Below are 112293 nucleotides of genomic sequence, written 5' to 3'. Positions count from 1 at the left end.
CCGCGTCCGGAGCCGCCTCCTACGCCGCGCCTCGCTGCAGGGCCTCGCAGACCGCCGTCGACTCGCGGACGCCGAGCTCGATCGCGCGGCCGCAGTGCGCGATCCAGGCCGCCATCCCCTCCGCCGTCCCGGAGACGTAGCCCTCGAAAGCGGCCAGGTACGCGTCCCGCCCCTGCTCCGCGTGGCCGACCTCCGCCGGGCAGATCGCCTTCGGGTCCAGACCGCTGTTGATCAACACGATCCGCTCCGCCGCCCGCGCGACCAGGCCGTTGTACGAGCCGAACGGACGCAGCGCCAGCAATTCGCCGTGCACCACCGCCGACGTGACCAGCGCCGGAGCCGAGCCGCCCGCGATGATCAGCCGGGACAGGCCGTCCAGGCGGCCCGCCACCTCCTCCGCGGTGGGCAGCGCAGCGGTGATCAGCGGCTCGTCCACCGACTCGCCCGCCAGTCGCGGGCGTCCCACCACGTCACCGTCGGCCGTAGACCCGCAGGCCACCAGGTGCAGGCGCGCCAGCACCCGCAGCGGCGACTGGCGCCAGATGCTCAGCAGCTGGCCGGCTTCCGCCGTCAGGCGCAGCGCGGCTCCCACCGTGCGCGCCTCCGACTCCGCCCCGAAGTCGGTCCGGCGGCGCACCTCCTCCAGCGCCCAGTCCGCCCCGGACAGCGCCGCGCTCGCACGGGCCCCGCGCAGCGCGGCCTCCGAGGTGATCTCTCCGCTGCGCCGGCGCATCACCCGGTGCCCGTAGACGCGGTCCACGGCCTTGCGTACGGAATCCACGGATTCGGCGACGCCCGGGAGCGAACCCAGGGCGGCCAGCGGGTCAGAAGTGCTACTCATAAGTAGGGAGCCTACGCACTGGACCGCCTCGTCACCGACCCCTCCTTGGAGTGGTCTTCTTCACGTACAAGCACCACACAAAGCGACCGACCGACTACGCTTCGTGAACATGAAGATCGCTTTCGTGGGAAAGGGCGGCAGCGGCAAGACGACCCTGTCCTCCCTCTTCATCCGCCACCTCGCCGCCAATGAGGCCCCCGTCGTCGCGGTGGACGCCGACATCAACCAGCACCTGGGCGCCGCCCTCGGACTCGGCGAGGACGAGGCCGCCGCGCTGCCCGCCCTGGGCGCGCACCTGCCCCTGATCAAGGAGTACCTGCGGGGCTCCAACCCGCGCATCGCCTCCGCCGACACGATGATCAAGACCACGCCGCCCGGCGCCGGGTCGCGCCTGCTGCGAGTCACCGAGGACAACCCGGTGTACGACGCCTGCGCGCGCACGCTGCTGCTCGACGGGGAGCCCGTCCGGCTGATGGCCACCGGGCCGTTCACCGAGGCGGACCTCGGCGTCGCCTGCTACCACTCCAAGGTCGGGGCGGTCGAACTCTGCCTCAACCATCTGGTCGACGGCCCGGACGAGTACGTCGTGGTCGACATGACCGCCGGCTCGGACTCCTTCGCCTCGGGCATGTTCACCCGCTTCGACGTGACCTTCCTGGTCGCCGAGCCCACCCGCAAGGGCATCTCGGTCTACCGCCAGTACAAGGAGTACGCCCGGGACTTCGGGGTCGCACTCAAGGTCATCGGCAACAAGGTGCAGGGCACGGACGACATCGAGTTCCTCCAGGACGAGGTCGGAGAGGACCTGCTCGTCACCGTCGGGCACTCCGACTGGGTGCGGGCGATGGAGAAGGGCCGCCCGGCGGCGTTCGAGCTGCTCGAGGCGAGCAACCGGCTGGCCCTGCAGGCCCTCCAGGACGCGGCCGACGACTCGTACGCCCACCGCGACTGGGAGCGGTACACCGAGCAGATGGTCCACTTCCACCTGCGGAACGCGGAGAGCTGGGGCAACACCAAGACCGGGGTCGACCTGGCCGCCCAGGTCGACCCCGGTTTCGTCCTGCGGGAGACCACCGGCTGCGAGCCCGCGGCCCCGGACCTCGTCAGTCCTCGTCCGCATCCTCTTCAGCCGGCTCCGCAGCCGGCTTGACCCCGGCGGGGGCGGCCGGCTTGGCCGGCGGCCCCGCCGTCAGGAACTTCGTCCAGCCCTCCTTGGGCGCCTCGCCGACGTCGAGGCCGCGCATCCACTCCAGGACCTTCGGGTCCTGCGCATCGAGCCAGTCGACCAGCTCGCGGAACGGCACGCAGCGGACCTCCTTCTGCGTGCACATCGACTGGATGGAGTCCTCGACGGCCTTCATGTAGGTGCCGCCGTTCCAGGACTCGAAGTGGTTGCCGATGATCAGCGGCGCGCGGTTGCCCTGGTAGACGCGGTCGAAGGCCTGCTGGAGGCCTTCGCGCATCTGCTCGCCCCAGTACGCGTGCTGCGAGGGGTCGCCCTGGGTGGTCGTCCCGGACTGGTTGACCAGGTAGTTGTAGTCCATGCTCAGGGTGTCGAAGGCCCGGCCCGGCATGGGCACCAGCTGGAGCGGGACGTCCCAGAGCCCGTCCGTCTTCTTCGGCCAGATCTGCTTGCTGATGCCGCTGGAGTCGTAGCGGAAACCCATGTCCTTGGCCGCCAGCATGAAGTTCTTCTGGCCTTCGAGGCACGGGGTCCGGGCGCCGATGAGCTCCTTGTCGTAGTCGAACGGGAGCGGCTCCAGGCCCTTCAGGTCCGGCGTGTTGGTCTTCCAGTTCTTGACGAAGGACTTGGCCTGGTTGATCTCGCTCTTCCATTCCGGCACGGACCAGGTGCCGACGCCGCCGTCGGGGCCGCAGAAGTGGCCGTTGAAGTGGGTGCCGATCTCGTTGCCCTCGAGCCAGGCCGCGCGGACCTGGGTGGCCGTGTCCTTGATGCCCTGGACATCGCCGAAGCCGATGTCGGAGCGGCCGGACTCGTGCTGCGGGGCCGTATAGAGGGAACGTTTCTCTTCCGGGAGCATGTACACGCCGCTGAGGAAGTACGTCATCCGGGCGTTGTACTTCTTGCCGACCTCGCGGAAGTGCGAGAAGAGCTTCTGGCTGTCCTCGCCGGCCCCGTCCCACGAGAACACCACGAACTGGGGCGGCTTCTCACCGGGCTTCAGCTTCTGCGGCTTGTGCACGTTCGGCTGCGCACCCGTGTACGCGGTCGAGCCGTCGCCGATGAGCCGGTTGACACTGCCGGGGGCGGCCTCCGGGGCGGCGGCGCCCTTCTTGCCGTTCGGACCCCCGGGGGAGGGGGGTTTGGCGGGTTCCGAGGTGCTGCACCCGGCGACGCCCAGCACCAGCGCCGTGGCGACCAGGCCGCCGGCGATCTTCTTCGTGGCGGCGATCATCCGTCCACCTCTCCTCGCGGTTCCATTGCGGGTCTTCCGCGCCGCAACGTCCCATGCGGTCCGCCGTGAAGATGATGTGACAAGCCGGACAAAATGCTTAATCACCCTTGAGTGCTATTTCATAAGCCGTTTGCCCCTATTGCCCCCCACGATCCTTTACTCTCCATTACCTTTCATTTACTGAGTGTTGAGACTCCCGCCGCTTCATCCCTCCGTAGAGGAGACGGGAACCTATGACAGCCACTTCCCCCCTGCCCGCCGCCGACGAGATCGGGCGCAAGCCCGGCAGCAATCCCTGCGACACGCCCGACGGCCCGACCGCCGGCAGCAACTTCGGCCGCAAGGCCGGCGCCACAACCGGCAGCACAACCGGCGGCAAGACCGGCAGCAAGCCCGGCGGCGCGCCCCGCAGGGGGCACCGCGCCGACTTCCACGCCGATCTCTCCGCCTCCCTGACCGTCTTCCTGATCGCCCTGCCGCTCTCCCTCGGCATCGCCCTGGCCACCGGCGCCCCGCTCCAGGCGGGCCTGGTCGCAGCGGCCGTCGGCGGGATCGTGGCCGGGCGACTCGGCGGCACGCCCCTCCTGGTGAGCGGGCCCGCGACCGGACTCACCGTCGTCACGGCCGAGTTGATCCAGCGCTACGGCTGGCGCACCACCTGCGCCATCACCGTGGTCGCGGGTTGCTGCCAGCTCGGGCTCGCCGCGCTGCGCACCGCCCGGTCCGCGCTCATGGTCAGCCCGGCCATCGTGCACGGCATGCTCGCGGGCGTCGGCGTCACGATCGCGCTGTCCCAGCTGCACATCGTCCTCGGCGGCACCCCGCAGAGCTCCGCCGTCGCCAACGTCAAGGGGCTGCCCGCCCAGTTGGCCCACCTGCACCCGGCGGCGCTCGGCGTCAGCGCCGTGACCCTGGTCGTGCTGCTCGGCTGGCCGCGGCTGCCCGGGCGGCTGGGGCTCGCCCTGCGCAAGGTGCCGGCCGCGCTCGCCGCCGTCGCCACGGCCACGGCGTTCGCCGCGCTGGCCGGGCTCAGCCTGCCCCGGGTCGACCTGCCGTCCTGGCGGAGCCATGCCCTGCCCGAGCTGCCCGCGGGGCCCGTCCTCGGCATCGTCGCGGCCGTCCTGACGGTCACCCTGGTCGGCAGCGTGGAATCCCTGCTGTCCGCGGTCGCCACCGACAAGCTGATCGCCTCCCAGCGGCGTACGGGCAACCGGCCGCCGCGCGCCGACCTCGACCGGGAGCTGCGCGGCCAGGGCGCCGCGAACATCCTCTCCGGAGCGCTGGGCGGGCTGCCCATCGCGGGCGGCGCCGTCCGCAGCGTGGCGAACGTCAAGTCCGGGGCCGCCACCCGGCGGTCGGTCATGCTGCACGGCCTCTGGGTCCTGCTCGCGGCGGCGCTGTTCGTCCCGGTCCTCGACCTGATCCCGCTCGCCGCGCTGGCCGCCCTGGTGATGGCGCTGGGCGTGCAGATGGTGAACGCCACCCACCTGCGTACGATCACCCGGCACCGCGAGATCCTCGTCTACGTGACGACGATCGCTGCGGTCGTACTCGGCGGGGTACTGGCGGGCGTCACCATCGGCATCGCCGTGGCCGTCGCGATGGCCCTGCACCGGCTGGCCAGGACCCGGATCACGGTCGAGGTGGAGGGCGGGGTCCACCGGGTGTCGGCGCGCGGGCAGTTGACCTTCCTCGCGGTGCCTCGGCTGAGCCGGGTGCTGAACCAGATCCCGCCCGGCGGGCGCGTGGTGGTCGAGCTGGACGGCTCGTTCATGGACCACGCGGCGTACGAGACGCTCCAGGACTGGCAGGACTCCCATCTGGCGCACGGGGGCTCGCTCGAGATCACCGGCCGCTCCACCACCCGGATGGCCGGCGCGTACCGGCCGGAACACGCCGACCGCCCGGACCACACCCCGGAAGACGCCGAGAGGTCCCCGCGCGGCGGGCACCACTGCTGCCGCCCCTGGACCCCCTGGAAGAACCACTGCGACCACCGGCCGGAGGACGGGCGTACGATCCCCGGCGCAGCCCCGGCCCCCGACGCGGCGGAGGCGGTGGAGGCGGCGGAGCCCCCGGCCCCGCGCCGCCGCGGAGCCGGCCAACTGGCCAGCGGGATCAGCGCCTTCCAGCGGGATACCGCGCCGCACGTCCGCGACGAGCTGGCCCGGCTCGCCCGGGAGGGGCAGCGGCCCTCGCAGCTGTTCCTGACCTGCGCGGACTCCCGCCTGGTGACCAGCATGATCACGGCCAGCGGTCCCGGCGACCTGTTCACGGTCCGCAACGTCGGCAACCTGGTGCCCCTGCCGGGCGCCGAGGCGACGGACGATTCGGTCGCGGCGGCCATCGAGTACGCCGTGGACGTCCTCCAGGTGGACAGCATCACGGTGTGCGGGCACTCCGGGTGCGGGGCCATGCAGGCGCTGCTGAACTCCACGCCCGGGGCCCCGGTGACCCCGCTGCGCCGGTGGCTGCGGCACGGGCTGCCCAGCCTGGAGCGCATGGCCAGCCGCCACCACGCCTGGGCCCGGATCGCGGGCCGGCTCCCGGCTGATGCCGTGGAGCAGCTGTGCCTGACCAACGTGGTGCAGCAGCTGGAGCACCTGCGGGCGCACGAATCGGTGGCCCGGCGGCTCGCGGAGGGCACGCTGGAGCTGCACGGGATGTACTTCCACGTGGGCGAGGCGCAGGCGTACCTGCTGTCCGAAGGCGAGGACTTCTTCGACTGCCGGGTGTTCGACAGCGTCGGACAACACGTCTGAACGTCTGGATCATGACCGGGTGGTGACCGAATCGCCGTCTCCCGCCGAGCTGGATCAAGGGCGCGGCTGAACCGATACTCTCCGGTATCCGTGCCACAGAGTGGCCCCTTTCCGCACCTTGCAGCGGGAAGGGGCCACTCTGCGCGTGGGCCGACACGGGCCGGCCGCGCTATAGGTCTAAACCAATTTCCGGCTACCCCTTGTCACCAGGGCCGCCGACTGATGAGCTATGCCCGGGGACACAACGGACACCCTGGGAAAGGGAGATGTCGTGAGCAATGAAAGCCTGGCCAATCTGCTCAAGGAGGAGCGGCGGTTCGCACCGCCTGCCGATCTGGCCGCCGCCGCCAATGTGACAGGGGCTGCGTACACCGAGGCCGAGGCGGACCGGCTGGGTTTCTGGGCCGCCCAGGCCCGCTGCCTGACCTGGGACGTCGAGCCGACCGAGACGCTCGACTGGACCAACCCGCCCTTCGCCAAGTGGTTCGCGGACGGCAAGCTGAACGTCGCGTACAACTGCGTGGACCGCCACGTCGAGGCCGGCAACGGCGACCGCGTCGCCATCCACTTCGAGGGCGAGCCCGGCGACAGCCGCGCGATCACCTACGCCGAGCTCAAGGACGAGGTCTCCAAGGCCGCCAACGCCCTGACCGAGCTGGGCGTCCGGGCCGGCGACCGGGTCGCGGTCTACCTGCCGATGATCCCCGAAGCCGTCGTCGCGATGCTCGCGTGCGCCCGCGTCGGCGCCGCGCACTCGGTGGTCTTCGGCGGCTTCTCCGCCGACGCCGTGGCCTCCCGCATCCAGGACGCCGACGCCAAGCTGGTCATCACCGCCGACGGCGGCTACCGCCGAGGCAAGCCCAGCGCCCTCAAGCCCGCCATCGACGAGGCCGTCGCCAAGTGCCCGCAGGTCGAGCACGTGCTCGTCGTGCAGCGCACCGGCCAGGACACCGCCTTCACCGAGGGCCGCGACGTCTGGTGGCACGAGATCGTCGGACGCCAGTCCGCCGAGCACACCCCGCAGGCCTTCGACGCCGAGCACCCGCTGTTCATCCTGTACACCTCGGGGACCACGGGCAAGCCCAAGGGCATCCTGCACACCTCCGGCGGCTACCTCACGCAGGCCGCGTACACCCACCACGCCGTCTTCGACCTCAAGCCGGAGACCGACGTCTACTGGTGCACCGCCGACATCGGCTGGGTGACCGGGCACTCGTACATCGTCTACGGGCCCCTCGCCAACGGCGCCACCCAGGTGATGTACGAGGGCACGCCGGACACCCCGCACCAGGGCCGGTTCTGGGAGGTCGTGCAGAAGTACGGCGTCACCATCCTGTACACCGCGCCCACGGCGATCCGTACGTTCATGAAGTGGGGCGACGACATCCCCGCGAAGTTCGACCTGTCGAGCCTGCGCGTGCTGGGCTCGGTCGGCGAGCCGATCAACCCCGAGGCCTGGATCTGGTACCGCAAGCACATCGGCGGCGACCGCTGCCCGATCGTGGACACCTGGTGGCAGACCGAGACCGGCGCGATGATGATCTCCCCGCTGCCCGGGGTCACCGAGACCAAGCCGGGCTCGGCGCAGCGCGCGCTGCCCGGGATCGGTGCCACGGTCGTGGACGACGAGGGCCACGAGGTCCCGAACGGCGGTGGCGGCTACCTGGTCCTCACCCAGCCGTGGCCGTCGATGCTGCGCACCATCTGGGGCGACGACCAGCGGTTCATCGACACCTACTGGTCCCGCTTCGAGGGCAAGTACTTCGCGGGCGACGGTGCCAAGAAGGACGAGGACGGCGACATCTGGCTGCTGGGCCGGGTGGACGACGTGATGCTGGTTTCCGGCCACAACATCTCGACCACCGAGGTCGAGTCGGCGCTCGTCTCCCACCCGTCGGTCGCCGAGGCGGCCGTCGTGGGCGCGAACGACGAGACGACCGGCCAGGCCATCGTGGCCTTCGTGATCCTGCGCGGCGGCGCCTCGGAGACCGACGGCCTGGTCTCGGACCTGCGCGACCACGTGGGCGCCACGCTCGGCCCGATCGCCAAGCCGAAGCGGATCCTGCCGGTGCAGGAGCTGCCGAAGACCCGCTCCGGCAAGATCATGCGGCGTCTGCTGCGCGATGTCGCGGAGAACCGGGCGGTCGGCGACGTCACGACGCTCGCGGACTCCTCGGTCATGGACCTGATCCAGAGCAAGCTGCCCAGCGCCTCCAGCGAGGACTGACAGGCCCGGTTGCGGGTGGCGGAGGGTGTCCGGTGCATCGCGCGCCGGACACCCTCCGCCCGTTTAAGGTGAAGATCACCGGATGCGACCGCGCGGCCCTGTAAAGTAGGGAAAACGTCAACATTTGACGTACTCAATCTCTCAGGGTGCGCCGGGAAGTCTGGTCGGCAACAGCGTTCGTCATGCCGTCGACCACCCGGAGGTCTCCCACCGTGGCCACGCCCAGCCCCACCGACCGTCACAGCCGCAAGTTCCCCGGCAGGCTCTCCCTGCCCGAGCGGCGCTTCGTGGCCGACGCCCTGCGCGCCGAGACCGTCGGCGGCGTGCTCCTCCTCGTGGCCGCGATCGCCGCCCTGCTGTGGGCGAACATCCCCGCCCTCTCGGAGAGCTACGCCAGCGTCCGCGACTTCCACATCGGCCCCGCCTCCCTCGGCCTCGACCTCTCGATCCAGCACTGGGCGGCCGACGGCCTGCTCGCCGTCTTCTTCTTCGTCGCCGGCATCGAGCTCAAACGCGAGCTCGTCGCGGGCGATCTGCGCGACCCCAAGGCCGCCGCCCTCCCGGTGATCGCCGCCGTCTGCGGCATGGCCGCGCCCGCGCTGGTCTACGTCCTGGTCAACACCCTGGGCGGCGGCTCGATGGACGGCTGGGCGGTCCCGACCGCCACCGACATCGCCTTCGCCCTCGCCGTGCTCGCAGTCATCGGCACCTCGCTGCCGTCCGCCCTGCGCGCCTTCCTGCTGACCCTCGCCGTCGTCGACGACCTCTTCGCCATCATGATCATCGCGGTGTTCTTCACCAGCGAGATCGACTTCCTGGCCCTCGGCGGCGCGGTCCTTGGCCTGGTCCTCTTCTGGTTCCTGCTCCGCAAGGGCGTCCACGGCTGGTACGTGTACGTCCCGCTCGCCCTGGTCATCTGGGGCCTGATGTACAACAGCGGCGTCCACGCCACCATCGCCGGCGTCGCCATGGGCCTGATGCTCCGCTGCTCGCGCAAGGAAGGCGAGCGCCAATCCCCCGGCGAGCACATCGAACACCTCGTGCGGCCCGTCTCGGCCGGGCTCGCCGTGCCGCTCTTCGCGCTGTTCTCCGCCGGGGTCTCCCTCTCCGACAAGGCGATCGCCCAGGTCTTCACCCGGCCCGAGACCCTCGGCGTCGTCCTCGGCCTGGTCGTCGGCAAGGCCGTGGGCATCTTCGGCGGCACCTGGCTGGCGGCCCGCTTCACCCGGGCGGAGCTCAACGAGGACCTGGCCTGGCCGGACGTACTCGCCGTGGCCTCCCTCGCCGGCATCGGCTTCACCGTCTCGCTCCTCATCGGCGAACTCGCCTTCACCGGCGACCAGACCCTCACCGACGAGGTCAAGGCCGCCGTCCTGTTCGGCTCCCTCATCGCCGCCGTCGTCGCGGGCGTCATGCTCAAGCTGCGCAACCGCACGTACCGGGCGCTCACCGAGGACGAGGAGCGCGACGAGGACCGCGACGGCATCCCGGACATCTACGAGCAGGACAAGCCCGAGTACCACCTGCGGATGGCGAAGATCTACGAGGAGAAGGCCGCGGAGCACCGCCGCAAGGCCGAGACCGCCGCGGCCGCCGCGCTCGAAGCGGCCACCGGGTCCAGCGCCGAGGGCGACCGTCCGGCATGATCTGAACTGACGCTGTGACGGGCGCAGGACAGCCGCCGCCCACGGTGTCGACCGCAGACGACGTCAGACGACGGCAGATGACAGAGGGAGAGAGCGATGAGCGCAGTGGACCAAGGGGCGCAAGGAGCCGAGCGCACACTCGGCCAGCTGGTCGCCTCGGCCACCGCCGAGATGTCCGCCCTGGTGCACGACGAGATCGCCCTCGCCAAGGCGGAGATCCGCCAGGACGTCAAGCGGGCGGGCATCGGCGGCACCGCCATCGGGATCGCAGGAGTGTTCGCCCTGTTCTCCCTTCCCGTGCTGAGCTTCGCCGCGGCGTACGGGATCCACAACCTCGGGCTCGGGCTCGCCTGGTCCTTCCTCATCGTCGGCGTGGCGTTCCTGCTGCTCGCGGGCCTGCTGTCGCTGATCGCCGTGTCGAAGTTCAAGAAGGTCAAGCCGCCGGAGAAGACCATCGCCTCCGTCAAGCAGACCGCGGCGCTCGTCGGAACCGTCAAGCCGCACCCGCGGTCGGTGAGTGACCAGGCCGTGGGTGTGGCACGCTCGTCCTCATGACAGCGCCCTCACCGGACTCCAGCACTCCGCCCACCGCCGCGACGGCGGTCCGGATCGATGTGCCCGGCGGGAGGGCGGTGACCCACCGGGACGTCGCGGCCAACGGGGCCCGGTTCCACGTCGCCGAGATGGGCGACGGGCCGCTGGTGCTGCTGCTGCACGGCTTTCCGCAGTTCTGGTGGACGTGGCGGCACCAGCTGACCGCGCTCGCCGACGCCGGGTACCGGGCGGTCGCGATGGACCTGCGCGGGGTGGGCGGCAGCGACCGCACCCCGCGCGGCTACGACCCCGCGAACCTGGCGCTCGACATCACCGGGGTCGTACGGTCGCTCGGCGAGCCGGACGCCGCCCTCGTGGGACACGACCTGGGCGGCTACCTCGCCTGGACCGCGGCCGTGATGCGGCCCAAGCTGGTGCGCCGGCTCGTGGTCTCCTCGATGCCGCACCCGCGGCGCTGGCGCTCGGCGATGCTGTCCGACTTCGGGCAGACGCGGGCCAGTTCGCACATCTGGGGCTTCCAGCGGCCGTTCATCCCCGAGCGGCAGCTCGTCGCCGACGACGGGGCACTCGTGGGGGAGCTGATCCGGGACTGGTCCGGGCCCCTGCCCCCCGAGGAGGCGGACCTCGGCGTCTACCGGCGGGCGATGTGCATCCCGTCCACCGCGCACTGCTCGATCGAGCCGTACCGCTGGATGATGCGGTCGATGGCCCGGCCGGACGGGCTCCAGTTCAACCGCCGGATGAAGCGGCCGGTGCGGGTGCCGACGCTGCACCTGCACGGCTCGCTCGACCCGGTGATGCGGACCCGGAGCGCGGCAGGATCCGGGGAGTACGTCGAAGCCCCGTACCGGTGGCGGCTGTTCGACGGCCTGGGGCACTTCCCCCACGAGGAGGACCCCGCCGCGTTCTCGACCGAGCTCGTGAACTGGCTCAAGGACCCCGAGCCGGACCGCTGACCATGCGCACCGTCTGACCGACTGTCAGCACGGCGGCCGGTACGACTGTCTTACGACCATTCAATTGCCTGGCGCATAGGCCAATTGGCCGCCCCGGACGGGGTTACCGACCTTGGGGCCCGGGCACAGCTCGTTGTATGGGCTGGACGCACGACTACGGTGACACCGCACGCGAACGCCGCCCGGCAGCGACGCCGGGCACACACGGGAGGTCGGGCCGGGACGGCCACGACCCCCGCCTCGGGATCCCACGCATCCTGCGCCGCCGGGCCCGCTGGGTCTCGGCCCGCCTGCGGCATCCAAGGACGTAGCCGGGCGCGGCGCCCCGGTCCGTACGGGCGAGGTGCCCGTACGGATCAGAGGGCGCAGCCCTGGCTGTCGACCCGCCGGTCGGAGACCTTCCCGATCCGGATGTCGTCGCGGACCTCGTCCGCCGTCAGCGCGTACCCGGTGTTCGGGTCGTCGAGCGACTTCGCGAAGACGACCCCGTACACCTTGCCGTCGGGCGTGAGCAGCGGCCCGCCGGAGTTGCCCTGGCGGACCGTCGCGTACAGCGAGTAGACATCCCGCCGGACGGTGCCGCGGTGGTAGATGTCCGGACCGTTGGCGTTGATCCGGCCGCGCACGCGCGCCGCGCGGACGTCGTACGAGCCGTTCTCCGGGAAGCCGGCGACGATCGCGTCGCTGCTGCTCGCCGCGTCCTTGTCGGTGAACTCCAGCGCGGGCGCCTTCAGCTTGGGCACGTCCAGGACGGCGATGTCGCGCTCCCAGTCGTAGAGCACGACCTTGCCGTCGTAGAGCTTGCCCTCGCCGCCGATCTGCACGGTCGGCTCGCCGACGCCGCCGACGACGTGCGCGTTGGTCATCACCTTGCCGGGCGCGAAGACGAAGCCCGTGCCCTCCAGGACCTTGCTGCAGCTCGGCGCGGTACCGACGACCTTCACGATCGAGCGCTTGGCCGCCTCGGCGACGGGACTGCGGGCGAGAGCCGGGTCGGGCGCCTTCACCTCGGTGATCGGCTCGTTCGAGAACGGGCTGAACACCTGCGGGAAGCCGCTGCGCGCGAGGGTGGAGCTGAAGTCCGAGAACCAGGTGTTGGCCTGCGCGGGCAGGACCCGCGAAACGCCCAGCAGCACCTTGGAATTGCGGACTTCCTTGCCCAGCGTGGGAAGTGACGTCCCCGCGAGCGCCGAGCCGATCAACCACGCGACCAGCAGCATCGCGACGACGTTGACCAGGGCCCCGCCGGTCGCGTCGACCACGCGGGCCGGCGACCACGTGATGTGGCGGCGCAGCCGGTTGCCCAGATGCGTGGTGAAGGCCTGTCCGATCGAGGCACAGACGATGATCACGACCACGGCGATCACGACGACCGTGGTGGACACCTGGGTGCCGTTGTCGGTCACCCGGTCCCAGATCAACGGGAGCAGGGACACGGCGATGAGACCACCGCCGAGGAAGCCGATCACCGACAGGATGCCGACGACGAACCCCTGGCGGTAGCCGACGATCGCAAACCAGACGGCGGCGACCAGCAACAGGATGTCCAGCACGTTCACGAGGGTCACCGTCTCATGCGTGCCAGTCGAGCGGGACCTGCCTCGATCGGTCCCAGGGGCGCTCCCACCCTGCGAAATGCAGGAGCCGGTCGATCACTCCGGCGGTAAAACCCCAGACCAGGGCCGATTCGACAGTGAAAGCGGGACCCAGATGGCCGCGCGGATGGACGGCCATGACCCGGTGATCGGGATTCGTGAGATCGGCCACGGGAACCGTGAAGACGCGGGCGGTCTCGGCCGGATCCACGACGCCGACCGGGCTGGGGTCGTGCCACCAGCCGAGCACCGGGGTCACGACGAACTCGCTGACCGGGATGTAGAGCCGCGGCAGGACGCCGAAGAGCTGGACACCGGCGGGGTCGAGCCCGGTCTCCTCCTCGGCCTCGCGCAGGGCGGCGCGCAGCGGGCCGGTGGTGTGCGGATCGCCGTCCTCCGGATCGAGGGCGCCGCCCGGGAAGGAGGGCTGACCGGGGTGCGAGCGCAGGCTCCCGGCGCGCTCCATGAGCAGCAGCTCGGGGCCGCGCGGGCCCTCGCCGAACAGGATCAGCACGGCGGACTGGCGGCCCCGGCCGTCCTCGGGCGGCAGGAAACGGCTGAGCTGGGTCGGCCGGACCGTCCGCACGGCCTCCACGACGGGATCGAGCCACCCGGGCAGGCCCTGGGTGGTGACGCGCGGGGCGCCGTGGTCCTCATACGGGGCCTCGGGCCCGGGGGCGCGAGCGCCGGGGGCCGGGGCTGCCGGACCCTGGGCCGTGGCCCGGCCGGACCGTGACGCGGCCTGCGGCTGGCCCTGCTGCGGCGGCGCGGCCGCCTGGGCCACGCTGCTCTCGTCCCGCGCTCCGCGCGTCATAGGCACCCCTGCTCCCTGCCGTTGCCGACACCGTCGCCGCCCCGAATACCGGGACAACGCAGCGCCGGGCCGGATTCGTTCCTCCGCGGGCCGCCGTGCGGCGGCCCGCGGCCGTGCTGCGTGCTCGTGCTCGTGCTGTGTGCTCGTGCTGTGTGCTCGTGCTGCGTCGTGCTTCTTGCTCAGGAGGCGGTGGAGGCCGCCTGGCCGCCGCCCAGCGGCGGGGCCGGGAGGCCCGGATAGTCCGGCGGCGGGCTCAGCCGCTGGCCGGGCTGACCGCCCTTCTCGTACTTGAGCAGCTTCTTCGCCTTCTCCGGGTCCGTCTCGCCCTCCCCGTAGGCCGGGCAGAGCGGGGCGATCGGGCAGGCGCCGCAGGCGGGCCTGCGGGCGTGGCAGATCCGGCGGCCGTGGAAGACGACGCGGTGCGAGAGCATCGTCCACTCGCTCTTCGGGAAGATCCCGCAGATCTCCGCCTCGACCTTCTCCGGATCCTCCTGCTCGGTCCACTTCCAGCGGCGGACCAGCCGGCCGAAGTGGGTGTCCACGGTGATGCCCGGGACACCGAACGCGTTGCCGAGCACCACGTTGGCCGTCTTGCGGCCCACTCCGGGCAGCGTCACGAGGTCCTCGATCCGGCCCGGTACGTTCCCGCCGAAGTTGTCCCGCAGGGCCTGCGAGAGGCCGAGGAGGGACCGCGCCTTGGCCCGGAAGAACCCGGTCGGCCGGATGAGCTCCTCCAGATCCTCGGGAACGGCCGCGGCCATGTCCTCGGGGGTCGGGTAGGCGGCGAACAGGGCCGGGGTCGTCTGGTTCACGCGCAGGTCGGTGGTCTGGGCGGACAGGACCGTGGCGACCAGCAGCTCGAAGGGATTCCGGAAGTCGAGCTCGGGATGGGCGTACGGATAGAGCTCGGCCAGCTCGCGATTGATGCGACGGGCCCGACGCACCATCGCCAGGCGCGATTCCGTTTTCTTGGCCGAAGCTTTGCCCTGGGCGCTCGGCAGGGCCTTCCGGGGCTTCCCGGACGCCTTCTGGGGGGCTTGTTCGCCCACAGCTGAATCGGGGGCGCCCGTCACTCCTGCGGACCCCTTGGCCTGTGCTCTCACCGGCTTATTGGACACCCGGCCAGCCTAAGGCCGGGCGCTGACACCCGCCTGGACCTCAGGTAACACCACTCTGATTGGCCTCTCGCCGCACAGCACGCCCGTACGTCCGGCATCCTTGTGATTGATCGCACTGTTTGAGCCGTCCGGCAAAATGGGGAGCACGGTCCCCTGAGCTGGTCGACATAGGAGAGAGACTCGTGGACGACGTTCTGCGGCGCGCCCCGCTCTTCGCGGCGCTCGATGACGAGCAGGCCGCGGAGCTCCGCGCCTCCATGGGCGAGGTGACCCTCGCACGCGGTGACGCCCTGTTCCACGAGGGCGACCCCGGCGACCGGCTGTATGTCGTGACCGAGGGCAAGGTGAAGCTGCACCGCACCTCCCCCGACGGCCGCGAGAACATGCTGGCCGTCCTCGGCCCCGGCGAGCTGATCGGCGAGCTGTCGCTCTTCGACCCCGGCCCGCGCACCGCCACCGCCACCGCCCTGACCGAGGTCAAGCTGCTCGGCCTCGGCCACGGCGACCTGCAGCCGTGGCTCAACGCCCGGCCCGAGGTCGCGACCGCGCTGCTGCGTGCGGTGGCACGGCGCCTGCGCAAGACGAACGACCAGATGTCCGACCTGGTCTTCTCCGACGTTCCCGGCCGGGTGGCGCGGGCGCTGCTCGACCTGTCGCGCCGGTTCGGCGTGCAGTCGGAGGAGGGCATCCACGTCGTGCACGACCTGACGCAGGAGGAGCTGGCCCAGCTGGTCGGCGCCTCCCGCGAGACGGTCAACAAGGCCCTCGCGGACTTCGCGGGTCGCGGGTGGCTCCGCCTGGAGGCCCGCGCAGTGATCCTGCTGGACGTGGAGCGGCTGGCGAAGCGGTCCCGCTGACGCTTTTGGTTCGCGCAGAAGGGTCCTGCCCGGTCGGGCGGGGCCCCTCTGCCGTTTACGGGTGCGGGACCGCTGCGCGAGCGGACCCCGGCTGCGCCGGGCCTCTCGGGGCTCCGCCCCGAACCCCGCGCCTCGAACTCCCGGGGGCCGGACGTGGCCGGGCGGCAGGAAGGTGGGGCCATGGAGCGCAGAGGGCTGGATGCGTACGGGTACTTCGAACGCGAGGGGTCACTCGGCCGGGTGCAGGGCGCCTTCGAGCCCGTCGTCGCCGCCGCACGCGAGCGGATCGACGAGGCGTACGGGCAGCGGCTGCACAGCGCCTACCTGTACGGGTCCGTGCCGCGCGGGACGGCGCGCCCGGGCCGCTCCGACCTCGACCTGCTCCTCGCCCTGAACCACGAGGCCGCCGACGAGGACCGGGACACCGCCGAGGTGCTGGCGCGCGGGCTCGACCAGGACTTCCCCGAGATCGACGGCGTCGGCATCCTGCTCCACGGCAAGGACACCCTGCTGAGCGAGCAGGAGCGGGACGACCTGGGCTGGTTCCTCGCCTGCCTGTGCACCCCGCTGCTCGGCGCCGACCTGGCCGAGCACCTCCCGCGCTACCGCCCGGACAGCCGGCTCGCCCGTGAGACCAACGGCGACCTGGCGGCCGTACTCCCGCGGTGGCGCGCCCGGCTGGAAGCCGCGTCGACGCCCGCCGAGTACCGCAGGCTCAGCCGGAACTTCTCCCGGCACCTGGTGCGCACCGGGTTCACCCTCGTGATGCCCCGGTGGGGCGGCTGGACGAGCGATCTCGCCGAGTCCGCGGAGATCTTCGGCCGGTACTACCCGGAGCGCGCCGCGCAGATGCGGGCCGCGGCCGCCGTGGCACTGGATCCGACCGAGGACCCGGCCGTGCTGCACGCGTACCTGGAAGACCTCGGCCCGTGGCTCGCGGACGAGTACACCGCCCGGCACGGCACGAAGACGCCCCGCTGAAGACGCGGTCAGACCCCCGTCAGGGCCTCGACCGCCTGCTTCGCCTCGAGCAGGCCCGCGCCGGTGATGCGCCGGTAGACGCGGATGGCCTCGACCGTCCGCCCGTCCCGCACGAGCGCCCGTACCTCGTCCAGCCCGGCCGGCTCCGGCTCCTCGAGGCCGAAGTGGTCCAGGAGCAGTCCCAGCTGCCGCTCCAGCCGCTCCGAGCGCCGCTCGAGGGCCTTCATGCGCAGGGTCACCGTAGAGGTGATCCACGAGGCCGTGGCGATGAGCGCGAGCAGCAGGAACAGCGTGGTCATTCAGGTCCCCCCGGGATCAGTCCGTGATCTTGAAGGTACTCGAGCTGCGCCCGTACGGACCATTCCGCGGCCGGCCACAGCGAGCGGTCCACGTCCGCGTACACGTGGGCGACGACCGCCGCGGGGGTCGTGTACCCGTTCTCCACCGCGGTCTCGACCTGGGCGAGCCGGTGCGCGCGGTGGGCCAGGTAGAACTCCACCGCGCCCTGCGCGTCGTCCAGGACCGGTCCGTGCCCCGGGAGCACCGTGTGCACGCCGTCGTCCACCGTCAGCGAGCGCAGCCGGCGCAGGGAGTCGAGGTAGTCCCCCAGGCGGCCGTCGGGGTGCGCGACGACGGTGGTGCCGCGGCCGAGGATCGTGTCGCCGGTCAGGACGGCCCGGTCGGCGGGCAGGTGGAAGCTGAGCGAGTCGGCGGTGTGGCCGGGGGTCGGGACGACGCGCAGCTCCAGCCCGCCGGTCCGGATCACGTCTCCGGCGGCCAGCCCCTCGTCGCCGAGGCGCAGGGCGGGGTCCAGGGCGCGGACCTTGGTGCCGGTGAGCTCGGCGAACCGGCCCGCGCCCTCGGCGTGGTCGGGATGGCCGTGGGTGAGGAGGGTCAGGGCGATCCGCTTGCCCGCCTGCTCGGCGGTCTCCACGACCGCGCGCAGGTGGACGTCGTCGAGGGGGCCGGGATCGATGACGACGGCCAGCTCGGAGCCGGGCTCCGAGACCAGCCAGGTGTTGGTGCCGTCCAGGGTCATCGCCGAGGCGTTGGGGGCCAGGATGTTGACCGCGCGGGCGGTGGCGGGCCCTGAGGTGACGATTCCGCGGGGCTGTCCGGGCAGAGCGGCGGCATTCGTCACGGGGTGCCTCCGGGGTGGACGCGCTTGGTGAACTCGTCGTGGCCCGGCCAGCTGAGCACCAGTTCGCCGTTCTCCAGCGAGGCCTGGGCCAGTACGGGCGTCAGGTCCTGGCCGGCGGCCGCGGTGAGGGCGTCGACGGCGCTCCCGTACGGCTCGAGGGAGCGCAGGGTGGAGATGGTGGGCGGCATCATCAGCAGCTCGCCCTCGTCGTAGCCGTCGGCGGCGTCCGCGGGGCGGATCCAGACCGTCCGGTCGGCTTCGGTGGAGGCGTTGCGGGTGCGCTGGCCCTCCGGGAGGGCGGCGACGAAGAACCAGGTGTCGTAGCGGCGGGGCTCGAACTCCGGGGTGATCCAGCGGGCCCAGGCGCCGAGCAGGTCGGAGCGCAGCCGCAGGCCGCGGCGGTCGAGGAACTCGGCGAACGACAGCTCGCGGGCGACGAGGGCCGTACGGTCGGCCTCCCAGTCGTCGCCGGTGGTGTCGCCGACGACGGTGTCGGCGGTCTCGCCGGCGAGCAGGACGCCCGCCTCCTCGAAGGTCTCGCGGACGGCGCCGCAGACGATGGCCTGGGCGGTCCGGGGGTCGGTGGCGAGGCGCGCGGCCCACTCGTCCCGGCTCGGGCCGGCCCAGCCGACGAGGTGGTCCTCGTCGCGGGGGTCGACCCCGCCGCCGGGGTAGGCGTACGCGCCGCCCGCGAAGGCCATGGAGGCCTTGCGGCGCAGCATGTGCACGACGGGGCCGTCGGGGGTGTCGCGGAGCAGCATGACGGTGGCGGCCCGTCTGGGCTCCACCGGGGTGAGGGAGCCGTCCATGAGCGCGCGGATCCGGGCGGGCCACTCGGGCGGGTACCACTGACCCCCGGCGGGGGGCTGCTGCTGACCGTGCTGACCATTCGGCATGTCGGGATGCTACGGGGATCCGGCCCGATGTTCGAGAGCCTCCGTTCGGAGGGCGGGCCGGGTCGGGGGTCCCCGCCCCGGCCTTCTCCCTGCCCCCGGGCTCGGCCCGGACCCGGAGCTCAAACGCCGGACGGGCCGGAAGCCGCAGAGGCGGCGGCGGAACGCGAACGGCCCCGGCGGGCCGCCGGACGGAGTCCGGCGCAGCGGCGCGAAGCCGGTGAGGCCCGCCAGGGCCGAAGCGCGCGAGCGGCGCGTGAGGAAAGGGAGCGGCGCGTCAGGAAGCGGAAACCTCGACCTGGATCTCGATCTCGACCGGGGCGTCCAGCGGGAGGACCGCCACACCGACGGCGCTGCGGGCGTGGACGCCCTTTTCGCCGAGTACGGCACCCAGCAGCTCGCTCGCACCGTTCAGCACGCCCGGCTGGCCGGTGAAGTCGGGGGCCGAGGCCACGAAGCCGACGACCTTCACGACACGTGCGATCTTGTCGAGGTCGCCGATCACGGACTTCACCGCGGCCAGGGCGTTCAGCGCGCAGGTCGCGGCCAGTTCCTTGGCCTGCTCCGGCGAGACCTCGGCGCCGACCTTGCCGGTGACCGGCATGCTGCCCTTGACCATCGGGAGCTGTCCCGCGGTGAACACGTACGCGCCCGACCGCACGGCCGGCTGGTACGTGGCCAGCGGCGGGACGACCTCGGGCAGGGTCAGGCCGAGCTCGGCCAGCTTCGCCTCGACAGCGCCGCTCATGCCTTCTCCCGCTTGAGGTAGGCCACGAGCTGCTCGGGGTTGTTCGGCCCGGGTACGACCTGGACGAGCTCCCAGCCGTCCTCGCCCCAGGTGTCCAGGATCTGCTTGGTGGCGTGGACCAGCAGCGGGACCGTCGCGTATTCGAACTTCTTGGTCATGGGGGCGAGCGTATCGCCTGACGGCGTGGGGGTGCCCCCGGCCGGAGGTTGGGGGAGGCTCATGCGCATGTCCGAGGGGCGAGTGGTTAGGCTCAGACGCTGTGAGCAGGCTCCAGGTGGTCAGCGGCAAGGGCGGAACCGGAAAGACCACGGTCGCCGCGGCACTCGCGCTCGCCCTCGCGCGCGAGGGCAGACGGACGCTTCTGGTGGAGGTCGAGGGCAGGCAGGGGATCGCGCAGCTCTTCGGCGCGGAGGCACTCCCGTACGAGGAGCGGAAGATCGCCGTCGCCTCGGGCGGCGGGGAGGTCTTCGCCCTGGCCATCGATGCCGAGCGGGCCCTGCTGGACTACCTCCAGATGTTCTACAAGCTCGGCTCCGCCGGCCGCGCCCTCAAGAAGCTCGGCGCCATCGACTTCGCGACGACCATCGCGCCCGGTCTGCGGGACGTACTGCTGACCGGCAAGGCGTGCGAGGCGGTCCGGCGCAAGGACAAGGCCGGCCGCTACGTCTACGACCACGTGATCATGGACGCACCGCCGACCGGACGGATCACCCGCTTCCTCAACGTCAACGACGAGGTGGCGGGGCTGGCCCGGTTCGGGCCGATCCACAACCAGGCGCAGGCCGTCATGAAGGTGCTCAAGTCTCCGGAGACGGCCGTCCACCTGGTCACTCTGCTCGAGGAGATGCCCGTCCAGGAGACCGCGGACGGGATCGCCGACCTCGAGGCGGCCGGACTGCCCGTGGGGCGGGTCGTCGTCAACATGGTGCGGCCGCACCACTTGGACGAGGACACCCTGCGCGCCGCCGCAGGCGAGCGCCGCGCGGACGTGGCCAAGGCCCTGTCCCGGGCCGGCCTGGGCGGCGCGCGCCGCGGCGGGGTCGCGGAGCGGCTGGTGGACCCGCTGCTCACGCAGGCCGCGGAGCACGCGAGCCGGGTGGAGCTGGAGCGCGCGCAGCGCACCGTACTCGCGCAGCTGGACGTGCCGACGTACGAACTCCCCCTGCTCGGCGCGGGGATGGATCTGGCCGGGCTGTACGAGCTGGCCTCGGAGCTGCGGAAGCAGGCGGGCGAGGAATGAGCGGGGCCACGACGGGCATGAAGGGGGGCGTCGGCATGGACACTCCGACGCGGCTGGCCGTGGACCGGCTGCTGGACGACCCCGGGACGCGGATCATCGTCTGCTGCGGCGCCGGCGGGGTCGGCAAGACGACCACCGCCGCGGCCCTGGGCGTGCGGGCGGCGGAGCGCGGGCGGAAGGTGGTCGTACTGACCATCGACCCGGCCCGGCGGCTCGCCCAGTCGATGGGGATCGACTCGCTGGACAACACCCCGCGCAGGGTGAAGGGGGTCGAGGGCGGCGAACTGCACGCCATGATGCTCGACATGAAGCGGACCTTCGACGAGATCGTCGAAGGTCACGCGGATGCCGAGCGGGCGGAGGCCATCCTCGCCAACCCCTTCTACCAGTCCCTGTCGGCCGGGTTCGCGGGCACGCAGGAGTACATGGCGATGGAGAAGCTGGGCCAGCTGCGGGCCCGCGACGACTGGGACCTGATCGTCGTGGACACCCCGCCGAGCCGGTCCGCGCTGGACTTCCTCGACGCGCCGAAGCGGCTGGGGTCGTTCCTGGACGGGAAGTTCATCCGGGTACTGATGGCTCCGGCGAAGGTGGGCGGCAGGGCGGGGATGAAGTTCCTCAACGTCGGCATGTCCCTGATGACCGGGACCCTCAGCAAGCTGATGGGCGCCTCGCTGCTGAAGGACGTGCAGACGTTCGTGGCGGCGATGGACACGATGTTCGGCGGTTTCCGCACCCGCGCGGACGCGACGTTCCGGCTGCTTCAGGCTCCCGGTACGGCCTTCCTGGTGGTCGCGGCGCCCGAACCGGACGCGCTGCGGGAGGCGGCGTACTTCGTGGAGCGGCTGGCCGCGGAGCAGATGCCGCTGGCCGGGCTCGTACTGAACCGGGTGCACGGCAGCGGCGCCGATCAGCTGTCCGCGGAGCGGGCGTTGGCCGCCGCAGAGAATCTTGAAGAAGGCGGCATTGTCGATCAGGAGTCCGGGAAAGCTGGACTTCGTGACCCGGACACGGAGGCCGACGCGGCGGCGGCCGACGTGGACGAGATCACCGCAAGACTGCTGCGCCTGCACGCCGAACGGATGCAGGTGATCGCGCGCGAACAGCGCACACGCGATCGCTTCACCTCGCTGCACCCCGAGGTGGCGGTGGCCGAGGTGGCCGCCCTGCCCGGCGATGTGCATGACCTCGCCGGGCTGCGGGCCATCGGAGAGCGACTCGCGGCCGGGGTTCCGGCCGGAGCATAGGCGTTCGTACGACGAATGCCTCCTGGTGAGGGGGCAGTCGTATGCGGGACCGCGCGGGTCGGTCTACCCGGCTGCCGCGTACGTCTCGTACGGAACGTCGATCTCCGCATCGACATCCACGGTGAGGATGCCCGTACTGCGCTCGTACTCCGTGCGGGCGGTTTCGAGCAGCCGTCGCCACGAGGTGACGGTGGGACGCCGGCGCAGCAATGCGCGACGTTCCCGCTCGGTCATTCCGCCCCATACTCCGAACTCGACACGATTGTCGAGCGCGTCGGCCAGGCACTCGGTCCGCACCGGACATCCGGTGCACACCGCCTTGGCCCTGTTCTGTGCCGCTCCTTGAACGAACAGTTCATCCGGATCGGTAGTGCGGCAGGCTGCCTGCGCACTCCAGTCGGTAACCCAGCCCATCCCGGCGCCGTCCTCTCCCGAATCGAGGCTCCCCCACGGCGGTAGCGGCATATTCACCGCTGCCAGTTGAGGACGTTACGGAAGGCGGGGACAGTGCAACACCCCCGACGGGCCCAATCTTGAATGGTCCGAACGGACTATGGGTAAGCGGCAGATCACCCGACGGAGTGATCCGGCGACATGCCCGACCATTCCGGCAATTCGGGTGGAATCGGCGGACCATGGACGAGCGACCGTCGGAGTGAGGGGCGAGATTCGGACATAAGTCCACCCCATTCGGGAAGGGTGAAAATCAAGCCGAGGGGTTGATGTCGCACCGCACTGCTGTGACAGTTGGGGACAGCTTAGGCCAAGGCATTCGCGCGTGTCCGGTGAATGAGAACGTAGGCTGCCCTCCATGGGAAAGAAGCGCTCGGGCGCCGGGCTCACGGGGCCGCAGCAGGCCGCCAAGTTCCTCGGGGTGTCCGTTCTCTCCGGAGTTGTGCTGGCCGGGATCGCGATCCCGGGCGCAGGCGCCCTGGGGCTCGCCGCCAAGGGCACGGTCGAGGGATTCGATGAGATCCCGGCCAATCTCAAGACACCGCCGCTGAGCCAGCGCACGACGATTCTGGACGCCGAGGGTGGCTTGATCGCCACGGTCTATTCACGGGACCGGCAGGTGGTGCCCCTCACGGCCATCTCCCCGTACATGCAGAAGGCGATCGTCGCGATCGAGGACTCGCGTTTCTACGAGCACGGCGCGGTCGACCTGAAGGGCATCCTGCGCGCGGTCAACCGCAACGCGCAGGAAGGCGGAGCCGCGCAGGGCGCGTCGACGCTGACGCAGCAGTACGTGAAGAACGTGTTCGTCGAAGAGGCCGGCGACGACGAGACCAAGGTGCGCGAGGCGCAGGAGAAGAGCCTGGGCCGCAAGATCCGCGAGCTGAAGTACTCGATCCAGGTCGAGGAGGAGCTCGGGAAGAAGAAGATCCTCGAGAACTACCTCAACATCACTTACTTCGGCCAGCAGGCATACGGGATCGAGTCCGCCGCTCAGCGCTACTTCAGCAAGCCGGCCAAGGACCTGACCCTCGACGAGTCGGCGCTGCTGGCGGGCGTCGTGCAGTCGCCGAGCCGGTTCGACCCGGTGAACGACGCGCAGGAGGGGATGAAGCGCCGCAACGTCGTCCTCCAGCGGATGGCCGACATGAAGGACATCTCGCAGGCCGAGGCGGACGAGGCGAAGAAGAAGCCGGTGACGCTGAAGGTGACGCGGCCGAAGAACGGCTGCATCACCGCGGTCAAGGGCGCGGGCTTCTTCTGCGACTACGTGCGCAACACGTTCCTGACCGACCCGGTGTTCGGCAAGACCCGCGAGGAGCGGGCCAAGCTCTGGAACCAGGGCGGCCTGACCGTGCGTACGACACTGGACCCGCAGTCTCAGGAGTCCGTCAACGAGTCGATCAAGGACCACGTCAACCAGGACGACAAGGTCGCCACGGCCGTGACCCTGGTGCAGCCGGGCACCGGCCGGGTGCTCGCCATGGGCCAGTCCAAGCCGTACGGCTTCGGCAAGAACGAGACGCAGATCAACTTCTCCGTGGACAAGCGGATGGGCGGATCGAACTTCGGCTTCCCGACCGGTTCGACCTTCAAGCCGTTCGTCGCGGCCGCCGCCCTGGAGCGCGGCGTGTCGGCGGGCAAGACGTACCCGTCCCCGCACGACATGGAGTACCCGAGCCCGGTCCAGACCTGCGGCGACAAGCCCTGGGTCAACACCTCGCACGACCGGGTGGAGAACGAGTCGGAGTCCGAGGTCGGCCCGTACGGCATGAGGGACGCGATGGCCAAGTCGGTCAACACGTACTTCGTGGAGATGATCTCCGACAACGCGCTCGGGCTCTGCCCCGTGACCGAGATGACCACCAAGCTCGGCGTGATCCCGGCCGACGGCACGAAGCTCCCCGAGGTCCCGGCGATCGCGCTCGGCACCGAGGGCATGTCCCCGCTGACCATGGCGAACGCGTACGCGACCTTCGCCAACCGCGGCGTGTACTGCACCCCCGTCGCCCTGGAGTCCATCACCGACGCGCACGGCAAGGCACTGGCCGTGCCGAAGTCCCAGTGCGACCGGGTGATGGCGGAGAAGACGGCCGACACCGTCAACACGCTGCTGCTCGGCGTGATCGACTCCGGTACGGGTACCGCCGCGGGTCTGACCGACCGGCAGAACGCGGGCAAGACCGGTACCACCGACAGCCGCTACAACGCCTGGTTCGTCGGGTACACGCCGAACATGGCGGGCGCGACGTGGGTCGGCTCGGGCGGCTCGAAGCAGGTGTCGATGGAGAACATCACCATCGGCGGCCAGTACTACGACAAGGTCTACGGCGGCGGGCTGCCCGGCCCGATCTGGAAGCAGGCGGTCTCGGGCGCGCTGGAAGGCCGGGAGGCGCCGAACTTCATCACGGTGACCATCCCGGAGAGCGGGATCCCGGCCGGTGGCGGCCGTCCCACCCCGAACCCGATCCCGAACAAGCCGGGGAAGCCCGGCAAGCCGGGCGGCGACGGCAAGCCGGGCGGCCGCCCCGGCGGCCAGACGACAGATGGGGCCACGGGCGGTGCGACGGGCGGCAGCACCCCGACCAACCCGTTCCCGGACATCAGCCTGGAACCGGGCTTCATCGGCGGCCCGGAGGGCCCGTAGACGGCACGGACAAAGGGGAGGGCCCCGCCCGCGCATCGCGCGAGCGGGGCCCTCCCTTCGCTCGTCTATGCGAGGTGCTTCTTGACGGCGGCGGCGACGCGGCCGCCCTCCGCCAGCCCGGCCACCTTCGGGTTCACGATCTTCATGACGGCACCCATGGCCCGCGGCCCCTCGGCACCCGCGGCCTTGGCCTCCTCGACGGCCTGCGCCACGATCGCGCCGAGCTCCTCGTCGCTGAGCTGCTTGGGCAGGTAGGTGTCGAGGAACTCGCCCTCCGCCGTCTCGCGCGCGGCCTGCTCGGGACGACCGCCCTGCGCGAAGGCGTCCGCGGCCTCGCGGCGCTTCTTCGCCTCCTTGGCGATCACCTTGAGGACCTCGTCGTCGGAGAGCACGCGCGCCTCCTTGCCCGCGACCTCCTCCTTGGTGATGGCAGCGAGGGTCAGGCGCAGCGTGGACGAGTGCAGCTCGTCGCGCGCCCTGATGGCGGTGGTGAGGTCTTCCTGGAGCTTGGCCTTGAGCGTGGTCATGACCTGAGTCTGCCAGGTACGGGGGCAGTTGCGCCCGCCGGTTTTCCGGGTCTGCGACCATGGGGCCATGCGTGCGCGTTACGGAACACCCCTGAAGGTCACCGCTTCGATCGCGGCAGTCGGGGCCGCCGGTGTGGCCTATGCCGCCGGTTTCGAGGCGCGGTCGTTCCGACTGCGCCGGGTCACCGTGCCGGTCCTCCCCGCCGGGATGCGCCCGCTGCGCGTACTCCAGGTCTCCGACATCCACATGGTCGGCGGGCAGCACAAGAAGCGCGCCTGGCTCCAGTCGCTGGCCGGCCTGCGCCCGGACTTCGTCGTGAACACGGGCGACAACCTCTCCGACACCGAGGGCGTCCCCGAGGTGCTGGACGCCCTGGGCCCGCTGATGTCCTTCCCGGGCGTGTACGTCTTCGGGTCGAACGACTACTACGGGCCGCGGCTGCGCAACCCCGGGCGCTACCTGATCGAGAAGGTCCAGGGGCGGCACGGGCTGAACGGCAACAAGCCGGTCGTCGGCGCCGTGCACAACCCGTGGGAGGAGATGCGGGACGCCTTCGACGCGGCGGGCTGGGTGAACCTCAGCAACACGCGCGGCCGCCTGAAACTGCCCGACCTGGAGCTGGCCTTCACCGGCCTGGACGACCCGCACATCAAGCGCGACCGCTACGAGCGGGTCGCGGGCGGGCCGGAGGTGGACGCCGATTTCTCGATGGCCGTCGTGCACGCCCCGTACCTGCGGGTGCTGGAGTCCTTCACCGCGGACCGGTACCCGCTGATCCTGGCGGGGCACACGCACGGCGGTCAGCTGTGCATCCCCTTCTACGGGGCGCTCGTCACCAACTGCGACCTGGACACGAAGCGGGTGAAGGGGCTCTCCACGTACGAGACGGACGGCAAGCGGGCCTACCTCCACGTCTCGGCGGGCTGCGGCACGAACCGCTACACCCCGGTCCGCTTCGCCTGCCCCCCGGAGGCCACGCTCCTCACCCTGACCCCGAAGGCCTAGCCGCCGCCCGCCCCGGTGACCTGCGCCTTCCCGGCCCCGGACCCGGCGCGGGTCACGGCGGACCGGCCCCGCCCCACCCCTCGCGAAAACCGGATTTCGTCTCCGGCCGAGGGTCCGCTAAAGTAATCGATGTCGCCAGGACAGCAAACGCTGCAAGGCGGCGATCGGGGTGTAGCGCAGCTTGGCAGCGCGCTTCGTTCGGGACGAAGAGGTCGTGGGTTCAAATCCCGCCACCCCGACTTCGTAAGACCAGGTCAAGGGCCTGATCCACTCAGTGGATCAGGCCCTTCCTGCGTTTCCGGGGGCCGGCTGGCAGGAATCCGGGAGACGATCTTGGCCGGGCCCGGCAAGACCGCCCCGTGCCGTCGCACGCGTGGCTCGCCCAGGACGATCACTTCGCGCCGCACTTCCCCTTGATCCTCGTGCCGATCCGCTGCGCCCCCCGGCGGTCGGCTGGCACCGCGACCTGTGGACCCAGCCGGATCTCGTCGGCCACCTGCGCCTCAACGCCGCCCGCGCGGGCCGGGACGCCCGGGCGCCACCCTCGCGCCACCGGGGCAACACCGGGGCGGTGGATGCTCTTCAACAGCAAATGACCACTGACGCCGAGCGGAGGTGAAAGAAATGAAGGTTTACATCAAGCCGGAGGCCAAGAAGGTCGACCAGGGCACCATCGTCGCCGCTGTCCGCTAGTAGCGACCCACATGCCACGCCTCCCGGACCGGGGGGCGTGGCATGTCCGCTCCAGTCACCACGTCACAGGGGAATCGGAAGCCATATGTGCGGAATTGCAGGATTCGCCCACACCGACGGAAGCGCCCTCGCGGGGTCGGCCGACGCAATTCTCCGCGACATGGCCCATGCGCTGCGGCCGCGCGGGCCGGACGACATGCAGTTCCACCACACCGGGCCGGCATGCATGTCCTTCACACGGCTCGCGCTGATCGACCCCGAGGGCGGACGGCAGCCGTTCATCAGCGAGGACGGGAACGTCATCCTCGCGGCGAACGGGGAGATCTACAACTACCGCGAGTTGCGGAAGGGGTTCGAGGGGCGGGTTCGCTTCCGGAGTGAGAGTGACTGCGAGGTCCTGCTTCACCTGTACTTGGAGAAGGGGCTCGCGTTTCTTGACGACGTGCGGGGGATGTTCGGCATCGCCGTCATCGACCTGCGGGAGCAGCGGCTGCTGCTCGCCCGTGACCGGCTCGGCATCAAGCCGCTGTTCGTCCACCGCAACCGCGACACCGTGCTCTTCGGCTCCGAGGTCAAGGCCCTCTTCGCGCACCCCGACTGTCCGCGCGAGCTCGACTGGGCGCGTGCCCTCGCCGACCAGGGGCTCAGCTCCGCGCCGGTGATGACCGACGACGAGCCCGTCAGCTGGTTCAAGGGCGTGGATCACGTGCCGTCCGGGGCGATCGTCGACATCAGCCTGCGCGGCGGGGCCACGCGCGTGCACCGGTACTGGGAGCTGCCCGCGCCGGCCGAAGCCGACGCCCTCCCCGAGAGCTTCTTCGTGCAGAGCATGGGCGACCTGCTCGCCTCCTCCGTGCGGGAGTGCCTGATCGCCGACGCCGAGATCGGCGTCTTTCTCAGCGGCGGGCTCGACTCCGCGGCCATCACCGCCCTCGCGGCGCACACCGGGCTGCACACGTTCTCCGCGCTGACCGGCGCCACCGTCGTCAACAAGGACGCGCAGTACGCCCGCGCCACCGCCGACCTGCTCGGACTGCCCAACCACCAGGTGGCCTTCCGGGCCGACCGGGTGCCCTCGCCCGACGAGTGGCGGCGCCTGCTGTGGCTGATGGAGACGCCGCAGTGCGGGCCGGAGCAGTTCTACAAGAGCGAGATGTATCGTTTCGCCCGCGCCGAGCGGCCCGAGCTCAAGGCGATCCTGCTGGGCTCCGGCGCCGACGAGTTCAGCGGCGGCTACAGCGTCGCGCTCTCCGGCGGCGGCGACTGGGAGGACTTCGAGGGCAACCTGCGCACGATGGCCCGCCGCAAGGCCCTCGGCTCGCAGTCCTCCGTCTCCGTCTGGTGGGAGGGCACCGACCTGCCGCTGCTCAGCGACGACGCCGTCGGCGCGTACGCACCCGGCGCGGTGGACGACCCGTACGGCTCCTACCTGGCCTGGAAGTTCCGGGACATGCAGCAGTACAACTTCTGGGTCGAGGACCGCACCGCCTCCGGCAACGGCGTCGAGGCCCGCGTCCCCTTCCTGGACCACCGGATCATCGAGCTGCTGGCGACCGTGCCGCGCTCCTACCGCAAGCGGCTGTTCTGGGACAAGCAGGTCATCCGCGAGGCCGTACGGGACATCCTGCCCGCCGAGGTGATCGGCCGGCCCAAGCTCGCCTTCTACGAGGGCGAGGGCGTGCGCCACACGCACCGCACCTTCACCCGGATGCTCGGCCGGAACGGGGACGAGCTCGTGGAGCAGGCCCTGTCCTCGCCGCGCGCCGCCCAGTACCTCGACGGCGCGAACATCCACCGCGCCCTGCGCCGGCTGGAGCGGGACCAGAGCTCCGGGCACGTCGAACTGCTGATGCGCGTGGTCAACCTGGGCCTCCTCGACCTGATGGCCGTGGACGTCCCGGGCAGCCGGGCGCCGTCCGGGCCCGCCCCGTACGAGCTGCAGGTCACGGACTTCGAGGGCCCCGAGGTCCAGGAGCTGTTCCCGCAGGCGCGGATCGAGGACACCTCGGTGTTCCGCCTCGCCGAGGGCGTGCTCGTACTCGACGACGCGGCGGAGGCGAACACCTCGTACGTCCTGGTCGACGGCGGGATCCGGTTCGTCATCGACCACCTGACCCACGCGGACTGGCTGCGGCTGCTGCGTGGATTCGACGGGCGCCGGCCGCTGTCGGAGGCGCTCGCCGCCGCCGGCTGCGAGCTCGACGCGATGCGACCGCTGCTGGACGGATCGCTTGAAGCGGGCCTGCTGGAGACGGTCGACAGCGCCTGAGAACGCGGTGCGGGCACCGCGCCGTTCGGTCCCCCCATTGGAAATCGGCATCCGGATGTGGATGTACGGAAGTAATCACGAGTGAGGTCACCCCGATGACAGCCCATCTCTACTGGGACGAGGTCTGGCGCACCGACAGCGGGCGCACAGGCGACTGGTCGCGGCCGCACCCGTGGGTCGTGGACGAGGCCGCCCGGCTGCAGAAGCTCGGCGCCGTGGACGTACTGGACCTCGGCTGCGGCGTCGGCCGGCACGCCCTCTGGTTCGCGGAGGCCGGGTTCACCAGCTCCGGCACCGACGCCAGCGAGGCCGCCGTCCGGGCGGCCCGCGACGAGAGCGTCAAGCGCGGGGTGCAGGTCGGCCTCGAAGTCGGCGACTTCGGCGAACTTCCGTACGCGGACGACAGCTTCGACTACGTCCTCGCCTTCAACGTGGTCTACCACAACGACGAGCCCGGACTCGCGAAGGTGCTCGACGAGGTCCGGCGCGTGCTGCGCCCGGGCGGCATCTACCAGTCCACGATGCTCTCCAAGCGCAACGGGGAGTACGGGCGCGGCAACGAGGTGAGCCCGAACACCTTCCGCCAGCCCGGGGCCACCGACGACAAGGTGCATCCGCACATGTACGTGGACGCGGCCGACCTGCTGCGCCTGCACGCGGGGTTCCGGCTGCTCAGCGCCACCGACGCCGAGCACGCCAAGCCGGGCTCCTTCCACTGGCACTGCGTCTTCGAGTTGCCCGGGGAGGACGTGGCCGGCACCAACCACGGCCTCTTCGCGCAGAGGGCCGGGGAATAGTGTCGAAGGCGGCGCGACTGCGCGAGTTGCTGGAGCGTGAAGAGATAGCGCGGATCGTCGGATCCCGGGACGCGCTGACGGCCCTGCTCGTCGAGGAGGCGGGCTTCGACGGCCTTTGGGCGTCGAGCTTCGAGATCTCCGCGTCCCGGGCCCTGCCCGACCTGGGCCTGCTGACCATGTCCGAGCTGCTCGAAGCCTCCTCGCACGTCAACCAGGCGACCTCGCTGCCGCTGCTGGCGGACTGCGACACCGGCTTCGGCGGCAACATCAACGTCGTCCGTACGGTCCGCCAGTTCGAGGCGGCGGACATCGGCGGCATCTGCCTCGAGGACAAGGTGTTCCCCAAGCGGAACAGCTTCCTCGGCGGCGGCCAGAACCTCGAGGACGCGGACGAGTTCGCCGGCCGGATCCAGGCCGCCGTACGGGCCCGGACCGACCGGGACTTCAGCGTCGTCGCCCGGGTCGAGGCGCTCATCGCCGGGGCCGGGCTCGACGAGGCACTGCGCCGCGCCCACCTGTACGCGGACGCGGGCGCCGACGCCATCCTGATCCATTCCAAGGAGTCCACGCCGGCCGAGATCGTGGAGTTCCTCCAGGTCTGGCAGGCCCGTACGCCCGTGGTCGTCGTACCGACCACCTATCCGCACTGGGACCTCGCCGAGGCGCAGGCAGCGGGAGTCTCGATGGTGATCTACGCGAACCACGCGCTGCGCGCCTCGGTCTCCGCGATGCGCGACGTCCTCGGGGAGATCCGGCTGCAGGGCGGGACCGGCGGGGTCGAGGACGCCATCGCCCCGATGAAGGAGCTGTTCGGTCTCACGCAGGTCAACCGGTGGGAGGAGTGGAGCGCATGATCAGCGCCGAGTTCTTCTGCGCGGAGCTGGACCGCCGCGGGTACGGGTTCTTCAGCGGGGTTCCCTGCTCCTTCCTCAAGGGCCCGTTCGCGCTGCTGGAGCAGCGGGACAGCTACGTACCGGCGCCCAACGAAGGCATCGCCCTGTCCATGGCCGCCGGCGCCGAGCTGGGCGGGACCAGGGCCGTGGTGCTGGCCCAGAACTCGGGGCTGGGCAATCTCCTCGACCCGCTCACCTCGCTGACCATGGCGTACGAGATCCCGCTGCTGCTCTTCGTCAGCCTGCGGGGCTGGCCGAGCGCCGAGGACGACGAGCCGCACCACGCGGCCATGGGCGCCGGGACCATCGGCGTGCTCGAGTCCGTCGGGGTCGCCCACGGCATCCTCGACCCGGCCGAGGAGAGCCTGGGCGGGCTCCTCGACCGCGCGGAGGAGGCCCGCCGCGAGAACCGGTCGTTCGTCGTCCTCGTACCGGCGAAGACCGTCGACGCCCATCCGGTGCCGGCGGCCGCCTCGGACGCGGAGATGGACCGGCGGGAAGCGGTGTCCGCCATCGCCGGTCACCTGGGCGACGCGCTGGTCTACAGCACCACCGGCATGATCAGCCGGGAGCTGTTCGGGATCGTCGACAACCCGCGGAACTTCTACATGCAGGGCTCCATGGGGCACGCCATCGGGCTCGGCCTGGGCACGGCCCTGAACCGCCCCGACCAGCAGGTCGTGGTCATCGACGGCGACGGCGCGGCGGTGATGCACCTCGGCGGGCTCGCGCTCGTCGGCGAGCGGCGCCCGGCGAACCTGACCCACTTCGTGCTCGACAACGGCGCGTACGACTCCACCGGCGGCCAGCGCACCCGCGATGTGGCCATGCGCTGGGACGAGTTGGCGCTCGCGGCCGGATACCGCACGGGACGGGTCTGCCGCACGGCCAAGGAAGTCACCGCGCACATGGCCGAGATCGAGGGGGTGCCCGGCCCGCACCTGGTGGCCCTGCACATCGGCAGGGGTGGGGCCACCCCGCCGCGGGTAACGTCGGCGCACACCAACGCCGAGGTCAGGGCCCGCTTCCAGGCCGCGGCGACCGCCTCCCGGAAGGACGACCTGCCGTGACCACCGTCATCGCCCACGTCAGCGATCTGCACCTGGACCTCTCGGAGCGCGCCACGCAGCGCGCACTGACGGTCATGGACTACCTGCGCGGCCTCCCCGGCCCCCTGGACGCCGTCCTCGTCTCCGGGGACATCGCCGACCACGGGACGGCCGACGAGTACGCGCAGGCCCGCAAGCTGTTCGACCTGCCGTACCCGGTGCTGGTCCTGCCCGGCAACCACGACGAGCGCGGTGCGTTCCGCACCGGCCTGCTCGACGGCGAGCCGGAGGACGAGGAGCTGAACCAGGTCGTCCGCACGCCCGGAGCCGTGTTCGTGCTGTGCGACTCGACGATCCCGGGCAGCGACGAGGGTCTGCTCAGCGACCAGACCCTGCGGTGGCTCGACGAGACGCTGACCGCCGAGGGCGGCGAACTGCCCGTCTTCGTCTGCTTCCACCACCCGCCGGTCGACCTGCACACCCCGTACGTGGACCGGGTCCGGCAGTTCGGCGAGGAGCGCCTCGCCGCGGTACTGGAACGGCACCCGCAGGTCGTGGCCCTGCTGTGCGGCCATGCGCACGTCGCCGCGGCCACGACGTTCGCGGGCCTTCCGCTGCTGGTGGCGCCCGGGGTGGCCTCGACCGTCCCGCTGCCCTTCGAGGGCCGGCCCGCCGTGGACTACGAGCTGGCCCCGGCGCTGGCGTTCCACGTGCTCGACGACCGGCGGCGGCTGGTCACGCACTACCGGGCGCTCGGCCGGCCGCATCCCGACCACTGAGAGAAGGCTGAGAGCAGGCCATGAAAAGAGTCCTGATCGCCAACCGCGGTGCGATCGCGGCCCGGGCCGTCGACACCTTCCGCACGCTGGGATGGTCGCCGATCGCCGTCGTCGCCCTGTCGGACCCCCAGCGGTTCCACACGCTCGCCGCAGACGGGTGCGAGTACCTCGAGGGCGCCGGGCTCGCGGAGACGTACGACCACGTGGGCCGGATCGTCGAGGCGGCCCGGCGCTGCGGCGCCGACGCGGTCTACCCGGGCTACGGGGCTCTTGCGGAGGACCCGGAGCTGCCCCGGCAGCTCGCCGCGGCCGGGATCTCCTTCATCGGGCCGACGGCCGAGGTGCTCGCGGCGGCCCGCGACAAGGACCACGCGGTCGCCACCGCCGACCGGCTCGGCCTGCCCGTACTGCCGCACGCGACGGGGCACCGGCAGATAGCCGGGCTGGTCAAGGAGATCGGACTGCCCGTCATCCTCAAGCCGGTCACCGGCTGCGGCGGCCTCGGCGTGCGCATCGTGCAGACGGAGGCCGAGGCGGAGCAGGCACTCGCCCTGATCGCCCGGGACGAGGACGACGGCAGGGACGGGGGCTCGGGCGGGCACGCGGCCGCAGTCGGCGGCGAGGGCACCGACTGGTACGCCGAGCGGTACGTGGAGCAGGGGCGGGTGGTCGGGGTCACCGTCGCCGTCGACGACGCCGGGACCGTGCACCCGCTCGGCGAGCGGGAGAGCCTGCTGGTCGACGGCAGCATGAAACTGCTGGAGGCCTCCCCGGTCGAGGGCGTGGCGCCGGAGCTGCTGGAGCGGATGCGCAGGGACACGGCCCGGCTCGTCACCGGGATGGGGCTGCGGGGCGTGGCGACGGTCGAGTTCATCGTCGGCGCCCGCGGCCACTACTTCCTGGAGGTCAACGGCCGGCTGCCGCTGGCCTACCGGATGTGCGAGGCGCAGACCGGCCTGGACGTGGTGGCCCTCCAGATGGAGCTCGCGCAGGGCGCGGCGCCCGCCCCCGGCCGCATCCGCGTCGACCGGGACACGCACTGTCTGGAGGCCCGCCTGTTCATCGAGCCGGCGGCGGACGGGGCGCCCGGCCGGATCACCGCCCTGGAGCTGGTCCCCGAGCCGGGGGTGACGTACAACTGCGCCCTCGACGTGCGCAGGCCGGTCGTGCTCGACAACATCGTCACCCAGGTCCTGGCCTGCGGTGACAGCCGCGGCGCGACGGCCGGGGCGGTGCTCCGGGCCGTCGGGGGCAGCGGGGTTTCGGGGGTCGCGCACTGCGCGGAAGAGATAGCCGTGTGGCTGCGCGGTTCGGGACTGGTCCCGGAGCGTCTCGGCAGCCAGGCCTTGGGAGTCTGAATGAACAGCAACGATCCGTTCTCGACCGTCCGCCACCCCGTCGACCGCACCCTGGCGACGGCCGTCGCCGAGAGCGGGGAGGAGGACGTACGCGCGGACCGGTACCGGGAGTTCGGGGAGAGCATCCGGCAGTACGTGCGCCGCCACCTCGACGCCCGGCCCGGGTACTTCGTGCTCGGCGGCCTGGACCACCTCACCGAGGAGCAGGCGCGCCGGTTCACGGTGGCGGTCTCCCGGCTGGCCGGGGACCTGCTGCCGCAGGACGGTGCGGGGGCCCTGCTGCGGGACGTACGGGACCGGGGCGTGCGACTCGGCGAGGGGGCGACGGGCCGCTACTCGGACAGCCGGCAGGGCGGCAGCCTGCACACGGACGCGGCGCACCGGCCGGGGCGGCTTCCGGACATTTTCACGCTGTTCTGCTTCCGGCAGGCCTCCAGCGGCGGAGCGCTGGTCACGGTGCACGTGAGCGATCTGCTGGAGATCCTGCGGGCCCACCCCGAGGAGCTCGCGGCGCTGCGGCTGCCCGTCCACTTCGACACCCGGGACGACACCCCGGGGGTGCCGCTGACGACCGAGCGTCCCGTCCTGGAGTTCAGGGGCGGCCGGGAGCGGATGTACTACCTGCGGGACTACATCGAGATCGGGCACCGGCACCCGCACGTACCGCCGTTGACGCCCGAGCAGGTCAAGGCGCTGGACCTGCTGGACTCGCTGCTGGACCGGCGGGATCTGCAGACGCACGGGCGGCTGGCGCCCGGCGAGATGATCTTCATCGACAACCGGTCGATCGTGCACGGCCGGACCGCGTTCGACGACGAGGAGCCGGTCGACGGCGGCCGGCTGATGCTCCGCACCTGGATCGGGCTCCCGGAACACGGCGAGGGTGCCGCCGCGGCCGGGGCCGTCCTGTGACGCGGTTCGTCACCGCGCTCGAACGCTCCGGGCTGGCCGAGTTCCTGGCCGATTTCCCCGGGGACTCGGTGGACCGCCTCCAATGGGCCGCCGCCACCCGCGGCCTCGACGGGGAGCTGCGCGCCCTCGCCGGGTTCCTGCTGCTCGGGGAGCCCGTGGCGGCCGACCGGCTGCCGGCCGCCCTCGCGCAGGCGCTGCCCGCCCTGGTCGAGAGCGGGGTCGCCGTCCGGCGCGGGGACGAGGTCCGGCTGGTCGACGTCAGCCTGTTCCGCTCCGCGGGGGTGTGGCTCTTCGCGGAGCCGCCGAGCCCCTTCCCCGTGCGCCACTACTTCGGCCGGGACTCCGTCGCCCTGGCCCGCCGCACCGGCTGCCGGGCGGGGGACCGCGTCCTCGACCTCTGCTCCGGGCCGGGCTTCCAGGGACTGGTGGCCGCGCAGCGGGGGGCCGGGGCCACGCTGGTGGAGCTGCTGCCCGAGACGGCCGAAGTGGCCCGGCTCAACGCGGAGATCAACGGGATGGACGACCGGATCGAGGTCCTCGTCGGCGACCTGTACGGCCCGCTCCCGGCCGGGGTGGAGCCGTACGACCGCGTGATCGCCAACATCCCCTTCCTGCCGACCCTGTCGGCCCGCGGCGAGGAGGCCGCCCACGAAGGCGGCGAGGACGGGTTCGGCATCGGCCGCCGGGTCCTGGCCGGACTGCCCCGGCATCTGGGCGCGGGCGGGACGGCCCATCTGACCGGACTCCTCCTCCAGGCGGACCGGGAGCTCGTCATCGGCGGCGAACTGCGCGCCTGGGCCGCGGAGAACGGCTACGGCCTCACGGTCACGCTGACCGAGCGCATGGCGGTGGACGCCGACTCCGACCTCGTCCAGACGACCGTGTCGGACCACCTGGAGACCGACCCTCAGGCCGACCCCGGGGAACTCACCGCCGCCGCCGCCGGCATGTACGCCCGCCGCGGCGCGACGGCCGCCCGGCTCGCCTACCTGCGCATCGACGACGCAATGGCCGACTTTCGCATCCTCGACCGGGCGTCCGGGTGAAGCTGACCGGGACGACCAGCGCATCAGTTCATGATCGGGAAGGACGCACAGCGTGACGGCAGGGACGGACGGCGTGGCCGACGGTACGCAGGACCCGCGGGGCCCGGAGCTCGTCGAGCTCGCCTCGATACGCGACGCGGACGTCGACGAGTGGAACGCACTCGCCGGTGACGCCGCCCTCTACTCGAGCCACCGCTGGCTGCTCTACGGCGAGGAGCTGCACGACTCCGGCTCCCGCCACCTGGTCGCCTCCTCGGGCGGCTCGTACGTCGCCGGCCTGCCCACCCACCGCTTCACCGGGAAGGTCCCGCACTTCTACGATCCCGCCGTCCTGTTCCCCGGCGCCGCCGAGCCCGCCACGCCCGAGCGCCCGCTGCTCCTCGGCGGCACCCGCCTCGGCTACACCAGCGAGGTGATCGTCGCCCCGGGCACCGCCGGGCCGCTCGCCACGGCGGGCGTGCGCACCGTACTGGACCGCTTCCGCGCCCTGGGCGCCGCCGACGGCGCCCTGGCGGCCCTGCTCTACCTCACCGACGAGTCGGTGGAGCGGCTGCTGCCGCTGCTGGGCCCGCGGGACCAGGTGGTGATGATGGACGCGACCGCGGTCCTGCCCGTCGACCCCGACGGCCTGGAGGGGTACCGCAGGCGGTTCACCTCGCACCAGTTCACGTCCATCCGCCGGGAGATGCGCCGCTACACCGATGCCGGCTGCCGTACCGAGGTGAAGCGCCTCTCCGAATGCCACCAGTTGCTCGGCCCGCTCTCCGCGCAGGTGCTGATCCGCTACGGCCATCCCGTCACGGACGCGAGCGAGTCGGAGCGCTTCGCCCAGCAGGCCACGCTGTTCGACGACAACTGCCGGATCCTGGCGGCCTACCAGGGCGACCGGATGGTGGGCTTCACCCAGTACTTCTTCTGGGGGGACACGATGTACGCCCGCTCGCACGGGCTGGACGACTCCATCGCCCGCGAGGCCAAGCTGTACTTCAACCTCACCTACTACGAGGCCGTGCAGTACGCGGCGGCCCACGGCTACCGCTCCGTGGACCTGAGCTGCGACGCCTTCCAGGCCAAGGTGTCCCGGGCCGCCCGCCTCCGGCCCCTGTGGGGCGTCGTCCTCGACGCCCCGTGGACCGGGCCGGTCCTGGACCGCGTACGCGCCGAGGAGAAGGCACGCCGCGCGGAGTTCGCCTCCCACGATCCGGGGATCGAGTCGCGGGTGGCGCAGCTGGTGGACGCGCGCGGCCGGTAGGACCGCACCACCCGAAGACGGGCCCAGGCCGGCCGCGACGCTCACCCGGCCGGTCTGGGCTCCCGGTCCTTCTCCCGCAGGGCCCGGCCGCGTTCGGCGATCGCCGCCACCGGCGGCACCGCCGCCCCGGCCGTGACCATGATGGCGACGAGCGCGACCCACCCCAGCGGGCCCGCGCTCAGGCACAGCGCGTTCAGCACGGCCGGCGCCACGGCCCCGCCGATGCCGACCCCGACGGAGAACACGCCCTGGTACTCGCCCTGGGCGTGCTCGGGAGCCAGCCCGAACGACAGCGCGTACTCCCCCGCCGTGAACAGCATCTCCCCGAAGGTCAGCGCCGCCGTGCCGATCAGGATCAGCCCCATCGCCGCGTACATCGGCACGTGCGCGGCGGCGAAGACCAGCCCCATGGCCAGGGCGATGACCGGCCCGCTGCGCCGCATGGCCAGCGCACCGTCGCGGGGGGTCTCGACCCCCTTGGCGACCCTGGTCTGGAGCAGGACCACGAGCGCGCAGCTGAGCGCGAAGACCAGCGACACGGTCCAGCGCGGCGCGTCCGTGTACTCGGCGATCCACACCGGCATCAGCACGGTCATGAAGACGTCGAACATGACGAGGGTCCCCGCGAGCATGCTGACGGCGAGGAACGGACGGTCGGCCAGGGCGTAGCGCTGCGCGCCCCCCGGCTCCCTGGGCACCGGCGGCAGGTGCGGCAGCCGGGCCACCAGCAGCGCGGCGACGAGGTACGAGACGACGTCGGCACAGATCGCGATCACATAGGCGGTACGGGTGTCGGCCTGCAGCGCCAGCCCGCCGAGCAGCGAGCCGGAAACCATGGCGAGGTTCTGCAGGGAGTAGATCCGGGCCCGGTACGCGACCCGGTCCTCGCCGCCGACGTACGCGATCAGCGCCCCGCTGATCGCGGGGAACGCGCCGCGCCCCAGGGCGATCAGGGTGATCACCACGAGGAACCCGGGCATGCCCTCCACCAGCAGCAGTGCGCCCGCGGCGCCCGCCTGGGCGACCAGGCCGGCGATGCCCACCTCGCGCGGCCCGAACCGGTCGGCGAGCCGGCCGACGACGGGCCCGGCGACGAGGCCCGCCAGCCCGGCCGCCGTCAGCCCCATGACGACGTTGCCGGTGGACAGGCCCACGGAGCGGACGAAGAACAGGACTTGGAGGGGTGCCCAGCTGCCCGCCCCGAGGTAGCGGACGAACAGCGCGGCCGCCAGACCGCGCCGCAGGCCCTGCCCGTCGCGCAGCATCAGTGTCCGGCCGGGGCGTCGGCGCCCGCGGGACGGGGGTTGACCTCGACTCCCAGCTTGGGCGCGAGCAGCTTGCGCAGCTGCTGCGCCGCGGCCTCGGCGGTGTTCGCCCGTACGACGTCCCAGCCGCGCAGGGCCGCCCAGTCGAGCATGACCGCACGGGTGGCCGTCTGGTGCGCCAGGAAGCTCTCCGGCCGGCACTGCGGGTCGCGGCCGCATTCGTACGGGGTGATGTCGCTCTTCTTGCGGCGCAGCGCCTCCTCGGGCGTGACGTCGAAGAAGACGACGGTGTCCACCGGCGCCATGGCGTCCACGATCGCGTCCACGAGGGACTGGGGGCAGCCCGCCAGCAGTTCGGTGGCGGCGTGCTTGACCCAGTAGCCGTCGAGGACGACGAGGTCCGCCTCGGCGGCGCGGGCGCGTTCCGCGGCCAGGGTGTTGAGCCAGCCGAGGAAGAGCATCCGGGCCGGGTTGGGCATCTCGGCGATGCAGACGCGCAGTTCGTCGAGGCCGGTGCCGCGCAGGAAACGGGCCTGCGGTACCTCCGCCTCCTCGAAGACCTGCCACTTGCCCACGACGCGGAACGACAGGCCCTGGCTCTCGGCCCAGCTCCGCAGCCGCTTGACCTGCGTGCTCTTGCCCGCGCCGTCGGGTCCGTCCATCGCAACGATCACTGTTCATATCCCTTCGGAAGGTCCGCCACGGGCCGTCGCCGTACGGAAGTCATGCGGTGGTCCGGCCGGGTCCCTGACCGTCCCCGGCGGCCCGCGTCAGTAGGCGCCGAAGTACTCACGGTGTTCCCATACGGTGGTCTCGCCCGGCCCGGCGGGACCCGAGCCGGCCAGCCAGGCGCCGAACCGCGCCACCTCGCTGCGCTTGAGCTGCGCGAGGCAGTCGTGGAGCGGCTTGCCCAGCAGGTCCCGGGCCAGGGCGCTGCCCTCCATCGCGGCCACGGCCTCGGCCAGGTCGCGCGGCAGGGCCGCCTCCGTGGGGGCGTGCGGGTCCTGCGCGAGACCGCCCGGCCGCAGCCCGCGCTCGATGCCGTCGAGGCCCGCGGCGAGCTGCGAGCCGAGGTAGAGGTACGGGTTGGCGCAGGGCTCGCCGATCCGGTTCTCGAGGTGCGTGGACTCCTCGCCGGGGCCGCCGAGCACGCGGACCAGGGCTCCCCGGTTCTCGGCGCTCCACACGACCCGGTCCGGGGAGAGCGAGAACTGCTCGTCGAGCCGGCGGTACCCGTTGACGGTCGGGATGGCGAACAGCGCGATGTCCGCGGCGTGTTCGAGGAGCCCGGCGACGTAGCCGAGCCCCTCGTGCGACAGCAGGGCCGTGCCCTCCCGGGGTACGAAGGCGTTGCGGTCGGCGGCCGTGTCGAACAGCGACTGGTGCAGGTGCCAGCCGCTCGGGTCGAAGCGCTCCAGCCGGGGCAGCGCCATGAACGAGGCGTGGTGGCCGAGGCGGGCGCAGATCTGCTTGGCGACCGTACGGAAGAGCAGCATGGCGTCGGCGGCGTCGAGGCCGTTCATCGGGCTGAAGGTGAACTCCAGCTGGCCCGGCCCCGATTCGTGCTCGACGGTGCGCAGCGGCAGGCCGAGCTCGCGCAGGGCGCGCGCCAGCGGGGTGATGACGTGCATGAGGCCGTCGGTGAAGGTGTCGAGGTTGAACTGGTAGCCGCTGTTGACCGGTTCGACGGCGGGCGGTTCACCCTGCACGCCGAACCCGCCGACCGCCGCGGCGGCCGTGGCCGAGGCGGCCGCCGGGCCGTGCTCCCGGGCGCCGGCCAGCCGGGTCACGTACCACTCCACCTCCAGGCCGACGACGTAGCTCAGGCCGCGCTCGGCGGCCCGGGCGCACTGGCGGCGCAGCACGGCCCGGCTGGAGAGCGGGTGGGCGCTGCCGTCGCGCAGGTACTCGTCGGCGATGACCCAGCCGGTGGCCGCCTCGGTGTACGGCAGCACCTTGAAGGTGAGCGGGTCGGGGACGATCAGGAAGTCGCCGGCGCCGGTCAGTTCGGGGATGCCGATCCCGCCGCCGGGAGCGAAGAAGTCGACGCCCACGGCGTGGCCGGTGTCGAAGACGAACGGGCCGGGGCTCATGTCGATGCCGTTGCGCAGCGCCGTGCGGAAGGCGTCGACCGTGAGGGTCTTGGAGCGCATCAGCCCGTGCGGGTCGCCGAAGCCGACCCGGACGAACTCGAGGCCCGACAGGGTCTCCTCCAGGGCGTCCGCCGCGGACCGCTGCTCCGCGTTCCACAGGCCGTGCCGCTCGACGAAGCCGACGCTGCCGGTGGCGAAGCGGGCGTAGCGGCGCTCGCCGGCTTCCCGCGCGGTGGTGGGCTTCGTCATGTCGGTTCCCCTTCGGTTTCCGGGCGTGGTGCGGTGAGTGCTGCGTACTCGTGGTGCCAGGGGTGCGCCTGTTCCAGCTGGTACGCGGCGGCCAGGACCCGCAGGTCGTCATGGCGGCCGCCCACCAGTTGCAGGCCGACGGGCAGGCCCCCGGGCGAGCGGCCCGCCGGGACGGACACCGCGGGCTGGCCGGTCAGGTTGAACGTGTAGGCCTCGGGCGCCCACGCCAGCCAGGACAGGGCGCCCTTGCGGACCGGGTCCGGCGGCTCGTGGAGCTCGGCGGCGAACGGCTCGATGGCCACGGTCGGCATGGCCAGCAGGTCGTACCGCTCCATCAGGGCCTGGCTGCGGGCCCGCAGCACGGCCCGCGTCTCGTACGCCCTGGCCAGCCGGGCGGCGCTCAGCCCGCGCCCGTACCGGATGACCTCGAGCCGGCCCGGGTCGAGGCGGTCTGCGACCTCGTCCAGGTCGCGCGTGTGGGCAGCCGCCTCCCAGCCCGCCAGGATCGTCTCCAGCGCCGGGTACGGGTCCTCGAACGGCGGCGGGATCTCCTCGACCGTGTGCCCCCGGGCGGCCAGCGCCTCGACGGCACGCCGGGCGGCGGCCGCGATGCCGGGCTGCGGCGCGGGATCGCCCAGCGAGGGGATCCAGCCGATGCGCAGCCGCGGGAGCCGCCCGGCCGCGGCCTCGGGGTCCCCGGTCGGCTCGCCGGGCACCCCGAAGGACAGCGGATCGCCCGCGTCGTAGCCGGACATCACCTGCGTGAGCAGGGCCGCGTCGGCCACCGTCCGGGTCAGCGGCCCCAGGTGGGACAGCTCCTCCGGGCTCTGCGGGACGTACGGGATCCGGCCCAGCGAGGGCTTGAACCCGACGACCCCGCAGAACGACGCGGGGATGCGGATCGACCCGGCGCCGTCGGTGCCGGTGGCGCCCACGCCGATGCCCACGGCCACCGAGGCGGCCGCACCGGCGCTGGACCCGCCGGGCGTACGGGCGGGATCCCACGGATTGCGCGTCGGACCCTGCAGCCGGTTCACCCCGGCCGCGCTCCACCCGCCCTCGGTGGTGTTGGTCTTGCCGATGACCACGGCGCCCGCGGCCCGCAGCCGGGCCACGGCCGGTGCGTCCCGGCGGGGCACGGCGTCGGCGTGCAGCAGGGAGCCGCGGGTGGTCCGGACGCCCTCCGTCGGGGTCAGGTCCTTGACCGAGACGGGCATGCCGAGCAGCGGCCGGTCCGCCCAGACGGACTTCCCGTACCGGTGGAGCAGCCGGTCCGCGGCCTCGGCCTCGGCCGTGGCGCGCTCGCGGGCGAGGGTCAGGAACGCCCCGATCCGCGGCTCCCACCGGTCCAGCAGCGCGAAGGTGGCGGCCAGGTGCTCCGAGGGCAGCAGGCTGCCGTCCCCGTACGCCGCGCGGAGGCTGCGGATGTCGGCGTACTGCAGCTCAGGAGCCATGGAAGGCCCGGTACCAGCCGTTGTCGAAGTCGCCGACCTCCAGGCCCCGGTCGGCGGCCGCCTGGTGCAGCAGCGCCTGGATCCGGCCCGTCACCATGGCCGCCCGCAGGTGGTGCAGCTCGAACTCGGCGCCGGAGGTGCGCAGCAGCCGCAGGTCGTACAGGCCGGGACGGTACGCGCCCTCCAGCACGATGCCGAGCGGGACGCGCAGGGCGTGCCGGACGCCGAACGTGACGTGTCCGGTGTGGTGCTGGTCGGACCAGTTGGTGATGTCGGCCGTCATCGGCGCGAAGAACCAGTCGTCGCGGCCCGGGGACTCCTCGGTCCAGGACATGCTGTGCGGCAGGTAGTGCCAGGTGTTGTAGCGCATCCGCGCGCTGTACGCGGACAGGGTCCGGGCGAGTGCGGACCGGTCGTCGGCGAACTTCCGCGCGAAGGCGCCGCCGGGCGCGACGCAGCAGTAGAAGTCGCGGGTGGCCAGGGCTATCCGGTCCTCGGCCGGGTGGTCGCTGTGCAGCACGGCGACGCTCTTGGGGCCGCGGCCCATCACGACGTCGCAGTCCAGGGCGTCGGCCAGCGTCTCGAAGAACCGGTGGAGGAACCCCTCGTACGCGCTGGTGAACCCGGCGGGCGGGGCCAGCCGCAGGACGCGCTCCACGGCCTCCTCGGCGTACGCCCGCACCGTCTCGGGCGAGGCCGCGACGGGGAAGGGCCGGCCCGCGACGCCGGAGAGCAGGCCCGCCACCGGCGCCGGGAGCTCGTCCCAGCCCAGGGGCTCGGCCATGATCCGCTCCCGCTTGTGCAGGGAGGCGCCGTTGATCTCCCGGTAGAACACGGCGCCGCGGCGTAACAGCTCCGCCCGCCCGCCCGCGCAGGCGGCGGCCAGGGCGTCGAGCGCGGCGCCCGTCGGCTCGCCGGCGAGGTCCGGGAGCTCGGCCCCGTACGCCTCGATGCGCTCGCGGAGGAAGTCCGACAGCCGGTCCGGGGCCAGCTGTACGCCGTTGAACTCTTCGGCCCGGACCGGGGAACCCGAGCTGATGAGCGCGTACATGCACACGACGAAGGTGGCGTCCTCGGGGGACCAGTGCGCGGCCGGGGTCTCCCGGAGCGCGGTGAGCACGGACCCTTCGGCCCCCGGAGCCATCGAACGCCCGGGCAGATTGCTGAACTTGCCGAGGTTGCTGTAGAAGCGGTCGCCGACGTACAGCAGCACCGGGGCCATGTGGACCAGGGCGTGCGCGACGGCGTCGATCCGCTCGCGGACCGGCTCGGCGCCCTGCTGCGCGAGCCAGCGGTGGATCTCCTCGAACTGCAGCCGCTGGACGTCCTGGGCCAGGGTCCACAGCCGGCCCAGGGACTCCGGCCGGGACTGCCACTTGAGGGTGCCGAGCGGCTCGCCGTCCTCGCCGCCGGCGGGCTGCGTACCGGCCGGGACGACGCGCAGCCGCCCGGTCCCGGTCAGCACCAGCAGGTCCCCGGCGGCGCTGTCGGCGCCGGTGCCGGCTCCGGCGCGGGCCGGGCCATCGGCCCCGTCCCCGGCCTCGGGTCCGCCGGTCGGAGCGAAACCGGCCACCTGGGACTCGGCGATCTCCGTGTACACGCGCTCGCCGAGCCCCATGGCCGCTCGGCCGACCTGCTCGGGGACCATCCCGTCGAGGGTGGCCGCTATCCGTATCGCGTCGGCGGCCAGGCCGCAGGCACGCGCCCGCTCGGCGGCCGCCTTGACCTGGGCATCGAATCCGGGCGTCTTCAGCTGCATTGTCGTCACCTACGGAACGTCATTCGACGGCGGTTCGGGATCGGGGAAGGACGGCCGACCCCGCGGGGCCCGGGTTCAGCCGAGCGCATCGAGGGTCCATGCGGACTCGTGGCGGGTGAACCCGATGTGGGGGTAGTACGCGACGGCGGCCGGCGCCGAGAGCAGCACGAGCTTGGCCTGCGGCGCGGCCTCACGGGTGGCCCGGATCAGGTCCCGGCCCACGCCGCGCCGCTGGAACTCGGCGTCGACGGCGATGTCGCTCAGGTACGTGACGTACGAGCCGTCGGTGATCGAGCGCGCGATGCCGATGAGCCGGCCGTCGAGGCGCGCCGTGATCACGAGGTTGGCGCCGGCGAGCATCCGGGTGAACCGCTCGACGTCCTCGACGGGACGGCGTTCGCCGAGGGTGGACGCGCGGTACAGGGCGGTGACTTCGGTGACGTCGAGGCTGGCACCGACGACGGGCTCACACTTCCACATGGTCTTGCAGCTCCTTGCTCAGTTCGGTCAGTCGGGATTTCAGGTGGTCGCGGTTGCCGAGGAACCGCCGCGGGTCCATTTGCTCACCGGTGACGTCCACACCGCGGGAGCCGAGGCCCTCGGCGAGGCTCGTGCCGGTCTCCCACGCGTCGGTGGCCGCGGCCTGGACCAGCCGGTAGGCCTCCTCGCGGTCCCGGCCCCGGTCGACCAGGTCCAGGAACACCTCGGAGCTGTAGACCAGGCCCCGGGTGGCGTCGATGTTGCGCGCCATGCGCTCGGGGAACACCCGCAGCCCGCGCAGCAGCCCGGCGGCCGAGACGAGCTGGTAGTGGGCCACGGTCAGGCTGTCGGGCAGGATGACGCGCTCCACGGAGGAGTGCGCGAGGTCCCGCTCGTGCCACAGCGCGACGTTCTCGTAGGCCGCCCCGGCGTTGGAGCGCAGGATCCGGGCGAGGCCGCACAGCCGCTCGCTCGTCGTCGGGTTGCGCTTGTGGGGCATCGCGCTCGACCCCTGGTAGGCGCTGGTGCGCGGCTCGTCGACCTCCCCGACCTCGGTGCGCTGCAGCATCCGCATCTCGAGGGCGAACTGCTCGACGACGGCCCCCGTCACGGCGAGCGCGGACAGCAGCTCGGCATGCCGGTCGCGCGCCACCACCTGGGTCGGCATCGGCTCGACGCCGAGCCCGAGTTGCCCGCAGACCCGCTCCTCGACGTACGGGGAGATGTGCGCGTACGTGCCCACGGGCCCGGAGACGGTGCCCACGGCGACGGCGGCGCGGGCCGCGGTCAGCCGGCCGATGCTGCGGTGGAGGGCGAAGGCGTGCACGGCGAGCTTCTGGCCGAAGGTGGTGGGCTCGGCGTGGATGCCGTGGGTGCGGGCGATGCACACCGTGTCCCAGTGCTCCAGGGCGCGCTCCACGAGCAGTTCGGCGAACGTACGGGCGGCGTTCAGCACGAGGTCGCAACTGCGCGCCAGGATGTGTCCGAGAGAGGTGTCGACGAGGTCGTAGCTCGTCATCCCGTGGTGCACCCACCGGGCGGAGGCGGCCGGCATCGTCTCCGTGTAGGCCGCGAGGAACGCGAGGATCTCGTGGTCGCGGGTGAGCTCCAGCTCCCGGATGCGGGCGACGGCGGGGACGGGGGCGCGGCGGATGTCGTCCAGGCTGCCCTGGTCCACGACGCCCAGTTCGGCCTGGGCCGTGGTCGCGAGCACTTCGACGCGCGTCCAGGTCTCGTACTTGTGCTCCTCGGTCCAGAGCGCGGCCATCTCCGGAGTGGAATAGCGTTCGATCAAGGTCGGTTCTCCTCGGATCTCCCCGTGGGCCGGGGACCGAGGGGTGACGCACCTCGGGCGGCCGGGCGGGGGACGGGACGTGGGGGGTGTGGGGATCGTGCGGGGGCGGGTCGTGTCGTGGGGTCGTGGGGCTCAGGCGGTGAAGCCGAGCTCCGGTGGCAGGGCGGCAGCGGGAACGGCGGCTCCGGCTCCGGCGCGCACGGCCGGTCCGGGCCCGGGCGACGCGCTGGCCCGCAGCGGGACCAGCGCTCCGGCCGGCCTCGTGTACCAGGCGGCCAGTGCGTTCTGCACCGCGCCGTGCCGGCTCTGCATCGAGTCCACGTCGAACGTGAGCTCCCGCGCGTACAGCCGGACCAGCGGGTGGTACGAGAAGCGCACCCCGCTGCCCTGGACGAAGTCGGCGTCCAGCAGGTGCTGCGCGGTCAGCCGCTCGAGGGTCTCCTCCGCGCGGTCGTCCGGCAGGCCCAGCGCCGCCGCGGCCACCCGTACCGGGAACGAGGCCATCTCCAGCAGGCTGAGCAGCCGGAACGCCCTCCGCTCCGGGGCGTCCAGGGCGGCGTAGCCGACCGCCAGGCTCTCGCGGACGCCGAGGTCCCCGACCACCAGCTCGTCGAGCCTCCTGCGGTCCGACTCCAGCCGCCGGGCGAGCGTCTCCAGGCGCCAGTGCGGCCGCTCCAGCAGGCGCGCGCCGACGATCCGGATGGCCAGGGGCAGCCGCCCGCAGTACCGCACCAGGTCCTCCGCGGCCCCCTCCTCGGCCGCCACCCGCTCGCGGCCGACGATCCGGGCCAGGATCTCGCGGGACTCCTCCGCCGACAGCAGCCCGAGGCGTACGTGCCGGGTGCCGCCCAGGGTGGACAGCATCTCCAGGCTGGTCACCACGGCCGCACAGGTCGGCGAGGCCGGCAGCAGCGGCCGTACCTGGGCCTCGTCGCGCGCCCCGTCCAGCACGATCAGCACCCGCCGGTGGGAGAGCAGCCCCCGGTACAGGGCCACCAGGTCGGCGAACTCCGCGGGCACCGCGCCGGGGGCGACCCCGAGCGCGCGCACCAGCTCGCCGAGCACGTCGGCCGGCTCGCGGAAGCCCTCCCCGCGCTGGAGTTCGACGTACAGCTGGCCGTCGGGGAAGACGGGGCTGACGGCGTGGGCGACCCGGACCGCCATGGTGGTCTTGCCGACCCCGGCGGCCCCGTACAGGTTGAGCGTCTGCGGGACGGTGCGCTCCGCGCCGTCCCGGGAGACGTCCCGCAGCCGCTGGATCAGCTCCGCCTCGATGCCGGGCCGGGCGAATTCGGCGAGGCGCGGCGGGAGGGTGTACGGGGAGGCCGGACGCCCGGCGGCGCCGGCGACCCGGCGCGGGCCCCTGCCGCCACCGCCGTTGCCGCTCCCACTGCCGCCGCCGGCCGGGGCGCGCGGCGCCGGATCCGGCTCGCCGTCGGACCGGGCGGCGGGCCCGGCGAGGATCTGCCGGTGGGCGGCGCGGAGTTCCTCGCCGGGTTCCACGCCGAGTTCCTCCGACAGCAGGCGCCGGGCCTCCTGGTACGCGGCGAGGGCCTCGCCCTGCCGGCCCGCCTTGTACAGGGCCGTCATCAGCCGGCCCCACGCGCTTTCCCTGAAAGGGTGTTCGGATACGAGGGCCCTGAGCCGGGGCAGGACCTCGGCACAGCGCCCCACGGCCATTTCGGCGTCGGCCCAGCTTTCCGTGGCATTCAACCAGCGTTCGAGCAAGGCCGCCCCGTCACCCTGGTGGAGGTATTGCGAGGGGATGTCGACGAGCGGGGTGCCATTGGTCTGCTCCAACGCCGCCCGGAACAGCCCGGCGCGTTCGGCCGGTTCGGAGCTGAGTTCCGCCTTGTGCAGGAGGAGATTGAACCGGTCGAGGTCGAGCCGCTCGCCTTCGATCGCGATCGCGTAGCCGGAGGCCCGGCTGACGACAACGTCGGCGCCCAGCACCTTGCGCAGGCGGGCGATGTACCCCTGGAGCGTCTTGCGTGCGGTCAGCGGGGGTTCGCCGCCCCACAGCTGCTGGATGAGCTCCTCCGCGGTGAGGGTGCGGTTGGCGCGGAGCAGCAGGGCCGCCAGCACGACCCGGTGTTTCGCCTGAGGAATCTCTAATAACTCGCCGTTCCGCCGTACGGTCAGCGGACCGAATACATCGAACTGGAGATCGTCCAGCATGTGATGCCCCCGAAATTTCAAACCCACGGGCAAATGTGCAGGAGGCGGTCGCCCCTTGTGGAATTCAGCTCCGAGAATCGCCTTGCGCAATGTTCAGGACATCGTGCTGCGCGAGTTCCGTGAAGAGCTCGACGATGTCCTGCACCACGGATTCCTGATCGATCTCGTATTCCTCGGCGATCAGCGCGGCGATATCGCTCACGGTGCGCTTTCCGTCTATCTGCCGCCAGATGTGGGCGGCGGAGGCGGTCAGCTCGAAGAAGTGCTCGTACCCGCCGACCACCGTCGTGCCGCGGTGATTGCGGATCTTCACGTTCAGCGGGAGCGAGGCCACCGAACCGGGCCCCACCTGCAGGTTTTTATCGAGCGGAGTTTCGTCGAGCGGCATCAGACCGACACCTCCATGGAGATCCGCTGGCAGACGGCGATGGTCTCCTCGACCCACTTCTGCGGGTTGTCGGGGTCGAAGGAGCGCATCGTCTCGATGGCCCAGTACGCGTCGAACGGCAGCAGCCCGGGGTTGAGGATCTCCATGCGCCTGGCCCGCCACTTCGGCCACAGGCTGCCGAACTGGCCGAGGCTCGCCTGAAGCGCGTCGACGGAGTGGTTGAAGGCGTTCTTGGTCGCGATGACCGCGCTGTACAGGTCGCCCCTGGCGATCTGGCCGGCCGCGTCCTCGGTGTAACTGTCGGCCTGCTTGAGCGAGTTCACGATCAGCACCGACCGGTGGGCCGAGGCCGCGAGCCGCTCGCGGGTGGCCGTCAGCCAGGCGCCGTCATCGGCGGCGGCGGCGTACGGGAGCCGCTCCAGCATGGCGATCTCGTGGTAGCTCAGGGTGCGCCAGGTGCCCTGGTCGTCGGCGAACTGCTCCTGGGAGACCTTCGAGAGGACCTGCTCCAGCTGGGACGAGGTCCAGTACTCGATGTCCCATCGGCGGCCGTCCACGAACGTGCCCTCGTACTGGAGCGTGTTCGGTTCCAGAGCGACGTGGTTGGTCTCGTCGATCGTGCTGACCCAGACGTCCTTGGTGACCACGTGGACGTCGAGGTCGCTGGTGGGGTTGCCCCAGCCTCTGATCAAGGAGCCGCTCGCGAACACCGTCTCGTACTCGTCCGGGAGCAGGTTGCGGCTCCCTAACGCAGCGATTACCCCGGAGGTGTCATACGTCATGAGGCACGGCCCTTCCCCGTCTCGGCCCGCCTCGACCGAGATCATCGGCCGGCGGCGCGCTCTGGTTCCACTTGGGTCGCCGCCACGGAGTCCGAGCGGGCGGCGCACCTCGGAAAGGTGATCTCCGATCCCGAGGTCAATTCCGGCACACCCGAAAAATCGGCTGGCCATTTTTGGACTCTAGCAATGATCGTTAACGCCGCGGCAGTCCGAATGATGCGACGTCAGTCACATTACACAACTCTTGAACTTTTTTGCAGGTCAGCATATTGACGCTTCTTCAGCCGAGTCCAGAAGCAACTCGTGGCGAGAATTGGGCTTTACACAGCAGGTGTCGTGAGGTCTGTAAGGAGAACATCAGGAATGCGGAACGGGCCCGACGACCGGCCGCAATCCGCGGGCGCACGGTGGACACGGCTCCGCCCCGGCCGCTGCGGCGGCGCCGCGATGGGCCCCGCGCAGACGCGGGCGGCGCACGGACGCGCGCAGGTTCTCGCCACCGGTGGCGAGGATTCCGCGGCGAAATCAGCGGGCGACGCGGTCCCGGCCTACGTGTCGCTCCCGGATCCGGCGGCCAGGGCGGCGAGTTCGGCCCGGGTCAGCGCGAGGAACTCGGCCGAGGCCCGGACCTCCACCCCGCGTTCCTCCGCCACCGCCCGGAGGTGGTCGAGGACCGCCCCGACCGTGGGGAGGGAGCCGAGCGGGCGCAGCAGCCACAGGCGGCCCGGCGGCCGGTGCGGGAGGCCGAGCTCCGTGAGGACCTCCTCCGCCTCCCAGTCGAGGTCGTGCAGGTCGGGCTCGGCGAGCGGGACGGCCTCCACGGCGGTGATGTGCCCGTGGCCGTCCAGCCGGGTCTCCACCGCCCAGTGCGTGGAGCGGTCCGGGATCCAGGTCCGGGCCGCCGGGGGCCACACGTACGGGAGGAACACCCACAGCATGTCCTCGGGCGCGGGCTCCCAGCCGAGCACCTCCAGCTCCCGGACCTCGGGCAGCCGGTCCGGCTCCTGCTCGCTGCGGCCGGTGCGGCGCAGCGCGAGCGGGTGCGGTGTTCCGTCCTCGTCCCACGAGTCCCACGACATGCGCGCAGGCTACCGCCGGCGCGGGCGCGGGCCTACGACCGCCGGAAGTCGACCTCCGACGGCGGCTCCCCCGGCCAGTTCAGCCGGGCCGGCGCCGGCCGCGTCTCGGCGAGGACCCTCCCGTGCGAGACGACGTACCGCGGCCGGACCTGGCGGCGGAGCGCCTCGGCGGGGGTCTCGGCCGGCAGCAGCACGAAGGAGGCGGGCGCGCCCTCCGCGATGCCGTACTCCGCGCCGGACAGGCCCAGCACCCGCGCCGCACGCTCCGTCACCATCTCGAAGGCCACCGGGATCTCCTCCGCTCCCGTGAGCTGCGCCGCGTACAGCCCGACGAGGGCGGTCTGGAGCGGGTTGCCGGTGCCGAGCGCGTTCCACGGGTCCATCACGTCGTCGTGGCCGAAGGCCACGTTGACCCCGGCGGCCAGCATCTCCTTGACCTGGGTGAGGCCGCGCCTCCTGGGGTAGCCGTCGAAACGCCCCTGGAGGTTGAGGTTCGCGAACGGGTTGGAGACCAGGTTGATCCCGGAGCGCGACAGCAGCCGCTGGAGTTTGAAGCTGTACGCGCCGCCGTAGGAACCCATCGCCGTCGTGTGCGAGGCCGTCGCCCGCTCCCGCAGCCCGGTGCGCAGCGCGAGCGCGGCCAGCACCTCCACGAACCGGGACTGCTCGTCGTCGATCTCGTCGCAGTGGGCGTCCACGCGCAGCCCGCGCTCCTCGGCCACGGCGAAGGCGATGCCCAGCGACGCCACCCCGTCCTCCCGGGTGTCCTCGAAGTGCGGGATCGCCCCGACGACGTCGGCGCCCCGTGCGACCGCCTCGCGCAGCAGCACCTCGCCGTCCGGGAAGGAGACGATGCCCTCCTGCGGGAAGGCGACGATCTGCAGGGTCAGGAACTCCCGGACCCGGTCGCGGACCTCCAGCAGCGCGTCGAGCGCGGTGAGCCCGGGGTCGGTGACGTCGCAGTGCGTCCGTACGTGCAGCACCCCCTGGGCCGCCTGCCAGCGCAGCACCTCCGTGGCCCGGGCGACGACGTCCTCGCGGGTCAGGGTCTGCTTGCGCTCGCTCCAGCAGGCGATGCCCTCCCACAGCGTCCCGGAGGCGTTCGGGCGCGGCTCGCCCGCGGTCAGGGCCGTGTCCAGGTGGATGTGCGGCTCGACGAAGGGCGGCGACAGCAGTCCGCCGTGCGCCTCGATCAGCACGCCGGTGGCCGGCGGCTCCTTCTGGTCGTCGTACGGGACCACCCGCGCGATCCGGCCGTCCTCGGCGGCCTCGACGTCGTACAGGCCGTCGGTGTGCAGCAGCCGGGCGCCCCGGACGATCATCCGCATGCGGCCACCCTACGACCGTGGCCCGTGGTTTCCGGGGAAACCACAGGCCACGACCGGTGAATCGGCAACGGCGGCGGCTCAGCCGCGCTTGGCCTGGGCCTTCTGCTGCATGCCCCTCGTCTTCGCCGCGACGGACTGCACGTCTCTGACCGCGGCCTTGGCGCGCGCCTCGGCCGCCGTGTTCTTCGCCCGTTCGTGCGCGCGCTCCGCGGCCTGCGCGGTGCCGGTACGAGCCTTCCTGGCCATGATCACTCCTCCTCGGGACACGCCGGAGGGCCTACGCCCCCACTGTCCCTCCGTTCGCAGGAGGCGGCATCCGGGGCGGGGGGCCAGGGTCAGCCGCGCCCACCCTTACGGCGCTGCTCGCGCATCCGGTCTTCCTTCATGGCCTCCGTCTGGGCCAGTCGGACGTCCTCGATCAGCTGCGCCGGCTTCTGCGGGGTCCCGGACTCCGACGACCGAAGGTTCTCCTGAGTCGACTCCTTGCGCTGCTTCGCCATGATCGCTCCTCACTGGAAAACGGCTGGGTGGGACCCCGCCCACGCTGCCCCCTCCGGCCCTTCACGACCATCCGGCAGCGCCAATCGGGTTACATGGGGGGCATGACTGACAACACGGCCATGCCGGACTGGGAGAAGCGCTTCCGGGCGCCGCGCGTCGGGTTGCCCGACTGGGCCGAGGACGCACCGGACCGCTCGCTCTTCGTCTCGAACGCCACCGGGACCTACGAGCTCTACGCCTGGGACCGCGCCACCGGCACGCAGCGGCAGGCCACCGACCGCCCCAACGGGACCACCGACGGGACCCTCTCGCCCGACGGCGAGTGGATCTGGTGGTTCTCCGACACCGACGGCGACGAGTTCGGCACCTGGGTGCGCCAGCCCTTCGCGGGCGGCCCCGACGAGCCGGCCACCCCCGGGCTGGAGCCCTCGTACCCCGGCGGGCTCGCCATCGGGCGCGACGGGACCTCGGTCGTCGGCCGCTCCACCGACGAGGACGGCTCGACCATCCACGTGGTGCGGCCGGACGCCGCCGAGCCCGTGGTGATCTACCGGCACCGGGAGTCGGCCGGCGTCGGCGACCTCTCCCACGACGGCACCCTGATCGCGATCGAGCACACCGAGCACGGCGACGCCATGCACTCGGCCCTGCGCGTGGTCACCCTCGACGGCGCCACGGTCGCCGAGCTCGACGACTCCCGCGGCGGCACGGTGGAGCTGGGCCTGGAGGTGCTCGGCTTCGCGCCGGTCGCCGGCGACACCCGGCTGCTGGTCGGCCACCAGCGGCGCGGCCGCTGGGAGCCGATGGTCTGGGACGTGGCCACCGGCGCCGAGCAGGACCTGGCGATCGGGCTGCCGGGCGACGTGAGCGCCGAGTGGTACCCGGACGGCTCCGCACTGCTGATCGCGCACAGCTTCGAGGCGCGCAGCGAGCTCTGGCGCTACGACCTGGCCGCACAGGAGCTCGCCCGGGTGGACACCCCGCCCGGCACGGTCTCGGGCGCGACGGCCCGGCCCGACGGCACGGTCGAGTACCAGTGGTCCTCGGCGGCCGAGCCCGCTTCCGTACGGTCCACCGCGGGCGGGATCGTCCTGGACCCGCCGGGGTTCCGGGCACCCGGCTCGGTGCCGGTGGAGGACGTGTGGGTGGACGGCCCCGGTGGGCGGATCCACGCGCTGGCGCAGCGGCCCGTGGGCCACGGCGACGGCCCCTTCCCGACGATCTTCGAGGTGCACGGCGGGCCCACCCACCACGACAGCGACTCCTTCGCGGCGACCCCGGCGGCCTGGCTGGACCACGGCTTCGCGGTGGTCCGGGTCAACTACCGGGGCTCGACGGGCTACGGCCGCGAGTGGACCGACGCCCTCAAGCACCGCGTCGGCCTGATCGAGCTCGAGGACATCACGGCCGTCCGGGAGTGGGCGGTGGCCTCCGGCCTCGCCGACCCGGCGCGCCTGGTGCTCTCCGGCGGTTCCTGGGGCGGCTACCTGGCCCTGCTGGGCCTGGGCATGCAGCCCGAGGCCTGGGCCGTGGGGCTGGCCGCCGTACCCGTCGCCGACTACGTCACGGCGTACCACGACGAGATGGAGGCGCTGAAGTCCCTGGACCGCACCCTCTTCGGCGGCACGCCGGAGGAGGTCCCGGAGCGCTTCGAGGCGTCCTCCCCGCTCACGTACGTCGACGCGGTGAAGGCCCCGGTCCACATCGCGGCGGGCCTCAACGACCCGCGCTGCCCGATCCGGCAGATCGAGAACTACGTCGACCGGCTGGCGGCGCGCGGGGCGGTGCACGAGGTGTACCGGTACGACGCCGGCCACGGCTCGCTCGTCGTGGAGGAGCGGATCAAGCAGGTCCGGATGGAGCTGGAGTTCGTGCAGAAGCACCTGCCGCAGTAAGGCGTGACCCGGCCCCGGCCCCGGTGATCCGGTGCACCCCCCGTACGGTGGTGGGGTGCACCGGTTTCTCCTGACCCCGCGGTGGTGGGGGATCAACGTCTTCGTCGCGCTCGCCGTCCCCGTCTGCCTGTTCATGGGGACCTGGCAGCTCGGCCGGTTCGAGGACCGCGTCGACAGCCACAAGGAGGCGGCCGGGGCACGCCCCGCCGACCAGGTGGCCGCGCCGCTGGACTCCCTGCTCCCGGTGGACAAGAAGACCTCCGGACGGCTCGCCTCCGTCTCCGGCGAGTACGCCGACCAGCTGCTGGTCCCCGAGCGCCGGCTCGACGGGAAGGCCGGCTTCTACGTGCTGACCCTGCTGCGGACCGACACCGGCAAGGCCGTCCCCGTGGTCCGGGGCTGGCTGCCGGGCACGGCGGACGCGGCCCGGGCTCCGGCCGCACCGGCCGGGCGGGTCGAGGTGACGGGCGCGCTCCAGGCGTCGGAGAGCGCCGGCAGCAAGGGCGTGTACGCCTCGGGCGGACTCCCGGCCGGGCAGCTCGGGGTGATCGGGGCGGCCTCGCTGGTCAACCTCGTGCCGTACGGGCTGTACGACGCCTGGCTGACGGTGCAGACCCCGGCGGACGGGCTGACCCCCGTGCCCGCGCAGGCTCCGAGCAACACCGGGCTCGACCTGAAGGCCTTCCAGAACCTCGGCTACACCGGCGAGTGGTTCGTCTTCGCCGCCTTCGTGCTGTTCATGTGGTTCCGGCTCTACCGGCGCGAGGTGGAGACCCTGCGCGACGCCGAGGCGGGGCTGCTGCCGGAGCCTGCCGACCGTTCGACGGAGCCCGCCCCCGCTACGGCTTCGGCGCGTCCAGCGGAATGACGCCCGTCCGGTAGACCGTCCCCCCGCACGCCGCGGGAATCGTCGTCTGCGTGGTCGGCGCCCCCGGCAGCGCCGTGTTCGGCGTGTGGGTCACCTCCACCCCGGTGTCCGGGGCGGTACCGCCGGTGTCCGGCGCCGGGCCGGCCGCGGCGGCGGCGTCCGAGGCGCGCTGTCCGGTGTCCTGGGCGCCGTCCACCGGGGGCTTGGGGCCCGGGTCGGGCGAGGCCGCCGGGCAGGACTGCGCCGAGGGCACCCACGCGAAGCGGACCTCGTACGCCGTGTGCGGCTGGAGCAGCAGCAGCGGCGTCTCCGCCGACGGGTCGGGCAGCCCGGCCGCCGGATCCCCCGCCGTGTGGCCGACCACGCTGACCCCCGAGTCCTGGCCGGGCGCGGAGGCCGTCACCGAGGCCGCGGTCACGGTGTCCGGGCCGATGACGGTGCAGCCGCGCGGCGAGACGTTGGTGACCTTGAAGCTGCCGTACACCTTGCCGTCGGCCTCCGGGGCCTTGGCGCTGCCCTGCACGCCGAGCTGCTCCGCGCTGCACCCGGGCAGTCCGGTCGCCGCCGCCGGGGGCATCGGGCCGGTGCCGGCCGAGGCGCCCGCCGAGGCGCCCGCGGTGGCCGGGCCGTCCGTACCGCCGCCGGTCGGGGACCCGCCGTACTCCTGGTCCTGGTGCACGCCGGCGCCCGTCTCCACGCCCTTGCCGGCGGCCCCGGCGGACTTGGAGGGGGAACCCGGGCCGTTCTGGTGCGGGTCGGAGGTGCTGCCGGCCGCCGTGGCGCCGGGCTCCTCGCCGTGCCCGGCCATGGCGGAGTGGCCGGCCGCGCCGCCCTCGGCACCGGTGATGTGCAGGTGCAGCGCCGCCGGGATCGCCGTCCCGGCCAGCAGCACGGCCGCCGCCGCCCCGACGAGGGCCTGCCGCTTGCGGGTCCTGCGCACGGGGACGGCGTACCGCAGCCGCTCGAGCGCGCCCTCGGAGGGCTCCAGTGCCTCGACGGCCCCGCGCAGCAGGCTCCGCAGCGCCTGCTCCTCGCCCGCCCCGGCCGGCGGAGTGTGGTCGTCCCTCATGACTGCGCAGCCTCCATCGCCACCCGCAGCGCGGCAATGCCCCGCGATCCGTACGCCTTGACCGAGCCGAGCGAGACGCCGAGCGTCTCCGCGACCTGGGCCTCCGTCATGTCCGCGAAGTACCGCAGCACCAGCACCTCGCGCTGACGCCGCTGGAGTCCGCGCATCGCCTTGATGAGATCGTCCCGTTCCAGCTGGTCGTACGCGCCCTCTTCGGCACTGGCCATGTCCGGCATCGGCTTCGAGAGCAGCTTGAGGCCGAGGATGCGGCGGCGCAGCGCGGAGCGCGAGAGGTTGACGACGGTCTGGCGCAGATACGCCAGTGTCTTGTCCCGATCGCGAACCCGGTTGCGGGCCGAGTGGACGCGGATGAACGCCTCCTGGACGACGTCCTCGCAGGAGGCGGTGTCGTCGAGGAGCAGCGCGGCCAGGCCGAGCAGCGAGCGGTAGTGGGCCTGGTAGGTCTCGGTGAGGTGGTCGACCGTGGTGCCGGCGACGACGGCCGGCTCGGCGACGGCCGGCTCGGCAGCGACCGCCGCGGCAGCGGCCTGCTCGGTGGCGGCGGACGCCTCCTCCCCGCTCCCCGCGGCCTCCGCGCTATCGCGGGGCGCGGGCACGCGGCCGCCCCGGGTCGGTACGGCGGGGGGTGCGGCGAGCGGCGGCACCGCGGACTGCGGGACGGGAACGATCACCGGGTGGCCACCGGACGCGGGCACACGGAAAGGCCGGCGCGGCGCACTGATTGCGCTGCGCGCCGGTACGACGGCGAAGTCGAGAAGTGCCTCTGCCACGCCGGTTGGACACGCGTCCCCCCACCAGGGTTGTACGCGCGAGGCAGCCTCACCAGCAAAATCCCTCTTGCCCTCATGCGTACCCGCTCTTCCTGATTGCCCTGCCCGTCTCCAGGCGGCAGTCAGGCCATCACCTTGATCAAGGGATCAGCACTGATCCTACAAAGTGAATTACGCGGATTCACCAGCGATCAGTTCCGCGATCCGAGTGGCATTCAGGGCGGCCCCGTTGCGGAGATTGTCGGCGCACACGAAGAACTCCAGGGAGCGCGGATCGTCGAGCGAGGCCCGCAGCCGCCCCACCCACGCCGGATCCGTCCCCGCCGCGTCCACCGGAGTCGGGAACTCCCCCGCCGCCGGGTCGTCCACGACGACCACGCCGGGCGCGGCCTCCAGGATCTCCCGGGCGTGCGAGGCGTTCACCTCGGCCTCGAACCGCGCCCGTACGCTCAGCGAGTGCCCGGTCAGCACCGGCACCTGTACGCAGGTCACCGCCACCGGCAGCGCGTCCAGGTGCAGGACCCGGCGGGTCTGCGCCCGTACGGCCAGCTCGTGCGAGGACCAGCCGCCGTCCCGCAGCTCGCCGGACCACGGGACCACGTTCAGGGCCAGCGGAGCCGCGAAGGGGCCTGTGTCCTCGCCCACGGCACGGCGCACGTCCCCGGTCTGCTCCCCCAGGGAGGTCCCGGCGACGAGCGACAGCTGGCGCCGCAGCGCCTCGGAGCCGGCCCGGCCGGCCGCGCTCGCGGCCTGGTACGAGGACACGGTCAGGTCGGCCAGCGCGTACTCGGCGTGCAGCGCGCCCAGGGCCGCGATCATCGAGGCGGTGACGCAGTCCGGGCTCGCGACGATCCCGCGCGGCCGCGTCCGTACGGCCTGCGCATTGACCTCGGGCACCACGAGCGGCACCTCGGGGTCCTCCCGGAAGGCCGCGGACTGGTCGACGGCGACGGCCCCGCGCGTCACGACGACGGGGGCCCAGCGTGCCGAGACCTCGGCCGGCGTCAGGAACAGCACCACGTCGCCCTGCCCGAAGCCGTCGAAGGCGTCCTCGGTGAGGGCGAGCACCTCGCTCTCCTCGCCGCGCACGGCCAGCGTGCGGCCGGCCGAGCGCGTGGAGGCGATCAGGCGTATGTCGCCCCAGACGTCCGCCCGCTGGGACAGGATCTGGAGCACCACGGAGCCGACTGCTCCGGTCGCCCCGACCACGGCGAGCGCCGGAGCCGGGGTCGACCGGGTCGCGGTCATCGTCCGGTGCCTCCGTAGACGACGGCCTCGTCGCTGTCGGAGTCGAGGCCGAAGGCCGTGTGCACGGCGCGGACGGCCTCGTTGACGTCGTCCTGGCGGGTCACGACCGAGATGCGGATCTCGGAGGTCGAGATCAGCTCGATGTTCACGCCCGCGTCGGACAGGGCCTGGAAGAACGAGGCGGTGACGCCCGGGTTCGTCTTCATGCCCGCGCCGACCAGGGAGATCTTGCCGATCTGGTCGTCGTAGCGCAGGGAGTCGAAGCCGATCTTGCCCTTCGCCTTCTCCAGGGCCTCGATGGCCTTGTGGCCCTCGGCCTTGGGGAGGGTGAAGGAGATGTCCGTCAGGCCCGTGGACGCGGCGGACACGTTCTGCACGATCATGTCGATGTTGATCTCGGCGTCCGCGATGGCGCGGAAGATCGCCGCGGCCTCGCCCGGCTTGTCCGGGACGCCGACGACCGTGATCTTGGCTTCGGAGACGTCGTGAGCGACTCCGGAGATGATGGCGTGCTCCACCTGCTCGTCCCCTTGCGGATTCTCGTTGCTGACCCAGGTGCCCGGCAGTCCCGAGAAGGACGAGCGGACGTGGATCGGGATGTTGTATCGGCGTGCGTACTCGACACAGCGGTGCAGAAGCACCTTGGAACCGGAGGCGGCGAGCTCCAGCATGTCCTCGGAGGAGATCCAGTCGATCTTCCGGGCCTTCTTCACGACGCGGGGGTCCGCGGTGAAGACGCCGTCGACGTCGGTGTAGATCTCGCAGACCTCGGCGTCCAGCGCCGCGGCGAGCGCGACGGCGGTCGTGTCCGAGCCGCCCCGGCCGAGGGTGGTGATGTCCTTGCTGTCCGCCGACACGCCCTGGAAGCCGGCGACGATGGCGATGTTGCCCTCGTCCAGCGCAGTGCGGATCCGGCCCGGCGTGACATCGATGATGCGCGCTTTGTTGTGGACCGAGTCGGTGATGACGCCTGCCTGGCTACCGGTGAACGACTGGGCCTCGTGGCCCAGGTTTTTGATCGCCATGGCCAGCAGGGCCATGGAGATGCGCTCTCCGGCGGTCAGCAGCATGTCGAATTCGCGCCCGGCAGGCATCGGGGATACCTGCTCGGCGAGATCGATCAGCTCGTCCGTCGTGTCGCCCATCGCGGAAACCACGACGACCACTTGGTGGCCGTTCTTCTTGGCATCCACGATCCGCTTGGCGACGCGCTTGATGCCTTCGGCATCGGCTACGGAGGAGCCTCCGTACTTCTGCACGACAAGGCCCACGTGCGCTCCTCGCTCAGTCCGTCTCATTGCTGGTGCAGTGTAACGAGCGGCCGCGATCCGACCGCTTCGTACCACATCATGAGACGAACAGATCAAAGCCCGGGTTCCCGGCCGGCCCGCCGGGTTCCCTACTTCCCGTGCACGCCCAGCCGGGCACCGATTTCCTCGGCCATCACCCGTCCGGCCTGCTCGGCGAGGTCGTCCTCGGCCAGGTCCTCGTCGGTGTCCAGGCCGTCCAGGGCTTCCAGCGGCTGGTTCAGGCGTACGTGCGCCACCAGCGACTGCAGGGCCCGCAGGGTGGCCGAGGTCGTCGGTCCCCAGTTGGTGAAGTACGAGAACTGCCACCACCACAGCGCCTCGGTCGTCCGGCCCGCGCGGTAGTGCCCCAGCCCGTGCCGCAGGTCCGCCACGACGTCGGCCAGATCGTCGGAGATCCGGTGCGCGACCGGGGTCTTGCGCGGCTCGTAGGGGTCGAAGACCTCGGAGTACACGTCGACCGGCTCCAGCATGTACGCGAACCGCTCCCGCAGCTCCTCCACGTCCGGCTCCGGGCCGAGGTCGGGCTCGTAGCGCTCGTCGGGCAGGACGTCCTGGTACGCACCCAGGCGGCCGCCCGCCAGCAGCAGCTGGGACACCTCCAGCAGGAGGAAGGGCACCGCGCTGTCCGGGTCCTCGCCCTTGGCCACCTCGGTGACCGCGACGATGAAGGACTCGATCTGGTCCGCGATCTGGACGGCGAAGTCGTCCGGGTCCTGGCCCAAGGCGTGCAGCGTTGCGTCAGACATCGAGAAGTCGCCTTCCTTCAAAGGCCCGCCCGAGCGTGACCTCGTCCGCGTACTCCAGATCTCCCCCGACGGGGAGCCCGCTGGCCAGGCGGGTGACCTTCAGGCCCATGGGCTTGATCATGCGGGCGAGGTACGTGGCGGTCGCCTCGCCCTCCAGGTTCGGGTCGGTGGCGAGGATCAGCTCGGTCACCTCGCCGTCCGCCAGGCGCGCCAGCAGCTCGCGGATGCGCAGGTCGTCCGGTCCGACGCCCTCGATCGGGCTGATCGCGCCGCCGAGGACGTGGTACCTGCCCCGGAACTCGCGGGTCCGCTCGATCGCGACGACATCCTTCGGCTCCTCGACCACGCAGATGACCGTGGTGTCGCGGCGCGGATCGCGGCAGATGTTGCACCGCTCCTCCTGCGCCACGTTCCCGCACACGGCGCAGAACCGGACCTTGTCCTTCACCTCGAGCAGCGCGTGCGCGAGGCGGCGGACGTCGGTGGGCTCGGCCTGCAGGATGTGGAAGGCGATCCGCTGCGCGCTCTTGGGCCCGACGCCGGGCAGCCTGCCCAGTTCGTCGATCAGGTCCTGGACCACGCCTTCGTACACGGACTGCCTTCTTTCGGTAGGGGTGGGGGGGGACTAGAACGGGAGGCCGGGGATGCCGCTGCCGCCGCCCAGGCCCTGGGCCAGCGGGCCCAGCTTCTCCTGCTGCAGCGCCTGGGCGTTCTCGTTGGCCGCCTGGACCGCCGCGACGACCAGGTCGGCAAGGGTTTCGGTGTCTTCCGGGTCCACCGCCTTCGGGTCGATGACCAGCGCACGCAGCTCACCGGAACCGGTGACGGTCGCCTTCACCAGGCCGCCGCCGGCCTGGCCCTCGACCTCGGCCTGCGCAAGCTCTTCCTGCGCTGCGGCGAGGTCCTGCTGCATCTTCTGGGCCTGCTGGAGCAGCTGCTGCATGTTGGGCTGGCCACCACCGGGAATCACAGGTCACTCACTCCGTCACGCTCGGTCCAAGCCTGGGGCAGCTTGGTCAATCCGAGCCTACGTGCTCCCCGCGCGGCGCGCCCTACGCCGTGAGGACCAACTCTTTCGAGTGAGGGACGGGGCGTGCGCGTACCTGCTGGAGACCTCCTTGCGGGCGGAAAACCGGGGATTCGTCGCCCATCGGCCGCCATTCGAAGGTAGGAAGAGCATGCGCATCATTGCGCACACGCGCACCACCACACGTCAGCGCAGGCAGAGGGAGTGCCGGGTGAGCCAGCCGGAGATGCAGCCCGAGGGGCCACCCCGGGATCCCCGGGAACCCCGGGAGGAGGGCAGCGGACCGATGGCGGCGGGCGATCTGACCGGCGGACCGTTCCCCCTCGGGGACTGGGGCGAGCCGGCCGAGCGGCTGGACGAGCTCTACCGGCGGGTCGAGGCCGATGCGCTGCGCACCGCGGAGTGGTATCTGTCCGACCGGGCGTGGAAGCGCCGGGGCGCACGGGTCCTGCGGGTCGGCGCGGCGGCGGGGGCGATCGCCGGTGCCTCGATGCCGCTGCTGGAGCTCACGGGGGCCGCTCAGGGCGCGATGCCGTACGGCTACCTCTCGCTGCTGCTGGCCGCGGCGTGCCTGGCCTGCGACCGGTTCTTCGGCCTGACGTCGGGCTGGATGCGGGACGTCGCCACGGCGCAGGCGGTGCAGCGCCGCCTCCAGACGCTCCAGTTCGACTGGGCCTCGGAGAACGTACGGGAGGTCCTGGGCCCCACGGAAGGCACGGCGAGCGAGGCGGCGGAGCGGTGCCTCACCGTGCTGCGCCGCTTCTCGGAGGACGTGACGGAGCTGGTGCGGTCCGAGACCGCGGAGTGGATGGTGGAGTTCTCCTCGGGCCCGGCGCCGCTGGTCATGCAGTCGCTCGGCGCCCCGCGCTGGTCATGCAGCCGCTCGGCCCCCCGCCCCCCCGGGCCGATCCCGCCCCCCCCCCGAGCCGCTCCCCCCCCCCCCCGGGCACCCGCCCCAACATGCCCCGCCAACGCCCCCCGGAACAGCCCCGCTGACGCTCCGGGCCGGGCTCCGCCCCACTGGCGTTCGAAGCGCGGGGGTCCGGCGGCCGCAGCGCACAGCGGCCCCGCACGCGAAATCCAGCCCCGCCGGCGTGTGAGGCGCGGGGGTCGGCGGCCACAGCGCACAGCGGCCCCGCACGCGAAACCCAGCCCCGTCGGCGTGTGAGACGCGGAGGTGCGGGGGCCGCAGCGCACAGCGGCGCCGCACGCGAAATCCAGCCCCGCCGGCGTTTGAGGCGCGGGGGTGCGGGGGCAGCGCCCCCGCCACGGTGCCGCACCCGGACGCGGGGTCCGGGGCCCTGCCCCGGGAGACGGAGAAAGGGCGGGGCGGGGAGAAGGCTCCGCGCAGCGGAACCCGGCACCCCCGCCCCGGCCACTGCGGCGCTCAGCTGAAGATGATCATCGAGCCCTGCCCCAGGCTCCGCGTCGCAGCCGCATGCAGCCCCAGCCAGACGTGCCGCTCCCGTGCAAACGGACTCTCGTCATAAGGAATCGGCCCCGCCGGCTCCTCCAACGACGTGGCCCGCCCCGGTGCCGCCGGCGCCACCGGCGGATTCCCCGGGTCGATCCCGATCGCCGGCGCCACCACCATCAGCTCTCGCAGCAACCCCTGCGCCGACCCCAGCGGCCCGCCCCCGGCCAACAGCTCCTCGTTCGCCAGCGGAACCGCAAAGTCCACCGGCACGTACGCCCCCGCGTGGTCGTAGTGCCACACCAGATGCGACTGCTGCGCCGTCGGCTCGAACATCTCCAGCAGCTGCTCGTAGTCCCCGCCCAGCTCGTCCACCGGCGTCACCGGCAGCCCGCAGATCTGCAACAGGTACGCCCGCCGCAGGAAGTGCAGGGCGTCGTAGTCGAAGCCGGCGACGGGGGCCACGTCCCCGCTCAGACCCGGCATGTACGCGAACACGGGCACGGACGGCAGCCCCGCCTCGCCCAGCGCCTTGTCGTACGAGGCGATCTCTTCCGCGAAGGGGTTGTCGGGGCTGTGGCACAGCACGTCGACAAGGGGGACCAGCCACAGGTCACAGGCCACGCGGGCTCCGATCAGTCGTTGTCGCCGATCCGGCCAGCGTAGTGTGCCGAACACCCTCCGCGAAGGGCTGCGCAGAACCTGGGGCGCAGCCCTTGGCGAACCTGCGGCGGAACAGCGGCCGCGACCAGGCGGAACCCGCGCCCCGGGCGCCCGCTACACCTGCCCCGGACCCACCCTCCAGACCCACACGTCCTGCACCTTCTCCGGCTGCCGCCCGATCAGCTCGCTGATCATGTCCCGCAGCTCGACCCCCCGGTCCTGGAACGGCAGGACGACCGCGCCCGCCTTCCAGAACTCCAGGTCCTGCCGGGCCTGCTCCCGCCACTGCGGGGTGATCTCCGGCGGCTGCGCCCCGTACCGGACGTCCCGCAGGAGGTTCGAGAGGTGCCGCGGGGTGGCCCCGTAGATGCCGATCCGGTCGGGCCCCCACGGGCCGTTGAAGTAACCGCCGGCCAGCCGGAAGCCGAAGTCGGCCTCGACCTGCCAGTGCAGCGCGTCCGCTTGTCCCGGGTCGGGCAGCGGAACCGGAACGAGTGCCTCGCCTTCTTTGACGTAGCCCTTCCACGCGCCCGAGGCGATGAACGCCGGCACCGGCGCCCGCTCCCGTACGGCCAGCGGCAGCGGCAGCACCGGGATCAGCGCGGCCGCCACCCCGAGCAGGCCGAGCGTGCGCAGCTCGCGCGTCCGGACCCGTACGATCCGGTCCAGCGCGAGCGCGAGCAGGACGCCCAGCACCGGGGCGCACACCATCGCCACGCGCCCCTCGATCACCGACTCGAACAGCGGCAGCTCGACCATCAGCCGCCACGGCCCCGGCAGCACCACGTCCGTCCGCGGCACGGGCACCCAGGGCCCGAGGGACAGCGCCAGCGCCACGCCACCCGTGATCGCGAGCGCGCGGACGACCTTGCTCCGCCACATCCACACGCACACGGCCCCGCCGAAGGCCAGCAGCGGCCACCCGTAGAAGGCGTTCTGCTCGGTGGTGTTCAGCGAGAGCCGGCCCGCCGTCTCGGCGTCACCGAAGAGCGAGCGGGCGGCGTACTCGACCAGGGCGCGCGGGCTGTTCCCGGCGTTGTCCCCGTGCAGGACCGAGTGGTAGCTCTGCGGGCCGAAGAACTGCCAGTACAGCGGGAAGATCAGCAGCGGCACGCAGACGCCCGCGGCGATGACCAGGCCGAGGCCCAGCGGCCGTGCGGCCTCGAGGGCGCGCCGGCGGTCGACCAGCAGGTACGCAAGCGAGAAGACCAGCATGCCGAGCGCGGCGATGAGCAGCGGCTCCTCGCCCAGGAAGATCTGGTACGTCGCGAACAGGCCGAGCAGGACACCGTCCCGGACCACGTTGCGGCCTTGGTTCTGCCCCTCGCACAGGCGCAGGGCCCGGTCGATGATCAGCGGGATCATGAAGAGGACGACGAAGTTCGGGTGGCCGTTGGCGTGCGAGACCATCGGTGGCGCGAACGCGGCGAGCGCACCACCCGCGGCGGCGGCCCAGCGGCTGTGCACGAAGCGGCGGCGGATCAGCCAGTACCAGGTCCAGGCGCTGGCGGCCATGCCGAGCGTGAGGACCAGCGCGAAGGTGACGGTCTCCCCGAACAGGAGCGTGACCGGGATCAGCGGGACGGTCAGGCCGAGCATGGTCGCGTTGGCCATCAGGTTCACGCCGTCGGGCATGCCCTGGGCGGTGGTGAAGAGCGGATTGCGCAGGTGGGTGATGTTGTCGGTGGCGACGCCGACGAACCACTCCCACTGGTTCTGGTCCTGGAGCGCGTCCTTGAGGTAACGCCCGCCCAGGTCCGCCCACAGGCCGTGGAAGACGTAGACGGAGAGGGCGAGGAAGACGGCGGCGACGGCGAGGCCGCCGGCGTTCAGCCGGAACAGCTCCACGAGCGCGCGGCGCCGGTCGCCGGGGGTCCGGCGGGGGGCGGCATTGCGCGTCGTACGGCGTACCGGCACCTCGGCGACCTGCCAGCCCTGGCGGCGCATCCAGCGCAGCACCTCGGCGTCGATGGCCGGGCCGTCGAGGACGGAGGCGCCGAAGGCGGCGCGCGCCCGGTCCCCGTCGAACAGGGCGAAGCCGCAGGTGTCGTCGCGGAATCCCGGTACCCCGGGCACGCCCAGGGCGCGGATCAGGCGGTTTCCCGTCCGGCCGAGGGCGGCGGCCGGGGGGCCGCCGTCGCTCTGGTTCTCCTGGCTGTCCCGGTTCTCCTGACTGTCCCCGTTCTCCTGGTTCTCCTGGCTGTCCTGGCCCAGCGCCTGCTCCAGCCGGCCCAGCTCGGTCAGGGGCGTCGTGAGCCCGGCGTCGGTCAGCAGCACCCGCTCCCCCGCGGAAGCCAGTACTCCGGCACGCAGCGCCGCCCCCCTGCCGCGGTGGTCCTCGGAGCGGACCAGCCGGATCCGGGGCTCCTCGGCGGCCGCGGCCCCGACGACGGAGGCAGTGGCGTCGGCGGAGCCGTCGTCGACGACGACGAGCTCCCAGTCGCCGGGTCCGGTGCCGAGGCGGGCATCGAGGTGCTCGCGGACGGCGTGGAGGGTCGCGCCGATCCGGTGCCCGTCGTCGTGGGCGGGGATGACGACGGAGAGCCCGACGGCGCCCAGCCAGGCGGGGGCCGATCCGGTGCCGGGGGTCTCGCCGGTCGCTGCCGGGCCGCTCATGCGCCGGCCGTCTTCAGGCCCGCGGCCCAGTCCAGCCCGTGCTGGTTGTACGCGTACACGAGGCTGCGTACCTCGTCCGCGTCGGCGCGGGTCACCGCGTCGACCAGTTCGTTGTGCCCGGACCACAGTCCGGTGTGGAGATCCGGGGCCGCCTTCAGGTGCGGTACGGCGAAGACCCAGCACTGCACCCGGATCCGGTGCAGGAACTCCGAGATGTACGTGTTGCCGACCAGCCCGCTCAGCTCCCTCCAGAAGCGCAGGTCGTAGCCGATCAGCACTTCGAGCGAGCCGTTCTGCGCGGCCCGGCACGCCTCCTCGGCACGACGGCGCACCGACACCAGCATTTCGCCGGAGCCGGGCGCGGTGCCGCGCTCGACGAGCCGCCGGAAGATCCCGTCCACGATGAGCGTACGGGCCTCGATCATCCCCCGGTAGTCGTCCACGGTGTAGACGCGCACGCGGAAACCCCGGTGCTGGACCGATTCCAGCAGCCCCTGGGCCGAGAGGTCGACCAGTGCCTCGCGTACGGGGGTCGCGGAGACCTCGTACTGCTCGGCGATCTGCTTGACGGTGAACTCGGTGCCCGGTGGCAGGCGTCCCGCGAGCACCTCGTCACGCAGCGCGTCCGCGATCTGCTGGCGAAGTGTGTTGCGGGTGACAGCTCCGCTGCCTGGCATAGGGGTCCGTCTCCTTAAGTGAACTTCGGACACCTTAGGCCAGGCAGCGCGGCTGAAACCGATCGAACGCGGACCGTTCGCGGACCGTTGGCGGACCGTTGCCGGTCAGCTGCCGGTCAGCTGTCTCCGCTCACGCGGACGTGGTGTGCCGGTCCGCGACCGTCAGTGCCTCGTCCAGCAGGGCCAGGCCCTCCTTGGCCTCGGCCTCCGTGATGGTGCACGGCGGAACGACGTGCGTCCGGTTCATGTTCACGAAGGGCCACAGGCCGGAGGCCTTGCAGGCCGCCGCGAATTCGGCCATCGGCGCGTTGGCGGCGCCCGCCGCGTTGTACGGGACGAGCGGCTCGCGCGTCTCCTTGTCCCGTACGAGCTCCAGGGCCCAGAAGGCGCCCAGGCCGCGGACCTCGCCGACCGACGGGTGCCGCTCGGCGATCTCGGCGAGTGCCGGGCCGATCACGTTCTCGCCGAGGTGCGCGGCGTGCTCGACGACGCCCTCCTCCTCCATGGCATTGATCGTCGCCACGGCGGCCGCGCAGGCCAGGGGGTGGCCGGAGTACGTCAGGCCGCCCGGGTACGGGCGCGTGGCGAACGTGTCGGCGATGGCGCCGGAAATGGCGACGCCGCCGAGCGGCACGTACCCGCTGTTCACGCCCTTGGCGAAGGTGATCAGGTCGGGGATGACGTCCCAGTGCTGGGCGGCGAACCACTTGCCGGTCCGGCCGAAGCCCGCCATGACCTCGTCGAGGACGAAGACGATGCCGTGGCGGTCGCAGAGCTCGCGCACGCCCGCGAGGTAGCCGGCGGGCGGGGTCATGATCCCTGCGGTGCCGGGCACGCTCTCCAGGATGATCGCGGCGATGGTCGCCGGCCCCTCGAAGGCGATGGTGTCGGCGAGGTGCGCGAGGGCCCGCTCGCACTCCTCCGCCTCGGTGGCGGCGTGGAACGGCGAGCGGTAGAGGAACGGGCCCCAGAAGTGCACGACCCCGGCGGCGGCCGTGTCGGAGGGCCAGCGGCGGGGGTCGCCGGTCAGGTTGATCGCGGCGGCGGTGGCCCCGTGGTAAGAGCGGTACGTGGAGAGCACCTTCTGGCGGCCGGTGTGCAGCCGGGCCATCCGTACGGCGTTCTCTACGGCCTCGGCGCCGCCGTTGGTGAAGAAGACCTTGTCCAGGTCGCCCGGGGTCCGCTCGGCGATGAGGCGTGCGGCCTCGGAGCGGACGTCGACGGCGAAGCCGGGCGCGAGGGTGCAGAGCCGGGCGGCCTGCTCCTGGATCGCGGCGACGACCTTGGGGTGCTGGTGGCCGATGTTGGTGTTCACCAGCTGGGAGGAGAAGTCGAGGAAGCGGTTGCCGTCGTAGTCCCAGAAGTACGACCCCTCGGCCCCGGCGACGGCGAGCGGGTCGATCAGGGCCTGGGCGGACCAGGAGTGGAAGACGTGGGCGCGGTCGGCGGCCTTGACGGCCGCGCCGTTGGCGCGGGAGGTGCCGACGGCGTCGGAGGTGACGTGAGGGGTCATGCGGCCACGCTAAAAGTGCGCAGGTGGGAAGGGATATCGGCGGACTGTATGCGGGTGGGGGGCGGGTCTCGGCAGTCTGTCTGCACCTGTCTGCACGGAAGGCAGTGATTGACAGCACACTGCCCTTATGACAGCCTGCTGTCATACCCGAGGAAGTGCAGACGGAGGAGGCGACGAGATGACCACTCCCACCACCAAGCCGGTCCATCTGGCGGTCTACGACACGTACGCGGACTGGGAGACCGGGCACACCACCGCACATCTGGCCCAGCGCGGCCACCAGATCCGTACGGTCGGCTTCGCCGCCGGGACGCCGGTCACCACCATGGGCGGCGTCCGCATCCAGCCCGACCTGGCCCTCGCGGACCTCTCCCCCGCGGACTCCTCGCTCCTCGTCCTGACCGGCGCCTCGCTCTGGGACTCCGGCGACGATCTGGCCCCCTTCGCGGCGAAGGCGCGCGAGTTCCTGGCCGCCGGGGTCCCGGTCGCGGCCATCTGCGGGGCCACGGCAGGTCTCGCCCGGGAGGGCCTGCTCGACGCCCGCGCCCACACCAGCGCGGCCGCCGTCTACCTGGCGCATCAGCCGGGCTACGCGGGCGCCGGGCATTACGCCGAGGCCGACGCGGTGACCGACGGCGACCTGATCACGGCGGGCCCGACGGAACCGGTGGCCTTCGCCCGTGAGGTCTTCGCCCGGCTGGACGTCTACGAGCCGGATGTCCTGGACGCCTGGTACCGCCTGTTCCACGACTCGGACGCGAGCGCGTTCCCGGTGCTGATGGCGGCTGCGGAGCGCGGCGATGCCTGATCCCCTGCCTTCCGCTCCGTCGGTACGGGCCCGGCAGGACCTGCTGAGCCGGACCGCGCTCGGAGTGTTCGGGCTGAACGGCCGGTTCCTCGCGCTCTCGGAGGAACTGGCCCGGCCGGCCGGGCTGACCGCGGCCTGGTGGCAGGTGCTCGGCGCGGTGCTCCAGGAGCCCCTGCCGGTGGCGGGCATCGCCCGGGTCATGGGCGTCACCCGGCAGAGCGTCCAGCGCATCGCGGACCTGCTGGCGGCCAAGGGCCTCGCGGAGTACGTCCCGAACCCGGCGCACCGCCGCGCGAAGCTGCTCCGGCCGACGGAGGAGGGCCGCGCCGCGGTCGCCCGCATCACCCCGGCCCACGCCGCCCTGGCCGCCCGCCTGGCCGATGAACTGGGCGAGGCCGCCTTCGCGGAGACGGTCGAGGTCCTGGACCGTCTCACGAGGGCCCTGGACACGCTGCTGGCCGACGCGTAACGGGGGCGGCACGCGGCTCGCGGCCGCCGCAGCTCGGATTGTGTCGAGGTCAATAACCCTGCAGGCAAAGCTTGTTGCCCCCGACGGCCCCATCGCACACTGCCCCCCATGGAGCCGCTGACCGTGATAACTCAGCTGTGGGAGCGGATCGACGCCCGCGACTGGCCCGCCGTATCCCGTCTCATCGCCGAAGACGCAGTCATCGAATGGCCCGTCAGCGGCGAACGCATCGTCGGCCGGGACAACTTCATCGCCGTGAACAGCGACGAGGCTTACACGGACGAGAGATCCGTCAAACTCCTGCGCATCCTCGCGGACGGGGACCTCGTCGTCACCGAGGTCGAGATCCCCCAGGAGCACGTCGTCTACCGCGCCGTGTCCCTGTGGACCGTCCGGCACGGAGAGATCGTCGGCGCCCGCGAGTACTGGACCAGTCCCGGCCAGGACCCGGCCCCCCGCTGGCGTGCGGGCCTCGTCGAACCGCTCGCGGAGCATCCGGCGGAGCACCCGGTGGCGGACTGAGCCGCGTGCTCGGCAACTCCTGACCGCGACCGGCGTCCTGGCACTGCTCACCCTCGTCCCCGGCCCCGACATGGCCGTCGTGACGAAGCGCGCGGTCTCCCGCGGCCGCGCCGACGGGCTGCGCACCGTCGCCGGGATCACCGCCGGGCTCCTCCTGTGGGGCGCCCTCACCGTCGCCGGACTCGCCGCGCTGCTCGCCGCCTCGGCCGAGGTGTACCTGGCGGTGAAGCTCGCGGGTGCCGCATACCTCTGCTTCCTCGGCGTCCAGTCCCTGCGCCGGCCCGGCGCGGAGCCGGCCCCCGTACGCGGCTCCGCGGGCAGCGCCTGGCGGACGGGCCTGGTCAGCAACGCCCTCAACCCCAAGATCGCCGTCTTCTACACCGGCCTGCTGCCCGCCCTCGCCCAGTCCGGCCTCCGGCCGGCCACCGGCATGGCACTGCTCGTCCTGATCCACCTCCTCCTGACGGTGGCCTGGCTCGGCACGTACGTGTACGTCCTCTCGCGCGCCCGGCGCTTCTTCGCCCGGCCGCGCGTCCACCGCGCCCTGGACCGGGCGACGGGCGTGGTCCTGATCGGCTTCGGCATCCGCGTGGCGACGAGGCCGTAGCAGCCGTGGCACTCGGGGCGTCAGGGCGGTGCGGGGCTTGGGCCTCGGGGGCTTGGGGTTCGGGTACTTGGGGCTCGGGGCTCGGGGCTCGGGGGCGTCAGCCCTCGCCCAGCCGGTCCAGCTCCTCCCCGATGGCGACGCGCAGCCCGTCGTGCCGGTCCGCCAGCCCGTACCGGCTCCCCCTCCAGTACTCCTCCTGCTCGTACCGCCACACCGGCATGCGGACCATGCCGGCGGGCTCCCACTCGTAGCGCGGCCAGATGTGGGCGTGGAGGTACGGGTCGGTGTTGCCCAGGATCTCGATGTTCACCCGGCGGAAGGCGGGGTCGAGGCGGCGGCAGGCCCGTTCGACGGCCTCGGCGAGGCGGTCCATGTCGGCGAGGTACGCCGTCCTGCGCGCCCGGGGGAGGTCCGATAGCCGGGTCACCGACGGATCGTCGGTCAGCAGGACCGCGTACCCGGGGAGGAACTGCCGGTCGCCGATCACGGCGAATCCCTGGTCGAGGCGGCGCAGGACCGTCGGGTTCTCGCCCCGATGCGCGCTGCCTATGCGGTCGTTGCGCCAGTCGACGGGACGACTGGCGTGGTGGTTCCCGTTGTTGCCGTGGTTGCCGTCGGTCATCCCGGGACCCTAGTCGACCGCCTGTGGGATACCGCCCGGAGGATGACCACACGCTGCGCCCGTGGCTCTCAGGTTTCCCCTGTCATACCTGAGAGCTATCCGCAAAGGCCGCTCCCCAGCGGGACGCCGACGATGCCCCTCAATTCCTAACTTCGGAACCAGAGAAGACGCGAGGTCAGCCCCCTCGCGAGTACGGCCCCTCTGGACCGAGCGAAGGAAAAGGGACCCGCCATGAACCGCCCCGCAGGACGCCGCGCAGGACGCACCGCAGGTCGCCCCGAAGGCGGCCGTGCCGGACGCCCCCGCGGCCGGCTGCTTCGCACCCTGCTGGCCGGCCTCGTCGCCGCGGCCGTCGTGCTCCCCGTGTCCGCCGCCGCCTCTCCCGATGTCCCCGCACCCGCGCCCGCCGCCTTCGCCGAGCACACCGCTCTCCGGGACCGGTACGCCGGCAACCGCGCCACCCTCGCCGAGGCGGCCCGCATGGCGCAGGACGCCGGCCGCACGGGCCGCGCCGCGAAGCTGCGCGCCATGGAGGCCGACGGGACGGCCCGGTTCCTCGTCTTCGACGGCCGCGGCAAGGGGCGGGCCGTCGAGGTGCTCGGCGATCTGGAGACCGCCGACCGGGTCGCCGTCCTGGTGCCCGGTTCCGACACCACGCTGGACACCTACCAGAGGTTCCGTGCCGGGGCGGTCGCCCTGCAGCAGCGCCTCCGGGCCGAGCACCCGCGCTCCGCCGTGGTCGCCTGGCTCGGGTACGACACCCCGGGCACGGTCAGCACGACCGTCCTGACCGCGGACCGGGCGGACGTGGCCGCCGCCGAACTGGCCCCCTTCCTCGATCGTTTGGGGCAGGCCGCCGCCCCCGGTGCCCGGTTCTCGCTGCTGTGCCACTCGTACGGCTCCGTGGTCTGCGCCCGCACCGGCACCGGCCCCCAGGTCACCGACATCGCCCTGTTCGGCAGTCCGGGCACGGGCGCCGGATCCGCCGCCGCGCTGCCGACCGGCGCCCGGGTCTGGGCCGGGCGGGGCGGGGCCGACTGGATCGGCCACGTCCCCCATGTCCGCCTGGGCGGGGTCGGCTTCGGCACGGACCCCGTCGACCCCGCCTTCGGAGCCCGGCCCTTCGACGCCGGCCCCGGCGGGCACAGCGACTACCTCAAGCCCGGCACCCCGTCCCTCGACAGCCTGACCCGCATCGCCTTGGCCACCGCCGCCCCGACCACCCCGGAGGTACCCCGTGCGTAAGCTCCGCGCCCGCTGGTCCGTCCTCGCGGACCGCATCGACGCCGGCACACCGCTCGACCGGGACCGCACGGTGGACGCGCTGCGGGCCTTCGCCATCCTCGGCGTGGTGCTGGGCCACTGGCTGGTGACCGCCCTGACCACCGCCGACGGCGGCCTGAGCACCACCAGTCCGCTGGCCCGTCTGCCCTGGCTGGCGCCGGTGTCCTGGCTGTTCCAGACGCTGGCCGTGTTCTTCCTGGTCGGCGGCCATGTCGCCGCCCGCGGCCATGCCTCGGCGCGCGAGCGCGGGATCCCGTACGGGGCGTGGGTCGGGCAGCGGCTGTCCCGGCTGTTCCGGCCGGTCGCCGCGGTGCTCGCCCTCTGGGCCGTCACGGCGGGCGGGATGCTGCTCGGCGGGGCGGAGCTGAGCACCGTCCAGACGCTGGTCAAGCTCGTCCTCTCCCCCCTCTGGTTCCTCCTCGTCTTCGCCGTGCTCACCGCCGCCACCCCGCTCGTGGCCCGGCTCAGTCCGCTGTGGCCGCTGGCGGTGGTGGCGGGCGTGGACGTGTGGCGGTTCGGCCTCGGCGGGCCGGAGTGGATCGGCGGGGTCAATGTCGCCGCCGGCTGGCTCGTCCCATACACCCTGGGCGCCGCCTGGTCCCGCGGGGCGTTCGCCCGCCGCACCCCGGCCGCGCTGCTGTTCGGCGGGGGCGCGGCCGCCACCTTCGGGCTCGTGCTGTGGGGCGGGTATCCGGCGTCCATGGTCGGTGTCCCCGGCGCCCCGATATCGAACCTGAACCCGCCCACGCTGGCCGCCGTCGCGTTCGGCCTGGCCCAGTGCGGGCTGGCCCTGCTGCTCCGCGGGCCGCTGGACCGGGCCATGCGGAGGCCCGGGGCCTGGGCGAAGGTGGCCCTGATGAACCTCTCCGCGATGACGGTCTTCCTGTGGCACCAGACCGCGATGATGGCCGTCACCGCCCTGGGGCTGCTGGCCCCCGCCGATCTGCCCGGGCTGCACACCGTGCCCGACTCCGCGCAGTGGATAGCCGCCCGGCTGCTGTGGCTACCGGTGTTCGCCGCCGCGCTGGGCGTCTGCTGGGCCGCGTTCCGTACGTACGAGCAGGCCAGGCGGCCGAAGCGGAGCACCTCCTCCCGCCCGGTCACGGGCTCCCGGACGGTTCCGGGCCCCCGGACGGCGCCCCGGTCCCGGGTGGCCTCCGAGGAGGTGATCAACCATGCCTAGGCTGGACGGCGTGAACGAGCAGAGCGAGCCGTCGGCCGCGCAACCGGTGACCGGCACAGCCCGCGCGCCCCGGGGGAGGCTCCTCGGGACCCTGGCCCACGACCTGCTCACCCTCGAGCGGGATCCGCTGCCCAGGATGTCCCGGCCGCGCTGGCTGGCCCGGCTGCCCCACGCGGTGGTGATCTACGCCGCCGTCTTCTTCGGGTTCCTCACCGCGGAGCAGATGGGCGACCACTATCACGACAAGGGCGGCACCCCGCTGCTGGCGGCGATCCTGACCGGCGTGGCCATCGTGCTCGCGATGTTCCGCCCGATGGCGGGCTGGTGGCTCGGCCTGCTCGCCGCGGGCTTGATCGCCTGGTCGGTCCACGACAACGTCGGCCAGGGCCAGACCTGGCCCTGGATGCCGGCCGGGGTCGTCGCGTTCGCGCCGGTGCTGCTGCTGGTGGCCCTGCGGGTGCCGCCCCGGGTGACCGTCGCCGCGATCGCCGTTCCCATCGCGCTGACCGGTCTGGCCGAACTGCTCTTCAAGCCGGAGCACAGCCAGAGCGGCGCCATCGCCGCTCTCCTCCTGTTCGGGTTCGTCGGGCTGCTCGGGTACGCCCTGCGGGCCACGCGCCTGGCCCGCGGGAAGCTCGTCGAGCAGGAAACGCTCACCGAGGAGGAGCGCGCCCAGCGCACCCTGCTGGAGGAGCGCAACCGGATCGCCCGCGAGCTGCACGACGTCGTCGCCCACCACATGTCGGTGATCTCCATCCAGGCGCAGGTCGCCCCGCACCTGGTGGAGAACCCCTCCGATGAGCTCAAGGAGAACCTGGCCGGCATCCGGGAGAACGCCCTTGAGGCGTTGACGGAACTGCGCCGGGTGCTGGGCGTGCTGCGCTCCGAGCAGCCGGACGATCCGGCGAACCCGCACCATCCGCAGCCCACCCTCGCCGAACTGGACGGCTTGGTGGACAACGTCCGCAGCGCCGGGCTGGCCGTCACCACCGAGATCGCGGGCATCCGGCGGCCGCTCGCCCCGGGCGTCGAGCTCACCGCGTACCGGATCGTGCAGGAGGCGCTGAGCAACTGCCTGCGCCATGCGCCCGGTTCGCGGGTGGAGGTCGGCATCGCGTACGGGCCGCGCGAGCTGCACCTGTGCATCGCCAACAGCGCACCGACCCGGCCCGCCCCGCCCTCGCCCGGCGCCGGGCACGGTCTGCTGGGGATGCGGGAGCGGGCGGGCATGCTGGGGGGCGAGCTCGCCTCCGGTCCGCGCCCCGGTGGCGGGTACGAGGTGAGCGCCGTGCTCCCCATGGATCCCGAGACGAAGAAGGACGAACAGGAAGCATGAGCACTCCGGCCGACCCGATCAGGGTGATGATCGCCGACGACCAGATGATGGTCCGGCAGGGCTTCACCGTCCTCCTCAACGCCCAGCCCGACATCGAGGTCGTCGGCCAGGCCGTGGACGGGGCCGATGCGGTGGCGAAGGTCGCCGCACTCGGCCCGGACGTGGTCCTGATGGACATCCGCATGCCCGGGATGGGCGGCATCGAGGCGACCTCGGTCATCACGGCCGCCCCGGACGCCACCGTCAAGGTGCTGGTGCTGACCACCTTCGACCTCGACGAGTACGTGTACGAGGCGCTGCGCGCCGGGGCCTCCGGGTTCCTCCTGAAGGACGCGTCGGCCGACCAGCTCGCCGAGGCGGTCCGGGTGGTGGCGGCCGGCGAGGCGCTGCTCTCGCCGAACATCACCAAGCGGCTGATCACGGAGTTCTCCCGGATGGGGGCGCCGCGGGCGCCCTCGAAGGCGCGGATCGACGAGCTGACCGAGCGGGAGACCGAGGTGCTGTCGCTGATCGCGCAGGGCCTGTCCAACGCGGAGATCGCCGGGCACCTGGTCGTGGCCGAGCAGACCGTGAAGACCCATGTGGGGCGGATCCTGGTGAAGCTGGGCCTGCGGGACCGCACCCAGGCCGCGGTGTTCGCGTACGAGACGGGTCTGGTCCGTCCGACGGGCTACTGAGTAGCCGGGGTAGTACCTGAGAGGGAGGCGGGGATATCCCCTTCAGCGGCGACGCGGACGAGGGGGCGGCCGACCTACGGTGTGTGCATGACCGAGACGACCTCCCGGGCGACCCCCCGGACACCCGAGTTCCGGATGGCCTCCGGCCTGTTCCAGAGCCTGCGCCGGGATCTGATCACGGACGCCTTCGCGTACCGGCCGCTGCCGCAGATGCGCACCGACGGGCCGGTGACGCGGCGGCTGCCGGAGCGGATACGGCCGTCGCTGGCCCATCTGCCGCATGCGGTCGTGGGTTTCCTGGCGTTTTTCGTGGTGATGCTCACGTCCACCAGCTCCGGCGAGTTCGTCGCGCCGAGCAGCTCGCTCGTGATGGGGCTGATCGCGGCCACGCCGGTGCTGATGACCCTGGTGCGGCCGGTGGGGGCGTTCTGGGCGGCCGCGGTCGTCACCGGGGTGCTCGCGGTGGTCGGCTCCAACAACGACGTGTGGCCCTGGTCGCCGGGTGCCTTCGCCTCCTACTTCATCACGGTGACCATCGCGGCGATGCGCACCAGGCCCCGGGCGGCCGGCTGGATGTGGCTGATCACCCTGGGGATCGGGCTCGCGATTCCGGTCGTGCTCGGGCGGGGGGAGCCCGTCGAGATCATGCCGATGGCCTTCCTCCTGGCGGTCTCCCTGCTGGTGGTCACCGTCCGCAACATCCGCCGGGAGGCGGAGCAGGAGGTCAGTGCGCAGCAGGAGGTGACGGCCGTCGAGCGGGACCGGCGGACGCTGCTGGAGGAGCGGACGACGATCGCGCGGGAGCTGCACGACGTGGTGGCCCATCACATGTCGGTGGTGGCGATCCAGGCGGAGGCCGCGCCGTACCGGGTGAAGAATCCGCCGCCGGAGCTGGAGGCGGCGTTCGTCACCATCCGCGAGAACGCGGTGGCGGCGCTGACGGAACTGCGCCGGGTGCTGGGTGTGGTGCGCTCCGCGGACTACGAGGCGCCGGACGCCCCGCAGCCGACGCTGGCCTCGCTGGACGGGCTGCTGGCCAATGTGCGGGAGGCCGGGCTGAGCGTGGAGAAGACGGTCACGGGTGCGGTGCGGGAGCTGCCGCCGGGCGTCGAGCTGTCGGCGTACCGGATCATCCAGGAGGCGCTGAGCAACACCCTGCGCCATGCGCCGGGGGCGGCCGCCTCGGTCGAGGTCTCGTACGTGCTGGGCGGGTTGGGCATACGGGTCGTCAATGCGGCGGCGACCGGGGACGTGCGGCCCTCGCCGGGCGCCGGGCACGGGATCACCGGGATGCGGGAGCGGGTGGCCATGCTGGAGGGGGAGATGACGGCCGGGGCGACCGCGGCGGGCGGGTACGAGGTGGCGGTGTTCATACCGGCGCGCGGACGGCAGGACGGTGCGCAGGAGCCGGCGCACGAATCGGGGCACGAGTCGGGGCGGTCGGCATGACGATCAGGGTCCTGATCGTCGACGATCAGATGATGGTCCGGGAGGGCTTCTCCGTCCTGCTGAACGCGATGGACGGCATCGAGGTGGTCGGCGAGGCGGTGGACGGCCGCGAGGCCATCGCCCAGGTGGCGGCGCTGCAGCCGGACGTGGTCCTGATGGACGTCCGGATGCCGGTGATGAACGGGCTGGAGGCGACCCGGGAGATCGTGGCCTCCGAGACGGATGCGAAGGTGCTGGTCCTGACGACCTTCGACCTCGACGAGTACGTGTACCAGGCCCTGCGGGCCGGGGCATCCGGGTTCCTGCTCAAGGACGCCTCGGCCCGGCAGCTGGCCGACGGGGTGCGGGTGGTGGCGTCCGGTGAGGCGCTGCTGGCGCCCACGGTCACCAAGCGGCTGATCCTCGAGTTCTCGAAGCTCTCGACCCCGCCGAAGCTCGTGGATCCGGCAGCGATCGGGGAACTGACGGAGCGGGAGACGGAGGTGCTGGTGCTGATCGCGCAGGGGCTGTCCAACGCGGAGATAGCGGACCGCCTCATCGTCGCGGAGTCCACGATCAAGACGCACGTGAGCCGGATCCTGGTGAAGCTGGGTCTGCGCGACCGCACCCAGGCCGCGGTCTTCGCCTACGAGACCCGGCTGGTGACTCCGGCGTAGGCGACATGACGACGGGTCACACCTCGTGCGCGGGGACGTCCTAGGCTTCGGGGATGGGCTTTGATCCGTGGGACGCCGCGTTTGTCGCCGATCCGTACCCCGCCTACCGGGAGCTCCGCGAGCAGGGCCGTGCCCTGTGGTTCGAGGCCACCGGGCAGTGGCTGGTGCCGCACCATGCCGACGTGAGTGCGCTGCTGCGCGACCGCCGGCTGGGCCGGACCTACCTGCACCGGTTCTCCCACGAGGAGTTCGGGCGCGAGGCTCCGCCCCCCGAGCACGAACCCTTCCACGTCCTCAACGGGAACGGCCTGCTGGACCTGGAGGATCCCGCGCACGCACGCGTGCGGCGGCTGGTGTCCAAGGCGTTCACGCCGCGGACCGTGGAGCAGCTCGCTCCGGCCGTGGACCGGCTCGCCCGGCAGCTCGTCGGGCAGCTCCTGGCCGACGGGGGCGGGGACCTGCTCACCGTCGTCGCCGAGCCGCTGCCCGTGGCGGTGATCGCCGAGCTGCTCGGGGTGCCCGAGGCCGATCGGCCGCTGCTGCGGCCCTGGTCGGCGGACATCTGCGGGATGTACGAGCTCCGGCCGGACGAGGACACCGCGCAGCGGGCGGTACGGGCGAGCGTGGAGTTCAGCGCCTATCTGCGCGAGCTGATCGCGGAGCGGCGCAAGGAGCCCGGCGAGGATTTGATCTCCGGGCTGATCGCCGCCCACGATGAGGAGGGCCGGCTCAGCGAGCAGGAGATGATCTCCACCTGCGTGCTCCTGCTGAACGCCGGCCACGAGGCCACCGTGAACACGACCGTCAACGGCTGGTGGACCCTTTTCCGGCACCCCGAGCAGCGCGCCTCGCTCGATTCCGAAAAGTTGTCCACAGCTGTGGATGAACTCATGCGTTACGACACACCCCTGCAGATGTTCGAGCGCTGGGTGCTGGACGACATCCGGATCGGTGACACGGTCATCCCCCGCGGAGCCGAGGTCGCGCTGCTCTTCGGATCCGCGAACCGGGATCCCGCCCGGTTCGACGACCCCGACGCCCTGGACCTCGTACGGGCCGACAATCCGCATCTGAGCTTCGGGGCCGGGATCCACTACTGCCTGGGCGCTCCGCTCGCGCGGCGCGAGCTGACCGCCTCGTTCGGGGCCCTGCTGGCGGACGGCGTCCCGCCCCTGAAGCTCGTACGAGAGCCCCGGTGGCGGGACGGATACGTCATCCGCGGTCTGGAAGAACTCCTCGTGGAGTTCTGAGTCCTGACGGGCACCCCCTACGCGGCCAGGTCGCGGCGGCGGAGTGCCGTCAGGCCGGCCGCCAGCAGGGCCGCCGCCAGCGCGGTCAGCAGCAGCATCGGAGCCCAGGCCAGGGCTTCCGCGCCCGGCAGCTTGGGCAGGTGGGCGAAGGGCGAGAGGTTCAGGACGGCCTGCGGGAGGTTCAGCGCCGGGCCGAACCAGCCCAGCGTCAGCGCGGCCCCGGCCACCGCCCAGGCGGCCACCGCGCACTTCGGGGCGGCGCCGTGCAGGAGGGCCGCGAGGGCGCCGATCACCCACACCGCCGGGAGTTGGGCCAGGCAGGCGCCCACCGCCGCGCCCACGTCCTGGCCGTGCCCGACGCCGAGCCCCAGCCCCGCCAGCAGCAGGATCAGCGCCGAGCCGCCGAAGGCCACGGCCAGGTGGCCGCCGGCCCACCGCAGCCGGCCGACCGCGTTCGCGAGCAGCGGTTCGGCGCGCTGCCCCGACTCCTCGCCGCTCAGCCGCAGCACCGCCGAGACGATGTACAGGGCGGCGACCATGCCGAGCATCCCGGCCATCGTCGCGAGGAAGGCATCGGCGATACCGCTCTGCCCACCCATCCGCTCGATGATCTCGCGGGTCCGTTCGTTGTCACCGACCAGCTGCGTGGCCCCGTCCGTCATCCCGCCGAACACCACCCCGGCCGCCAGGAACCCGAGGCTCCAGCCGATCAGGGCGCCCCGCTGGAGCCGCCAGGCCAGCGCCCCCGCGCTGCCGAGCCGGCCCTCCGCCGGGCCCGGCCGGGCCGGCAGGAAGCTCATGCCGAGGTCACGGCGGCCGGCCAGCGCGTACGCCGCCGCCACCTGCACCGCCACGGCCGCCGCGAACAGGCCGAGCACCCACCAGCGTTCGGCCGCGAAGGCCCGTACGTGCTCCAGCCAGCCCAGCGGCGACAGCCACGTCAGCGCGCTCTCACCGCCGGCGGTCCCGGCGTCGCCGGCGGCGCGCAGCACGAACGCCGCGCCGATCAGTGCACCCGTGAGCCCCTTCGCGAGCCGCGCGCTCTCGGTAAGCTGCGCCGCGATGGCGGCCAGGGCCGCGAACAGCATCCCGGTGGCGCCGATGCCGAGCCCGAGGGCGAGCGCACCGCCCGCACCGCGCCCGGCGAGTCCGCCCGCCACCAGGAGCGCGGCCAGCGCATTGGCCGTCAGGGCCGCCAGCAGCGCGGCCGTCAGCGGCGCCCGGCGTCCCACCATCGCCGCGGAGAGCAGCTCCTGACGGCCCGTCTCCTCCTCCTCGCGGGTGTGCCGGACCACGACGGCCAGGCTCATGATCCCGGCGAGCACGCCGGCGAAGACCCCGCCGCGCCATGCGGTCAGGGCGCCGACCGAGTCGCCGAAGACCGGCCCGTACAGGGCGCGCAGCGATCCGTTGGTGTTCATCGTGCCGAGCAGCCGGGCCCGTTCGGCGGCCGTCCCGTACACCGACTCCAGCGAGGCGGGCAGGCTGAGCACCAGCATCCCCACGACCGAGATCCAGACCGGCATCATCACGCCGTCGCGGCGGAGCGCGAGCCGCAGCAGCGTCCCGGTGCCTGCCAGTTGGTCCTTCATCGCGACACGCCCGCCTTCACGTTCCCGCTCCCGCCGTTGCCGTGCACGTCGTCCGCGTAGTGCCGCAGGAAGAGCTCCTCGAGCGTGGGCGGCGTCGAGGTCAGCGACCGCACACCGGACTCGGCGAACGAGCGCAGTACGGCGTCCAGCTTGTCCGTGTCGGCCTGGAGGCGGACCTTCAGCCCCTGGACCTCCACGTCGTACACGCCCGGCAGGTGCGCGATGCCGTTCGGCGGGCCGGCGAGCTCGGCGCTGATCGACGTACGGGTCAGGTGCCGCAGGTCGGCCAGGGTGCCCGTCTCCACCGTGCGGCCCTTGCGGATGATGCTGACCCGGTCGCAGAGGGTCTCGACCTCGCTGAGGATGTGCGAGCTGAGCAGGACGGTCCGCCCGGCGGCGCGCGCCTCGGCGACACAGCCCTGGAAGACCTCCTCCATCAGCGGGTCCAGGCCGGAGGTGGGCTCGTCGAGGATGAGCAGATCGGCCTCGGAGGCGAAGGCGGCGACGAGCGCGACCTTCTGCCGGTTGCCCTTGGAGTACGTACGCCCCTTCTTGGTGGGGTCCAGCTCGAACCGCTCGACGAGCTCGGCGCGCCGGGCCCGGTCCAGGCCGCCGCGCAGGCGCCCGTACAGGTCGATGACCTCGCCGCCGGAGAGGTTGCGCCACAGGGTGACGTCGCCGGGGACGTAGGCGACGCGGCGGTGCAGTTCCACGGCGTCGCCCCAGGGGTCGCCGCCGAGCAGCTCGGCGGTTCCGGAGTCGGCGCGCAGCAGGCCCAGCAGGACCCGGATGGCGGTGGACTTGCCGGCGCCGTTGGGGCCGAGGAAGCCGTGGACCTCGCCGGTGGCGACGGAGAGGTCGAGTCCGTCCAGTGCGCGGGTGCGGCCGAACGCCTTGTGCAGTCCGGCGACCCTGATTGCCTTCGTCATGATTCGGAACGTACGCCACTTTCACAACTTTGTGAAGCTAGGAAAACGTATAAAGTCAGGAGGGTGGCGGACGACATGGATGTACAGGCCCGGGCGCAGGGCGTACGGAACGACGAGGCGGTCTCCCGCTTCGTGGAGCGGTTCGCCGCGCAGCTGACCGAGGCGGGAATGCAGCGGATGGCCTCGCGGGTCTTCGCGCAGCTGCTCGCGAGCGACAGCGGATCGATGACCTCGGCGGAGCTGAGCGAGGCGCTGCAGATCAGTCCGGCGGCGGTGTCGGGGGCCGTGGCGTACCTGACGCAGGTGACCATGGTCAGCCGGGAGCGGGAGCCGGGCTCGCGGCGGGACCGGTACGTGCTGCACAACGAGCTCTGGTACGAGACGTTCACCCGGCGGGACCAGGCGCTGACCCTCTTCGAGAAGACGCTGCGCGACGGGGTGGCCGGGCTCGGCGCGGACAGCCCGGCGGGGGTGCGGATGGCGGAGACGGCGGAGTTCTTCGAGTTCCTGCAGGGTGAGATGACCGGGATGATGGACCGCTGGCGCGCCCACCGGGCCACCCTGGACCTGCCTTAGCCGGGCCGCGGCCCGGACCCCGCGCGGCGGGCCCGGGCGGGGACAACGGGCCCGCTGCGCGCAGGAGCCTCTCGCCGCCCCGCCCTTCTCCGTTTCCCCGGCTCTGCCGGGACCCGCACCTCAAACGCCGGCGGGGCTGGATTCGGCCGGGTGCGGCCGGGCAGGGCTGAGGTTCGGCCTCAGTGCGGCAGCGTCAGGGACCAGGCCGCCGGGCGGAGGGTCCAGGTGCGGCGGCGGACCGGGCCCGCCACCAGCGCGTCCGCCCGGTAGCGGAAGTCCGAGCCCGACACCGTCACCGAACCCGCCCTCGCCCGCAGCGAAGGCCCGCCGGCCACTCGGACCGTCACCTCCGCCACGCCGTCGGAGGACACCGGCACCACCCGGAGGTCCTCCACCACCCGGTCCACGTCCACCAGGACCCGCCCGTCCACCTCCACCCGCAGCCGGTGCCCCGCCGCAGCCCCCGCCGGGACCAGCGTCCGCACCAGCGAGCGGTACGCACTCCAGACGGACGGCCGCGGTACCGCCCGGACGGGTGGAATCCGCAGATCCCCCAGCACCACCCCGTCGCTGTCGTCCACCAGCAGGTCCCGCGTCCGCACGGCCCCGTCCAGCACCGCCCGCGCCGCCGCCACCGCGGACAGCGGTACGCCCAGGGACCGGGCCAGCCCCAGCGAGCCCGCGGGGCCGACCGGGACCAGGGAGAGGGCGCCCTCGCCCAGCCTCCGCTCCCGGTACAGCAGCCCCACGGCCCGGACCAGCGCCCGGTCGTCGCCCACGATCACCGGCTGCCGATGACCCCGGCGGGCAAGTGCCCGCGCAAACTCCTCCTGCGAGTCCGGGAGGCAGATTTTCGCTGCCGCGCCCGCTGACAGAACATCCTTCGCGATCCGCACGGACTCGCCGTCAAGACGGCGGGCGACCGGGTCGACGAGCACGAGCAGGCCGCCTACCGGCGCGCCCGCGTGGCTCATGGTGGGCTCTGGAGCCGACACCTCGGTCCTTCCTCGGGTAGCATCTTTGTGCAAGAGGCCCTTGCGCTATTGCGCCAGGGCCTTCGTCTATTCCGGGGTACCGGTCCGACGGCTCAGCCTGCGGTGTACATCGTCGTACGCCCCCTGACCTTGGACATGCCCCATCCGGAAGAGGTGTACGCCTGTGCCCGCTCTTGTGCTGCTCGGAGCTCAGTGGGGTGACGAGGGCAAGGGAAAGGCCACCGACCTGCTCGGTGGATCCGTTGATTATGTGGTGCGCTACCAGGGTGGCAACAACGCCGGCCACACGGTCGTCGTAGGCGACCAGAAGTACGCGCTGCACCTTCTCCCTTCCGGCATCCTCTCCCCCGGATGCACCCCTGTCATCGGCAACGGCGTCGTCGTCGACCCGGCCGTCCTGCTCTCCGAGCTGCGCGGTCTGAACGAGCGCGGCATCGACACCTCCAAGCTGCTGATCAGCGGTAACGCGCACCTGATCACGCCGTACAACGTCACCCTCGACAAGGTCGGCGAGCGCTTCCTCGGCAAGCGCAAGATCGGCACGACCGGCCGCGGCATCGGCCCGACGTACGCGGACAAGATCAACCGCATCGGCATCCGCGTCCAGGACCTGTACGACGAGTCGATCCTCACCCAGAAGGTCGAAGCGGCGCTCGAGGGCAAGAACCAGCTCCTCGCGAAGCTCTACAACCGCCGCGCCATCGAGGCCGCCGCGATCGTGGAGGAGATGCTCCAGTACGCGGAGCAGATCAAGCCGTACGTCGCCGACACCACGCTGATCCTCAACAACGCGCTCGACGAGGACAAGGTCGTGCTCTTCGAGGGCGGCCAGGGCACCCTGCTCGACGTAGACCACGGCACGTACCCCTTCGTCACCTCCTCGAACCCGACCGCCGGCGGCGCCTGCACCGGCACCGGCGTGGGCCCGACGAAGATCAGCCGTGTCATCGGCATCCTGAAGGCCTACACGACCCGCGTCGGCGCCGGCCCGTTCCCGACCGAGCTGTTCGACCAGGACGGCGAGGACCTGCGCCGCATCGGCGGCGAGCGCGGCGTGACCACCGGCCGCGACCGCCGCTGCGGCTGGTTCGACGCGCCGATCGCCCGGTACGCCACCCGCGTGAACGGTCTGACGGACTTCTTCCTCACCAAGCTGGACGTGCTGACCGGCTGGGAGCAGATCCCGGTCTGCGTCGCGTACGAGATCGACGGCAAGCGCGTCGAGGAGCTCCCGTACTCCCAGACGGACTTCCACCACGCGAAGCCGATCTACGAAAACCTCCCCGGCTGGTCCGAGGACATCACCAAGGCCAAGACGTTCGCGGACCTCCCGAAGAACGCCCAGGCGTACGTGAAGGCCCTCGAGGAGATGTCGGGCGCCCCGATCTCCGCGATCGGCGTCGGCCCCGGCCGTACCGAGACGATCGAGATCAACTCGTTCCTGTAGCAGCACCGCGGAGGGGCGGTGCGCCGTGTGGCGCGCCGCCCCTCCGGCGTGTCCGCCGCCAGAAGGCCGCGGGAGCCTCCGGCCGGTAAACTGATGCCATCAGGCCCGCGCTGTTCAACCGCGGGAGCGCACCGCTCGGTCAGGCGTCCGCGAGGGTGCGAGCACTTCTCCCCCGGACGGCATGCGCACACGTCGCGCCAGTCGCGGGCAACTCCCTTCAGCTGCACAGGAGTTTGCCATGAGCAACGTCCTGCCGCGGGCGGCGGCCCTTGCTGCCGCAGCCCTCCTGGCAACAACCGGCGCCTCACTGGGCGCCACCCAGGCGTCAGCCTTGCCGACGACCCCCACTTGCCGTGTGGCCGACCTGGACCTGGCCGTCGGCGGGCCTGAACGCGCCGGGGGGTCGGTCACTTACCCGATCCTGTTCACCAACACCACTGGCCACACCTGCGCGTTGCGCGGATATCCGGGCGTCAGCGTCACGGATGCCCGGCACCGCCAGATCGGCACCTCCGCGATCCGCACCGGCGAGCCGATCAGCACGGTGTTCCTCGGCCCCGACGACACGGTGACCGCCACCATGCGCACCAACACCCGCTCCGGTGCACCGAGCTGCCGGCAGCCGTCGGCCTACGTGAAGGTCTACCCGCCGAACAGCGGCGTGGCCGTGGAAATCCCCTACAACCTGCGGGTGTGCGGGATGTTCGAGATAAGCCCGGTGGAAGCTTCGGACTGAGTGCCGGCCGCACGGGCGGGCCTAAGGGGCGGTGCGCCGTACCGCGCACCGCCCCTTGTGCCTACCCGTCGGCGGATCAGACCGTCTGGTACCAGCCGAGCAGGTCGAAGATCAGGTCGATGTCCTGCCAGCCCTGGTTCCAGAAGTCGACCATGCCCCCCTTGCCCCCGGACGTCTGCACCAGGTTCGGAACGGTCGCGCCCGCCGTCCAGTTCAGGGACGAAGAGACGGGCCGCTGCGGCGTGACCGCGGTGCCCTTCAGGTAGTCGGGCCACGTATTGGGGTCGGCGGCGACCGACAGGAAGCCCGTCCCGGTGGTGTTGGTGACCGTGGTGTTCAACACCCAGCCGTCGATGTCGGAGTTCGTCGTATCGCCGTCGAGTTGCACCGGGAGGTACGTACGGGCCGGGATCGGGCCGGCCTTCCGGCCCCAGCTGTCCTTGCGGGTGTCCATGATCCGGTACGGCCCCGCGATGGACACGAGGGCGGACCTGCTCTCCGTGCTGTAGTAGCCGACCACGTCGGCCACCACGTCGGCCCGGTCCCAGCTGCCGTTGCGGATGGTGATCTTCCCGTCGGGGCCGATCGGCACGATCACCGAGTTGGCGACCGTCTGACCGGCGGTGAAGTTCAGGCTCGACGTGGACGGCGCCGCCTGCCCGCCTGGGTACGCGGTCAGGTGTCCGGCCGCCCGGGGATTGGTGGCCGTCAGGTTGAGCGCCACGGCGGTGGCGCCCTTCGGTACGCCACCGCGCCCGGCGATGTCGACCCCGAAGGTGCCGTAGCCGGGGACCTGGCCCTTCGCGGTACCGAGGCCCTCCCGGGTGTCGACGGCGCGGACCGGGTCCAGGGTGGTGTAGCCGCTGGCGGTCGACGCCGTGAAGTAGCCGGTGACGTCCGCGAGCAGGTCGACCGACTCCCAGCCGCCGTTGATCAGGTGCACGGAGCCGTCCTCGCCGACCGGCACGATGACCTGGTTCGCAACGGTCTGCCCCGCGACGTAGTTCAGGTTCGACCCCTCGTCGAAGCCGTAGTCGCGGGGCTGGGCCACGACGTGGCCGGCTCCCGTGGCGTTGGTGGCGGTGACGTTGAGGACCACTGCGCGGACCCCGACGGGGACCTTCGCGGCGCCCCCGACCTTCAGGACCACCGAGCCCCGCCCCGCGACCTTGGCCTGCGCGGCGCCGATGCCCGCGCGGGTGTCCAGCAGCCGGGTGGGCGCGTGCGGGGTGTACTCGCTGCCCGAGGTGACGAAGTCGAGCCGGTTCACGGCCTGGACGCCGTTCGTGGTGTCCTTCACCGTGACCGTGACGGCGTACGCGCCGACCTTGGCGTACTTGTGCTCGGTGTTCCGCCAGTCGGAGCCCGAGCTGGAGGCGGTGAGCCGGTCCGTGGCCCCGTCGCCCCAGGCGATGGTGATGTCGAGCTCGGCGGGTTCGCCCGTGACGAGGGTCCGCAGGTCGATCGAGTGCGCGGTGGGCGCGGTGGCTGCCAGGTCGATCGCGAGGTAGGCGTCACGCGACGCGTCCTGCGCCCGCGCAGTGGCCGCCCCGGCCCCCGGTCCGGGCAGCGGTGTGCGGACCGTACGGTCGGCAGGGCTGGAGAAGGTCTTTCCCCCGGGCAGCGTCCCGCCCTTGCCCGGGTTCGCACCGGGCGCCGCGGACGCCGCGCGGGCGGCGGGCGCGACGGGGTCGGCCGCGTGGGCCGTTCCGGATACGAGGCCTACACCCGCCGCCACGAGGGCAGCGGAAAACATGAGACGGCGACGGAGCACCGTTCCCCCCTTGGTCTGGTGCGGAACCTTGAACAGGTTCGAAATCCCGCTCAGCGTACAGACCGGTCAGCGGCTTGATCCACCGGGTTCTTGCCCGGCACCGAGCAGGGCGTCGATGCCCGCCTTGATCTGGCCGACCTGCACGTCCCGCGCCATGAGGTGCTCGAACAGGCTCGGCACGAACGGGGCCAGGAGCAGGTGCGCCAGGACCGGGGCGTCGGCCTCCGGGCGGGCCTGGCGCAGCAGCACCGCGACGTGCGTGTGCATGGTCAGGTACGCACCGCTGGCGTACCGGGCGCCCGGCGAAGCGGCCTCGGCCACGGCCATCACGGCGCGCTGCTCGACGAGCCGTTCGGCCAGGGTGTGCAGGAAGGCGCGCAGCCGGACCGCGGGCGGCGCCTCGGGGCCGAGCGGGGCCGGCCCCCTCATGAAGGCCTCCTGGAAGCGCCGCTCGTCATCGTCGAGCAGTGCGAACAGCAGGCTGCTCACGTCGCCGAAGCGGCGGTAGACCGTACCGACCCCCATGCCGGCGGCATGGGCGACGGCGTTCATGGTCACGGCGTCCGGCCCCTCCTCGGCGACCAGCCGCGCCGCCGCGTCGAGGATCTTCCGCCTGTTCCTGGCGGCGTCCGCGCGCTCGGGCGGGGCCTGTCCCGTGACCGGGAGTTCGATGCGGCTCATACCCCGAGGCTACCCGACACCCCTTGCCAAGCGGATGACTATCCGCTTTACTCTCCCCATCGAACCGGATAGCAATCCATTTACAGACGGGGTCCTCACCATGAGCGCCAAGGTCGCGGTCGTCTACTACTCCTCCACCGGAAACGTCCACGAGCTCGCCAAGGCCGTGGCCGAAGGCGCCGAGAAGGCGGGCGCCGAGGTCCGCCTGCGCCGGGTGCCCGAACTCGCCCCCGACGCGGCCATCGACTCGAACCCGGCATGGCGCCGGCACGTCGAGGACACCCAGCACGTCGAGGTCGCCACCCTCGACGACCTCGTCTGGGCCAACGCGTACGCGATCGGCTCGCCGACCCGGTACGGCAACATCGCGGGCCAGCTGAAGCAGTTCCTCGACACCACGGGCGGCCTCTGGCAGCAGGGCGCCCTCGCCGACAAGCCGGCCACCGGCTTCACCAGCGCGCACAACGCGCACGGCGGCAACGAGTCCACGCTGCTCGCCCTCTACAACACCTTCCACCACTGGGGCTCGGTCATCGTCTCGCCCGGTTTCACCCACCCGGTCGTCTTCGGCGCCGGCGGCAACCCGTACGGCACCTCGCACCCGGCCAGCAGAGGCGCCGTCAGCGAGGAGACCCTGGCCGCGGCCCGCTACCAGGGCGAGCGCCTGGCCGCCTTCGCCACCCGCCTGGCCGCCACGGCCGACCTCACCTGACGCCGCGTGCGGTACGCAGACGCCCGGTGCACACCGAGGGGCCCGTCAGCGAGTGGGCCGCCTTGCCGTCCTTGCCGTGTTGGCCGACGACGTCGACCACCACGTCGGCGGGGGCGTTGAGCGCCACCGCCGTGACCCCCTTGCCAGGTCCGCCGGGGCCCGTCCGCCGTTGAAGAGGCCGACGTAGCCGTCGGCGCCGACCGGCACGATGACCGGGTTCGGGACGGACTGGCCGGCCGCGCGGTTGAGGTTCGACGCACTGAACGTCACGCACCCAACTCCCGCACGGCCGACCGGATTCCGGCCCCCGGTATCGGTGGCCTCTACCAGGCGAGCTGCGAGATCTCCTCGGCCACCACGGCGCAGGCGTCCGCGGCCGGGTCGATCAGCGGGAAATGACCGACGCCGTCCAGCAGGGTCAGGCCCACGGTCTCCCCGGCCTTGGCCGCGGCGGCCACGTACGACTCGGCCACCGACGGCGGGACCACGATGTCCTCCCGGCCGTGGACGACGGCCGTCGCGATCCCGGTCGGCAGCAGGGCCGCCGGGTCCGCGAACGGCAGGCGCTCCGCCCACTGGTCGGCGCCGCCCAGCAGCTGCGCGGACGCCCCGCCGCACACACCCAGCTCCTCCGCGGCCACGAAGTCCGCGATGGGGGCCAGCGCCACCACGCCGCGCAGCAGCGGTGGGGAGGGCAGCCTCCAGGCGGCCGGGGACTCGGGCGGCAGGACGTGCCGGGCTGCGGCCCACAGTGCGAGGTGGCCGCCCGCGGAGTGGCCGGTGATGACCGTACGGCGCGGGTCGGCCTGCGGGAGGTGGGCCGCGGCCAGGTACGGGAGGGCGTCCATCGCGGCGGCGACGTCGTCGAAGGTCTCCGGCCAGCGGCCGGCCACGTGGCCCTCGGCGTTCTGGCGCGGCAGGGAACTGCCGCGCCGGTACTCGACGTTGGCGACGGCGAAACCCCGGCGCGCCAGGAAGTCCGCGAGCGGGGTGATGTGGTGCCGGTCGTACGGGGCCCGCCACGCACCGCCGTGCAGGACCACGACCAGCGGGGCCGCACCCGTCGCGGTGTCGCCGCGCGGGACGTAGAAGTCGATCACCTGGTCGGGGTGGTCCCCGTACGGCCCGGTCGCGTCGGGGGCGACCGGCGGGTGGGCGAAGGCCGAGGCGGCCTCGGCGGCGTCCCGTTCGACTGCGGGGTCCGTCATCGGCTCAACCTCTCGGTAACGCGTGGGACTGGTGTTCCGGCAGAGCGGGACCGTATCAGGCCGGAACAGGACCTTCCGTGGTGGGCGGCGGTCAGGGCCGGGATGTGCGGGGGCGGACGGAGCCGAAGCCCCGCCCGCCCGGTTGCCGTGACGTTTCGCCCCTACATCACCCGAAAATGTGACCCAGTGTCCGGGCGGCACGCTCCGCATCGGCGAAACCGACGTAGAGCGGGGTGAAACCGAAGCGCAGGACGTCCGGTGCACGGAAGTCCCCGATCACACCGCGGGAGATCAGGTCGTCCATGACCTCACGGGCGTTCTCGGTGCGCAGCGAGACCTGGCTGCCGCGCCGGTCGTGCTCGGCCGGGGTGACCGATTCGACCTTGCCGGCCGGGACGTACGCCGCCACGCACTCCAGGAAGAAGTCCGTCAGGGCAAGGGACTTGGCCCGTACGGCTTCGACCGGGACCCCGTCCCAGGCGTCGAGCGCCGCTTCGAGGGCCAGCATGGACAGGATGTCCGGGGTGCCGACCCGGCCGCGTATCGCGCCGGCCGCCGGGGCGTAGTCCGGGGTCATCGCGAAGGGTTCCGCGTGGCCGTTCCACCCGGGCAGCGGGGAGTCGAACGCGGCCTGGTGGCGTGCGGCGATGTAGAGGTACGCCGGGGAACCGGGCCCGCCGTTCAGGTACTTGTACGTACAGCCGACCGCGAGGTCGACGGCGTGCTCGTCGAGGTCGACGGGGAGGGCGCCGGCCGAGTGGCAGAGGTCCCAGACGGTGACGGCCCCGGCGGCACGGGCCGCCGCGGTCAGGGCCGGGAGGTCGTGGAGGCGGCCGGTGCGGTAGTCGACGTGGTTGAGGAGGACGACGGCGGTGTCCTCCCCCATCGCCCCGGCCGCGTGGGACGGGTCGACCGGGACGACGGTGAGGCCGGTCATCCGGGCGGCCGACTCGGCGATGTAGCCGTCGGTGGGGAAGGTGGACGCGTCGACCAGCAGCTGCGTGCGGCCGGGGCGGGCCAGGCGGGCGGCGCCGACCAGGGCCTTGAACAGGTTGACGCTGGTGGAGTCGCCGACGACCGTCTGACCGGGGGCGGCGCCGATGAGCGGGGACAGCTTGTCGCCGATCCGCTCGGGGGCGGTCCACCAAGTGCCGGTGCTCCAGGACTGGATGAGCTCCGCGCCCCACTCGTGGGTGATGACCTGGGCGATGCGCTGCGCGACGCCGGTCGGGAGGGCGCCGAGGGAGTTGCCGTCCAGGTAGACGACGCCGTCGGGGAGCGTGAAGCGGTCGCGGAGCTTGCCGAGCTCGTCGGCGGTGTCCAGTTCCGCGGCGCGGGCGGCCAGGTCCGCCGAGACGTTCGCGTCAGACATGGCTTCGCGCCGTCCAGAGCTCGGGGAAGACGTTCTTCGTGGCGCGCTTCTCGAGCCAGGTCACGCCGGCCGAGCCGCCCGTGCCGGTCTTGGCGCCCATCGCGCGGCGGGTGGCGACCAGGTGGTCGTTGCGCCAGCGCCAGACGAGCTCCGCGACGTCCGTGAGGACCTCGCCGAGGCGGTGGAGGTCGAGCTGGGCGTCGGGGTCCGCGTACAGGGAGGTCCAGACGGCCTCGACCTCGGGTGAGGGCTCGTACCGCTGGGAGAGGTCGCGGTCCAGGACCTCGGCCGGGACCGGCAGGCCGCGGCGGGCGAGCAGGCGCAGCACCTCGTCGTAGAGGCTGGGCTCCTGGAGGGCCTTCTCCAGTTCCGCGTGGACGCGCGGGGCGCCGCGGTGCGGGACGAGCATGGAGGCCGACTTCTCGCCGAGCAGGAATTCCATGCGGCGGTACATCGCCGACTGGAAGCCGGAACCCTCGCCGAGGGCGGCGCGGTAGGCGTTGAACTGGCCCGGGGTGAGCTGGGCGAGCGGGCGCCAGGAGGCGTTGAGGGCCTCGAGCTCGCGGAGGGATCGTTTCAGCGCATCCATCGCGACGGGGATGCGGTCCTCGCGGAGGGCCTTCGCGGCCGTCTCCCATTCGTGGACGATGACCGTGAACCACAGCTCCATGACCTGGGTCGTCACCAGGAAGACCATCTCGCCCGGGTCGTCCGAGCGCAGGTGCTGGAGGTGGGTGAGGACGTCCGCCTGGACGTAGTCCTCGTACGGGGTCGTGCCGGCGAAGTCGAGGTTCGGGGTGTCCGAACCGGCTCCGGAGGCATCAAGGGTGTTCGACATCGCTGTCTCCTCGACACGTGCTTCCGGGTAGCGGTCCGCTCCTTCCGATGGGTGAGTGGAGCCCCGGTCCCCTGCCCGCATCATAGGACCGGTTGCCGGACTCGCTCCAGCGCGGTGTGACCGGGGTCACGGTCACTTTTGGGACACTGTGGCCGATCGGGGCCCCGGTGCGGGGCCCCGACCACGTACGTCTGCGCGCGGCTCAGGCGCCGAGGACGTCCGCCGCCGTCTCGGACGAGTCGCGCAGGAAGGTCGAGCAGCGCTCGTACTCCTCCTTCTCGCCGATCGCTTCGGCTGCACGGGACAGGGCGTACAGGGCGCGCAGGAAGCCGCGGTTCGGCTCGTGCTCCCACGGCACCGGGCCGTGGCCCTTCCATCCCGCGCGGCGCAGGGCGTCGAGGCCGCGGTGATAGCCCGTACGGGCGTACGCGTACGACTCGACGGTGCGGCCGGCGGCGAACGCCTCGTCGGCGAGGGTCGCCCAGGCGAGGGACGAGGTCGGGTGAGCGGCGGCCACCTCGACGGCGGGCGTGCCCGCGGCGAGGGCCTCGCGGCCCGGCTCGTCGGGGAGGTGGGTGGGGGCGGGGCCCCCGAGCAGGTTCTGGTGAATGGACATGGTCCAAGTCTGGGGTATCGGGCCCCTCCGCGGTGCGGCGGTGGCGCGTACGGGCGGTGGTCCAACCACCGCTGCGGCTCCCGTGGGCGAGGGGTGGTGGGCGCCCCACCACCAGTCGGCCCAGTCGTGTGCCCGGCGCACCTCCCCGGCGAGGGGGCTGCGGGCGGACGGTAGGAGGGCCATCGACGAAGGGGGAGTCGTGAACACCACCATCAGCAGCGCGAGCAGCAGCACGTACCAGGGTGTCCGGGCGGGACGACGGAAGCTCGCGGACGAGGCCGTCGAGGAGCTGTGCGCGGCGGTGTTCACGTCCTTGCGGCGCAAGGACCAGCGGGAGCGGGGACGCCAGTACGTACGCGGGCTGCTCGGGGCGGAGGGCCGCAAGTCGATCCGCAACATCGCGCAGCAGCTGGGTGCGGGGGCCGGCGCCACGGCGGCGGAGCAGAGCCTGCACCACTTCATCGCGGCGTCGACCTGGGACTGGCACCCGATCCGCGCGGCCCTGGCGCAGTACCTGGGGCAGGCCGCTCCGCTCGACGTGTGGGTCGCGCAGCCGATGGCGATCCCGAAGGGCGGGGAGCACTCGGTGGGGGCGGGACACCGCTTCGACCCGCACCGGGGGCAGATGTTCCGCGGGCAGCAGGCGTTCGGAATGTGGTTCACCTCGCCGGGGGTGGTCACGCCCGTGGGTTGGCGGCTGTTCCTCGGCGAGGAGCCGGAGGCCGCGCAGACCGAGGCGTACGAGGGCTACGAGGAGTGCGCGGTGACGGGCGTGCTCGACACCCTGCGGGAGTCGGGCCTGGCGACGCGGCCGGTGGTGCTGGACATCCGGGACATCGCGACGCGGGCCACCCTGAACCGGTTCGCTGAGGCGCGGGTGCCGGTGGTGGGGCGGATCAGCCCCGAGGCCCGGCTGCTGGTGACGGACCCGCGGCTGCCGGGCTTCGGAGCGGGCACGCTCGCCGCGCGGGACATCCTGCAGAACGTCAGGGGGCTGCGGATGCCGGTGGAGTGGGCAGCTCCCGATGCACCGGGGGCGCGGCGGACCTCGCTGGTGGCGGCGGTCCGGGTGATGGTGCCGGATCCGGCTCCGGGGCGGCGGCGCGAGGTGCTGCTGTTCGGCGAGTGGGAGTCGGCCCGGCGGCTGCCGACGCAGCTGTGGGTCACGGACATGGTGCGGACGGATCCGGGGGCGCTGGTGCGGATGACGAAGACGGCGCACCGGGTGTCGGCGGCGGCCGGCCTCAGCGTGCAGGAGATCGGGCTCCGGGACTTCTCCGGCCGCTCCCTGCCGGGCTGGCACCGGCACGTGACCCTCGCCTCGGTGGCCCACGCGGCCCGCTGCCTGGAGCCGGTGGCGCCCCCGGTTCCGGCGCGGCACAGCCTGGTCCGCCGCCCGCGCCCCCAGCACCCGACCCTGGCCACCCGCTGACGAAGGGCCCGGCCCACCGTCTTGCGAGGGTGGGCCGGGCCCTTCGGCACAGCAGATGGAGCGGGTGGAACAGGTGCTACTTCAGCTTCGTGCCCGTCGAGCGCAGGTTCGCGCACGCCTCGGTGACGCGCTTGGCCATGCTCGCCTCGGCGAGCTTGCCCCAGGTGCGCGGGTCGTAGGTGGACTTCTTGCCGACCTCGCCGTCGACCTTGAGGACACCGTCGTAGTTGCGGAACATGTGGTCCGCGACCGGGCGGGTGAAGGCGTACTGCGTGTCGGTGTCGAGGTTCATCTTCACGACGCCGTTCTCCAGCGCGGTGGCGATCTCCTGCTCGGAGGAGCCGGAGCCGCCGTGGAAGACGAAGTCGAACGGGCTGGTCTTGCCGTACTTCTCGCCGACACCCTGCTGCAGGTCCTTCAGCAGCTCGGGACGCAGGACGACGTTGCCCGGCTTGTAGACGCCGTGCACGTTGCCGAAGGAGGCGGCCAGCAGGTAGCGGCCCTTCTCGCCCAGGCCCAGGGCCTCGGCGGTGCGGATCGCGTCCTCGACGGTGGTGTACAGCTCGTCGTTGATCTCGTGGGTGACGCCGTCCTCCTCGCCGCCGGTCGGGGTGATCTCGACCTCGAGGATGATCTTCGCAGCGGCGGCCTTGGCGAGCAGCTCCTGGCCGATGGCCAGGTTGTCGGCCAGGGTCTCGGCGGAGCCGTCCCACATGTGCGACTGGAAGAGCGGGTTCAGCCCCTTGGCCACGCGCTCGGCGGAGACCTCGAGCAGCGGGCGGACGTAACCGTCCAGCTTGTCCTTGGGGCAGTGGTCGGTGTGCAGCGCGACGGTGACGTCGTACTTCGCCGCCACGATGTGCGCGAACTCGGCCAGGGCGACCGCGCCCGTGACCATGTCCTTCTTGTACTGGCCACCCAGGAACTCCGCACCACCGGTGGAGATCTGGATGATGCCGTCGCTCTCGGCCTCCGCGAAGCCGCGCAGTGCAGCGTGCAGGGTCTGGGTCGAGGTCACGTTGATCGCCGGGTAGGCAAACTTGCCTGCCTTCGCCCGGTCGAGCATCTCGTTGTAGACCTCGGGGGTTGCGATGGGCATCTGTCCGCTCCTTGGATGTGCGGGGAGTGTGCGATTGCTGGCCCTGACCTGGGGGCGACGTAACCGTCGGGCTCATCCTTCCAGACTCTGCGCGACACTCCACCCGTGCAGGCTGGACCGTTTCACGTGAAACATTCGGTCCGGCCGGGAAAGAGCAGGTCAGGACCTGTGCCCGGAGCCCCGGGGACCTTAAGTCACCAGTTCTCCGGGAGGCCAGAATGCGAGATCGGGCGCGATCGGACGGGATCAGGCCAGGTCGAGGTCGGCGAGCCGGTACCCGGTGAGGTACGGCAGGCCCGCCTCGGCGATGGCGTCCGCGGCTCCGCGGTCCACGATCGTGGCGACGGCGACGACCTCGCCGCCGGCCTCGCGGACGGCCTCGACGGCGGTCAGCGGGGACCCACCGGTGGTCGAGGTGTCCTCGACGACCAGGCAGCGCTTGCCCTTCACGTCGGTGCCCTCGATACGGCGCTGCATGCCGTGGGCCTTCTGCGCCTTGCGGACGACGAAGGCGTCGAGGCGTCCCCCGCGCGCGGCGGACGCGTGGAGCATCGAGGTGGCCACCGGGTCGGCGCCCAGGGTCAGACCGCCGACGCAGTCGAAGTCCAGGTCGGCGGTGAGGTCGAGCATGACCTGGCCGACCATCGGGGCGGCCTCGCCGTCCAGGGTGATCCGGCGGAGGTCGATGTAGTAGTCGGCCTCCTTGCCGGAGGAGAGGGTCACCTTGCCGTGCACGACGGCCTTGTCCTTGATCTGCTGCAGAAGCGCATCGCGTGTGCCTGACGGCATTACTTCGTTGACGTCACTCATGGCCCCGAGCTTAGTTGCGCCGCGACGCGGGCCGGGACAGCCGCCGCCAGGTCCAGGTCGTGGAGATCTCCAGCGGGTCCACGGGGCTGACCAGGCGCGGCAGGGTGTTCAGCCCGTTCGGCGGGCCAGACTGCGGCTCCACGCAGACGGCCTCGGGCTGCTCGTCGTACACGACCACCCATTCGGCCCGGCTGCTGATCTTCAGTTCGAGCGCGCCGGGCCAGGTCAGGGTGACTTCGACGCCTTCCGGCATGCCGAAGCAGTCGTCCCAGGGGCCGGGCAGGGGGTCGATGCGCTTGCCGGTGGGCAGGTGGTCGGGGCCGCGCTCCTCCTGCCAGGCGGGGGCGAAGTCGAGGCGTACGTCCTCGCCGCCGGCGCCGAGGTTGCGGTGGAACCAGGGGTGCCAGCCCGCCTGGGCCGGGAAGGAGTCCCCGTACGTCTCCACGCCCAGGGTGAGGGTCAGCGAGTCGGGGCCCAGCTCGACGATCTGCGTGACCCGGCCCGGGTACGGCCAGGGCTCGACGAGGTCGTACGTGAACGCCGCCTCGGTGGCGGCTACCCGCGCGGCGCGCCAGGGCGCGTCACGGGCGAAGCCGTGGAGGGCGTGCGGCGGATGGTTGAGCGGCAGCTGGTGGACGACGGCCCCGTCCTGGAACCGTCCGTTCGCGGTGCGCCCGCACCACGGGACCATCGGGAAGCATCCGTAATGGGCACCCTGGCGCAGCAGCTCCGTGCCGTCGATGCGCAGGCTGCTGATCCGGCAGCCGTTCTCCTGGTCGACGGTCACCTCGACGCCGCCTGCGCTCAGTTGCGTACTCATGCAGCCGACTCTAGATCAGCGGCGGCGGCGCAGGGCTCGGCCGACCACGACCGCCGAGGCCAGCGCCAGGGCGGCCGCCGGGGCGATCCACCGCAAGTTCGCACCGGCACCGGAGGTCGCGGGGGCGGGGACCGGGGCGTAGCGGCCGCGCGGCGGCGCGTGGTCCACTTCCTCGGCACTGCGGCCGATCATGGTGCGGCGGGCGTGGGCGGCCTCGGCGGGGGGCTGCGCGGCTGCGCCGAACCCGTCGATCTCCCCGCTCTGCCCGATCTGGCCGCTCTCGCCGATCTGACCGAAGTCCGGGAGGCCCTCGAAGTCGCCGTCCATGAAGGGGTCCAGGGAAGGGGGCGGTACCTCGGTGTCGAAGACGGAGGCCGTGACCTCCGTGACGCCGCCGTCGTCCCCGTCCTCCGCGCCGGGCGCGTCGCCCTCCGCCTCCTCGGCCTCGGCGATCACGTCGGTCACCGGCTCCGCCGCTTCGGCCGCCAGCGCCGCGAGCTGCTCGGCGGCCCGGTCCAGGAGCCGCTGGACGGCGGTCGCGGTGGCCTCCGGGGCGAAGGCGGCGGCCCGCCCGTCGGCGGCGGCCTCGGCGGTGAACCCCAGCCGGGTCCCGTCGTCCACCGGGGTCAGCAGCAGCGTCAGCGACAGCTTGACGGTCCCGCTGCCGCGGATCTCGGTGCCCTCACCGGTCACGGTGAAGACGTACGGATCCCGTTCGGCGACGGACAGGGCCCCGCGGTAGGTGACGGTGTTCCCGCCGACCCGCAGTTTGAGGCGGCCCGACACGGGCCCGGACGCGGCGTCCGCGTCCTGCTGGAGCCCGGGTACGCAGCGGGCCACCCGGGCGGGGTCGCGCAGCACGGCGCGGAGGTCGTCTGCCGGTACCGGAACGAACACCTGATGCTCCATGTGGTCGAGCCTACCGACGAGAGACCCTCCCGCACCCGGTCCGGCACTTACGAATACCGCGGGTGCGGGAGCGTCGAGGGCGGCAGGCCCGCCACCCTGGTGCGCTCCGCGTCGCGCGCGGCGTCCCGCAGGGACTGCGTGGACAGCGAGCGCAGCCCCGGCGTGTCGCGGTCGACGCGCAGCTCGGGGACCTGTTCCCGGCGGGCCAGTACGAAGCCCCAGTCCTGCGGCGGCGCGTCGGCCGTGCCGAGGCTGCGGTCGGGGCCGGCGGCGAAGCCGGAGAGCCGGCCGCCGACGCTGTAGGGAGCGGTGCGCAGGCCGGCCGCGCGCAGGGTGGCCTCGACCGTCCAGTACGTACGCGGGCGCGTGGCCAGCGGTCCGGCGTGCACGGCGAGCCGCCCGCCGGGGCGCAGGGCCCGGGCGGCGAGCCCGTAGAACTCCTGCGAGTACAGCTTCGTGCTGGGGGTGATGCCCGGGTCGGGGAGGTCGGAGACGATGACGTCGTACCGGTCCCGCGCGGTCGGCCCCCGCAGCCAGTGGAACGCGTCCTGCGTGACGACTTCGAGGCGCGGGTCCTCGTACACCCGGCCGTTGAGCGCGGACAGCATCGGGTCCGTGCGGGCGAGCCGGACCACGCCGGGGTCGAGCTCGACGACGGTGACGGAGGCGACGTCGCGGTAGCGCAGCACCTCGCGCGCGGCGAGCCCGTCGCCGCCGCCGAGGACCAGGACCCGGGTGTGCGGGCCGGTCATGGCGGGGTGCACGAGGGCCTCGTGGTAGCGGTACTCGTCGTAGCCGCTGACCCGCAGCCGGCCGTCGAGGAACAGGTCGAGGGAGCGCGGGGAGCCGGTGGCGGGGCCGGTCAGCACGAGCTCCTGGACGCCGGTCTGCTGTGCGACCCGGACCTCGCCGCCGTAGACGGCGCGCCGGGCGACCCGCTCGAAGTCGTCGGCGAGGACGGTCGCGCAGGCGAGGACGGCCAGCACGGTGACGTTCGCGGCGATGAGCAGCCAGCGGGAGCGCCGGCTCAGGTCGCGGCGGAACAGCCACAGGACCAGGCCCGCACCGACGACCGCGTTGACGGTGCCGGTCAGCATGGCGCCGGTGAGCTGGCCGAGCACCGGCAGCAGCAGGAACGGGAAGGCCAGCCCGCCGACGAGCGCGCCCACGTAGTCGGCGGCGAACAGGTCGGCGACGGCGCCGCCCGCGTCCTGCCTGCGGATCCGCTGGATGAGGACCATCAGCAGCGGGATCTCGGCGCCGATGAGCACGCCGATCGCGAAGGAGAAGGCCACGAGGACGGGCCGGGACTCGCCCAGCCACGCGAAGCTCGCGTACAGCGCCATCGCCGAGAGCCCGCCGAGCAGGGCGAGGCCCGCCTCGATGACGGCGAATCCGAACGCGGGCCGTCTGCGCAGCCGTTTGGCCAGCAGGGAGCCGACCCCCATCGCGAAGACCATGACGGACAGCACGACGGACGCCTGGGTGACGGAATCGCCGATGAGGTAGGAGCCGAGGGCGAGCAGCTCCAGCTCGTACACGAGCCCGCAGGCGGCGCAGACGAACACGGTGGCCAGGACGAGGAGTCGGCCGGTCCGGGGCCGTACGGGCAGGGCGGCCGGGAGGGTCGCCACGCCCCGCGGCTCCGGAGCCGGGAGCACCCGGCGCGGGACGGAACGGTCGATCATGAGGCGAACGGTACGTCACCGCCCACTCGCATCCCGTCACCCACATGGGTGCAAGTGACGCACCTTTCCGCCCTGTTGGCGTAACCGCGTGGGGACGCCCGCGGCGCCCGCGCCCCGGAACGCCCAGCCCAGTCCCGCACTACCGTGCGGCGGACTCCGGGGCGCCCGCGGGTGCGCCCATGCGCCCACCGACCCTCGTACGAGTGGCCACCAACTGGCCTTCCTGCGGATACGCGTGCCAGGTCCGCCAGCGCACCTGCCCCTCGTGGCGCTGCGCGAGCATGGCGGTGAAGGCGTGCGGGCTGCCGGGAAAGGTTCCGGCCAATCCGTTCGGGTGATCCGCGACCAGCGCCAGCAGCTCCTGCGCACGTCCCGCGAAGGAGCCCTGCGACAGGGTCTCGACCCGCGCGGCGAACTCGTACTCCCAGTCCCCCATCCGCTTGGCCACGCCGAGCGGCAGCGGCGTACTGCTGCCGGGCATGCAGGCGACCGTCTCCGAGCAGAGCACCCGGCCCTCCTCCAGGAGCACCTGGTGCGAGGCGCCGAGCAGGCGCAACTCCACCTTCGCACCGGCCAGTTCGAGGTTCAGTACGGCCAGGGCGGGCAGCCGGTCCCGACCCAGGGCCCAGGCGAGATCGGCGGCCCGTGTGTCGGTATAGGTGGTCTGGAGGGTCGTGAGCATGAGTCGGCTCCGCAAACGCGCGAGGGAGATGGGCCGGGGCCCGCCAGCGGTAGTCAACGGGTGGGGGGACACCGGCACGGGTCCACAGGAAGTCCAGGGAGGTCCGAGGACTGGTCTACTCAACCGAGGGAATCATGAAAGGCACGGCACTCACAGCGTTTTTACCCAACTTGATTGGGTTTACATCCCCCCGGGGGCTACACAGTTCACGTGTTCAACCCAGGCGTCCCGCGCGTCGCACCGCAGCGGACCGGGAGCTCCGAACATGAGGGCGCCCGACGGCCGTTAGCACCGCCGGGCGCCCCGACGCACGCGGCGCCAGCTGCCCCGTGTCAGCTGGAACCGCATCCTCCTCCGCCGCCGCAGGAGGACGACCCCCCACCGCACGACGAGGAGGAACCGCAGGACGAGCCGCCGCCGCACGAGCTGGAACTCCCGCCGCTGCTCGCCCACCACGACGAGCGGGAGCCCGAGCCGGAATCGGCGCCGGTCCAGGCGCGGACCACCTTGCGCACCAGGAGCACGAAGCCCAGGACGACCAGCGCCACGAGCACCAAACCGAAGACAGACATGACACCCAACCCCCGTTCACGTTCCCGCCCCGGTCCCCCGGGGTGTGAAGGGGGGATGCCCGCACGCCACCCGGGCCAAAGCACACTTGAGCAAGTCCAGAGGTTCCCCGCAGGATGGCGGCCATGAGCGCACCCGTGGGCGGCAGCCGCCCCCTCCTGAACCGCCGCCTTGCCTCCTTCGGTACGACGATCTTCGCGGAGATGTCGGCCCTGGCCGCCCGCACCGGGTCGATCAACCTCGGCCAGGGCTTCCCCGACACGGACGGCCCCGCCGAGATCGCCGAGGCCGCCTCCCGGGCCGTGCTCTCGGGCCTGGGCAACCAGTACCCGCCCGGCCCCGGCATCCCGGAGCTGCGCACCGCGATCGCCCGGCACCAGCAGCGGTTCTACGGCCTGGCCCACGACCCGGACACGGAGGTCCTCGTCACCGCCGGCGCGACGGAGGCCATCGCCGCCTCGCTGCTCGCCCTGCTCGAACCGGGCGACGAGGTCATCGCGCTGGAGCCGTACTACGACTCGTACGCGGCCTGCATCGCGATGGCCGGCGCCACCCGCGTGCCGGTCACCCTGCGCCCGGACGCCGGAGCCTTCGCGCTCGACCTCGACGAACTGCGCGCCGCGGTCACCCCGCGCACCCGCCTGCTCCTGCTGAACACCCCGCACAACCCGACGGGCACGGTCCTGACCCCGGCCGAGCTCGCGGCGATCGCGGAACTGGCGGTGGAGCGGAACCTCCTCGTCGTCACGGACGAGGTCTACGAACACCTGGTCTTCGAGGGCGCCCACATCCCGCTGGCCTCCCTGCCCGGCATGCGCGAGCGCACGGTCACCATCAGCTCGGCCGGCAAGACGTTCTCGTTCACGGGCTGGAAGGTCGGCTGGATCACCGCCCCGCCGGAGCTCGTCTCGGCGGTCCGCTCGGCGAAGCAGTTCCTGACGTACGTCTCCTCGGGTCCGTTCCAGTACGCCATCGCGGAGGCCCTGGACCTCCCCGACAGTTACTACGAGGGCTTCCGCGCCGACCTGGCCGCCAAGCGCGACATCCTCGCCGACGGCCTCACGGCGGCCGGCTTCGAGGTCTTCCGCCCCCGGGGCACGTACTTCATCACCACGGACATCACCCCGCTCGGCGAGAAGGACGGCCTCGCCTTCTGCCGCACCCTCCCGGAACGCTGCGGCGTCGTCGCCATCCCGAACCAGGTCTTCTACGACCACCAGTCCGCAGGAGCCACCCAGGTCCGCTGGGCCTTCTGCAAGAAGACCGAGGTCCTCGAGGAGGCCGCGGAGCGCCTGCGGCGGCTCTGAGGCCGGGCTCGTCCGGCGGCGCCTCGGGGGCGGGCCGATTTCACCGGAGGTTCCGGGGGCATTCACGCCCGCGGGGAGGTGGTGCGCTTTAGGGTGCCCGAGGCTCTCCTCGTCGGGATGGGCGTACGCAGGCAGCGCGGGAAAGACGGGGTTCATGACGGCGACGGGCAGTGCGTCGGTTTCCGTGCGGCCGCAGGAGCTCCGGACCGGCAGGGTGCCCGCCCCCCTCGTCGCGCTCGGGGTGTTCGCCGCCGTCCGGGCCGCGGGGGCGCTGGTGCTCACCGTCGGGGCCTGGTGGGCCGGGCGGAGCCCCGTCCGCGTGTTCGGGCACTCCTGGGACTCCGTCTGGTACCTCGGCATCGCCGTGCACGGCTACGGCCGCACCCAGATGTGGGCCGAGTCCGGGCTGGTGCAGAGCGACTGCGCCTTCTTCCCGCTGTACCCGCTGCTCGTGGGGCTGGCCGGAGCCACCCCCTGGGCCGGGCTGCTCGTGGCCTGGACCGCCGCGGCGGTGGCCGCCGTCGGGGTGTACCGGGTCGGGGAGCTGTTGCTGGGCCCGCGCGTCGGGGTGCTGCTGGTGGCGCTGTGGGCGGCGACCCCGCACGCGGTGGTGCTCACCCTCGCCTACACCGAGCCGCTGCTGGCCGCGCTGGCCGCCTGGGCCCTGTACGCCGTACTGCGCGAGCGCTGGCCGTGGGCCACGGGCCTCGCCGTGCTCGCCGGGCTGACCCGCCCGACCGGGATCGCCGTCGGCGCCGCCGTGTCCGCCATGGCCCTGCACGCGCTGCTCGTCCGCAGATCCCGCGCGCCCCGGGTGTGGGCGGCCGCGCTGCTGGCCCCGGCGGGCTGGGCGGCGTACGTCGTCGCCGTCGGGATACGTACCGGGGACCCGGCCGGGTACTTCACCGTGCAGCAGCGCTGGGGCTCCCGCTTCGACTTCGGCTCGTACACGACGGGCACCGTCTGGCGGGTGCTGACCGGCGGGCACGTACAGCTCGCCACCATCGTGACCGTGGCCGTGCTGGCCGCGGCCGGGTTCCTTGCCGTGCTCCTGCTGCTCGACCGGATGCCGGCGGCGCTGCTCGTGTACACCGCCGTACTGCTGCTGATCACCTACGGCGGGGCCGGCTACTTCGAGTCGAAGCCGCGCTTCCTGCTGCCGGCGTTCCCGCTGCTCCTGCCGGTCGCCGCCGCAATGGCGCGAGCCCGGCCGCGCTCCGCGGTCGTGGTGACCGCGGGGCTGGCCGGGCTCTCGTACGGCTACGGGCTGTACCTGCTGCTCATCGCCCGTGTGCCGCTGTGACGGTCGCGACGACTAAGCGTCGTCCCCGTCCTTGTCGTCACCGTCGGTGGAGTCGATCTCCTTCTCCAGTCCGAGCTGCTCCACGAGCCACTTGTCGAACTCGATGGAGGCCCGGACCCAGCTGACCGTGGAGGAAACGAAGTGCTCCAGGCTGACGCCGGTGCCGATCAGCATCTGCGCCTCGCCGATCAGGCGGACGGAGCCGTCGTCGTGCGTGTGGCTGTAGACCTTCGGCCACAGGGTGCGGCGGTTCCAGTCGTCGATCGACTCGAGGAGCTGGGGCTTGTCCTCGATCGCGTGCGGACGGTCGTAGAAGGTCCGCACCGAGAAGACCTGCTGCTCGTCCTCGCCGCGGAACATGAAGTACGTACGGAACTCCTCCCACGGCGCCGCGAGGTCACCCTCGTCGTCGACGACGTACTTGAGCTCCATCTGCTCCAGCAGCTGCTTGACCAGATCCTGGTCGGGGACGACGGGGCCCGCCGGTCCTGTGGCCTGCGGATCGGGCTGCTGCCCTCCGAAGTTCGGAATCGAGGCCGGGTCGATGCTCACCGTGTACTTCCCTTCGTGCGGATACTCTCATCCTCCACCATCCCGCCCTCCCCGTGTCCAGCCCAGCGGACCACGATCCGCTTGCAGCGGACACGGGGGTGCGCTGAGCGGGGGACACATGAACCGAATAGGGAAGATCGGCGTGGGCCTGGCGTGGCGGTGGAGGGATCATCGTCTGCTCGCCCCTGGTGCCGCTCCTCGCTTTCTTCTTCGGGGATCCGTACGGCGACGAGAAGTACGGGGACGAGTACGACGTGTCCCTCCCCGACGACAGGCCGTCGCCGGCCGCGATGGCGTTCGGCGAGGCGCGGTGGCGGGCGCGCAGGACTCCCCGAGTGCCGCGAGGTACGTGAGCTTCGGGGTCGTTCGCCTCGCCGACGGTACCGACCGCGTGGAGATCCCGGCCTCGGCGCCGGCGCGCCAGCAGCACGGCGGCGCCGAGGAAGCCGGCGGTGAAGGCGCCCCCTAGAGCGCCTTGCCGACGATGAGGTCCTCGCCCGCCACGTCGACCCGGACGGTGTCGCCGTCGCGGACCTCGCCCGCCAGGATCTCCTTGGCCAGGCGGTCGCCGATGGCCGTCTGGATCAGGCGGCGCAGCGGGCGGGCGCCGTACGCCGGGTCGTTGCCCTTGTCCGCCAGCCAGGCCAGGGCGTCGGGGGTGACGTCCAGGGTCAGGCGGCGGTCGGCCAGGCGCTTGGCCAGGCGGCCGATCTGGAGCTCGGCGATGTGGGCCAGCTCGTCCTCGGTCAGTGCCGAGAAGACCACCAGGTCGTCGAGGCGGTTGAGGAACTCCGGCTTGAAGGAGGCCCGGACCACCTCCAGGACCTTGGCCTTCTTCTCCTGCGCCGAGCTCACCGGGTCCATCAGGAACTGGCTGCCCAGGTTGGAGGTCAGGATCAGGATCGTGTTGCGGAAGTCCACGGTGCGGCCCTGGCCGTCCGTGAGGCGCCCGTCGTCCAGGACCTGGAGCAGGATGTCGAAGACCTCGGGGTGGGCCTTCTCGACCTCGTCCAGCAGCACCACGGAGTACGGGCGGCGGCGTACGGCCTCGGTCAGCTGGCCGCCCTCCTCGTAGCCGACGTACCCGGGCGGGGCGCCGACCAGGCGGGCCACGCTGTGCTTCTCGGAGTACTCCGACATGTCGATGCGGACCATGGCCCGCTCGTCGTCGAAGAGGAAATCCGCGAGGGCCTTGGCCAGCTCCGTCTTGCCCACGCCCGTCGGGCCCAGGAAGAGGAACGAGCCGGTCGGGCGGTCCGGGTCGGCGATCCCGGCCCGGGTGCGGCGTACGGCGTCCGAGACGGCCCGTACGGCCTCGCCCTGGCCGATCAGGCGGCGGCCCAGCTCGTCCTCCATGCGCAGCAGCTTCTGGGTCTCGCCCTCGAGGAGCCGGCCGGCGGGGATGCCGGTCCATGCGCCCACCACGTCCGCGATGTCGTCGGGGCCGACCTCGTCCTTGACCATGGTGCCCTTGGACGTTCCGGTCTTGGAGGCCTCTTCCTCCTCCTCGGTGGCCTCCGCCAGCTCGCGCTCCAGCGTCGGGATCTCCCCGTAGAGCAGCTTGGAGGCCGTGTCGAAGTCGCCGTCGCGCTGGGCGCGCTCGGCCTGGCCGCGCAGGTCGTCCAGGCGCTCCTTGAGCTCGCCGACGCGGTTGAGGGACTGCTTCTCCTTCTCCCAGCGGGCGGTCAGGCCCCGCAGGTCCTCCTCCCGGTCCGCCAGGTCCTTGCGGATCTTCTCCAGGCGCTCGATCGAGGCCGGGTCGGACTCGTTCTTCAGCGCCAGCTCCTCCATCCGCAGGCGGTCGACCGAGCGCTGCAGCTCGTCGATCTCCAGCGGCGAGGAGTCGATCTCCATGCGCAGCCGGGACGCTGCCTCGTCGACCAGGTCGATCGCCTTGTCGGGGAGGAAGCGGGAGGTGATGTACCGGTCGGAGAGGGTCGCCGCGGCCACCAGCGCGCTGTCGTTGATGACGACCTTGTGGTGGGCCTCGTAGCGGCCCTTGAGGCCGCGCAGGATCGCGATGGTGTCCTCGACGGACGGCTCGGCGACCAGCACCTGCTGGAAGCGCCGCTCCAGCGCCGGGTCCTTCTCGATGCGCTCGCGGTACTCGTCGAGCGTGGTCGCGCCGACCATCCGCAGCTCGCCGCGGGCCAGCATGGGCTTGAGCATGTTGCCCGCGTCCATGGCCGAATCCCCGCCGGCGCCCGCGCCGACGACGGTGTGCAGCTCGTCGATGAAGGTGATGATCTGGCCGTCGCTGGACTTGATCTCGGCGAGGACCGTCTTCAGCCGCTCCTCGAACTCGCCGCGGTACTTGGCTCCCGCGACCATCGCGCCGAGGTCGAGGGAGACCAGCCGCTTGTTCTTCAGGGACTCGGGGACGTCGCCCTTCACGATGCGCTGCGCGAGGCCCTCGACGACGGCCGTCTTGCCGACGCCGGGCTCGCCGATGAGCACCGGGTTGTTCTTCGTACGGCGCGAAAGGACCTGGACGACGCGCCGGATCTCCTGGTCGCGGCCGATGACCGGGTCGAGCTTGCCTTCACGCGCGGCCGCCGTGAAGTCCGTGCCGAACTTCTCCAGGGCCTTGTACTGGCCCTCGGGATCGGGGGTGGTCACCCGCCGTCCTCCTCGTGCGTTCTCGAAGGCGTCCAGCAGCTTCTTCGCCGTCGCGCCCTGGGTGGAAAGGACCTCACCGGCCGCGCCGCCCTTTGCGGCGATGGCGATGAGGAGGTGTTCGGTGGAGAGGTACTCGTCGCCGAGTTTCCCGGCCTGCTGGTCGGCCTCGGCGAGTACGGCGAGCAGCTCGCGGGTGGGCTGCGGGGGCGCGACCGTGGAGCCCGTGACGCTGGGCAGGGCCGCCAGCAGCCGCTCGGCGCCGTTCCGGACCGCCGCCTGGTCGGCCTCGGTGGCCGCGAGGAGGTCGGTGATGTTCTCGTTGTCCTCGCCGGCGAGCAGGGCCAGCAGCAGGTGCGCCGGGGTCAGATCCGCGTGGCCGTCCTTCACGGCCCGGCTGGTGGCCGCGTTCAGCGCGTCCCGGCTCTTGTTGGTCAGCTCGGCATCCACGTGCGACTTCTCCTCTCAGACAGGTCAGACAGGTCTCGGGAAGACTTCGGGTCTCGTGCTTTGAGTCTGCACTTTGAGTATGGCAGCGTACGCAAAGTTGAGTCTATTCCACTCAAGGGCGGAGTCGTGCCCTCACGTACCCTCGGGCCATGGCTCTTGACGTACTCAACCCGACGCCCGAGTACCTCGCCTTCTGGCGGGAGCGGCACGTCTGCACGCTGACCACCCCGCGCCCCGACGGGACCCCGCACGTGGTGCCGGTGGGCGTCACGTACGACCCGGAGGCGGGCCTGGCCCGGGTGATCAGCAACAAGAACAGCAAGAAGATCCGCAACGTGCTGGCGGCCCGGGCGACGGAGCACGGCCCGGCCCGGGTGGCGGTGTGCCAGATGGCGGGACGCCGCTGGGCGACCCTGGAGGGGCACGCGGTGATCCGTACGGACGAGGCCTCGGTCGCGGAGGCGGTGGCGCGCTACGCGGAGCGCTATGGGCGCACGCCCTCGCCCAACCCGGACCGGGTCGTCATGGAGATCGTCCTCGACCGGGCGATGGGCCGCGCCTGAACCGTTCGCGGAGAAGTTCAGCTAGTTCAGCTTTCACCTTGTCCGGTTCAAGCACTGGACGCGGACATCACAACGGCGCCATCGTGGTCAGGTCCACGATGGCGCCGTTGTGTGGGGGAAGCACCTGGAGCGATCTGCAACGACGGGGGAATCGCTTCAGGCACTGCGGGGGGTGGCGGTGGTGATATCGGGTTCGAAGAGCTGGTGGTCGCGCTGATCAAGGTTGACGAAGACCATTCCGTAGCGCACCTCGCAGCGGACGGGCTGCGGCGCGCCGCGGGGGCGGCGCAGGCACCGGTACGCCCGGACGTCCTCGTCCTCCTCGCGCGTGATGACGATGGGCTGTCCGAACAGGGTGACCATCAACGAGTCGCCAGGGTGGGGGATGGCCGTGGCGAGGTCGATGAACTGCCAGCCGGAGCGGTAGGCAGAGGCCATTTCGCGACGGAATCCGCGGTCGTCGGGGGTCATGCCGCGGTCTCCACAACAAGGGTGCCGGCGTCGACGGGGGCCGAGCGCCATCCGCTGTCCATCGGTGCCGCGCGCCATCCGCTGTCCTCGAGCGGCGCCGCCCGGAGGCCTGCGGCACCCCCTTCGGCGCCCCCCAGGGTGACCCCGGCAAGTCCCAGACCGGCCACAGCCGAGAAGATGACGGTGGCAAGCGCCGAGCGAAGCATTCTCTTGTTCATGGTCGGCTTCGTCCTCACTTGATGAAATCCTCTCCCCCGCCTGTCAGACGATGGCTCATTCAGGCACATCACTGCCACAGGGACGATGCATCATGTTCTTGCATGTTCAGGACCCTGGGGGGTGGAGATTTGACCATAAACAGAATAAAAGCGACACATCCCCACTCGGTCACGGAGCTGTGCAGCGAGGGGGCACGGCTCTACACGAGCGCGCTGCGGACCGGACGTATCGCACGTGGGGATGTCAAAACGGCACCCTGCTTGCTCGATCTGGCGCTGTTGCAGCCAGATCCTGATGACGCCAATTCGCTCCGTCCGGTTCCACCGGCGGTGGCACTCGCACAGCGGCTGCATCCGATCGAACGGGAGATCCGCGACAGACGCCGGGATTCTCTCGAACTGTCCGAAGCTTTCGAGCCGTTTCTCGCCATCAGTGCGCAGAATCCGGCAAGCACCCATGCCATCACCGTGCTCGAAGGCTTCGACCCCATCAACGCGGCCCTCAACCTCGCCACCGCCGAGTGCCACACCGAGATGCTGACCATCCAGCCCGGCGGCGCCCGCCCCAGCCTCGAGCTCACGGAGGCCCTGGAGCGGGACCAGCCGCTAACCGACCGCGGTGTCCGGATCCGGACCCTCTACCAGCACACCGTCCGGCACAGCCGCGGCACGCTGGCGTACGTCGACCTCCTCAAGGCCGGCAAGGTCGAGGTGCGCACGCTGGAGGAGCTCTTCGAGCGCCTCATCATCTTCGACCGGACCGTCGCCTTCATCCCGGCCAGCGACGACCGCCAGGTCGCCCTGGAGCTGCGCCACCCGGGGCTGGTCGACTACCTCATCAAGGTGTTCGAGCAGCTGTGGCACCGCGCCGTGCCCCTCCAGGAGGAAGTCACGTACCAGCACACCCGCGGCGGCATCTCGGGCGTGCAGCGCACCATCGCACAGCTCCTCATCGAGGGCCACGTCGACGAGGCCATCGCCCGCCGGCTCGGCATGAACGTACGGACCTGCCGCGCGCACATCGCGAAGCTCGCCAGCACCCTCGGCAGCGGCAGCCGCGCCCAACTCGGCTTCCTCATCGCCCGCTCCGGGATCCTCGAGGACGAGGGCGACTGAAACGCACCGGAACGCATCAGGCCCCGCCCGGGGTTCCCGGGCGGGGCCTGATGCGTTCGGTCGCTCGTCAGTCGCCCTGGCGCTTCGGTGCGGGGCGCCAGACGACCAGGGCGTTGCCCGCCACCGGCGGCTGGTACTTGACCAGATCCCGCCGGTACGAGGCGTGCACCTGGGCCTCGCGCTGCTGGAGCACGGCCGCCGCGCCGTCCACCGCCGCCGAGAGCTCGGCCACGCGCTGCTGGAGCGCCGCGACCTGGTTCTCCAGCTCGATGATCCGCTTGATGCCGGCCAGGTTGATGCCCTCGTCCTGGGACAGTGCCTGCACCGTGCGGAGCAGTTCGATGTCGCGGGCCGAGTAGCGCCGGCCGCGGCCGGCCGTCCGGTCCGGGGAGACCAGGCCGAGGCGGTCGTACTGGCGCAGGGTCTGCGGATGCAGGCCCGAGAGCTGGGCGGCCACCGAGATCACGTAGACCGGGGTCTCGTCGGTCAGTTCGTACGCCCCGCTGCCGAACCGGGGCGGTCGTCGGCGGCCGTCCATGTCATGCTCCCTTCGCGGACTCGAACAGCACGGCGCGCGGGTCCTCCGACTCCGTCGCGTCGCGGTACATCTCCAGCGCCTCGCGGGCCTTGTCCGACAGCGTGGCCGGAACCGAGACCTCCACCGTCACCAGCAGGTCCCCGCGGGTGCCGTCCTTGCGGACCGCTCCCTTGCCGCGGGCCCGCATCGTGCGCCCGCTGGGGGTGCCCGGCGGGAGCTTCAGCGTCACCGAGGGGCCGTTCAGGGTCGGGACCTTGATGTCGGCGCCCAGGGCGGCCTCGGCGATCGTCACCGGGACGGTGACGGTCAGGTTGTCGTCCTTGCGGCCGAACACCGGGTGGCTGTCCACATGGACGACGACGTAGAGGTCGCCGGCGGGACCGCCGCGCTCGCCCGGAGCGCCCTTGCCGCGCAGCCGGATCCGCTGGCTGTCGGAGACGCCGGCCGGGATCCGGACCTGCATGGTGCGGGAGGACTTGGCCCGCCCGCTGCCCTTGCAGACGTCGCAGGGGGTCTCCGCGATCAGGCCGCGGCCCTTGCAGTCCGCGCAGGGGTCGGTCAGCGAGAAGCCGCCGCCGCTGCCCCGCGAGACCTGGCCGGTGCCGACGCAGGTCGGGCACACGCGCGGCGTGCCGTTCTTGTCGCCGGTGCCCGAGCAGGCCTTGCAGGGCGCCTGGGAGGACATCCGGAGCGGGACCGTGGCCCCGTCCACCGCCTCCGTGAAGGAGAGGGTGACCTCCGACTCGATGTCCTGGCCGCGGCGCGGCTGGACCCGCGTCCCGGGGCCCGCGCCGCCGCGGTTGAACAGTCCGCCGAAGACGTCGCCCAGACCGCCGCCGCCGAAGCCGCCGCCCGCGCCGCCACCCGGCTGGGTGCCGCCGAACAGGTCGCCCAGGTCGAAGTTGAACGAGCCGCCCCCGCCCGGACCGGGGCGGAAGCCCCCGTTGCCGAACAGGGCGCGGGCCTCGTCGTACTCCTTGCGCTTCTTGGCGTCGCCGAGGATGTCGTTCGCCTCGGAGACCTCCTTGAAGCGTTCCTCGGCCGAGGCGTCGCCCTTGTTGGCGTCCGGGTGGAACTCGCGCGCGAGCTTCCGGTACGCCTTCTTGATCTCGGCCTCGGTGGCGTCCTTCGGGACACCGAGGACCTTGTAGTAGTCCTTCTCGACGAAGTCCTTCGTGCTCATCCCCGGCGTCCCTCCTCTCGTGCCTCTACGGTTGCTGCGTCAGCCCTTGTCGGGGGCATCCGCGTCCTTGTCCGAAGGCGTGTCGCCGTCCGCGGACTCGGACTTGGGGGCGGCCCCGGGCTGGGGCTCCGCCACCGCGACCCGCGCGGGGCGGATCGTACGCTCGCCGATCCGGTACCCCGGCTGCAGGATCGCCACGCAGGTCGTCTCGGTGACGTCCGGCGCGTACGAGTGCATCAGGGCCTCGTGGATCGTCGGGTCGAAGGGCTCGCCCTCCTTGCCGAACTGCTGCAGCCCCATCTTGGCCGCGGCGGTCTCCAGCGATTCGGCCACCGACTTGAAGCCGCCGACCAGCTCGCCATGGTCCCGCGCCCGGCCGATGTCGTCCAGGGTCGGGAGCAGTTCCGTCAGGAGGGACGCGACCGCGATCTCCTTGACTGCGATCCGGTCCCGCTCCACCCGGCGGCGGTAGTTCTGGTACTCGGCCTGGAGCCGCTGGAGGTCCGCGGTGCGCTCGCCGAGCGCGGTGCGGGCCTGGTCCAGCTGCGCCAGGAGAGCGACGTCCTGTGCTGCTGCGGAGTCCCCGGCCGGGGCCGCGGCCTCCTCCTCGGAGGAAGCTGCGGCCTTCGGCTCGGCGGCGTCGTCAGGCGTGGCGCCGGCGGGGACTTCGGGCTTCTCCTCAAAGCCCGGGGTCTCCTCCGACATCAGGCAGCGCCGCCCTTCGGCTTCTCGTCGTCCACGATCTCGGCGTCGACGACATCGTCCTCGGGCTTGGCCTGACCCGCGTCACCCGCGGCACCGGCTGCACCCTGGGCGGCCTGCGCGTCGGCGTAGATGGCCTGGCCGAGCTTCTGGCTGACCGCGGCGAGCTTCTCGGTCGCGGTGCGGATCGCGGCCGTGTCCTCGCCCTTGAGGGTCTCCTTCAGCTCGGAGACGGCGGCCTCGACCTCGGTCTTGACCTCGGCCGGGACCTTGTCCTCGTTGTCCTTGACGAACTTCTCCGTCTGGTAGACGAGCTGCTCGCCCTGGTTGCGGGACTCGGCGGCCTCGCGGCGGCGGTGGTCCTCCTCCGCGTACTGCTCGGCCTCCTGGCGCATGCGGTCGACCTCGTCCTTGCCGAGCGAGGAGCCGCCGGTGACGGTCATCTTCTGCTCCTTGCCCGTGCCGAGGTCCTTGGCCGTGACGTGCATGATGCCGTTCGCGTCGATGTCGAAGGAGACC

The 112293-nt window shown here is 72.2% G+C and carries 106 protein-coding genes, 1 tRNA gene and 1 pseudogene; 46 read left to right on the top strand and 62 right to left on the bottom strand.

Going from position 1 to position 112293, the window contains the following annotated elements:
- Positions 1 to 19: 19 nt before the first annotated feature.
- The gene (locus IF09_RS0124945; protein ID WP_030299306.1) at positions 20 to 841 is read right to left on the bottom strand and encodes a hypothetical protein; all 822 of its coding nucleotides are present in this window, start codon (positions 839 to 841) and stop codon (positions 20 to 22) included.
- 109 nt (positions 842 to 950) lie between these two features.
- On the opposite strand from IF09_RS0124945, the gene IF09_RS0124940 reads away from it, so the two are divergent.
- On the top strand, positions 951 to 1991 hold the full coding sequence (locus IF09_RS0124940; RefSeq protein ID WP_051832845.1) for an ATP-binding protein: 1041 nt from the start codon (positions 951 to 953) through the stop codon (positions 1989 to 1991).
- On the opposite strand, the gene IF09_RS0124935 is transcribed toward IF09_RS0124940, so the two are convergent.
- Positions 1945 to 3258, bottom strand: coding sequence for a hypothetical protein (locus IF09_RS0124935; RefSeq protein WP_030299304.1), 1314 nt, complete (start codon positions 3256 to 3258; stop codon positions 1945 to 1947). The genes IF09_RS0124940 and IF09_RS0124935 overlap by 47 nt on opposite strands.
- A 233-nt stretch (positions 3259 to 3491) precedes the next feature.
- Between IF09_RS0124935 and IF09_RS0124930 the strand changes: the two genes are divergently transcribed.
- The 5 genes from IF09_RS0124930 (at position 3492) to IF09_RS0124910 (ending at position 11404) form a co-directional block, all read left to right on the top strand.
- A complete protein-coding gene (locus IF09_RS0124930; protein WP_078613432.1) occupies positions 3492 to 6020 on the top strand; it encodes a SulP family inorganic anion transporter in 2529 nt (842 codons plus the stop codon).
- A 229-nt stretch (positions 6021 to 6249) separates the two neighbouring features.
- Entirely contained in the window at positions 6250 to 8247 is a 1998-nt protein-coding gene (gene acs / locus IF09_RS0124925; RefSeq protein ID WP_078613431.1) for an acetate--CoA ligase, read from the top strand.
- A 212-nt stretch (positions 8248 to 8459) separates the two neighbouring features.
- Positions 8460 to 9893, top strand: a complete 1434-nt coding sequence (gene nhaA, locus IF09_RS0124920) for a Na+/H+ antiporter NhaA (RefSeq protein WP_030299299.1) — start codon at positions 8460 to 8462, stop codon at positions 9891 to 9893.
- Between the two features lie 96 nt (positions 9894 to 9989).
- Positions 9990 to 10448: a phage holin family protein gene (locus tag IF09_RS0124915; protein ID WP_030299297.1), complete on the top strand. Its 459-nt coding sequence runs from the start codon at positions 9990 to 9992 to the stop codon at positions 10446 to 10448.
- Positions 10445 to 11404, top strand: coding sequence for an alpha/beta fold hydrolase (locus IF09_RS0124910; protein ID WP_030299296.1), 960 nt, complete (start codon positions 10445 to 10447; stop codon positions 11402 to 11404). The genes IF09_RS0124915 and IF09_RS0124910 overlap by 4 nt, the downstream gene beginning before the upstream one ends.
- Positions 11405 to 11760: 356 nt before the next feature.
- Here the strand turns inward: IF09_RS0124910 and IF09_RS0124905 are convergent, their stop codons facing one another.
- The 3 genes from IF09_RS0124905 to nth all read right to left on the bottom strand — a co-directional run bounded on the left by IF09_RS0124905 (position 11761) and on the right by nth (position 14760).
- The gene (locus tag IF09_RS0124905; RefSeq protein ID WP_030299293.1) at positions 11761 to 12963 is read right to left on the bottom strand and encodes a MarP family serine protease; all 1203 of its coding nucleotides are present in this window, start codon (positions 12961 to 12963) and stop codon (positions 11761 to 11763) included.
- A gap of 13 nt (positions 12964 to 12976) precedes the next feature.
- A complete protein-coding gene (locus IF09_RS0124900; protein WP_078613430.1) occupies positions 12977 to 13813 on the bottom strand; it encodes an NUDIX hydrolase in 837 nt (278 codons plus the stop codon).
- Between the two features lie 179 nt (positions 13814 to 13992).
- Positions 13993 to 14760, bottom strand: a complete 768-nt coding sequence (gene nth, locus IF09_RS0124895; protein WP_418953073.1) for an endonuclease III — start codon at positions 14758 to 14760, stop codon at positions 13993 to 13995.
- Positions 14761 to 15113: 353 nt separating this feature from the next.
- On the opposite strand from nth, the gene IF09_RS0124890 reads away from it, so the two are divergent.
- Together IF09_RS0124890 and IF09_RS0124885 are read left to right on the top strand one after the other, a co-directional pair.
- Entirely contained in the window at positions 15114 to 15788 is a 675-nt protein-coding gene (locus IF09_RS0124890) for a Crp/Fnr family transcriptional regulator (protein WP_003981529.1), read from the top strand.
- Positions 15789 to 15968: 180 nt separating this feature from the next.
- Entirely contained in the window at positions 15969 to 16769 is an 801-nt protein-coding gene (locus IF09_RS0124885; RefSeq protein WP_030299288.1) for a nucleotidyltransferase domain-containing protein, read from the top strand.
- Between the two features lie 8 nt (positions 16770 to 16777).
- Here IF09_RS0124885 and IF09_RS0124880 read toward each other — a convergent pair whose 3' ends face one another.
- The 5 genes from IF09_RS0124880 to IF09_RS44815 form a co-directional block, all read right to left on the bottom strand.
- Entirely contained in the window at positions 16778 to 17068 is a 291-nt protein-coding gene (locus IF09_RS0124880) for a hypothetical protein (RefSeq protein ID WP_030299287.1), read from the bottom strand.
- Positions 17065 to 17910, bottom strand: a complete 846-nt coding sequence (locus IF09_RS0124875; RefSeq protein ID WP_030299285.1) for an MBL fold metallo-hydrolase — start codon at positions 17908 to 17910, stop codon at positions 17065 to 17067. Before IF09_RS0124875 ends, IF09_RS0124880 begins: the two co-directional genes overlap by 4 nt.
- Positions 17907 to 18806, bottom strand: coding sequence for an NUDIX hydrolase (locus IF09_RS0124870; RefSeq protein ID WP_030299284.1), 900 nt, complete (start codon positions 18804 to 18806; stop codon positions 17907 to 17909). Before IF09_RS0124870 ends, IF09_RS0124875 begins: the two co-directional genes overlap by 4 nt.
- Positions 18807 to 19080: 274 nt before the next feature.
- Entirely contained in the window at positions 19081 to 19551 is a 471-nt protein-coding gene (locus IF09_RS0124865) for a RidA family protein (protein WP_030299282.1), read from the bottom strand.
- The gene (locus IF09_RS44815; protein WP_007264966.1) at positions 19548 to 19709 is read right to left on the bottom strand and encodes a DUF4177 domain-containing protein; all 162 of its coding nucleotides are present in this window, start codon (positions 19707 to 19709) and stop codon (positions 19548 to 19550) included. The genes IF09_RS0124865 and IF09_RS44815 overlap by 4 nt, the downstream gene beginning before the upstream one ends.
- A 101-nt stretch (positions 19710 to 19810) precedes the next feature.
- On the opposite strand from IF09_RS44815, the gene IF09_RS0124855 reads away from it, so the two are divergent.
- Positions 19811 to 20791, top strand: coding sequence for an ArsA family ATPase (locus IF09_RS0124855; protein ID WP_030299280.1), 981 nt, complete (start codon positions 19811 to 19813; stop codon positions 20789 to 20791).
- A gap of 35 nt (positions 20792 to 20826) precedes the next feature.
- Positions 20827 to 22038 (top strand): ArsA family ATPase, encoded by a 1212-nt coding sequence (locus tag IF09_RS0124850; protein WP_030299278.1) that lies wholly within the window; start codon positions 20827 to 20829, stop codon positions 22036 to 22038.
- Positions 22039 to 22101: 63 nt separating this feature from the next.
- Here the strand turns inward: IF09_RS0124850 and IF09_RS0124845 are convergent, their stop codons facing one another.
- Positions 22102 to 22452: a WhiB family transcriptional regulator gene (locus IF09_RS0124845; protein ID WP_030299276.1), complete on the bottom strand. Its 351-nt coding sequence runs from the start codon at positions 22450 to 22452 to the stop codon at positions 22102 to 22104.
- 397 nt (positions 22453 to 22849) lie between these two features.
- Between IF09_RS0124845 and IF09_RS0124840 the strand changes: the two genes are divergently transcribed.
- Positions 22850 to 25138 carry a transglycosylase domain-containing protein gene (locus IF09_RS0124840; protein WP_030299275.1) on the top strand — a complete coding sequence of 763 codons (2289 nt, stop codon included), beginning with the start codon at positions 22850 to 22852 and terminating at the stop codon, positions 25136 to 25138.
- A gap of 65 nt (positions 25139 to 25203) precedes the next feature.
- Here IF09_RS0124840 and IF09_RS0124835 read toward each other — a convergent pair whose 3' ends face one another.
- Entirely contained in the window at positions 25204 to 25665 is a 462-nt protein-coding gene (locus tag IF09_RS0124835; protein WP_030299274.1) for a GatB/YqeY domain-containing protein, read from the bottom strand.
- Positions 25666 to 25732: 67 nt separating this feature from the next.
- Between IF09_RS0124835 and IF09_RS0124830 the strand changes: the two genes are divergently transcribed.
- From IF09_RS0124830 to IF09_RS0124775, 11 genes are all read left to right on the top strand, one after another.
- Positions 25733 to 26671 carry a metallophosphoesterase gene (locus IF09_RS0124830; RefSeq protein ID WP_030299273.1) on the top strand — a complete coding sequence of 313 codons (939 nt, stop codon included), beginning with the start codon at positions 25733 to 25735 and terminating at the stop codon, positions 26669 to 26671.
- 165 nt (positions 26672 to 26836) lie between these two features.
- Positions 26837 to 26910 (top strand) — tRNA-Pro (locus IF09_RS0124825).
- 539 nt (positions 26911 to 27449) lie between these two features.
- Positions 27450 to 29633 carry an asparagine synthase (glutamine-hydrolyzing) gene (gene asnB, locus IF09_RS0124815; RefSeq protein WP_063607421.1) on the top strand — a complete coding sequence of 728 codons (2184 nt, stop codon included), beginning with the start codon at positions 27450 to 27452 and terminating at the stop codon, positions 29631 to 29633.
- Positions 29634 to 29728: 95 nt separating this feature from the next.
- Complete coding sequence (locus IF09_RS0124810; protein ID WP_051832843.1) at positions 29729 to 30430, top strand: class I SAM-dependent methyltransferase; 702 nt, start codon at positions 29729 to 29731, stop codon at positions 30428 to 30430.
- Positions 30430 to 31284 carry an isocitrate lyase/phosphoenolpyruvate mutase family protein gene (locus IF09_RS0124805; RefSeq protein WP_051832842.1) on the top strand — a complete coding sequence of 285 codons (855 nt, stop codon included), beginning with the start codon at positions 30430 to 30432 and terminating at the stop codon, positions 31282 to 31284. The genes IF09_RS0124810 and IF09_RS0124805 overlap by 1 nt, the downstream gene beginning before the upstream one ends.
- Positions 31281 to 32393, top strand: a complete 1113-nt coding sequence (gene aepY / locus IF09_RS0124800; protein WP_030299266.1) for a phosphonopyruvate decarboxylase — start codon at positions 31281 to 31283, stop codon at positions 32391 to 32393. The genes IF09_RS0124805 and aepY overlap by 4 nt, the downstream gene beginning before the upstream one ends.
- Complete coding sequence (locus tag IF09_RS0124795; protein WP_030299265.1) at positions 32390 to 33151, top strand: metallophosphoesterase; 762 nt, start codon at positions 32390 to 32392, stop codon at positions 33149 to 33151. Before aepY ends, IF09_RS0124795 begins: the two co-directional genes overlap by 4 nt.
- Positions 33152 to 33171: 20 nt before the next feature.
- Positions 33172 to 34509, top strand: coding sequence for a biotin carboxylase N-terminal domain-containing protein (locus IF09_RS0124790; RefSeq protein WP_030299264.1), 1338 nt, complete (start codon positions 33172 to 33174; stop codon positions 34507 to 34509).
- Positions 34510 to 35421 carry a TauD/TfdA family dioxygenase gene (locus IF09_RS41925; protein ID WP_051832841.1) on the top strand — a complete coding sequence of 304 codons (912 nt, stop codon included), beginning with the start codon at positions 34510 to 34512 and terminating at the stop codon, positions 35419 to 35421.
- Positions 35418 to 36467, top strand: coding sequence for a methyltransferase (locus IF09_RS41920; protein ID WP_030299261.1), 1050 nt, complete (start codon positions 35418 to 35420; stop codon positions 36465 to 36467). The genes IF09_RS41925 and IF09_RS41920 overlap by 4 nt, the downstream gene beginning before the upstream one ends.
- A 52-nt stretch (positions 36468 to 36519) precedes the next feature.
- A complete protein-coding gene (locus IF09_RS0124775) occupies positions 36520 to 37719 on the top strand; it encodes a GNAT family N-acetyltransferase (RefSeq protein WP_030299259.1) in 1200 nt (399 codons plus the stop codon).
- A 41-nt stretch (positions 37720 to 37760) separates the two neighbouring features.
- Here the strand turns inward: IF09_RS0124775 and IF09_RS45765 are convergent, their stop codons facing one another.
- The 14 genes from IF09_RS45765 to IF09_RS45750 all read right to left on the bottom strand — a co-directional run bounded on the left by IF09_RS45765 (position 37761) and on the right by IF09_RS45750 (position 52568).
- Positions 37761 to 38984 carry an MFS transporter gene (locus tag IF09_RS45765; protein ID WP_051832840.1) on the bottom strand — a complete coding sequence of 408 codons (1224 nt, stop codon included), beginning with the start codon at positions 38982 to 38984 and terminating at the stop codon, positions 37761 to 37763.
- Positions 38984 to 39646: a hypothetical protein gene (locus IF09_RS45760; protein WP_051832839.1), complete on the bottom strand. Its 663-nt coding sequence runs from the start codon at positions 39644 to 39646 to the stop codon at positions 38984 to 38986. Before IF09_RS45760 ends, IF09_RS45765 begins: the two co-directional genes overlap by 1 nt.
- Before the next feature lie 108 nt (positions 39647 to 39754).
- A complete protein-coding gene (locus IF09_RS0124760; RefSeq protein WP_078613427.1) occupies positions 39755 to 41326 on the bottom strand; it encodes a glutamine synthetase family protein in 1572 nt (523 codons plus the stop codon).
- Positions 41323 to 42780: an amidase gene (locus IF09_RS0124755; RefSeq protein ID WP_063607420.1), complete on the bottom strand. Its 1458-nt coding sequence runs from the start codon at positions 42778 to 42780 to the stop codon at positions 41323 to 41325. Before IF09_RS0124755 ends, IF09_RS0124760 begins: the two co-directional genes overlap by 4 nt.
- A complete protein-coding gene (locus IF09_RS0124750; RefSeq protein WP_158710038.1) occupies positions 42770 to 44548 on the bottom strand; it encodes a hypothetical protein in 1779 nt (592 codons plus the stop codon). Before IF09_RS0124750 ends, IF09_RS0124755 begins: the two co-directional genes overlap by 11 nt.
- A gap of 66 nt (positions 44549 to 44614) precedes the next feature.
- On the bottom strand, positions 44615 to 45019 hold the full coding sequence (locus tag IF09_RS0124745) for a GNAT family N-acetyltransferase (protein WP_030299240.1): 405 nt from the start codon (positions 45017 to 45019) through the stop codon (positions 44615 to 44617).
- On the bottom strand, positions 45006 to 46313 hold the full coding sequence (gene purB / locus IF09_RS0124740) for an adenylosuccinate lyase (protein ID WP_078613426.1): 1308 nt from the start codon (positions 46311 to 46313) through the stop codon (positions 45006 to 45008). The genes IF09_RS0124745 and purB overlap by 14 nt, the downstream gene beginning before the upstream one ends.
- Positions 46314 to 46445: 132 nt before the next feature.
- Positions 46446 to 48491, bottom strand: coding sequence for an AfsR/SARP family transcriptional regulator (locus IF09_RS0124735; protein WP_078613425.1), 2046 nt, complete (start codon positions 48489 to 48491; stop codon positions 46446 to 46448).
- Positions 48492 to 48555: 64 nt separating this feature from the next.
- Positions 48556 to 48879 (bottom strand): PqqD family protein, encoded by a 324-nt coding sequence (locus IF09_RS0124730; protein WP_030299237.1) that lies wholly within the window; start codon positions 48877 to 48879, stop codon positions 48556 to 48558.
- Positions 48879 to 49661 (bottom strand): hypothetical protein, encoded by a 783-nt coding sequence (locus IF09_RS0124725; protein ID WP_158710037.1) that lies wholly within the window; start codon positions 49659 to 49661, stop codon positions 48879 to 48881. Before IF09_RS0124725 ends, IF09_RS0124730 begins: the two co-directional genes overlap by 1 nt.
- Positions 49662 to 50209: 548 nt before the next feature.
- Positions 50210 to 50740, bottom strand: a complete 531-nt coding sequence (locus IF09_RS0124720) for a DUF5956 family protein (RefSeq protein WP_051832837.1) — start codon at positions 50738 to 50740, stop codon at positions 50210 to 50212.
- Positions 50741 to 50772: 32 nt separating this feature from the next.
- On the bottom strand, positions 50773 to 52068 hold the full coding sequence (codA, locus tag IF09_RS0124715; RefSeq protein WP_037635880.1) for a cytosine deaminase: 1296 nt from the start codon (positions 52066 to 52068) through the stop codon (positions 50773 to 50775).
- A 78-nt stretch (positions 52069 to 52146) separates the two neighbouring features.
- On the bottom strand, positions 52147 to 52314 hold the full coding sequence (locus IF09_RS45755; RefSeq protein WP_158710036.1) for a hypothetical protein: 168 nt from the start codon (positions 52312 to 52314) through the stop codon (positions 52147 to 52149).
- Between the two features lie 89 nt (positions 52315 to 52403).
- Complete coding sequence (locus IF09_RS45750; RefSeq protein ID WP_158710035.1) at positions 52404 to 52568, bottom strand: hypothetical protein; 165 nt, start codon at positions 52566 to 52568, stop codon at positions 52404 to 52406.
- 93 nt (positions 52569 to 52661) lie between these two features.
- Here IF09_RS45750 and IF09_RS0124700 point away from each other — a divergent pair, with 93 nt between their 5' ends.
- Both IF09_RS0124700 and IF09_RS0124695 read left to right on the top strand, forming a co-directional pair.
- Positions 52662 to 54464: a prolyl oligopeptidase family serine peptidase gene (locus IF09_RS0124700; RefSeq protein WP_030299229.1), complete on the top strand. Its 1803-nt coding sequence runs from the start codon at positions 52662 to 52664 to the stop codon at positions 54462 to 54464.
- 55 nt (positions 54465 to 54519) lie between these two features.
- Positions 54520 to 55332 (top strand): SURF1 family protein, encoded by an 813-nt coding sequence (locus tag IF09_RS0124695; protein WP_030299228.1) that lies wholly within the window; start codon positions 54520 to 54522, stop codon positions 55330 to 55332.
- Here the strand turns inward: IF09_RS0124695 and IF09_RS0124690 are convergent.
- From IF09_RS0124690 to IF09_RS0124660, 7 genes are all read right to left on the bottom strand, one after another.
- The gene (locus tag IF09_RS0124690; protein WP_030299227.1) at positions 55304 to 56401 is read right to left on the bottom strand and encodes a hypothetical protein; all 1098 of its coding nucleotides are present in this window, start codon (positions 56399 to 56401) and stop codon (positions 55304 to 55306) included. The genes IF09_RS0124695 and IF09_RS0124690 overlap by 29 nt on opposite strands.
- The gene (locus tag IF09_RS0124685; protein ID WP_078613423.1) at positions 56398 to 57192 is read right to left on the bottom strand and encodes a SigE family RNA polymerase sigma factor; all 795 of its coding nucleotides are present in this window, start codon (positions 57190 to 57192) and stop codon (positions 56398 to 56400) included. Before IF09_RS0124685 ends, IF09_RS0124690 begins: the two co-directional genes overlap by 4 nt.
- Positions 57193 to 57363: 171 nt before the next feature.
- A complete protein-coding gene (locus IF09_RS0124680) occupies positions 57364 to 58440 on the bottom strand; it encodes an aspartate-semialdehyde dehydrogenase (RefSeq protein ID WP_030299223.1) in 1077 nt (358 codons plus the stop codon).
- Positions 58437 to 59711, bottom strand: coding sequence for an aspartate kinase (locus IF09_RS0124675; RefSeq protein WP_030299221.1), 1275 nt, complete (start codon positions 59709 to 59711; stop codon positions 58437 to 58439). The genes IF09_RS0124680 and IF09_RS0124675 overlap by 4 nt, the downstream gene beginning before the upstream one ends.
- Before the next feature lie 128 nt (positions 59712 to 59839).
- Complete coding sequence (locus IF09_RS0124670; protein WP_030299219.1) at positions 59840 to 60496, bottom strand: DUF5063 domain-containing protein; 657 nt, start codon at positions 60494 to 60496, stop codon at positions 59840 to 59842.
- Positions 60489 to 61088, bottom strand: a complete 600-nt coding sequence (recR, locus tag IF09_RS0124665) for a recombination mediator RecR (RefSeq protein ID WP_030152816.1) — start codon at positions 61086 to 61088, stop codon at positions 60489 to 60491. The genes IF09_RS0124670 and recR overlap by 8 nt, the downstream gene beginning before the upstream one ends.
- A 33-nt stretch (positions 61089 to 61121) precedes the next feature.
- Positions 61122 to 61466 carry a YbaB/EbfC family nucleoid-associated protein gene (locus tag IF09_RS0124660; RefSeq protein ID WP_078613422.1) on the bottom strand — a complete coding sequence of 115 codons (345 nt, stop codon included), beginning with the start codon at positions 61464 to 61466 and terminating at the stop codon, positions 61122 to 61124.
- Between the two features lie 268 nt (positions 61467 to 61734).
- Between IF09_RS0124660 and IF09_RS40540 the strand changes: the two are divergent.
- Positions 61735 to 62519, top strand: a pseudogene (locus IF09_RS40540) (SLATT domain-containing protein).
- A 391-nt stretch (positions 62520 to 62910) separates the two neighbouring features.
- Here the strand turns inward: IF09_RS40540 and IF09_RS0124650 are convergent.
- The 4 genes from IF09_RS0124650 to IF09_RS0124635 all read right to left on the bottom strand — a co-directional run bounded on the left by IF09_RS0124650 (position 62911) and on the right by IF09_RS0124635 (position 68406).
- On the bottom strand, positions 62911 to 63561 hold the full coding sequence (locus tag IF09_RS0124650; RefSeq protein ID WP_030299216.1) for a hypothetical protein: 651 nt from the start codon (positions 63559 to 63561) through the stop codon (positions 62911 to 62913).
- A gap of 153 nt (positions 63562 to 63714) precedes the next feature.
- Positions 63715 to 66216 (bottom strand): glycosyltransferase, encoded by a 2502-nt coding sequence (locus IF09_RS0124645; protein ID WP_051832836.1) that lies wholly within the window; start codon positions 66214 to 66216, stop codon positions 63715 to 63717.
- The gene (locus IF09_RS0124640; RefSeq protein ID WP_030299214.1) at positions 66213 to 66893 is read right to left on the bottom strand and encodes a GntR family transcriptional regulator; all 681 of its coding nucleotides are present in this window, start codon (positions 66891 to 66893) and stop codon (positions 66213 to 66215) included. The genes IF09_RS0124645 and IF09_RS0124640 overlap by 4 nt, the downstream gene beginning before the upstream one ends.
- Before the next feature lie 130 nt (positions 66894 to 67023).
- Positions 67024 to 68406 (bottom strand): aspartate aminotransferase family protein, encoded by a 1383-nt coding sequence (locus IF09_RS0124635; RefSeq protein WP_030299212.1) that lies wholly within the window; start codon positions 68404 to 68406, stop codon positions 67024 to 67026.
- A gap of 178 nt (positions 68407 to 68584) precedes the next feature.
- Between IF09_RS0124635 and IF09_RS0124630 the strand changes: the two genes are divergently transcribed.
- From IF09_RS0124630 to IF09_RS0124615, 4 genes are all read left to right on the top strand, one after another.
- Complete coding sequence (locus IF09_RS0124630; protein WP_030299210.1) at positions 68585 to 69214, top strand: DJ-1/PfpI family protein; 630 nt, start codon at positions 68585 to 68587, stop codon at positions 69212 to 69214.
- Entirely contained in the window at positions 69207 to 69683 is a 477-nt protein-coding gene (locus IF09_RS0124625; RefSeq protein ID WP_030299209.1) for a MarR family winged helix-turn-helix transcriptional regulator, read from the top strand. Before IF09_RS0124630 ends, IF09_RS0124625 begins: the two co-directional genes overlap by 8 nt.
- Positions 69684 to 69791: 108 nt before the next feature.
- Entirely contained in the window at positions 69792 to 70205 is a 414-nt protein-coding gene (locus IF09_RS0124620) for a nuclear transport factor 2 family protein (protein ID WP_051832834.1), read from the top strand.
- 70 nt (positions 70206 to 70275) lie between these two features.
- Positions 70276 to 70812 (top strand): LysE family translocator, encoded by a 537-nt coding sequence (locus IF09_RS0124615; protein ID WP_078613434.1) that lies wholly within the window; start codon positions 70276 to 70278, stop codon positions 70810 to 70812.
- Positions 70813 to 70909: 97 nt separating this feature from the next.
- Here the strand turns inward: IF09_RS0124615 and IF09_RS0124610 are convergent, their stop codons facing one another.
- Positions 70910 to 71434 carry an HIT family protein gene (locus IF09_RS0124610; RefSeq protein WP_051832832.1) on the bottom strand — a complete coding sequence of 175 codons (525 nt, stop codon included), beginning with the start codon at positions 71432 to 71434 and terminating at the stop codon, positions 70910 to 70912.
- 231 nt (positions 71435 to 71665) lie between these two features.
- On the opposite strand from IF09_RS0124610, the gene IF09_RS0124605 reads away from it, so the two are divergent.
- From IF09_RS0124605 to IF09_RS0124575, 7 genes are all read left to right on the top strand, one after another.
- Positions 71666 to 72679: an alpha/beta hydrolase gene (locus tag IF09_RS0124605; protein ID WP_051832830.1), complete on the top strand. Its 1014-nt coding sequence runs from the start codon at positions 71666 to 71668 to the stop codon at positions 72677 to 72679.
- Positions 72672 to 73901, top strand: coding sequence for an acyltransferase family protein (locus IF09_RS0124600; protein ID WP_030299201.1), 1230 nt, complete (start codon positions 72672 to 72674; stop codon positions 73899 to 73901). The genes IF09_RS0124605 and IF09_RS0124600 overlap by 8 nt, the downstream gene beginning before the upstream one ends.
- A 10-nt stretch (positions 73902 to 73911) precedes the next feature.
- Entirely contained in the window at positions 73912 to 75237 is a 1326-nt protein-coding gene (locus IF09_RS0124595) for a sensor histidine kinase (RefSeq protein WP_234321131.1), read from the top strand.
- Entirely contained in the window at positions 75234 to 75914 is a 681-nt protein-coding gene (locus IF09_RS0124590) for a response regulator (protein WP_030299198.1), read from the top strand. Before IF09_RS0124595 ends, IF09_RS0124590 begins: the two co-directional genes overlap by 4 nt.
- Positions 75915 to 76001: 87 nt before the next feature.
- Positions 76002 to 77363: a sensor histidine kinase gene (locus tag IF09_RS0124585; RefSeq protein WP_051832828.1), complete on the top strand. Its 1362-nt coding sequence runs from the start codon at positions 76002 to 76004 to the stop codon at positions 77361 to 77363.
- Positions 77360 to 78019 (top strand): response regulator, encoded by a 660-nt coding sequence (locus IF09_RS0124580; RefSeq protein ID WP_030299194.1) that lies wholly within the window; start codon positions 77360 to 77362, stop codon positions 78017 to 78019. Before IF09_RS0124585 ends, IF09_RS0124580 begins: the two co-directional genes overlap by 4 nt.
- Positions 78020 to 78072: 53 nt before the next feature.
- Positions 78073 to 79269 carry a cytochrome P450 gene (locus tag IF09_RS0124575; protein ID WP_030299192.1) on the top strand — a complete coding sequence of 399 codons (1197 nt, stop codon included), beginning with the start codon at positions 78073 to 78075 and terminating at the stop codon, positions 79267 to 79269.
- 17 nt (positions 79270 to 79286) lie between these two features.
- Here IF09_RS0124575 and IF09_RS0124570 read toward each other — a convergent pair whose 3' ends face one another.
- Entirely contained in the window at positions 79287 to 80861 is a 1575-nt protein-coding gene (locus IF09_RS0124570; RefSeq protein ID WP_030299191.1) for an ABC transporter permease, read from the bottom strand.
- On the bottom strand, positions 80858 to 81790 hold the full coding sequence (locus tag IF09_RS0124565) for an ABC transporter ATP-binding protein (protein WP_051832826.1): 933 nt from the start codon (positions 81788 to 81790) through the stop codon (positions 80858 to 80860). The genes IF09_RS0124570 and IF09_RS0124565 overlap by 4 nt, the downstream gene beginning before the upstream one ends.
- 75 nt (positions 81791 to 81865) lie before the next feature.
- Here IF09_RS0124565 and IF09_RS0124560 point away from each other — a divergent pair, with 75 nt between their 5' ends.
- Entirely contained in the window at positions 81866 to 82366 is a 501-nt protein-coding gene (locus IF09_RS0124560) for a GbsR/MarR family transcriptional regulator (RefSeq protein WP_030299187.1), read from the top strand.
- A gap of 179 nt (positions 82367 to 82545) precedes the next feature.
- Here IF09_RS0124560 and IF09_RS46390 read toward each other — a convergent pair whose 3' ends face one another.
- Positions 82546 to 83340, bottom strand: coding sequence for a diacylglycerol kinase (locus IF09_RS46390; RefSeq protein ID WP_078613421.1), 795 nt, complete (start codon positions 83338 to 83340; stop codon positions 82546 to 82548).
- Positions 83341 to 83524: 184 nt separating this feature from the next.
- Between IF09_RS46390 and IF09_RS0124550 the strand changes: the two genes are divergently transcribed.
- Both IF09_RS0124550 and IF09_RS0124545 read left to right on the top strand, forming a co-directional pair.
- Positions 83525 to 84808: an adenylosuccinate synthase gene (locus IF09_RS0124550; protein WP_030299184.1), complete on the top strand. Its 1284-nt coding sequence runs from the start codon at positions 83525 to 83527 to the stop codon at positions 84806 to 84808.
- Between the two features lie 238 nt (positions 84809 to 85046).
- Positions 85047 to 85544 (top strand): DUF4232 domain-containing protein, encoded by a 498-nt coding sequence (locus tag IF09_RS0124545; RefSeq protein WP_158710034.1) that lies wholly within the window; start codon positions 85047 to 85049, stop codon positions 85542 to 85544.
- Between the two features lie 76 nt (positions 85545 to 85620).
- Here the strand turns inward: IF09_RS0124545 and IF09_RS0124540 are convergent, their stop codons facing one another.
- Together IF09_RS0124540 and IF09_RS0124535 are read right to left on the bottom strand one after the other, a co-directional pair.
- The gene (locus tag IF09_RS0124540; RefSeq protein WP_158710033.1) at positions 85621 to 87282 is read right to left on the bottom strand and encodes a PKD domain-containing protein; all 1662 of its coding nucleotides are present in this window, start codon (positions 87280 to 87282) and stop codon (positions 85621 to 85623) included.
- A 102-nt stretch (positions 87283 to 87384) separates the two neighbouring features.
- On the bottom strand, positions 87385 to 87999 hold the full coding sequence (locus IF09_RS0124535; protein ID WP_030299178.1) for a TetR/AcrR family transcriptional regulator: 615 nt from the start codon (positions 87997 to 87999) through the stop codon (positions 87385 to 87387).
- 100 nt (positions 88000 to 88099) lie between these two features.
- On the opposite strand from IF09_RS0124535, the gene wrbA reads away from it, so the two are divergent.
- On the top strand, positions 88100 to 88711 hold the full coding sequence (gene wrbA, locus IF09_RS0124530) for an NAD(P)H:quinone oxidoreductase (protein ID WP_030299176.1): 612 nt from the start codon (positions 88100 to 88102) through the stop codon (positions 88709 to 88711).
- Here the strand turns inward: wrbA and IF09_RS48015 are convergent.
- The 5 genes from IF09_RS48015 to IF09_RS0124505 all read right to left on the bottom strand — a co-directional run bounded on the left by IF09_RS48015 (position 88704) and on the right by IF09_RS0124505 (position 92745).
- The gene (locus tag IF09_RS48015) at positions 88704 to 88838 is read right to left on the bottom strand and encodes a hypothetical protein (protein ID WP_267882171.1); all 135 of its coding nucleotides are present in this window, start codon (positions 88836 to 88838) and stop codon (positions 88704 to 88706) included. The two genes, wrbA and IF09_RS48015, sit on opposite strands and share 8 nt — an antisense overlap.
- Positions 88839 to 89034: 196 nt before the next feature.
- Positions 89035 to 89919, bottom strand: coding sequence for an alpha/beta hydrolase family protein (locus IF09_RS0124520; RefSeq protein ID WP_030299174.1), 885 nt, complete (start codon positions 89917 to 89919; stop codon positions 89035 to 89037).
- A gap of 166 nt (positions 89920 to 90085) precedes the next feature.
- Positions 90086 to 91291 (bottom strand): kynureninase, encoded by a 1206-nt coding sequence (kynU, locus tag IF09_RS0124515; protein WP_030299172.1) that lies wholly within the window; start codon positions 91289 to 91291, stop codon positions 90086 to 90088.
- The gene (locus IF09_RS0124510; protein WP_030299170.1) at positions 91284 to 92129 is read right to left on the bottom strand and encodes a tryptophan 2,3-dioxygenase family protein; all 846 of its coding nucleotides are present in this window, start codon (positions 92127 to 92129) and stop codon (positions 91284 to 91286) included. The genes kynU and IF09_RS0124510 overlap by 8 nt, the downstream gene beginning before the upstream one ends.
- A gap of 202 nt (positions 92130 to 92331) precedes the next feature.
- Complete coding sequence (locus IF09_RS0124505) at positions 92332 to 92745, bottom strand: DUF3151 domain-containing protein (RefSeq protein ID WP_030299166.1); 414 nt, start codon at positions 92743 to 92745, stop codon at positions 92332 to 92334.
- Between the two features lie 199 nt (positions 92746 to 92944).
- Between IF09_RS0124505 and IF09_RS0124500 the strand changes: the two genes are divergently transcribed.
- Positions 92945 to 94177, top strand: a complete 1233-nt coding sequence (locus IF09_RS0124500) for a transposase (RefSeq protein ID WP_063607419.1) — start codon at positions 92945 to 92947, stop codon at positions 94175 to 94177.
- Positions 94178 to 94253: 76 nt separating this feature from the next.
- Here IF09_RS0124500 and fbaA read toward each other — a convergent pair whose 3' ends face one another.
- The 7 genes from fbaA to IF09_RS43290 all read right to left on the bottom strand — a co-directional run bounded on the left by fbaA (position 94254) and on the right by IF09_RS43290 (position 100757).
- Positions 94254 to 95276, bottom strand: a complete 1023-nt coding sequence (gene fbaA / locus IF09_RS0124495) for a class II fructose-bisphosphate aldolase (protein WP_030299162.1) — start codon at positions 95274 to 95276, stop codon at positions 94254 to 94256.
- Positions 95277 to 95522: 246 nt separating this feature from the next.
- The gene (gene pyrE / locus IF09_RS0124490) at positions 95523 to 96086 is read right to left on the bottom strand and encodes an orotate phosphoribosyltransferase (RefSeq protein ID WP_234321130.1); all 564 of its coding nucleotides are present in this window, start codon (positions 96084 to 96086) and stop codon (positions 95523 to 95525) included.
- A gap of 10 nt (positions 96087 to 96096) precedes the next feature.
- On the bottom strand, positions 96097 to 96906 hold the full coding sequence (locus IF09_RS0124485) for an aldose epimerase (RefSeq protein WP_030299158.1): 810 nt from the start codon (positions 96904 to 96906) through the stop codon (positions 96097 to 96099).
- Between the two features lie 15 nt (positions 96907 to 96921).
- Entirely contained in the window at positions 96922 to 97815 is an 894-nt protein-coding gene (locus IF09_RS0124480; RefSeq protein WP_030299157.1) for an SRPBCC family protein, read from the bottom strand.
- Positions 97816 to 97862: 47 nt separating this feature from the next.
- Positions 97863 to 99503, bottom strand: coding sequence for a polyamine aminopropyltransferase (locus tag IF09_RS0124475; RefSeq protein WP_030299155.1), 1641 nt, complete (start codon positions 99501 to 99503; stop codon positions 97863 to 97865).
- Positions 99504 to 99642: 139 nt separating this feature from the next.
- The gene (locus tag IF09_RS0124470) at positions 99643 to 100185 is read right to left on the bottom strand and encodes a DUF2617 family protein (RefSeq protein ID WP_030299153.1); all 543 of its coding nucleotides are present in this window, start codon (positions 100183 to 100185) and stop codon (positions 99643 to 99645) included.
- Between the two features lie 332 nt (positions 100186 to 100517).
- The gene (locus IF09_RS43290) at positions 100518 to 100757 is read right to left on the bottom strand and encodes a hypothetical protein (protein WP_078613419.1); all 240 of its coding nucleotides are present in this window, start codon (positions 100755 to 100757) and stop codon (positions 100518 to 100520) included.
- A 114-nt stretch (positions 100758 to 100871) separates the two neighbouring features.
- On the opposite strand from IF09_RS43290, the gene IF09_RS0124460 reads away from it, so the two are divergent.
- Positions 100872 to 102062, top strand: coding sequence for a pyridoxal phosphate-dependent aminotransferase (locus IF09_RS0124460; RefSeq protein WP_106975125.1), 1191 nt, complete (start codon positions 100872 to 100874; stop codon positions 102060 to 102062).
- Positions 102063 to 102216: 154 nt separating this feature from the next.
- The gene (locus IF09_RS0124455) at positions 102217 to 103365 is read left to right on the top strand and encodes a hypothetical protein (protein WP_234321129.1); all 1149 of its coding nucleotides are present in this window, start codon (positions 102217 to 102219) and stop codon (positions 103363 to 103365) included.
- Between the two features lie 12 nt (positions 103366 to 103377).
- Here IF09_RS0124455 and IF09_RS0124450 read toward each other — a convergent pair whose 3' ends face one another.
- Positions 103378 to 103917, bottom strand: a complete 540-nt coding sequence (locus tag IF09_RS0124450; protein ID WP_030299148.1) for a YbjN domain-containing protein — start codon at positions 103915 to 103917, stop codon at positions 103378 to 103380.
- A gap of 188 nt (positions 103918 to 104105) precedes the next feature.
- Here IF09_RS0124450 and IF09_RS45745 point away from each other — a divergent pair, with 188 nt between their 5' ends.
- Positions 104106 to 104270 carry a hypothetical protein gene (locus IF09_RS45745; protein ID WP_158710032.1) on the top strand — a complete coding sequence of 55 codons (165 nt, stop codon included), beginning with the start codon at positions 104106 to 104108 and terminating at the stop codon, positions 104268 to 104270.
- Between the two features lie 112 nt (positions 104271 to 104382).
- On the opposite strand, the gene clpB is transcribed toward IF09_RS45745, so the two are convergent.
- Positions 104383 to 106983, bottom strand: coding sequence for an ATP-dependent chaperone ClpB (gene clpB, locus IF09_RS0124435; RefSeq protein WP_030299144.1), 2601 nt, complete (start codon positions 106981 to 106983; stop codon positions 104383 to 104385).
- A 149-nt stretch (positions 106984 to 107132) separates the two neighbouring features.
- Between clpB and IF09_RS0124430 the strand changes: the two genes are divergently transcribed.
- Complete coding sequence (locus tag IF09_RS0124430) at positions 107133 to 107546, top strand: pyridoxamine 5'-phosphate oxidase family protein (protein ID WP_030299143.1); 414 nt, start codon at positions 107133 to 107135, stop codon at positions 107544 to 107546.
- Between the two features lie 156 nt (positions 107547 to 107702).
- Here the strand turns inward: IF09_RS0124430 and IF09_RS0124425 are convergent, their stop codons facing one another.
- A complete protein-coding gene (locus IF09_RS0124425) occupies positions 107703 to 108017 on the bottom strand; it encodes a hypothetical protein (protein WP_030299141.1) in 315 nt (104 codons plus the stop codon).
- 320 nt (positions 108018 to 108337) lie between these two features.
- On the opposite strand from IF09_RS0124425, the gene IF09_RS0124415 reads away from it, so the two are divergent.
- On the top strand, positions 108338 to 109351 hold the full coding sequence (locus IF09_RS0124415) for a hypothetical protein (protein ID WP_030299137.1): 1014 nt from the start codon (positions 108338 to 108340) through the stop codon (positions 109349 to 109351).
- 67 nt (positions 109352 to 109418) lie between these two features.
- On the opposite strand, the gene IF09_RS0124410 is transcribed toward IF09_RS0124415, so the two are convergent.
- The 4 genes from IF09_RS0124410 to IF09_RS0124395 form a co-directional block, all read right to left on the bottom strand.
- Positions 109419 to 109889 carry a heat shock protein transcriptional repressor HspR gene (locus IF09_RS0124410; protein WP_030299136.1) on the bottom strand — a complete coding sequence of 157 codons (471 nt, stop codon included), beginning with the start codon at positions 109887 to 109889 and terminating at the stop codon, positions 109419 to 109421.
- Between the two features lies 1 nt (position 109890).
- Positions 109891 to 111072, bottom strand: a complete 1182-nt coding sequence (dnaJ, locus tag IF09_RS0124405) for a molecular chaperone DnaJ (RefSeq protein ID WP_030299134.1) — start codon at positions 111070 to 111072, stop codon at positions 109891 to 109893.
- A 39-nt stretch (positions 111073 to 111111) separates the two neighbouring features.
- Positions 111112 to 111777 (bottom strand): nucleotide exchange factor GrpE, encoded by a 666-nt coding sequence (gene grpE, locus IF09_RS0124400; protein ID WP_030299132.1) that lies wholly within the window; start codon positions 111775 to 111777, stop codon positions 111112 to 111114.
- On the bottom strand, positions 111777 to 112293 hold a 517-nt coding region (locus IF09_RS0124395; protein WP_030299130.1), incomplete at its 5' end, for an Hsp70 family protein. The genes IF09_RS0124395 and grpE, both read right to left, overlap by 1 nt.

The organism is Streptomyces katrae, assembly GCF_000717655.1.
Classification (GTDB): Bacteria; Actinomycetota; Actinomycetes; order Streptomycetales; family Streptomycetaceae; genus Streptomyces; species Streptomyces katrae_B.
The sequence above is the reverse complement of the archived record's forward strand: the minus strand, read 5'-3'. Positions and strand labels throughout refer to the sequence as shown.

What these genes read in the sequence shown, in the direction of transcription:
- IF09_RS0124945 (WP_030299306.1), bottom strand. Translation starts at nt 841, where the DNA reads ATGAGTAGCACTTCTGACCCGCTGGCCGCCCTGGGTTCGCTCCCGGGC.
- IF09_RS0124940 (WP_051832845.1), top strand. Translation starts at nt 951, where the DNA reads ATGAAGATCGCTTTCGTGGGAAAGGGCGGCAGCGGCAAGACGACCCTG.
- IF09_RS0124935 (WP_030299304.1), bottom strand. Translation starts at nt 3,258, where the DNA reads ATGATCGCCGCCACGAAGAAGATCGCCGGCGGCCTGGTCGCCACGGCG.
- IF09_RS0124930 (WP_078613432.1), top strand. Translation starts at nt 3,492, where the DNA reads ATGACAGCCACTTCCCCCCTGCCCGCCGCCGACGAGATCGGGCGCAAG.
- acs (WP_078613431.1), top strand. Translation starts at nt 6,250, where the DNA reads ATGCCCGGGGACACAACGGACACCCTGGGAAAGGGAGATGTCGTGAGC.
- IF09_RS0124915 (WP_030299297.1), top strand. Translation starts at nt 9,990, where the DNA reads ATGAGCGCAGTGGACCAAGGGGCGCAAGGAGCCGAGCGCACACTCGGC.
- IF09_RS0124910 (WP_030299296.1), top strand. Translation starts at nt 10,445, where the DNA reads ATGACAGCGCCCTCACCGGACTCCAGCACTCCGCCCACCGCCGCGACG.
- IF09_RS0124900 (WP_078613430.1), bottom strand. Translation starts at nt 13,813, where the DNA reads ATGACGCGCGGAGCGCGGGACGAGAGCAGCGTGGCCCAGGCGGCCGCG.
- nth (WP_418953073.1), bottom strand. Translation starts at nt 14,760, where the DNA reads ATGGTGCGTCGGGCCCGTCGCATCAATCGCGAGCTGGCCGAGCTCTAT.
- IF09_RS0124885 (WP_030299288.1), top strand. Translation starts at nt 15,969, where the DNA reads ATGGAGCGCAGAGGGCTGGATGCGTACGGGTACTTCGAACGCGAGGGG.
- IF09_RS0124880 (WP_030299287.1), bottom strand. Translation starts at nt 17,068, where the DNA reads ATGACCACGCTGTTCCTGCTGCTCGCGCTCATCGCCACGGCCTCGTGG.
- IF09_RS0124870 (WP_030299284.1), bottom strand. Translation starts at nt 18,806, where the DNA reads ATGCCGAATGGTCAGCACGGTCAGCAGCAGCCCCCCGCCGGGGGTCAG.
- IF09_RS0124865 (WP_030299282.1), bottom strand. Translation starts at nt 19,551, where the DNA reads ATGAGCGGCGCTGTCGAGGCGAAGCTGGCCGAGCTCGGCCTGACCCTG.
- IF09_RS44815 (WP_007264966.1), bottom strand. Translation starts at nt 19,709, where the DNA reads ATGACCAAGAAGTTCGAATACGCGACGGTCCCGCTGCTGGTCCACGCC.
- IF09_RS0124850 (WP_030299278.1), top strand. Translation starts at nt 20,827, where the DNA reads ATGGACACTCCGACGCGGCTGGCCGTGGACCGGCTGCTGGACGACCCC.
- IF09_RS0124845 (WP_030299276.1), bottom strand. Translation starts at nt 22,452, where the DNA reads ATGGGCTGGGTTACCGACTGGAGTGCGCAGGCAGCCTGCCGCACTACC.
- IF09_RS0124840 (WP_030299275.1), top strand. Translation starts at nt 22,850, where the DNA reads ATGGGAAAGAAGCGCTCGGGCGCCGGGCTCACGGGGCCGCAGCAGGCC.
- IF09_RS0124835 (WP_030299274.1), bottom strand. Translation starts at nt 25,665, where the DNA reads ATGACCACGCTCAAGGCCAAGCTCCAGGAAGACCTCACCACCGCCATC.
- IF09_RS0124830 (WP_030299273.1), top strand. Translation starts at nt 25,733, where the DNA reads ATGCGTGCGCGTTACGGAACACCCCTGAAGGTCACCGCTTCGATCGCG.
- asnB (WP_063607421.1), top strand. Translation starts at nt 27,450, where the DNA reads ATGTGCGGAATTGCAGGATTCGCCCACACCGACGGAAGCGCCCTCGCG.
- IF09_RS0124810 (WP_051832843.1), top strand. Translation starts at nt 29,729, where the DNA reads ATGACAGCCCATCTCTACTGGGACGAGGTCTGGCGCACCGACAGCGGG.
- aepY (WP_030299266.1), top strand. Translation starts at nt 31,281, where the DNA reads ATGATCAGCGCCGAGTTCTTCTGCGCGGAGCTGGACCGCCGCGGGTAC.
- IF09_RS0124790 (WP_030299264.1), top strand. Translation starts at nt 33,172, where the DNA reads ATGAAAAGAGTCCTGATCGCCAACCGCGGTGCGATCGCGGCCCGGGCC.
- IF09_RS41925 (WP_051832841.1), top strand. Translation starts at nt 34,510, where the DNA reads ATGAACAGCAACGATCCGTTCTCGACCGTCCGCCACCCCGTCGACCGC.
- IF09_RS45765 (WP_051832840.1), bottom strand. Translation starts at nt 38,984, where the DNA reads ATGCTGCGCGACGGGCAGGGCCTGCGGCGCGGTCTGGCGGCCGCGCTG.
- IF09_RS45760 (WP_051832839.1), bottom strand. Translation starts at nt 39,646, where the DNA reads ATGGACGGACCCGACGGCGCGGGCAAGAGCACGCAGGTCAAGCGGCTG.
- IF09_RS0124760 (WP_078613427.1), bottom strand. Translation starts at nt 41,326, where the DNA reads ATGACGAAGCCCACCACCGCGCGGGAAGCCGGCGAGCGCCGCTACGCC.
- IF09_RS0124755 (WP_063607420.1), bottom strand. Translation starts at nt 42,780, where the DNA reads ATGGCTCCTGAGCTGCAGTACGCCGACATCCGCAGCCTCCGCGCGGCG.
- IF09_RS0124745 (WP_030299240.1), bottom strand. Translation starts at nt 45,019, where the DNA reads ATGTGGAAGTGTGAGCCCGTCGTCGGTGCCAGCCTCGACGTCACCGAA.
- IF09_RS0124735 (WP_078613425.1), bottom strand. Translation starts at nt 48,491, where the DNA reads ATGCTGGACGATCTCCAGTTCGATGTATTCGGTCCGCTGACCGTACGG.
- IF09_RS0124730 (WP_030299237.1), bottom strand. Translation starts at nt 48,879, where the DNA reads ATGCCGCTCGACGAAACTCCGCTCGATAAAAACCTGCAGGTGGGGCCC.
- IF09_RS0124725 (WP_158710037.1), bottom strand. Translation starts at nt 49,661, where the DNA reads ATGACGTATGACACCTCCGGGGTAATCGCTGCGTTAGGGAGCCGCAAC.
- IF09_RS0124720 (WP_051832837.1), bottom strand. Translation starts at nt 50,740, where the DNA reads ATGTCGTGGGACTCGTGGGACGAGGACGGAACACCGCACCCGCTCGCG.
- codA (WP_037635880.1), bottom strand. Translation starts at nt 52,068, where the DNA reads ATGCGGATGATCGTCCGGGGCGCCCGGCTGCTGCACACCGACGGCCTG.
- IF09_RS45755 (WP_158710036.1), bottom strand. Translation starts at nt 52,314, where the DNA reads ATGGCCAGGAAGGCTCGTACCGGCACCGCGCAGGCCGCGGAGCGCGCG.
- IF09_RS45750 (WP_158710035.1), bottom strand. Translation starts at nt 52,568, where the DNA reads ATGGCGAAGCAGCGCAAGGAGTCGACTCAGGAGAACCTTCGGTCGTCG.
- IF09_RS0124700 (WP_030299229.1), top strand. Translation starts at nt 52,662, where the DNA reads ATGGGGGGCATGACTGACAACACGGCCATGCCGGACTGGGAGAAGCGC.
- IF09_RS0124690 (WP_030299227.1), bottom strand. Translation starts at nt 56,401, where the DNA reads ATGAGGGACGACCACACTCCGCCGGCCGGGGCGGGCGAGGAGCAGGCG.
- IF09_RS0124680 (WP_030299223.1), bottom strand. Translation starts at nt 58,440, where the DNA reads ATGACCGCGACCCGGTCGACCCCGGCTCCGGCGCTCGCCGTGGTCGGG.
- IF09_RS0124670 (WP_030299219.1), bottom strand. Translation starts at nt 60,496, where the DNA reads ATGTCTGACGCAACGCTGCACGCCTTGGGCCAGGACCCGGACGACTTC.
- IF09_RS0124645 (WP_051832836.1), bottom strand. Translation starts at nt 66,216, where the DNA reads ATGAGCGGCCCGGCAGCGACCGGCGAGACCCCCGGCACCGGATCGGCC.
- IF09_RS0124640 (WP_030299214.1), bottom strand. Translation starts at nt 66,893, where the DNA reads ATGCCAGGCAGCGGAGCTGTCACCCGCAACACACTTCGCCAGCAGATC.
- IF09_RS0124635 (WP_030299212.1), bottom strand. Translation starts at nt 68,406, where the DNA reads ATGACCCCTCACGTCACCTCCGACGCCGTCGGCACCTCCCGCGCCAAC.
- IF09_RS0124630 (WP_030299210.1), top strand. Translation starts at nt 68,585, where the DNA reads ATGACCACTCCCACCACCAAGCCGGTCCATCTGGCGGTCTACGACACG.
- IF09_RS0124625 (WP_030299209.1), top strand. Translation starts at nt 69,207, where the DNA reads ATGCCTGATCCCCTGCCTTCCGCTCCGTCGGTACGGGCCCGGCAGGAC.
- IF09_RS0124620 (WP_051832834.1), top strand. Translation starts at nt 69,792, where the DNA reads ATGGAGCCGCTGACCGTGATAACTCAGCTGTGGGAGCGGATCGACGCC.
- IF09_RS0124615 (WP_078613434.1), top strand. Translation starts at nt 70,276, where the DNA reads ATGGCCGTCGTGACGAAGCGCGCGGTCTCCCGCGGCCGCGCCGACGGG.
- IF09_RS0124610 (WP_051832832.1), bottom strand. Translation starts at nt 71,434, where the DNA reads ATGACCGACGGCAACCACGGCAACAACGGGAACCACCACGCCAGTCGT.
- IF09_RS0124605 (WP_051832830.1), top strand. Translation starts at nt 71,666, where the DNA reads ATGAACCGCCCCGCAGGACGCCGCGCAGGACGCACCGCAGGTCGCCCC.
- IF09_RS0124590 (WP_030299198.1), top strand. Translation starts at nt 75,234, where the DNA reads ATGAGCACTCCGGCCGACCCGATCAGGGTGATGATCGCCGACGACCAG.
- IF09_RS0124585 (WP_051832828.1), top strand. Translation starts at nt 76,002, where the DNA reads ATGACCGAGACGACCTCCCGGGCGACCCCCCGGACACCCGAGTTCCGG.
- IF09_RS0124580 (WP_030299194.1), top strand. Translation starts at nt 77,360, where the DNA reads ATGACGATCAGGGTCCTGATCGTCGACGATCAGATGATGGTCCGGGAG.
- IF09_RS0124575 (WP_030299192.1), top strand. Translation starts at nt 78,073, where the DNA reads ATGGGCTTTGATCCGTGGGACGCCGCGTTTGTCGCCGATCCGTACCCC.
- IF09_RS0124570 (WP_030299191.1), bottom strand. Translation starts at nt 80,861, where the DNA reads ATGAAGGACCAACTGGCAGGCACCGGGACGCTGCTGCGGCTCGCGCTC.
- IF09_RS0124565 (WP_051832826.1), bottom strand. Translation starts at nt 81,790, where the DNA reads ATGACGAAGGCAATCAGGGTCGCCGGACTGCACAAGGCGTTCGGCCGC.
- IF09_RS0124560 (WP_030299187.1), top strand. Translation starts at nt 81,866, where the DNA reads ATGGATGTACAGGCCCGGGCGCAGGGCGTACGGAACGACGAGGCGGTC.
- IF09_RS46390 (WP_078613421.1), bottom strand. Translation starts at nt 83,340, where the DNA reads ATGAGCCACGCGGGCGCGCCGGTAGGCGGCCTGCTCGTGCTCGTCGAC.
- IF09_RS0124545 (WP_158710034.1), top strand. Translation starts at nt 85,047, where the DNA reads ATGAGCAACGTCCTGCCGCGGGCGGCGGCCCTTGCTGCCGCAGCCCTC.
- IF09_RS0124535 (WP_030299178.1), bottom strand. Translation starts at nt 87,999, where the DNA reads ATGAGCCGCATCGAACTCCCGGTCACGGGACAGGCCCCGCCCGAGCGC.
- wrbA (WP_030299176.1), top strand. Translation starts at nt 88,100, where the DNA reads ATGAGCGCCAAGGTCGCGGTCGTCTACTACTCCTCCACCGGAAACGTC.
- IF09_RS0124520 (WP_030299174.1), bottom strand. Translation starts at nt 89,919, where the DNA reads ATGACGGACCCCGCAGTCGAACGGGACGCCGCCGAGGCCGCCTCGGCC.
- kynU (WP_030299172.1), bottom strand. Translation starts at nt 91,291, where the DNA reads ATGTCTGACGCGAACGTCTCGGCGGACCTGGCCGCCCGCGCCGCGGAA.
- IF09_RS0124510 (WP_030299170.1), bottom strand. Translation starts at nt 92,129, where the DNA reads ATGTCGAACACCCTTGATGCCTCCGGAGCCGGTTCGGACACCCCGAAC.
- IF09_RS0124505 (WP_030299166.1), bottom strand. Translation starts at nt 92,745, where the DNA reads ATGTCCATTCACCAGAACCTGCTCGGGGGCCCCGCCCCCACCCACCTC.
- fbaA (WP_030299162.1), bottom strand. Translation starts at nt 95,276, where the DNA reads ATGCCCATCGCAACCCCCGAGGTCTACAACGAGATGCTCGACCGGGCG.
- pyrE (WP_234321130.1), bottom strand. Translation starts at nt 96,086, where the DNA reads ATGAGTGACGTCAACGAAGTAATGCCGTCAGGCACACGCGATGCGCTT.
- IF09_RS0124485 (WP_030299158.1), bottom strand. Translation starts at nt 96,906, where the DNA reads ATGAGTACGCAACTGAGCGCAGGCGGCGTCGAGGTGACCGTCGACCAG.
- IF09_RS0124480 (WP_030299157.1), bottom strand. Translation starts at nt 97,815, where the DNA reads ATGGAGCATCAGGTGTTCGTTCCGGTACCGGCAGACGACCTCCGCGCC.
- IF09_RS0124475 (WP_030299155.1), bottom strand. Translation starts at nt 99,503, where the DNA reads ATGATCGACCGTTCCGTCCCGCGCCGGGTGCTCCCGGCTCCGGAGCCG.
- IF09_RS0124470 (WP_030299153.1), bottom strand. Translation starts at nt 100,185, where the DNA reads ATGCTCACGACCCTCCAGACCACCTATACCGACACACGGGCCGCCGAT.
- IF09_RS43290 (WP_078613419.1), bottom strand. Translation starts at nt 100,757, where the DNA reads ATGTCTGTCTTCGGTTTGGTGCTCGTGGCGCTGGTCGTCCTGGGCTTC.
- IF09_RS0124460 (WP_106975125.1), top strand. Translation starts at nt 100,872, where the DNA reads ATGGCGGCCATGAGCGCACCCGTGGGCGGCAGCCGCCCCCTCCTGAAC.
- IF09_RS0124455 (WP_234321129.1), top strand. Translation starts at nt 102,217, where the DNA reads ATGACGGCGACGGGCAGTGCGTCGGTTTCCGTGCGGCCGCAGGAGCTC.
- IF09_RS0124430 (WP_030299143.1), top strand. Translation starts at nt 107,133, where the DNA reads ATGGCTCTTGACGTACTCAACCCGACGCCCGAGTACCTCGCCTTCTGG.
- IF09_RS0124425 (WP_030299141.1), bottom strand. Translation starts at nt 108,017, where the DNA reads ATGACCCCCGACGACCGCGGATTCCGTCGCGAAATGGCCTCTGCCTAC.
- IF09_RS0124415 (WP_030299137.1), top strand. Translation starts at nt 108,338, where the DNA reads ATGTTCAGGACCCTGGGGGGTGGAGATTTGACCATAAACAGAATAAAA.
- IF09_RS0124410 (WP_030299136.1), bottom strand. Translation starts at nt 109,889, where the DNA reads ATGGACGGCCGCCGACGACCGCCCCGGTTCGGCAGCGGGGCGTACGAA.
- dnaJ (WP_030299134.1), bottom strand. Translation starts at nt 111,072, where the DNA reads ATGAGCACGAAGGACTTCGTCGAGAAGGACTACTACAAGGTCCTCGGT.
- grpE (WP_030299132.1), bottom strand. Translation starts at nt 111,777, where the DNA reads ATGTCGGAGGAGACCCCGGGCTTTGAGGAGAAGCCCGAAGTCCCCGCC.